This window comes from Curtobacterium sp. VKM Ac-2889, assembly GCF_015350855.1.
Classification (GTDB): domain Bacteria; phylum Actinomycetota; class Actinomycetes; order Actinomycetales; family Microbacteriaceae; genus Curtobacterium; species Curtobacterium poinsettiae.
This window is the reverse complement of the sequence record NZ_JADKSC010000005.1, coordinates 169,503-283,325: the sequence shown is the minus strand read 5'-3', so window position 1 is coordinate 283,325 and position 113,823 is coordinate 169,503. Positions and strand designations below refer to the sequence as shown.

Here is a 113,823-nt window from a genome sequence, read left to right as displayed (position 1 = left end):
CGGACGCCCTGCTCGAGGAGCTCACCGGTTTCCGCATGCACCGCGGTGCGATCGCTGCGATGCAGCGTCCCGAGCTGCCGAGCGTCGCCGACGTGGTGCGGGACGCGAAGGTCGTCGTCGTGCTCGAGGACATCGTCGACCACACGAACGTCGGTGCCGTGTTCCGCAGCGTCGCCGGTCTCGGCGCCGACGCCGTGCTCGTCAGCCCGCGCTGCGCCGACCCGCTGTACCGCCGGAGCGTCCGGGTGAGCATGGGCACCGTCCTGCAGGTGCCGTGGACCCGCATCGGCGACTGGCCCGCGGCGGGTGAGGAACTCCGCGCACAGGGCTTCCACCTGGCCGCGATGGCACTGACGGACGAGTCCGTCGACCTCGACGCCTTCGTGGCGGACCTGCCCGACAGGGTCGCGCTCGTCATGGGCACCGAGGGGCAGGGACTGACGCCGGCCGCGATCGCGTCGGCTGACACGACCGTCCGCATCCCGATGGCACACGGCGTCGACTCGCTCAACGTGGCCGCGGCGAGCGCCGTCGGTCTGTGGGCGGTCACCCACGCCCGGCGGCTCGCCTCCTAGCGCACCACCGAGACGGTCGGGAGGCCCGGGGCGGGCTGGTCCGGCAGCATGCGCCCGGCACGGGTCACGAGGGCACGGTCGGTGTCCGGTCCGCCGACCAGACAGACGCCGACGGGCGCGCCGGCCACGGTCATCGCCGGTGCGCTCACCGCGGGGAGCCCGCCGACGCTCGCGAGCGCGGTCATCGCCGTGGTGGCGGTCCGGGTGCGCTCGAGCGCTCGGGCGTCCGCGCCCAGCAGCGGTGCGGGCCCGGGGACGGTCGGGAACAGCAGGGTCCGACCGGCGAGGGCACCGCGGATCGTCGTGCGCACGGCGTCCAGGGCGGTGACGGCGTCGGCGGTCGCGTCGGGGTCGTTCGCCCCGGCCGCGCGGAACCGGTCGCCGACCACGGCGCTCAGCGCTCCGGGGTGCGCGTCGATCCAGGGGCCGTGTGCTGCCAGGGCCTCGGCGGCCTGGACGAGCCGCAGCTGCTCCTGCAGGGCTCGGGGCTCCGGGATGCCGAGGTCGCGCAGTCGGACGGTGGCGACGGGTTCGTCGAGGGTCTCGACGAAGGCCGTGAAGGCCCGGGCGGTGTCCGGTTCGACGAGCGCGACGAGTTCCTCGGGGACGACGAGCACCGTCGCGTCGACCGCGTCGTCCGGTCCGGGCATCGGCGGGACGGTGGCGTCGAGGGCGGCGAGCAGCACCTCGGGGCTGCGGGTGAGCCACCCGACGGTGTCGAACGACGGCGCCAGGGGGAGCAGCCCGTCGCGGGACACCGTGCCGTGGGTCGTCCGGAGGCCCCAGAGTCCCTGGTACGAGGCGGGGACCCGCACCGAGCCCGCGGTGTCCGTGCCGATCCCGATCTCGACCATCCCGAGGCCGACGGCCGATGCGGATCCGCTGGACGAGCCTCCCGGCAGTCGGGTGGGGGCCGCGCTGTTCGGCGGCGTGCCGTGGTGCGCGTTCCGGCCGGTCAGGTTGTAGGCGAACTCGTCGGTGCGTGCGATCCCGCGGATCGACGCGCCGGCGGCGAGGAGCGCGGCGACCGCGGGGGCGGCCGTCGTCTCGACCGGTGCCTCGTGCAGGTAAGTCGGGTTGCCCGCGCCGACCGGCTGGCCGGGCACGGCGTAGAGGTCCTTGACGGCGATGGTCAGGCCGTCGAGCGGCCCCACGGCGGTGGGTGCGACGAGCGGGTCGCCGACGGCCCGCCAGACGGTGGTGTCGACGGCTTTCGGGCGGCCGGTGACGTGGGCCGCTTCGATGCGCCAGCGGGGTCCGGCGCCGGTGTCGGTGTCGGTGTCGCCTTCGCCGTCGCGGCGCCAGAGCTGGGTCTGGAGGCCCTGCCCACCCGCGGCGAACCGGGACACCGACACGACGAGGGCGCGGTCCTCGGTCAGGGGGCGGACCTCGACGTGCGTCAGCGACCGGGTCGCGACCCCACCCCGTGCCCCGCGGAACGCGCTGATCGCGTCGTGCCCGACGAGCAGGCCGCGGTCGTCGCCGCGCATCGTGCCGGGGGAGTCGACGAAGGCGGCGTCGAGGGCGTCGAGGTCGTTCGCCAGCAGTGCCGTCTCGTAGGCGTCGAGGGCTGCGAGCAGGCCGGCCGGGGCGTCGGGCGCGTCCGGCGTGGCCGGGGTGTGCGGCTTGGTCGACGTTCCGGGCGTGGTCATCGGACGGGCTCCTCGAAGTCGGCCTTGCGGATGCGGGCGTGGACCCCGGTGACCAGGTCCACCACCTGCGAGATGTTGAAGTCGGTCGCGGCGGACAGGTACGCGTACGCCAGGTGGCGTTCCATGCCCCAGCGCGCGCCGAGGATCGCGACGGCGTGCCGGACGCACTGCCGGACGGCCTCGTCGAGGTCGGGGTCCATGCCGGTGGGCACCAGGAACTCCTGCGTCTCGGCGACGGGCCAGACCAGGTCGCCGAAGCGGGCGGCGGCCTCGGCTGCCGGGGTCAGGTCGAAGCGGATGGTGGCGCGGAGCGAGGCCTCCATCGCGGTGAGCGCCACCTCGCCGTCGCCCTGGGCGAAGTGCGGGTCGCCGACGTGGGCCAGCGCACCGGGGACGAGTACCGGCAGGTGCAGCTGCGAACCGACCTGCAGCAGGTTGACGTCGATGTTGCCGCCGTGACGACCGGGCGGGACGGAGTGCAGCCGCTCGCCGGGGGTCGCGACGCCCATGATCCCGAGGAACGGTGCCAGGGGGAAGTGCGCGAAGCGGTCGCCCGCGGCGGTGAGCGGGATGCGGCCCCGTCGACCCTGGGCGGTGTCGACGACGTCGGCGAAGACGCTCACCGTCGTGCCGTCGACCGGGAACTCGCCGTGCAGGGCACCGCGGCCGTGCCGGTTCGAGACCACGCCGTAGTGCACCCGGGGCAGGGTCTCGAGCACCGTCATGGTCAGGACGTCACCGGGGCGGGCGCCGCGCACCGCGATCGGACCGGACACCACGTGGGGGCCGTCCGCCGTGGGGTCGCGGTGTCCGGAGCGGGCGATCGCGACGGCGTCGGTGAGGACGTGCTCCGGGGCGACACCGTGGTCGCCGAACCAGGCGACGGGGTCGCTGCCCTGGTCGGGCAGGATCCCCTCGTGGCTGACGGTGTCGATGGTGACGGACTCCCCGGCACCGATCGTCAGGGCGGGGACGTCACCGTCGCTCGGCAGCCGACCCCACAGGACGGTCTCCGGGTCGACGTGCAGGGAGTGGTCGCCGCGGACGGGCCCGGCGCCGGGCTGCAGGGTCGGGACCGCGGGGGCGGTGTTCTGGTGTGCGGTGGTGCGGTGTGCGGTGGTGCGGTGTGCGCTGGTGTGGTGTGCGGTGGTCATCGGTCCGTCCTCCGTTCGACCAGGTGGGCCACGTCGGCGAGGTGGTCGGCCATCGCCCGGGCCGCGCCGTCGACGTCGTGCTGCCGGATCCGCTCGAGGATCCGCTCGTGCCACTCGAACGACGACCGCCGCCCCTCGCTGGTGCTGTGCGACCGGGCGCGGACGTCCTGCACCCATCCGCTGCTGAGCTCGCACAGGGACACGAGCAGGGGGTTGCCCGAGGTACGGGCGACCTGCACGTGGAAGGCGACGTCCTGCGCGAGCGACTCCTCCGGGCTGAGGCCCGCGTGCGTGGCGGCGAGGATGCGTTCCAGGGTGAGCAGGTCGGCCGCACCCGCCCGCGCCGCCGCGAGTCCCGCGACCTGCGGCTCCACGACCGTCCGGAACTCGGCGACGTGCTCGGCCCGGTGGTCCAGGTCGTCGCGGTGGTGGTCGAGCAGGGCCGACGCCTCCTCCGGCCTCGGCAGCACGACGGTGCCACGACCAGGGGTCCGGGAGACCAGGCGACGGCGCTCCAGCTCCTGCAACGCCTCGCGGATCGTCGTGCGGGACACGGCGAGGTCCTCGGCGAGGGTGCGTTCCGGCGGCAGCTTGTCGCCGGGCTGCAGGTCGTCGAGCACGAGCGTGCCGAGGTGGGCGGCGGTCGCCGCACTCAGGGTCCGTCCACGGTGCATGCCATCGACCGTAGGGCCCGTTGGTCTGCTTGGTTCATTGGTACGACCAACTTTTACACGGCCGTCACATCCGGCGTCGGAACCCGAAACACGGTGGGCGAATGGTGGAGCACACCCCGCCAGCACCGACCGGAAGAGAGGTCCGACGTGGACCTGGTCCTCACCAATGCACGGCTGACCGACGGCCGTTCCGTCGACCTCGTGATCACCGACGGCCTGATCGCCAGCATCTCCGACACGCTCCCTGGTGCCGCCGCTCCCGCTGGTTCCGCCCGGGTGGTCGACTGCGCCGGCCGCGTCGTCATCCCCGGACTCATCGAAGCGCACCTGCACGTCGACAAGGCCCTGCTCGACCGGGAACGCCCGAACCCCGACGGCACACTCGCCGGAGCCATCGCCGTCACGGGCGAGCTCAAGCGCGGCTTCACCCACGCCACCGTCCGCGACCGCGCCCGCACCCTGCTCGACCAGGCCATCACGAACGGCACGACCCTCGTCCGCGCACACCCCGACGTCGACCCGATCGTCGGGCTCACCGGCGTCGAGGTCCTGCTCGACCTGCGCGACGAGTACCGGGACGCCCTCGACCTGCAGATCGTCGCCTTCCCCCAGGAGGGCATCGCGAAGGCACCGGGCACGCTGGCCCTGCTCCGCCGGGCGCTCGCCGCAGGGGCAGACGTCATCGGCGGCTGCACCTACAACGAGCGCACCCTCGCCGCGTGCCACGAGCACGTCGAGACCGTCCTGGACCTCGCCGAGGAGTTCGGCGTGCCGGCGGACCTGCACGCCGACTTCGCCGACGACACCTCCGACCCGCGGTACGCGCTCGCCGGGCACATCGCCGACCGTGTGGCCGCCCGCGGGCTGCAGGGGCGGGTGGCGCTCGGCCACGTGACCTCGGTCGCCAGCCTGCCCCGCGGCGAGCGCCGGGTGCTGTTCGACCGCCTGGCCGCCGCCGGGGTCGCCGTCGTGCCGCTGCCCGCGACCGACCTGCACCTCGGCGGCCGGTCCGACGACCACGACGTCCGCCGCGGGGTCGTGCCGGTCCGTGAGCTCTGGGACGCCGGCGTCACGAGCGCGTACGCGTCGAACAACGTCCGGAACGCCTTCACCCCGTTCGGGAACGCCGACCTGCTCGACGTCGGGCTCCTGCTGGCCCAGACCGGGCACCTGTCCGGACCGGACGACCTGCGACGGGTGCTCGCGATGGCCACCACCGGTGCCGCGCAGGTCGTCGGCGTCGCGGACACCCACGGCATCCGGCCCGGTGCCGCCGCCGACCTCGTCGTGCTCTCCACCACGGACCCGGACGGCGTGCTGCTCGACCGGCCGGACCGCGCCCTCGTCGTCAAGCGCGGCCGGGTCGTCGCCGAGACCACCAGGACCACCCGACTCACCACCAGCCGCACCACGAACCGATCGAAGGAACTCAGCCATGCGTGAACGGATCCCGCACGAGATCGTCGCCTCCGTCCTGGCCGGTGCCACGGCGTTCATCGGGGGCAACGCCCTGCACCTGCCGACCTGGGCGGTCTTCATCAGCTGGGCGGGGATGTTCCTGCTCGGCAGCAAGCCGACGCTGCGGAACGCCACCCGGCTCTGGGCCGCGATGCCGATCGGGTCGGCGTTCGGTCTGGTCATCGTCCTGCTCGACCAGCGGTTCGGCACGCTCTTCGGCGAGCGGCAGGCGGCGCAGAACACCGTGCTGGCGCTGCTCATCCTCGTCGTGAACTGCGCGCTGATGTACACCGGTCGCACGAAGCTGTTCGGGCTCGTCCCCGGGATGTTCCTCGGGTTCGCCTCGTTCTTCGCGACGTGCTTCGGCGGGTTCGGCTTCGACCCGGGGAACGCCTGGGCCGCCTGGGTCTCGGTCGTGCTGATGAACGCGCTCGGCCCGGTGTTCGCGTACCTGTCCCGTCGCCTGACCTTCGCGCGGCCCGAGACGACCGGCGCGGCCGATGTGGCCGACCCGGCCGTGGGTGCGCACCCCGCCAGCCCGGCCGCCCAGGCCCCTGCTCCGGAACGGCAGCCCGACCAGCCGGTCGCAGCCTCGGCCTAGGAGCGGACCGGTACGCTCGGGTCCCGTGTCACGAGTCGTCCGCCGCCCCCGCTCCGCCGTCCGGAGGCCGGTCACGATCTCGGTGGTCGCCGTGCTGCTCCTGGTGGCCGGGTACCTCGTCGCCGCGGCCGTCGTGCCGTTCGGTCCGGCGAGCGCCAGCACCACCACCTACTCGGCACCGAGGACGACTGCCCCGGCACTGAGCTTCCCGGGCTACGGCGCGACCGCGGTCGAAGCGACGGACTTCCCCGAGAGCCTGCGTACCAGCGGCGACACGAAGCCCCGGTCCATCGCGAGCATCACGAAGGTCGTCACGGCGCTCGTGGTGCTCGACGAGAAGCCGATGGCGCCCGGACAGTCGGGCCCGGCCATCCGCTTCACGAAGCAGATGGAGGGCCTGTACGCGAAGTACGCGGCGCAGAACGGCGAGGTCGCCCCGATGCCGGCCGGCCTGAAGCTCACCGAGCACCAGGCGTTCCAGGTGATGCTCATGAAGTCGGCCAACAACTACGCCGGCGCGCTCGCCATCTGGGCCTTCGGATCCCTCGACGCCTACGAGCGAGCGGCCGCGAAGTGGCTCGACGAGCAGGGCCTCGACGACACGACGATCCACGAGCCGACCGGCCTCGACCCGGACAACACCTCGACCGCGACCGACCTGGTCGAGCTCGGGCAGCTGGCGCTCGCGAACCCGGTCGTCAAGGACATCGTCGGCACGCAGGACGTCACGATCCCGACGGTCGGCGCGATCGAGAACTCGAACAAGCTCCTCGGGCTCGACGGCGTCGAGGGGATCAAGACCGGCACGCTCGACGAGGCCGGGGCCTGCCTGCTGTTCGCGGCGACGTACGAGCGTGGCGGCAGGCAGGTCACCGTCGTCGGCGTGATGCTCGGTGGCGTGGACCACGACTCCCTCGACAACGACGTGCAGCGGTTGCTGCGGTCCGTCGCGGACAACTTCCAGGTGGTGACGCTCACCCACCGGGGGCAGACCTTCGGCACCTTCTCGACCCCGTGGCAGGACGAGGCGGACGCGGTCACGACGAAGGCCGCCGAGGTGCTCGTGTGGGGGAAGACCACGGTCACCGCGAAGGCGACGCTCGAGCGGGTGACCTTCGGCACGAAGGGCGAGCGGGTCGGGCGGGTCCGGTTCCGCATCTCCGACCACGACCCGGTCACGGTGCCGCTCGCGCTCGCGCGGACGATCGACGACCCCGGCGTCTGGTGGCGTTGGACGAACCCGTTCCAGGGGGCGTGACGCTCGTCGGTGCCCGACCGTAGAGTCGGTCGGGTGACGACGATGACGACGTTCCCCCGGACCACCCCCTCCGCCCTCGACGTCGACGCCCGCGGAGTCCTCGCGTTCGTCGACGCCCTCGAGTCGACACCCGGCGTCGAGCCGCACAGCTTCATGCTGCTCCGGCACGGCCAGGTCGCTGCCGGGGGGTGGTGGCAGCCGTACTCGGCCGACCGCGTGCACCTGCTCTACTCGCTGAGCAAGAGCTTCACCGCAGCGGCCGTCGGCATCGCCGTGCGGCAGGGATTGGTCGACCTCGACGCGACCGTGCTGTCGTACTTCCCGGAGCTCGACGCCGACGTCACCGATGAGCGCAGCCGCCGGATGCGGGTGCGGCACCTGCTCGCGATGGCGAGCGGGCACCGCGAGGAGACGCTCGAACGGGCGGAGGCCCTCGATCCGACGAACACGGTGCGCGGGTTCCTGCTGCTCCCGCCGGACGAGGAGCCCGGCTCGGTCTTCGCGTACAACCAGCCGTGCACGTACACGCTCGCGAGCATCGTCCGGCGCGTGACCGGCGGGTCGCTCGTGGCCTGGCTCCGCCCGCACCTGCTCGACCCGCTCGGCATCGACGACCTCGCGTGGCGCCGCGACGACACCGGCGCGGAGTTCGGGTTCAGCGGGTGCTACGCCACGACCGACGCGGTCGCGAAGCTCGGCCAGCTGTACCTGCAGGACGGCGTCTGGAACGGCGAGCGGATCCTCGACGCCGACTGGGTCGAACAGGCCACGAGCACGCAGGTCGCCAACCCGGACGAGGCCAACCCGGACTGGTCGAAGGGGTACGGCTTCCAGTTCTGGATGGCCCGCCACGGTTTCCGCGGCGACGGCGCCTACGGTCAGTTCTGCGTCGTCCTGCCGGAGCAGGACGTCGTGCTCGCGATCACCGGTCAGACCGTCGACATGCAGGCGGTCCTCGACGCGGCCTGGCAGCACCTCCTGCCCGCCGTCGACGGCACGACCGACACGGATGCGGACACCGCACTGGAGGCCCGGCTCGCCTCCCTCGGGCTGCCACCGGTGCAGGGTGGTCGCCTTCCGGAGCACCTCGCCGACGTCGAGCTGCGGTCGCGTCCCGGCGGGATCCTCGACGCCGCCACGTTCGCGCGCGGTGCAGACGGGATCCGCCTGACGATCACCGACGACGGCCGGTCGGAGTCCGTGCCGCTCGGCGAAGGACGGTGGGCCGTCGAGGGCGCCCTCGCGGCGAGTGCGGCGACCGAGCCGGAGGGCACCGTGCTCGTCGCGGTCCGCTTCCTGGAGACCCCGCACCTGCTGCACCTGCGCATCGACCTCGACGCGGGCACGGTCGGGGCGAAGTGGAAGACCGAGCCGCTGCACGACGGTCCGATGACGCTCCGTCGCCCCGCTGACTGACCGGTGCCGACCACGGGGTGCGCACGACCCCGTTCGCGGCGCGCACGACGCGGTTCGCGCCCCCGTAGCGTCATCGCGCCCCGGTGAGCCGGGGCGCGATGACCGTGGTGTGTCGCGGCTGCGCAGGCGTGCGGACTCGAAGGGGCGTCGTCGGCTACGGGGTGTCGGAAGGGTGCTCGGTGACGATCTGCAGCTCGGGCCGCTTCGCCGTCACCCCGTCGCCGGACGAGGTGTGCTTGAGGCGGCGGACCACCCACGGCACCAGGTACTCCCTGGCCCACCCGAGGTCCTCGGCGCGGGCCTCGCGCCACGGGCGTGCCTCGAGCGGGTCCGGGTTGAACGGTTCGAGTCCGTGCGGCACACCGAGGGTGTCGAGCACCGCGGCGGCGATCGTGGAGTGGCCCATCGGGGAGTGGTGCAGCCGGTCCGGAGCCCACATCCGCGGGTCCCGGAGCACGCGGAGTGCCCACATGTTGGCCACCAGGGCGCCGTGCTTCAGGGCGATGGCGTGCAGGTTCTCGTTGTAGATCGCCGTCTTGCCGCGGACCATGCCGAGCACCGGGGTCATCCCGACGTCCGGGCCGGTGAACAGCACGACGGTGGCACCGTCGCGCCGCAGGTCCGCGACGAGCCGGTCCACCCGTTCGGCGAGTTCGTCCGGGTCCGAGCCGGGGCGGATGATGTCGTTGCCGCCGGCCGACACCGTGATGAGGTCCGGGTGCAGGGCGACGGCGGCCTCGGCCTGCTCGTCGATGATCTGCTGGAGCAGCCGCCCGCGGATCGCGAGGTTCGCGTACGCGAAGTCGTCCGTCTGGTGTGCCAGCACCTCGGCGACGCGGTCCGCCCAGCCGCGGTTGCCGCCCGGGACGGTCGGGTCGGGGTCCCCGATCCCCTCGGTGAACGAGTCACCGATCGCGACGTACCTGGTCCAAGGATGACGATCTGACACGTCCCGGACCCTAGTCTCGTGGCATGACGAAGGCCAACACGGACGCCGTCGGCTGGTCGGTGCCCGACGAACTGCTCGACCGCATCGCCGGGCGCGCCTCCGGGTACGACGCCGCGAACGCGTTCTGCACCGAGGACCTCGACGAGCTCCGCGCCGCCGGCTACCTGCGGATCGGTGTCCCCGTCGAGCAAGGCGGGGCGGGCCTCGGCCTCCGCGCCACCGCCGACGTGCAGCGCGCCCTCGCCCAGGCCGCGCCGGCGACGGCGCTCGGCCTCGGCATGCACCAGGTGTGGGTGCAGGCGGCGCGCGCCGTCCGTGCGCGAGGTGAGTCGTTCCTCCAGGCCGTCACCGACCACGCGGCGGACGACCAGCTGCTCGCCTTCGGGGTGAGCGAACCCGGCAACGACGCCGTGCTGTTCGACTCGTCGACGACGGCGGAGCCGGACGGCGACGGCGGGTACCGGTTCACCGGCACGAAGGTGTTCACCTCCCTCGCTCCGGCGTGGGACGTCATGAGCGTCTTCGGCAAGGACACCTCGGGGGCGGAACCCCGGCTCGTGCACGGCTTCGTGCTGCGGTCGGACGGCGACGTGGAACACCTGGACGGCTGGGACACGCTCGGGATGCGCGCGACGCAGAGCCGCACCACGAACCTGCACGGCGTGCACGTCCCGGCTGGCCGCATCGTCCGGTCACTGCCGGTCGGGCCGAACCAGGACCCGCTCGTGTTCGGGATCTTCGCCTCGTTCGAGCTCCTCATCGCGTCGGTGTACGTCGGGATCGCCGAGCGGGGGGTCGCGCTCGCGGCGACCGCCGTGGCGCACCGCACCGCGGCCGACGGCACTCTGCGGTCGCAGGACCCCGACGTGCGCCGGGCGATCGCCGACCTGCGCGGCGCGGTCGACGCGATCACGCTGCAGGTCGACTCGTTGGCGCGGTCGGTCGACGAGGTCGACGACCTCGGAGCCCGGTGGTTCCCGCTGCTCGTCGGCACGAAGGCGCGGGCCGTGGACACGGCGCAGCACGTCGTGGACGAGGCCATGCGCGTCGTCGGCGGCTCGGCGTTCCGGGCGTCGAGTGAGCTGGCGCGGCTGGCGCGCGACGTCCGGGCGGGGCAGTACCACCCGTCGTCGCGCGACTCCGCGGCGCGGACGATCGCCGCGTCGGTGCTCGGCCCGCTCGGCTGAGCGCTGCGCTCCGGGGCGCTTCCGGTGCGAGGGCGGCGTAGCGGCGTAGCGGCGCACGGTGCGGGGTCCGTCGGCCGGTGCGAGGTTGGCGTGGCGGCGCTCGGTGCGGGGTCCGTCGGCCGGTGCGAGGTTGGCCGATCGGTGTTGCCTTGCGGCGCCGCACCGTGCGACCAACCCGGCACCGAGTTGCGAAGGGCGCGCGGTGCCGCGGGCGATGGCGTGGCGGCGCTCGGTGCGGGGTCCGTCGGCGGGTGCGGGGTTGGCCGCTCGGTGCTGCCTTGTGGCGTCGCACCGTGCAACCAACCCGGCACCGAGTTGCGAAGGGCGCACGGTGCGACGGCGGGCAAACAACCGCGCACGACGGGACGAACCTCGCACCGTGCGGCCGTCGGCACGCCGGGCACGGCGATGTCGGTGGCGCCTGGCATCATCTCGGTGTGAGCAAGCAGGACGGACGGAACCGCCTCGTCTCCGACGCACCGGTGGACGACGTCTCGGCGACCGTGCTTCACGTCGACATGGACGCCTTCTTCGCCTCCGTCGAACTGCTCGACCGCCCCGACCTGCAGGGCCTGCCGGTCATCGTGGGCCACGACTCCGACCGCTCCGTCGTCACGGCGGCCACCTACGAAGCCCGTCGGTACGGCGTGAACTCCGCCATGCCGATGGCCGTCGCCAAACGCCGCTGCCCGAACGCCGTGATCGTCGAACCGCACTTCGAGAAGTATCGGGCGAAGTCCGCGTCCGTGATGGCGATCTTCGACCGGTTCACCCCGCGGGTCGAGCGGCTCGGCATCGACGAGGCGTTCCTCGACGTCGCCGGCGCGCTCCGGCTCTACGGCACGCCGTGGCAGATCGGCCAGGCGATCCGCCGCACGGTCTTCGCCGAGACCGGGCTGCACTGCTCGGTCGGTGCGGCATCGACCAAGTTCGTGGCGAAGCTCGCCTCCAGCCGGTCGAAGCCGGACGGCCTCCTCGTCGTGCCCGGAGCGGACACCGTGGCGTTCCTGCACCCGCAGCCGGTCTCCGCGCTCTGGGGCGTGGGCGGCAAGACGCAGGAGACGCTCGAACGCCGGGGCATCCGCACCGTCGGCGACCTGGCGAACACCCCGCTCGGCTCGCTCGTCTCGGCACTCGGCCCGGCTGGCGGGCAGCGGCTGCACGACCTGTCCTGGGGTCGCGACCCGCGCGTGGTCGACACCGGCGTCGGCGAGAAGTCGATCGGGCACGAGATCACGTTCGGCCGCGACCTGACCGAGCGCGACGACGTCGCTCGCGAACTCCTCCGCCTGGCCGACAAGGTCGCGGTCCGCCTGCGCCAGGCCGACGTGCAGGCCCGGACGGTGGCGCTCAAGGTCCGCTACACCGACTTCACCACGCTGACCCGGTCGCGCACCCTGGCGGAACCGACCGACGTCGCGAAGCGCCTGCACCGCGAAGCCGTCGAGCTGTACGACGTGCTGCACCGACCCGGCAACCAGATCCGGCTGATCGGCGTGCGCGGCGAGAACCTCGTGCCCACGGCTGCCAGCAACGCCCTGTGGGACGACGACGCGCCGTGGCGTGACACCGAGACCACCGTGGACGCGGTCGCCGCTCGCTTCGGCGCCGGCGTCCTGCGACCGGCATCCCTGGTCCGTCGGACCCCTGACGGGGGCGTCCCGCACGCTCGGCAGGACTGACGGTGGCGGTAGAATCGGGTTCAGTGAGCGCAGCGGAGTACGAAGACCAGCAGCCCGCCACGCTGTGGGCGGAGTCGGGTGACGACCAGTCCGGCGCCGGCGGCACATCGCCGACGCTCGACACGGCGCAGGCCGACGGTGACGCCGCCCGTGACGAAGCCGACGCCGCGGCCCTGGCCGAAGCGGCCGGCAACTCGGCGGTCCAGCACCTGTCGCCGGCGTTCCCGGACCGGGCCGCATGGGGCACGGCATCGAAGCTCCGCGCCTGGCAGATCGAAGCGCTCACGAAGTACTTCGAGAAGGAACCCCGCGACTTCCTGACGGCAGCGACCCCGGGTGCCGGCAAGACCACCTTCGCGCTCCGACTGGCGACCGAGCTCCTGGCCCGCGGCACCGTCGACCGCATCGTCGTCGTCGCACCGACCGAGCACCTGAAGCGCCAGTGGGCCGACTCCGCCGACCGCGTGGGCATCCGGATCGACCCGATGTTCAAGAACGGCGACGGCATGTTCGGCCGGCACTACCAGGGCGTCGCGATCACCTACGCCCAGGTCGGCATGAACCCCGAGGTGCACAAGCGCATCACCGAGGGCGGGCGCACCCTGGTCGTCCTCGACGAGGTCCACCACGGCGGCGACGCCCTGACGTGGGGCGACGGCATCAGGGAAGCGTTCTCCGGTGCCACCCGACGGCTCTCGCTGTCGGGGACCCCGTTCCGTTCCGACACCGCACCGATCCCGTTCGTGCAGTACGCCCCCGACGAGCAGGGCATCCGCACCTCGATCTCCGACTACAACTACGGCTACGGCCGCGCACTCAAGGACGGCGTCGTCCGCCCGGTGCTGTTCATGGCCTACGCCGGCCAGATGCGCTGGAAGACCCGGATGGGCGACGAGATGTCGGCCTCGTTGGGTGAGCAGGTCACGAAGGACATCACGGCCCAGGCCTGGCGCACCGCACTGTCGCCCGAGGGCGAGTGGATGCCGGCCGTGCTCTCCGCCGCCGACAAGCGCCTGACCGAGGTCCGCCGTGGTGTGCCCGACGCCGGCGGTCTGGTCATCGCCACGGACACCACCACGGCCCGCGCCTACGCCCGGATCCTGCAGCAGATCACGGGGGAGCGCCCGACCGTGGTGCTGTCCGACGAAGCCGCGGGGTCGAGCCGCATCAGCGCCTTCGCCGAGGACACCTCGCGCTGGATGGTCGCCGTCCGCATGGTCTCCGAAGGCGTCGACGTCCCACGGCTCTGCGTCGGCGTCTACGCCACGAGCGCGAGCACGCCGCTGTTCTTCGCACAGGTCATCGGCCGCTTCGTCCGTGCCCGTCGTCGTGGTGAGACCGCGAGTGTCTTCCTGCCGAGCGTCCCCGGCCTGATGGCCCTCGCCGCCACCCTCGAGCTCGAGCGCGACCACGCCCTCGACCGCCCGAAGGACGCCGACGACGGGATGTACAACCCCGAAGACGCCATGGTCGCCGAGGCCAACAAGGAAGACCGTGCGTCCGAGAGCCTGCTCGAGGTCCAGCCGTTCGAGGCGCTCGACTCGCAGGCGTCCTTCGACCGCGTCCTCTACGACGGCGGCGAGTTCGGTACCGGCGGCGAGGTCGGTTCCCTCGAGGAGCTCGACTTCATCGGCATCCCGGGGCTCCTCGAACCCGACCAGGTGCGCGACCTCCTGCGCGCCCGGCAGGCGACCCAGGCCAAGCGGTCCAAGGGTCGGACGGCCAAGGACGGCCTGCCCAAGGCGCCCGAGCCGGACCGCCCGATGTACATGACGATCAAGGAACAGCGGACCGAGCTCGCCCGGCTCGTGTCGATCTGGTCCCGTCACTCGAACGAGCCGCACGGATCGATCCACGCCGAACTCCGGCGCATCAGCGGCGGTCCGGCCGTGGCACAGGCGAGCATCGAGCAGATCCAGAAGCGCATCGACATCCTGCGCTCCCGCATCGGCGGACGTCGGTGACGGCCGCGTGATCGAGCCGGTCGACGATCGCACCTGGTACGTCAAACGCGACCCCGAGGCGTCGCCCGAGGCGATCATCGACCGCTTCGGCGGCGGCTACCGGCTGCGCCGCTTCTCGCTCACCGAGTCCCGCCGCACCCCGCACGGAGTGTTCACGGGCCCCGAACTCGCCGAGACCGCGTGGTGGCGGCTCCGCGACAGGCCGCGGAACTCATGACGCGCCAAGCCAAAGTCCGGTAGACCGGAGGAATGGCAGACTCGATCCCTCACGTCCTCGTCCTCGGCGGCGGCTCCGCTGGCTACGCCACGGTCAAGCAGCTCCAGAAGCACGCGGCCACGGTGCCCATGCGGATCACGCTGGTGGACCAGAACACCTACTACACGTACCTGCCGTTCCTGCCCGAGGTCGCCGGTGGCCACATCGCACCGAAGGACGTCACCGTCGAGCTGCGCCGTGCGCTGCGCAAGACCCGCGTGATCCAGGGCAAGGTCACCGCGATCTCCTCGGCCGACAAGACCGTCTCGATCGCGACCGCCGGCGGCGACGACCGCACCCTCGGCTACGACCAGCTCGTCGTCGCCCTCGGCTCCGTCACCCGCACGTTCCCGACCCCCGGACTCGAGGAGTACGGCGTCGGCTTCAAGAGCGTCGAAGAGGCCGCCTACGTGCGCGCCAAGCTCCTCGACAACATCGCGAAGGCTGCTGCCACGCGGGACGAGGACGAGCGCCGTCGTCTGCTGACCAGCGTGTTCGTCGGCGGTGGCTACACCGGCGTCGAGGCGATCGGTGAGCTGTTCGACGTGTCGCAGGCCGCCATCAAGACCTACCCGTCGCTCGCCGGCGAACAGCCCCGCTGGGTGCTCATCGACGCGCTCGACCGCGTCGCGCCCGAGGTCGGCCCGGAGCTGTCCAAGTGGACGCTCGAGTCGCTCCGTGCCCGCGGCATCGACGTCCGCCTGAAGACCACCATGCCGAGCGCCGAGGGTGGTGTCGTCAAGTTCTCCGACGGCGACGAGTTCGCCACCGGACTGCTCGTCTGGACCGCAGGCGTCAAGCCGAACCCGCTCCTCGACGCCTCCGACCTGCCGCGCGGGCCGAAGGGCCACCTCGCCGCCAACGCGAAGCTCCAGGTCGAGGCCGAGGACACCCACCAGGTCGTCGAGGGCGTCTGGGGCCTCGGTGACGTCGCGCAGGTGCCCGACCTGACCGCCGACAAGCAGCCGGCGTTCTACCCGCCGAACGCGCAGAACGCCGTCCGTCAGGCCGTGGTCGCCGCCGACAACATCGTCGCGACCATCACCGGCAAGCCGCTCGAGGAGTACCGCCACCCCTCCATCGGCACCGTCGCGTCGTACGGTGTGGGCAAGGGTGCCGCGAACATCAAGGGCATCAAGATGACCAACCTGTTCGCGTGGCTCGCGCACCGCGCCTACCACGTGTACGCGATGCCGACCCTGAACCGGAAGGCGCGCATCGTCATCGGCTGGATCACCGGCGCGGTGTCCGGTCGCGACGCGACCTCCCTGATCAAGGAGACCGACCCGCGACGCAACTTCGTCGAGGCGTCGAAGAGCTAGACGCACCCACGGACGCACGGGAGGCGCGGTGCCAGCTGGTACCGCGCCTCCCGTCCGTCCGTCACGTGCGTTCGCGCCGTGCTGTGTTCACGATCTGGTGCGGTGTTGCGTGTTCGGTGCGCGCTTGCAGCGCCGCACGGAGCGCGGAACCTCGCACGGGGTGGGGAGGTGTGCGCGGAGGACGCCCCGAGCGCAGCGATGGCGGCACTCGCCGGGAAGACACAACAGAAAATGCCCCCCGACCGAAAGGTCAGGGGGCACGCATTTCCTGTGTCCGAGAGGGGACTTGAACCCCTACGCCCTAATACGGGCACTAGCACCTCAAGCTAGCGCGTCTACCAATTCCGCCACCCGGACAGGGTGTCTGGTGTCTGTTTCCCGGGTTGAACCCGGCGTTCCTGCCGAGAGAAGACACTAGCACGGGTCTGAACGCGCGATGAACACGGGAGCGCATCCCGGGCGAGTCCTCGGTGTGCCGTCCCGGCGTCGGGGTCGGTGTCGACCGATACCGTGGAGCCATGACGAACCCGGAGCCGTCCGAGCACCAGTCCGTGTCCGAGCTCGAGGCGACCGCGGCGATCGCCCGCGACCTCATCCGCATCGACACGACGAACTGGGGCGAGGGGAAGTCGCGCGGCGAGGCCGAGGCGGCCCACTACGTCGAGGACAAGCTCCGAGCGCTGGGTCTCGAGCCGCAGTTGTTCGAGTCGGAGCCGGACCGGGTGAGCGTGGTTGCGCGTGTCCCCGGGCGGAACCGTGACAAACCGGCGCTCGTGGTGCACGGGCACCTCGACGTGGTGCCGGCGGATCCGGCGAACTGGTCGGTCGATCCGTTCGGCGGCGTCGTCAAGGACGGTTCGCTGTGGGGCCGCGGTGCCGTGGACATGAAGAACATGGACGCGATGATGCTGACGTCGCTGGCTGACGTCATCGAGCAGCACGGTGCGCCCGAGCGTGACCTGGTCATCGCGTACTTCGCCGACGAAGAGGCCGGGGGAGTCCTGGGTTCGCACCACGTGGTCGACCAGCATCCGGAGGTCTTCGCGGGAGCGTCGGCGGCGATCAGCGAGGTCGGCGGGTACTCGATCACGCTCGGTGACCGTCGCGCCTACCTGCTGCAGACCGGTGAGAAGGCGCTGATGTGGGTGAAGCTCGTCGCGCGGGGCACTGCGGCGCACGGCTCGCACGTGATCCGCGACAACGCCGTCACGAAGCTCGCGGCGGCGGTCGCGCGGATCGGCAGCGAGGAGTGGCCGGTCCGGCTCTCGGCGACGACGGACGCGATGGTCGCCGAGGTGGCGCGGTTCCTCGGCGTCGACCCGACGGTGACCGGTCCGGACGAGGTCGCGCTGGCCACCGGGTCGGCGTCGCGGTTCATCCACGCCGCGCTGCACACCACGTCGAACCCGACCGTGCTGACCGCGGGCTACAAGCACAACGTCATCCCCGACACCGCCGAGGCGCTGGTCGACATCCGTTGCCTGCCGGGCGATGAGGAGTCCGTGCTGGAACGGGTGCGGGAGCTCGCCGGACCCGAGGTCGAGGTGGTCATGTCGTTCCGCGACATCGGCCTCGAGCAGGACTTCGGCGGCCCCCTGGTCGACGCGGTCCGCGATGTCCTGGGGCGGCACGACCCGGGAGCCCCGGTCCTGCCGTACCTGCTGTCCGGCGGCACCGACAACAAGGCGCTCTCGACGCTCGGCATCGCCGGGTACGGGTTCGTGCCGTTGCAGCTGCCCGCCGGTGTGGACTTCCCGGCGATGTTCCACGGGGTCGACGAGCGGGTGCCGCTCGACTCGCTCGCGTTCGGCCGGCGGGTGCTGGGCGACCTGCTCGCGACGTACTGATATTGTTCGTGGTCGCCGTCGTGGCGGTGCCCTGACCGACCTCCCCCCGAAAGGCCCGTGCGATGCACATCCTCGAGGCGATCTTCCTCGGCTTCGTCCAGGGGCTCACCGAGTTCCTGCCCGTGTCCTCCAGCGCGCACCTGCGCATCGTCGGGCTGTTCCTGCCCGACGCGAAGGACCCGGGTGCGGCCTTCACCGCCGTGACGCAGCTCGGCACCGAGACCGCGGTGCTCATCTACTTCTGGAAGGACATCACCCGGATCATCGGGCGGTGGTTCCGGTCGGTGGTCAAGCGTGACGTGCCGAAGGGCGACCCCGACGTCCGCGTCGGCTGGCTGGTGATCCTCGGAACGATCCCGATCGGGGTCGCCGGGCTCCTGCTCAAGGACTCCATCGAGACGACGTTCCGGTCGCTCTGGATCGTCGCGATCGTCCTCATCGTGTTCGGTGTCGTCCTCGGGGTGCTCGACCGGGTCGGCCGCAAGGAGCGCCGGATCGAGCAGATGACGTTCCGCGGCGGTCTGCTCATCGGCCTGGCGCAGATGCTCGCCCTGGTGCCCGGGGTGTCCCGTTCCGGTGCGACGGTGTCGATGGGCCTCGCCCTCGGCTACACCCGTCCGGCGGCCGCGCGCTTCGCGTTCCTGTTGGCGATCCCGGCGGTGTTCCTGTCCGGGTTCTACGAGGCCGCGACGAGCCTCGGTGACCACGGATCGCCGTTCGGACTCGCCGACACGCTCATCGCCACGGTCGTCGCGTTCGTGGTCGGGTTCGTCGTGATCGCAGCGTTCATGAACTACATCAGCAAGCGCAGCTTCATGCCCTTCGTCGTTTACCGGATCGCACTCGGTATCGTGCTCATCGTGTTGTTGTCGCTCGGAGTGATCCAGCCGTGAGGGCCTGGCAGGCCCCATCCGTCCCCGACGTCCCCGGCGCCGCGCCCAGACCGGTCGTCCACGACACCGCCACGGGCAAGCCGGTGGACCCCGCCCGCGACGAGGACCGTGCCGCGCTGTACGTCTGCGGCATCACACCGTACGACGCCACGCACCTCGGTCACGCGGCGACGTACCTGGCGTTCGACACCCTCGGCCGCGCCTGGCGCGACGCCGGACTCGACGTCGAGTACGCGCAGAACGTCACCGACGTCGACGACCCGCTGCTCGAGCGCGCCGCTCGCGACGGTGTCGACTGGCGCGAGCTCGCTGCGTCCCAGGTCGACCTGTTCCGTCGCGACATGGAGTCGCTGCGGATCCTGCCGCCGGACGACTTCGTGGCCGTGACCGACGAGGTCGAGCGGGTCGCCGAGGCCGTGTCGTTCCTGCAGGAGACCGGCTACGCGTACGAGGTCCCGACCGACGACGCCGAGGGCGACGACCTGTACTTCGACGTCAGCCGGCCCACCGACGCGTGGACCCTCGGCGACGAGAGCGGCCTCGACCGCGAGACCATGCTGACCCTCGCCGCCGAACGCGGCGGTGACCCCGACCGTCCGGGCAAGCGCGACCCGCTCGACCCGCTGCTGTGGCGCGCCGCGCGGGACGGCGAGCCGGCCTGGGACACCGAGATCGGCCCAGGACGCCCCGGCTGGCACATCGAGTGCAGCGTCATCGCCGGCGACCGCCTCGGTCTGCCGATCAGCGTGCAGGGCGGCGGGAGCGACCTCGTGTTCCCGCACCACGAGATGAGTGCCGGGCACGCTGCGGCCCTCGCCCACCAGCCCCTCGCGAACGCGTTCGTGCACACCGGGATGATCGCCTACCAGGGCACGAAGATCTCGAAGTCGCTCGGCAACCTGGTCACCGTGCGTGGCCTGCTCGACGATGGCGCCGACCCCCGGGCGATCCGGCTGGCGCTGCTGTCGCACAAGTACTCCGACGACTGGGAGTGGTTCGCCACCGAGCTGACGAGTGCCGAGACGCGACTCGCGGGCTGGGACGCCTGGGCTTCCGGAGCATTGGCCGGGCACGCCGACGACGCGGCCGACGTCGCCACGCGCATCCGTGCGCGGGTTTCGGACGACCTCGACACGCCGGGTGCGGTCGCAGCGGTGGACACGGCGATCGCGGGCGGCACGGCGTGCACTCCCGAGCTCGTCGACCTGATCGACGCGCTGCTCGGCATCCGCCTGGCCTGAGCTCGGTCGGCTGGCCGGCCGTCGGCCTGCGTCGCGTGGTCGCGACGCGTCGCGTGCGTGCCGCCGAGGGGTCAGGAACCGTCGCCGAGGCGGGCCGCAGCCGACAGTTCGCGACCAGTCGCCGGAGGTGAGTGGTGTGTCGTGACCGTTCGCGGCCGCCGGACGGGAGGCTCGTGGCGAGTCAGCACCGTGCCTCCCGTCAGCGGAGTGGTCGCGACGCGTCGCGTGCGCGCCGCCGAGGGGTCAGGAACCGTCGCCCAGGCGGGCCGCAGCCGACAGTTCGCGACCACCCGGCGGACGCGAGCGGCGTGTCGTGACCGCACACCCCACGACGGACAGGAGGCACGGTGCCAGCCGGCACCGTGCCTCCTGTCCGTCAGTGGGTGACGGCTACTGCTGGGGTCGCCACGGCCCCTCGCCACCGGCGGTGCCGCCGTCCTTGCCGTCCTTGCGCTCCCGGCGACGGAGGTACTGCTCGAACTCCTGCGCGATGGCGTCGCCGGAGGCCTCGGGGGAGTCGACGGTGTCGCGTGCCTGCTCGAGCTGCCCGATGTACGACGCCATGTCCTCGTCGTCGGCGGCGAGGGCGTCGATGCCCTCCTCCCACTCGGTGGCGTCGTCGAGCAACGACCCGCGGGGCACCGTGACGTCCGTGAGCTCCTCGATCTTGTCGAGCAGCGAGAGCGTGGCCTTCGGCGAGGGGGAGTTGTGCACGTAGTGCGGCACGGACGCCCAGAGCGAGAGCGTGGTCAGCCCCGCCTTGTCCATCGCGTCGGCGAGGACACCGAGGATGCCGGTCGGCCCCTCGTACGAGGACTTGTCGACGTCGAAGGCAGCGCGGACGCCGGCGTTCTCACTTGACACGAACACCGAGATCGGCCGGGTGTGCGGGACGTCGGCGAGCATCGCACCGACGAAGACGACGGCGTCGATGGAGTAGACGTCCGCCAGGTCGATGATCTCCGAGCAGAAGCCACGCCAGGTGCGCGAAGGCTCGGGGCCGACCAGCACGAACACGTCGCGGTCGGTGGGGGAGCCGGTGGCGCCGATGACCGGACGCCCCTCGGCTCCGGGGCCGTGCAGCACGATCCGGGGCCACTGCACGCCGCGGTTGCCGTCGTCGTCGGTGCCGACGGTGGGCCGGTTGAACTGGTAGTCGACGTACCGCTCGCCGTCGAGCTCGCGGAGTTCGTCGAGGCCGAGCGACTCGACGATGCGACGCGCCAGACCGCTCGCGGCCTCGCCGGCGTCGTTCCAGCCCTCGAAGGCGACGACGAGCAAGCGGCCGTCGCTGAAGGGGGAGTGCTGTGGCACGGAGCGGACCTCCTGGTGGTGGAGCGGAGCGGGGCGGGAGCGATACCCCCGGCCGGACACGATTCAGGCATCCACTGTAGGCCCAGGGGGTGCCGGCGGACGTGCGCGTCCGCGCCCAGCGGAACGGCCCCGGTAGACTCGTCGCCCGTGACCGCGCATCCTCCTGCCCTCGTCCCGCCCGCAGCCGTGCTGTGGGACATGGACGGCACGATCATCGACACCGAGCCGATCTGGCAGCGGTCCCAGGTGGACCTGACGACCCGGTACGGCGCCGAGTGGACGGAAGCGGACGGCCTGTCCCTGGTGGGCAGCGGCCTCGAGCGCTCCGGCGAGCTCCTGCGGGCCAAGGGCGTCGACATGGAGGTCGAGGAGATCATCCAGTGGATGACCGACTACGTGATGGAGCACCTGCGCGACGGCGAGCTGCCGTGGCGTCCGGGTGCCCGTGAGCTCATCGAGGAGCTGCACGCCCGCGGCATCCCCACCGCCCTGGTGACGATGTCCCGGCGCAAGATGGCGCTCGTCGCCGCCGAGGCCCTGGGCGAGCGCGGCTTCCGCGTCGTCGTGGCCGGAGACGACGTCGACCGCCCGAAGCCGTTCCCCGACGCCTACCTGTCCGCCGCCGCGCAGCTCGGCGTCGAGCCCACCGCGTGCGTCGCGATCGAGGACTCCGCCACCGGCGTCGCGTCGGCCGTCGCCTCCGGCGCCGTCACGGTCGCCGTCGAGCACATCGTCCCGCTCTCCGAGATCGCCGGCGGCGACGTGCACCTGACCACCCTGGCGGGCGTCGACGTCGACCGTCTGGTCGAGTTGACGACGCCAGCACTGGCCGCACGGGCTGGAGGCGCGGTGCCGGACCCGGCGCACGCTGCGGACACCGAAGGGGTCACCCGATGAGCCACACCGACGACGCACGCGACTTAGCGGACGCGAGCAGCGCCTCCAGTCCGACCGCGGACCCGACCGCAGCCCTCCCGCACACCGCGGGCGGCGCACCCCACACGCCGCCGCGCGGCCCGTTCCGGGCCGGCGACCGCGTGCAGCTGACCGGTCCGAAGGGCAAGCTCACGACGCTGTCCCTCGAGACCGCCGGTGAGTACCACACGCACCGCGGGGTGCTCCGGCACGACGACGTCATCGGCCAGCCCGACGGCTCGGTCATCCGGGCGAGCACCGGCGACGAGTACCTCGCGCTCCGTCCGCTGCTCAACGACTACGTGATGTCGATGCCGCGTGGTGCGGCGATCGTCTACCCGAAGGACGCCGCGCAGATCGTGGCCTTCGCGGACGTCTTCCCCGGGGCCCGCGTGGTCGAGGCCGGTGTCGGCTCGGGGGCGCTGTCGCTGTTCCTGCTCCGCGCGATCGGCCCGACCGGGCAGCTGCAGTCGTTCGAGCGCCGCGAGGAGTTCGCCGCGATCGCCAGGGGCAACGTCGGCACCTTCCTGGGTGCTGTCCCGGACAACTGGTCCGTCACCGTCGGTGACCTGGTCGAGTCGCTGCCCGACGCGACCGAGCCGCAGAGCGTCGACCGCGTCGTGCTCGACATGCTCGCGCCGTGGGAGTGCGTGGACGCCGCAGCCGACGCCCTCGTGCCCGGCGGACTCATCGTCTGCTACGTCGCGACCGTCACGCAGCTGTCCCGCACGGCCGAGGCGCTGCGCGACACCGGACGCTTCACCGACCCGATGCCGAGCGAGACCCTGGTGCGCACCTGGCACGTCGAGGGGCTCGCCGTCCGCCCGGACCACCGCATGGTCGGGCACACCGGGTTCCTGATCACGGCACGACGTCTGGCCGACGGCACGGTCCTGCCGAACCTGAAGCGCCGCGCGGGCAAGGCGGAGTTCTCGGACGAGGACATCGAGGCCTGGACTCCCGGTGCCGTGGGCGAACGGGCGACGAGCGACAAGAAGCTCCGCAAGGTGGCCCGGCAGTCGGCGGCGCAGGCGCGCAAGGTCGCGGCGGCCGAGGCATCGTCGGCGGTGGTTCCGTCGGATGCCGCCGTGGCTCCGTCGGGGGCCGACGGGGTTCCGTCGGATGCCGCTGGGGCTCCGTCCGGGGCCGCCGAGGACGAACGGTAGGCTGACGGCGTGCCCGTCCTGCATCGAACGGAAAGAGGGTCCGTGCGCACCATCCCCGCACTCCTGGTCACCATCGGTCTCGCGGTGTCCCTCACCGCCTGCGCCTCGAACGGTGCCGGCACCACGCCCGCGAGCTGTGCCGCTCCCGGTGCCGCTTCCGAAGCGGTGACCGCCACCGGCAAGTTCGGCTCGGAGCCGAAGGTCACCGTGCCGAAGGGCCTCACCACCAAGGGCACCCAGGTGTCCGTGCTGAAGCAGGGCACCGGTCGCACCATCGACGACGGCACCCCCGTCCTGGTCGAGTACACCCTGGTCGACGGTTCCACCGGCCAGGTCGCCCAGACGAGCGGCTACTCGGGCCAGACCGCGCCGATCACCGCGGGCGCGAGCAACTACGGGGCCCTCGGCGACTCGCTGCAGTGCGCCCACGTCGGCGACCGCCTGGCGGTGGCCCTGCCGAAGAGCGCCCTGAGCAGCACCGGCGGCGCCGCTGGTACCGACTCGTCCAAGAAGACCGAGGACGCCGTGATCGCCGTCATCGACGTCAAGCGGGCGTTCGACGCCCGAGCCACCGGCACCCCGCAGCTCGCCGGCGACAAGATGCCCGCCGTCGTGCTCGCACCGTCCGGTGCCCCCGGCATCACGATCCCGTCGTGGAGCGCCCCGAAGTCGAACGAGACGCACCTGCTCCGCAAGGGCGACGGCCGCGAGCTCACCGCGAAGGACACCGCGGTCATCAAGTACACCGCCGTCACCTGGGGTGCCGACCCGTCCGTCGTCGGCTCCAGCTGGACCGACGGTTCCGGCGCGCAGGCGGTCCCGCTCACCAAGGGCCAGGTCGACGAGGGCGTCCGGAACGCGATCGTCGGGCACCGCGTCGGTGACCAGGTCCTGGCGATCGTCAACCAACAGGGGACCGCGAACGCCTACGTGATCGACGTCCTCGGAGCGATCTCGAACTGACCTCCTCCGACCGTCCACGGACCGCGGCGCGGGTGCACTCCGGTGCACCCGCGCTGCCGTAGGATCGGCTCGTGCCAGCGACCCGTGTGCCCCGTGTGCCCGCCGAGGAGCGGCTGTTCAGCCTCGTGCTCGCGCTGCTCTCGACGGAGTCCGGGCTGACCAAGGCCGAGATCCTGGCCAACGTGCAGGGGTACCGGCAGCGGTTCTCGACCGGTGGCGACAACGCCTCGCTCGAGCGTCAGTTCGAACGCGACAAGGACGACGTCCGCGAGCTCGGCATCCCGCTCGAGACCATCGAGACGCCGGGTGCCGCGGGCAACAACCAGACGCTCCGCTACCGGATCCCGAAGGGCGAGTACGACCTGCCCGTCGACGTCCGGTTCACCCCGGACGAATCCGCGCTGCTGTCGTTGGCCGCGATGGCGTGGCGCGAGGGCGCACTGTCCGCCGACTCCCGCCGCGGCCTGCTGAAGGTGCGCTCGGCGGGTGCCGAGGACGACGACGGTGCCCTGCAGCTCGGGGTCGACGCCTACGCCCCGCGGCTCCGCGCCCGGGACGCCTCGTTCGAACCGCTCCGCTCCGCGCTCGACCGCGGCGCAGCCGTCCGCTTCGACTACATCACGCCCGGGCAGCACGACGCCCGCCGGCGTGAGGTCGCCCCGCTCGCCCTCGTGCAGCACGGCGGTCGGTGGATGCTCGCCGCCCACGAGTTCGCGACCGACTCCGACAAGAACTACCTGCTGTCCCGGATCGTCGGACCCGTCACCCAGTACGCGGTCGGACAGCACACCGCGCCCGTCGGCGCGGGGGAGCGCACCCTCGCGGAACTCGAGCGGATCTGGGCCGAGCGCACCGCACGCATCGCCGTGGCACCCGGGTCCGACGCCGAACGCCGACTCACCCGTCGCCGCGACACCGAGACCGACGCCGACGGTGGGCTCGTGCTGCACCACGTCGACCCGCAGATCCTGGCCGAGGAGCTCGCAGCATTCGGTCCAGAGGTCCGGGTGCTCGAGCCGGCCGACCTGCGGGCACGGGTCGAAGAGCGCCTCCGCGCGCTCGTGCGCGACCACACCGACGACGACGGTGCCGCAGCCCCCGGAGAGGACCCCGTTCGTGGCTGACGCCCAACCCCTGCAGGCGCAGGACAAGCTCGCCTTCCTGCTCGCCCTGGTGCCGTACCTCATCGACCGCGAGCGTGTCTCGGTGGCCGAGGCCGCTCGGCACTTCGGGGTGCCAGAAGCCCGCATCCGCCGCGCCGTCGAACTCATCGCGGTGTCGGGGGTCCCGGGCGAGACGATGCAGTACCAGCACGGTGACCTGTTCGACATCGCGTGGGACGACTTCGACCAGAACGACATGATCGTCCTGACCAACCTGGTGGCGATCGACGACTCGCCCCGCCTGTCCGCTCGCGAGGCCTCGGCACTCATCGCCGGCTTGCAGTACCTGTCCGCGCTGCCCGAGGCCGCAGACCGCGACGCCATCCGCGCGCTCATGGCCAAGCTGTCCCGCGGTGCCGGGGGAGCGGCGTCGACCGTCGCCGTCGGGCAGGACCTGCACGACGTCGCCCTCGCCACCATCCGCCGGGCCATGTCGGACGGCCGCGGCCTGGTCTTCGAGTACGCCGGACCGCGCACGCAGGGCAGCACCCGACGGGTCGACCCGCTCCGCGTCGAGTCGATCGACACCGACTGGTACCTGCGCGCGTGGGACCTGGATCGACAGGCGCTCCGGACGTTCCGGCTCGACCGGATGTCCGGGGCCCGGGTCGACGACCGTCCCGCCGAGAAGACGATCGACCAGGTCGTCATCCCGGACACGCTGTTCCAGCAGGCCGCCGACGACGTCATCGTCACCGTGGAACTCGACTCCACGTCGCTGCCGTTGGTCGCCGACTTCCTGGCCGACACCGCCGACGCGCCCGACACCGACGGGCGTGTGCGCATCCGGCTCGCGGCGTCGCACGGGTTCGACGGGGTGGTCCGGCTCGTCGCGGGGTTGCCCGGCCGCGCGGTGGTGCTCGACCCGCCCGCTGCCCGTGACGCCGTGCGCGACTTCGCCGCCGCGGCCCTCGCCGCCGGCTGACGTCCGCCCCGGGGTCTCCGTCGGTCGCTTCTCGCCCGATCTCGCCAGGTGTGCCCGTTCCCGCTCGGTGGGCCGCGGGTGCCTGGTCGTTCCGGGCGTACCTGGTGCGTTGTTCCGACCAGGTGCGCCCGATCTCGCCAGGTACGCCCCGTTGCGCCCGCCCAACCGGCCACCCGCCGAACCCGCTCGGCCCGCCCGCACCCCGCCCACGCCGACCCCCGGCGGACTGTCGGTCCCGACCCCGTAAGATCGACCACATGGCTTCGACGACCGCGCGCGGGCGAGCGAAGCGGCAGGGGCGCCAGAAGACCGACGCCGAAGGCCGCATGTCGCTCGGGCAGCACCTCATCGAGCTGCGCAACCGCCTCTTCCGCGCAGTGGTGGCGATCGTCATCGGCGCGGTCGGTGGATGGTTCCTCACCCCGTGGGTGCTCGACTCGCTGCGGGCACCGGTGACCGAGCTCGCCAAGGTCGGCGGGCACACCGCCGAGCTGAATTTCCCGATGATCACCGGGGCGTTCGACCTCAAGCTGCAGATCGCGATCACCATCGGTGTCGTCATCGCGAGCCCCGTCTGGCTGTACCAGATCTGGGCGTTCATCGTGCCGGCGCTGATCCGGCGTGAGCGCCAGTACGTGTGGGGCTTCCTCGGCACCGCCATCCCGCTGTTCTTCGCCGGGTGCTACTTCGGGTGGTACATCCTGCCGCACGTGGTCGGCATCCTCGGCAGCTTCGTGTCCAGCCAGGACACCTCGATCGTCGACGCCAAGGCGTACTACGACTTCGTCATCAAGCTCATCGTCGCGGTGGGCATCGCCTTCGTCCTGCCGGTGTTCATCGTCCTGCTGAACTTCGTCGGCGTGCTGTCCGCCGCCGCGATCATCAAGAGCTGGCGTGTGGCGATCCTCTGCATCCTGGTGTTCTGCGCGATCGTGACCCCGAGCGCCGACGTCATCTCGATGTTCCTGCTCGCCGTCCCGATGGTGGTGCTCTACATCGCAGCGTGCTTCGTCGCCTGGATCCACGACCGCCGCGTGGCCAAGCGGCAGGCGAAGCTCGACGAGGAGTACGGCCTGTGAGCGGCACGAGCGCAGCTGAGCGCTTCGCCGCGGCCAAGGTGCGCAACCGGTCGCGCAACCTCGAGCTCTTCCGGACGGACCTGCGGTTCGACCTCGACCCGTTCCAGTTCGCGGCCTGTGACGCGCTCGACCAGGGCCGCAGCGTGTTGGTCGCCGCCCCGACCGGTGCGGGCAAGACGATCATCGCCGAGTTCGCCATCTGGCTCGCCATGCGGCAGCCGACGGCGAAGGTGTTCTACACGACCCCGATGAAGGCGCTCAGCAACCAGAAGTACGCCGAGCTCGTCGACGTCTACGGCGAGTCCGAGGTCGGCCTGCTCACCGGCGACACCAACGTCAATCCCCGCGCCCGCGTCGTCGTGATGACGACCGAGGTGCTGCGGAACATGATCTACGCCGATTCGGACCTGCTCGACGACCTCGCCTGGGTGGTCCTCGACGAGGTGCACTACCTGGCCGACCGGTTCCGCGGTGCCGTGTGGGAAGAAGTGATCCTGCACCTGCCGACCGAGGTCCGCCTGGTCTCGCTCAGTGCCACGGTGTCCAACGCCGAGGAGTTCGGCGACTGGCTGCAGACCGTCCGTGGCGACACCGACGTCATCGTCTCCGAAGACCGCCCGGTCCCGCTCGAGCAGCACGTCCTGGTCGGCTCGAAGATGGTCGACCTGTTCGACTCGAGTGGCGCGGCGGCGACGAACCGTGTCAACCCCGAACTGCTCCGCATGGTCGGCGGCGGCGCACGGAGCGAGCGGAACGGCGGCGGACACCGCGGTCGTCGTGGTCGCGGGGGCTACCCCGAGCGCCGTGGGCCGCGCACCGAGAAGGTGCACCGCGAGCAGATCGCGCACATGCTCGACGAGCGGATGCTGCTGCCCGCGATCTTCTTCGTGTTCAGCCGCAACGGCTGCGACCAGGGCGTCCGGAACGTCCTGCGGTCAGGGCTGTCGCTGACGACGGTGCCGGAGCGCAACGAGATCCGCGAGACCGCGGAGTACCACTGCCGCACCCTGCCGGACGAGGACCTCGCAGTGCTCGGCTACTGGGAGTTCTTGGAAGGCCTCGAGCGCGGGGTCGCGGCGCACCACGCCGGCATGCTCCCCGCATTCAAGGAGGTCGTGGAGAACCTCTTCCAGCGCAAGCTGCTGAAGGTCGTCTTCGCCACCGAGACCCTGGCGCTCGGCGTGAACATGCCGGCGCGCACCGTCGTGCTCGAGAAGCTCGAGAAGTTCAACGGCGAAGCGCGTGTGCCGATCACCCCGGGGGAGTACACCCAGCTCACCGGTCGTGCCGGTCGTCGCGGGATCGACGTCGAGGGGCACTCGGTCATCCAGTGGACCGACGGACTCGACCCGCAGGCCGTGGCGTCGCTGGCCAGCCGTCGCACGTACCCGCTCAACTCGTCGTTCAAGCCGACCTACAACATGGCGGTCAACCTGATCGACCAGTTCGGCCGGCAGCGCACGCGCGAGGTCCTCGAGACGTCGTTCGCCCAGTTCCAGGCCGACCGGTCGGTGGTCGACCTCGCCCGCAAGGTCCGCTCGCAGCAGGAGTCGCTCGACGGCTACCAGCAGGCGATGCAGTGCCACCTCGGCGACTTCACCGAGTACTCGGCGCTCCGCCGAGAGCTCTCGGACCTCGAGCGCACGAACGTCCCCGGGGGTCGAGAGGCATCGCACGGCGCCCGCCAGGAACGCCAGGCCGCGATCACCGCGGTCCGCCGTCAGCTGCAGCGCCACCCCTGTCACACCTGCCCGGAACGCGAGGCCCACGCCCGCTGGTCCGAGCGCTGGTGGAAGCTCAAGCGCGCCAACGACAAGCTCGTCCAGCAGATCCGGTCCCGCACGGGCGCCGTCGCGACGACGTTCGACCGGGTCACCGACGTCCTGCTCGAGCTCGGCTACCTGGTGGACGGCGGCAACGGTGAAGCCACCGTGGCAGCCGGCGGCCGTCGTCTGCAGCGGATCTACGGCGACCGCGACCTGCTCGTGGCCGAGTGCCTCGAGGCGGGTGTCTGGAAGGACCTCACCCCGGCGCAGCTCGCCGCCATGGCCGCGACGATCATCTACCAGCCCCGTCGCGAGGACGCGCCCGGCACCGAGCACGCGCTGCCCCGTGGTGCGTTCCGCCCGGCGCTCGACGAGACCCTGACGATCTGGTCACGCCTCGACGACATCGAGCGTGCGGCACGTCTGGCCGGCTCGCAGCCGCCCACCCCGGCGATGGCGGTCGGCATGTTCCGCTGGGCCTCGGGCTCGGCGCTCGACGACGTCCTCCGGACCCTCGACCTGCCCGCCGGCGACTTCGTGCGCTGGTCGAAGCAAGTCATCGACCTGCTCGACCAGATCCGGAACGCCGGCGACGACGACCTGGCCCAGACCGCGAGACGTGCGACGGACGCGGTCCGCCGCGGCATCGTCGCCTACGCAGCGGTCTGACAGGAGGCACGGTGCGGGTTCCGGAGACGACTGTGCGCGGGCTGCCCACGCGCGTCGGCCGCGGGGCGGCCGCGATCGGCCCGTTCGCCGCGTTGCCGCTGGGCACCGCGCTACCACTGGCCGTCATCGGCGGGATCCTGTTCGCCCTCGCGTTCCCGTCGCCCGGGTGGTGGTTCCTGGCCTACCCGGCGCTCGCCTGCATGCTGCTCGCGGTGATGGGGCAGCGTGCACGGCGCGCGGCGTGGATCGGCTACCTCGCCGGTGCGGCGTTCTGGATCCCCGCGATCTCGTGGGCCGGCCGCTACCTGGGCCCGGTCCCGTGGTTCGCGCTGGCGCTGTTGGAGGCCGCGTTCTTCGCCCTCGGCAGCGTGGCCATCGCCCTGGCGTACCGCTGGGTCGCGCGCGTGGTGCCGTCGACCGCCGGACGCGTGTGGGGCCTCCCGGCCGTCGTCGCCGCACTCTGGACCGGACGCGAGTGGTTCTCGGGGAGCTGGCCGTACGGCGGGTTCGCCTGGGGGCGGGTCGGGCTGTCGCAGTCGCAGGGGCCGTTCGCGCACCTGGCCGCGTACGTCGGCGTCCTCGGACTCACCTTCGTCGTCGTGTACTGCGTCGCGGTCGTCGTGTCGCTCGCGCTCGTGGCGCCCCGCGCGCCGGGCGTCACCCTCCGCCTGCCCGTGCGGGTGGCGACGGCGGGCCTGCTCGTCGCGGCGGTCCTGGCGGTGCCGGCGTGGCCGACGGCGACGAGCGGCACCATCCGGGTCGAGTCGGTGCAGGGCAACGGACCGGCTGGCTACTTCGACCGCGCGCAGCCCGGCGACGTCCTGGCGGCGCAGGTCGCGGCGACGGACGTGGACGCGAAGGGTGTGGACCTGGTCGTCTGGCCCGAGGCAGGTGCGGAGTACGACCCGCGCCAGCAGCCCGTCATCGCCTCGGCGCTCGACTCCGTGGTCGACTCGCTCCACGCTCCGATCGTCGCGGGCGCCATCACGCAGACGCCGTCGGGGGTCCTGCACAACACGTCGTTCGTGTGGACCGCGGACGGTTGGCAGTCCTCGTACGACAAGAAGCGCCCGGTGCCGTTCGGTGAGTACGTGCCCGATCGCTGGTTCTTCTCGAAGCTCGCGCCGTCGCTCATCGGTCTGCTGCAGCGCGACTACACGCCGGGGACGAAGCCGAACGTGCTGTCCGTGGCGGGGGTCCGTGCCGGCATCTCGATCTGCTTCGACATCGTCGACGACTCTCTGACCGCCGACATGGTGCGCGGGGGAGCGCAGGTGATCCTCGCGCAGACGAACAACGCCGACTTCTCGGGCACCGACGAGAACCTGCAGCAGCTCGAGATCGCGCGGATGCGGGCCATCGAGACCGGACGCTCGCTCGTGAACATCTCGACCGTCGGAGCGTCGCAGGTCATCGACCCGAGCGGCCGCACGATCGACCGGGTTCCTGAGTACACCGCGACCTCGATGGTGACCGACGTGCCGCTCGGGACGTCCACCACCCCGGCATCGATCCTGTCCGGGTCGATCACACTCCTGCTCGCCCTCGGCGGGCTGCTCGTGCTCCTGGCCTGCGCCCCCTGGGGGCGTCGCGCCCGCTCCTGATCCGACCCGCCGCGCCCAGCCACTGGGAACGGACTGTGAATGCGCCGGTACGGGATTGATGGGGCGTGGGACAGTGTTGTGGAGGGCAGACGAGCGAGAGGAGCACACACATGGCTGATCGGAGTCTCCGCGGCATGCGGCTCGGGAGTCAGAGTCTCCAGAGCGAAGAGGGCGTCGAGCTCTCGGATCGCAAGCGCGCGGTCTACCAGACGGATTCGGGTGAGACGTTCGACATCGTCTTCTCGGCTGATGCGGACGTCCCCCAGACCTGGTCGGAGCCCCGCTCCGGCCGCGAGGGCCGACTGCTCGGCGACGACGGGATCCCCGTCGAGGTCGCCGAAGAGGACGTGAAGGCACCCCGCACCCACTGGGACATGCTGCTCGAGCGCCGCTCGCGCGAGGAACTCGAGGAGCTCCTCGAAGAGCGCCTGCAGGTCCTCCGCGCACGACGCGGCGCCTGACACCCCACGCACGAACGACGACGCCCGCCTCGGTTCCCCGGGGCGGGCGTCGTCGTTCGTGCGTGCCGGCGTGTCAGCGCCGACCGGAGCCGTCGCTCGTCCGGTGACCGGAAGCGTCGTCGCCCGGCGTCGTCGGAGTGTCCTCGACCTGCTCGGCGGTCGCGTCATCGGCGGCCGCGATGTGGGCGTCGACGCTGCGGTTCGACTCTGCCAGACGCGCGTCGAGCTCGGACTCGGGGACGATGTCGGCGGCGGTGGCGTCCGCGCGCGGCATCGTCGTGTCGGCGGATCCACCCGCGGCGGTGTTCGCCAGGCTCTCGTTCGCGAGCTTCGAGATACGGGACAGGAAGTCCGCACCACCGGCAGCACCTGCAGCACCGGCGACCGGTCCGGCGCCGCCACCACCGCGGCTGGCGCTGAAGCCCTTGGCGATGCCGGACAGGGCCTCGGTGAACTCGCTCGGGATCATCCAGAGCTTGTTCGACGTGCCCTCCGCGATCTTCGGCAGGGTCTGCAGGTACTGGTAGGACAGCAGCTTCTCGTCGGGGTCACCGGTGTGGATCGCCTCGAACACGGTCGCGATGGCCTGGGCTTCACCTTCGGCACGGAGGACCTGTGCCTTGGCGTCACCCTCGGCCGCCAGGATCGCGGCCTGCCGCTGGCCCTCGGCCTCGAGGATCTGGGACTGCTTGGTGCCCTCGGCCTGCAGGATCGCGGCACGACGGCTGCGCTCGGCACGGAGCTGCTGTTCCATGGCGTCCTGGATGGACACGGGCGGCTCGATCGCCTTGAGCTCGACTCGGCCGACGCGGATGCCCCACTTGCCGGTCGCTTCGTCGAGGACGACGCGCAGCTGGCCGTTGATGTTGTCGCGGCTGGTCAGGGCCTCTTCGAGGTTCAGGCCACCGACCACGTTGCGGAGCGTCGTGGTGGTGAGCTGCTCGACGGCACCGAGGTAGTTCGCGATCTCGTAGGTCGCCGCACGGGCGTCGGTCACCTGGAAGTAGACGACCGTGTCGATCGAGACCACCAGGTTGTCCTCGGTGATCACGGGCTGCGGCGGGAACGAGACGACCTGCTCGCGCATGTCGAGCAGCGGCCGCAGACGGTCGATGAACGGCACCAGGAGGTTCAACCCCGGGTTGAGGGTCTTGTGGTACTTGCCGAGACGTTCGACGACGCCCGCGGTGGCCTGGGGGACGATGCGGATCGCCTTCGCCAGGACGACGATCACGAAGATGACGACGACGAGGATGAGGACGAGCAGTGCGATCGTCCCCGGGGAGATGCTGGTCACGAGGTGGCCCTTTCTGCGAGGCGCACGACCGCGGTCGACCCCTCGATCGACTCGACGACCACAGGGGTCCCGAGTGGCGGTGTGCGGTCGACGGAGTCCGCGGCGAACCGCGCGCTCCAGGTCTCGCCGTTGGCCAGGCGGACCTGGCCAGGGCTGGAAGCAGTGAAGGCGACCGCGACCGTGCCGGCGAGCCCGATGAGGCCCTCGACGTTGGTGCGATGCGGGTCGGCGCCACGGCCGAGGGCGACGAGCAGTCGCGGTCGGACGAGCGACAGCAGCACCAGGGCGGCCACCGCGGCGACGATGGCGGACAGCCACCACGGTGCGCCCAGGAGCGCGGCGACCAACCCGCCGGCGGCGCCCGCCGCGAGCATGATGAAGATGAAGTCGAGAGTGAAGATCTCGACCACGCCCAGGAGCAACACCAGGCCGATCCAGACGATGCTCTGGATCCAATCGATTCCGTTCACGCGATCTCCCTCCCTCGGTCGCGCGCGGCGGCTCGCTGCGTCGCGACAGCCGGTACAACTCCGTTCAACATATCAAGGACGTCCGACGACCGTGCAGGCGATTGGTAGGCTCGGTGCGCCCGACCGGCCGGAACCAGACCTGGAGAACACGACTGTGAGCAACCCCCTCGCCCCCGGATCCCTCACCGACAAGCGCGCCGTCGTCACCGGTTCGTCCCGTGGCATCGGCGCCGACACCGTCGGGTACCTGGCCGAGGCCGGCGCGAAGGTCGTCGTGAACTACCGCAACAAGGCCAGGCGGGCCGAGCAGATCGCCGAGAAGATCGTCGAGTCCGGTGGCTCCGCCCTGGCCGTCGGCGCCGACCTCACCGAGCACGACTCCGTGCAGGCCCTGGTCGACACGGTCGTGCAGGAGTGGGGCGGCATCGACCTGCTCGTGCTCAACGCTTCGGGCGGCATGGAGTCCGGTGTCGGCGAGGACTACGCGCTCCGCCTGAACCGCGACGCCCAGGTCGACATGCTGCAGACCGCCGTGCCGCACATGCCTGCCGGGTCGCGCGTGGTCTTCGTCACGAGCCACCAGGCGCACTTCGTCGAGACCGCCGAGACGATGGACGAGTACGTCCCGGTCGCCAAGAGCAAGCGTGCCGGGGAACTCGCCCTCCGCGAGCTCATCCCGCAGCTCGAGGCCGCCGGCATCGAGTTCGTCGTCGTCTCCGGCGACATGATCGAGGGCACGATCACGGCGACGCTGCTGAACCGCCTGAACCCCGGCGCGATCGAGGGTCGTCGGCAAGAGGTCGGCAAGCTCTACAGCGTGTCCGAGTTCGCGGCCGAGATCGCCCTCGCCGCCGTCGAGCCGATCCCCGCCGACCACACCAAGCTGGTCGGCGACGTCAGCGGTTTCGTCGGCTAACGTCGGGCGGGTGACCGCCAAGCCCGGCCTGCGCCGCACCTCCCGCATCCTGCTGCTCGACCCCGAGGGCCGCGTGTTCCTGATGGACACGAACTCGCCCTCGTCGGACGACGCCCACCGCTGGATCACGCCGGGTGGTGGGGTCGACCCGGGGGAGTCCCACCGCGACGCCGCGATCCGCGAGCTGCGCGAGGAGACCGGGATCGTCATCGACGAACCCGGTGAACCGGTCTGGTCGTGGGACTTCACGGTCGAGTGGGACCTCGCCGACCACGACCGCGGGCACGCCGAGTTCTACGTCGTCCGCACGCCCGGCTTCGAGCTGTCCGACGCCGAGTGGACCGACGACGAGCGCGTCGACATCCTCGCCTCGCGGTGGTGGACCGCCGACGAGCTCGAGGCGACCGACGAGGAGTTCGAACCCGCCGAGCTGCCGGACCTGGTGCGCCGGCACGGCGCCTGAACACCGCACCACGGCCTGACGGCCGACCCAGGACCGGACGGGAGGCCCGTGGCGGCCCCGCCACGGGCCTCCCGTCGGTACGCTGACCCGCATGCACACCGATCCGGTCGACGACGACCCCACCGGCGCCGACGCGCACCCTGCCGACCGGCACGGCCGGATCCGGGTGCGCGGTGCCCGCGCGAACAACCTGCGCGACGTCGACGTGGACCTGCCGAAGCGCCGGCTCACGGTGTTCACCGGGGTCTCCGGCTCGGGCAAGAGCTCGCTCGTGTTCGGCACCGTCGCCGCCGAGTCGCAGCGGATGATCAATGAGACCTACAGCGCGTTCGTGCAGGGGTTCATGCCCTCGCTCGCGCGTCCAGACGTCGACCTGCTCGACGGTCTGACCACCGCGATCGTCGTCGACCAGGAGCGCATCGGCGCCGACCCGCGCTCCACCGTCGGCACCGCCACGGACGCGAACGCGATGCTGCGCGTGCTGTTCAGCCGACTCGGTCAGCCGCACATCGGGGGGCCGAACGCGTTCTCGTTCAACCTCGCCACCGTGACGGCCGGGGGAGTGATCACGGTGCAGAAGGGTGCGGACGCGAAGGCCCAGAAGGTCTCGTTCACGCGGCTCGGCGGCATGTGCGCCGACTGCGAGGGCCGGGGGCTGGTGAACGACATCGACCTGACGCAGCTGTTCGACGACACGAAGTCGCTCGGGGACGGCGCGCTGACGATCCCCGGGTACGGGACCGACGGGTGGAACGTGCGGCTGTACGCCGAGTCGGGCTACTTCGACCGGGACACCCCGATCCGCGACTTCACCGAGCAGGAGCGGCAGGACTTCCTGTACCGCGAGCCGACGAAGCAGAAGATCGCCGGCATCAACATGACCTACGAGGGGCTCGTGCACCGGGTCCGCCGATCGTTCCTGCAGAAGGACCGCGAGGCGATGCAGCCGCACATCCGGGCCTTCGTCGACCGCGCCGTGACCTTCACGACGTGTCCGGCCTGCGACGGGACCCGGTTGAACGACACCGCCCGCTCGTCGAAGATCGCGGGCCGCAGCATCGCCGACGTCTGCGCGATGCAGATCACCGACGCCGTCGCCTGGCTGCGGGGCCTGGACGACCCGGGGGTCGGGCCGTTGCTCGAGGGACTCCGTGACCTGCTCGAGTCCTTCGTCGAGATCGGACTCGGCTACCTGTCGCTCGACCGCCCGACCGGCACGTTGTCCGGGGGAGAGGGGCAGCGCGTGAAGATGGTGAAGCACCTCGGCTCCTCGCTCAGCGACGTCACGTACGTGTTCGACGAGCCGAGCACGGGGCTGCACCCGCACGACATCGAGCGGATGAACGAGCTGCTCGTCCGGCTGCGCGACAAGGGCAACACCGTCCTGGTCGTCGAGCACAAGCCCGAGGTTATCGCGATCGCCGACCACGTCGTCGACCTCGGGCCCGGTGCCGGTTCCGGCGGTGGGACGCTCTGCTACCAGGGGTCCGTCGACGGGCTGCGTGCCAGCGGGACCGTGACCGGTCAGCACCTGGACGACCGCGTGACCGTGAAGTCCGAGGTCCGTCGTCCGGACGGGGCGATCGCGATCCGCGGCGCGTCGGCCCACAACCTGCACGACGTCGACGTGGACGTCCCCACCGGGGTGCTCACCGTCGTGACGGGGGTCGCCGGCTCGGGCAAGAGCACGCTCATCCACGGGTCGCTGGCCCGGCGCAACGACGTGGTCGCCATCGACCAGAGCGGCATCCGGGGCTCACGGCGGAGCAACCCGGCGACGTACACCGGCCTGCTCGAGCCGATCCGGAAGGCCTTCGCGAAGGCCAACGGCGTCAAGCCCGCACTGTTCAGCGCCAACTCGGAGGGCGCCTGCCCGGCGTGCAACGGTGCCGGTGTCGTGTACACCGACCTCGGTATGATGGCGGGCGTCGCGAGCCCCTGCGTCGAGTGCGACGGCAAGCGGTTCGACCAGTCCGTGCTCGGGTACAACCTGGGCGGGAAGGACATCGGCGAGGTGCTCGGCATGTCCGTCGCCGACGCGTTGGCGTTCTTCGCGGCGGGGGAGTCCGCACTGCCGGCCGCCCACACGATCCTCGCCCGGCTCGCCGACGTGGGGCTCGGCTACCTGACGATCGGCCAGCCGCTCACCACGTTGTCCGGGGGAGAGCGGCAGCGGCTCAAGCTCGCGACGCACCTCGGTGACCGGGGCGGCGTGGTGGTGCTCGACGAGCCGACCGCGGGCCTGCACCTGGCCGACGTCGAGCAGTTGCTCGGCCTGCTCGACCGGCTCGTCGACGCCGGGCGGACGGTCGTCGTGATCGAGCACCACCAGGCCGTGATGGCGCACGCCGACTGGATCATCGACCTCGGGCCGGGCGCCGGGCACGACGGTGGACGGATCGTGTTCGAGGGGACGCCCGCTGAACTCGTGGCGGCGCGGTCGACCCTGACCGGCCAGCACTTGGCTGTGTACGTCGGAGCCTGAGCCGGGGGACAGGCTCGGACGGCGAATCTGGGCGCCAGCCGTGTGTGAGGACTACCGTTCTGACTGACGCTCACGATCGGCTACCCGGCCTGGATCGGCGTCCTGACCAGAAGGAGCTCCACCATGACCAACCCCGGCAACGCACCCGCGACCAACAGCGGCAACGGAATCGCCGTCGGTTCGCTCGTCCTCGGCATCGTCGGCGTCGTCTTCTCGTTCCTCTTCGTGTGGGTCGGACTCATCGCCAGCATCATCGGCCTGGTCCTGGGCTTCGTCGCCCGTCGTCGCAACGCCGGTACCCGAGGCATGGTGCTCGCCGGCATCATCCTGAGTGTCATCGGCCTCGTGCTCTCGATCATCTTCATCATCGTCGCTCTGACGATCGTCGTTCCCGCGATGAACAACTGAGGCTGATCGCCGCATGACAGCGGGCGCGTGGCGGAGTCGCCACGCGCCCGCTGTCGATCTCCGGCGCCGCGTACGTGTCCAGGAACCCGGGCGTACCGTCCGGCGCATGAGCTACAGCCAGCCTGACCCAGCCGAAGAGACCACCCAGAGCGAGTCGCCGGAGCAGCCCGACACCGACCAGGGGAACCTGGAGGAACAGGGCGGCGAGCCGGCGGCGCTCGAGATCGACGCCGACGACGTCCCGACGAAGCCCGCCGACTGACGCCGTCGTCATCCAGTGAGCAGAAGAGGTCGAGTCCGGAGAACGGACCCGACCTTTTCTGCTCACTCAGCGCCGATCGGGTGTCCATGTGCGCGCCGATAATGCATATTATGTCAACTCAGGTGGACCGGACTCCAGAACGCCCCGCCTCCACCGGTCACAGTTCCCGACAGACGGATGCGGCAAGGACCAGCATGTTGACCTTCGCATCCGGGTCGTCACCGGCGTAGCTGACGTACACGTTCGGCGAGGTCCGGCCTCCTGAGAACCGCACCTGGGTCCACGTGCTCCGGCCCCGGTCGTCGCCACGGCGGCTGATGTCGTACCGCGTCCAAACCCGCTCGGCGTTGTCGAGCACTGTCCGTGGCGTCACTGCAGACGTGCTCGACAGGTTCACTTCCCGGCGGATCCCAGCATCACCGGTGGTGAAGCCGAGGACGTCGGTGTTCGAGCAGACGGAGTCGCCGGTCAGTTCCCCGAACGGCGCAGGCCGGGACTCCCCCTCGTCGTAGTAGTCCTTCCACTGCGACAAGCCACCGTTCGCCTCCATGAACGCGTTCACGACAGCGACGGTCCGTTCGTCCTGCTGGGTGGCGACGGCATCGGACGCGATGTACGGCCGGTGGCCTTGGCAGGCGGCAACGATGAGCACGAACACCGTCATGAAGACCGTACCGATCACCAGGTTCTTCACGGTCCGTCGACGACGAGCGGCGCGTCCCTCGAGCGTGTCGTCTTCCATGGCGCCCCTTCCCCCGCGGTTCAGCATGCCAGACAGGACGCGGGGCCGGCGCACCGTCAGAACGTCGCGACGGTCATCCCCGGAGAAGTGGCTGGCCGGTCCATCGCGACGAGCGCCTCGGGCAGGTCGTCGAAGCCGATGGTGCGGCCGATCGTCTCCTCCGGCCGGAGCCGCCCACTGACGACGGCGTCGAGCATCGCGCCGTACTCCCCGACCGCTGCGCCGTGACTGCCGAGCAGTTCGAGCTCGTCGGCGATGACCCGTCCCATCGGGATCGCCGGCGTTGCTTCGTCGTCGAGCAGCAGCCCGACCTGCACGTGTCGGCCGCGCGGACGCAGGGATGCAACCGCCGCGACCGAGGTGGCACGGCTGCCGTAGGCGTCGATCGACAGGTGCGCTCCCCCGGCGGTGCGGGAGCGAACCGTGGTCACCGCACCGGCGTCCATCAGCACCGTGTCGGCACCCAGTGCTGCGGCCCGTTCGAGCGCCGCCGCGGAGACGTCCACGGCGAGCACGTGCGCGCCGGCGGCCACGGCGACCATGATCGCCGACAGCCCGACTCCCCCGCAGCCGTAGACCACGACCCACTCCCCTGCGCTCACCCGCCCGCGGGCGTGCAGGGCGTGGAACGCGGTGCCGAAGCGGCAGCCCAGTGCCGCTGCCACCGTGAACTCCACGGCATCGGGCAGGGCGACGAGGTTCAGATCGGCGTGCGGGACCACCAGTGACTCCGCGTAGGACCCCTGCAGGTCGAAGCCGGGCTGCTGCTGGGCGGTGCACACCTGGGTCGCGCCGTCGAGGCACTCGGCGCAGGTGCCGCAGGCGAACACGAACGGGGCCGTGACCCGGTCGCCGACGGCGAAGCGCTGCACGTCGGTGCCGATCGACGCGACGACGCCGGCGAACTCGTGGCCGGGCACGTGCGGCAGCCGGACCGAGTCGTCGTGGCCCTTCCACGCGTGCCAGTCACTTCGGCAGACACCGGTGGCAGCCACCCGCACGACGACACCGTGGTCCGGGGCGACGGGCTCCGGCAGGTCGACGATCGAGGGGACGGAACCGAACTGGGCGTACTGGACGGCGCGCATGCCGCCATCCTGACAGACGGCGTCGAAGGACGACGGAGCCCCGACCCCGGAGGTCAGGACTCCGCCGCATCGTCGTGCTGCCGGTGACGGATCAGCGCTGTCGCCGCTGGTTCCGGTTCGTTCCGAGCATCGCGGCCCCGAGCGCCAGCAGCAGGAGTGCGACGCCGAGGACGAGCGGCGTCCCCGACGTGCCGGTGAAGGCGAGCCCCTGGACGCCCCCGCGCGCTCCGGGCGACGGCGCCACAGTCGGAACGGCCGTCGATCCGGACCCGCCCCCGGGCCCGGAGCCGGGGCCCGTGCCGGCGCCGGGAACCGTTCCGGGGTCGGGCCCGGGTTCCGGTTCGGGATCCGACGGCGAGTCACCGAGCAGCAGCCCGGCATCGACGGTGCGGTCGCGGGTGATCGATTCCTTCGCGCCTTCGTCGGAGCGTTCCCACGCGATCGAGACCGCGGGCGTCTCGCCGTCCTGGCCGGCGTCCGAGTCGATGGTGCCGTCGGTGCCGACGCGCTCCTTCGTGAACCGACGGCCGTCCGGAGCCGTGAAGGCCACGACGTAGTCCCCCGGGCGGAGTCCGTCGAAGGAGTACTCCCCATCGGGTCCGGACCTGGTCGCGCGTGCGACGTCGGTTCCGCGGTCGTCGACGCCGGACAGTCGGATCGGCACGCCGTCGATGCCCGGTTCGTCGGAACCCTGGAGGCCGTCGTCGTTGCTGTCCGTCCACACCCGGTCCCCGATGCTGCCGGCGACCACCCGCACGGTGGCACGGTTCGACAGCGCGGCGAGTTCGAGGTTCGAGGCGCGGAGCCCGAAGCGGTTCGTGTAGGTGTCGCCGTCCCGCTCCCCGTGGGTCCGCAGCACGACGTGGTGTCGGACCGTCTGTCCCGGCGCGACACCGCCGGTCCGTTCGATCCGCACGGCGGTGACGTCGGCGAGTTCCGCGGATCCGCACGCGGGGTCGCCGAGGTCTGCCGCCGCGCACCAGAGCGTGCTGCCGCCCGGCTGGTTGGACGCTGCCGTGCCGTCGAGCGAGATCGAGGCCGGATCGCTCGTGGTGTAGCGTACGGTCTCACCGGCGCCGGGCGCGACGTCGACGCGGTCGGCCAGCGAGACGGTCCCGTGGAAGGCGGAGCCCTGCGGGTCGCTGCGGTGCGGCAGGACGTCGATGACGTCGAGCCCGCTGATGCTCCGGGCGTCGCGGTTCGTGTAGAGCAGGTCCCACTCGAGCTGGTCCCCCGTCGCGACGACCGGTTCGGTCGCCACCTTCTCCACGCCGACACCGACCGCGGCGACGACCTGCACCGCTCGTTGGGTGTCGCGGCGGAACGCTTCCGAGCGGTCCGTCGGCGAGGCGATGGTCGCGTAGTTCTGCACCGGTCCGGCAGGCGCGAGACTCGACACCTGCAGCTCGTAGGTGATCGGCGGGATCCTCGTGTTCGGCTGCAGGCCGTCGAGCGTCCACGTGAGGCGCTGGCGGAGGTTGCCGGCGTTGTCCGTGATCGTGTCGAGCTCGGCCGGCCTGGACGCACTCTCGGGGATGTAGTCGGTGTGCATCGGCAGCACGTCGCGGACCGTCACGGTGGTCGCTTGCCCACCGGAGTGGCCGTTGGTGAGTGTCGGGTAGAGGGCGTACTCGAGGGTGCTCCCGGACCCGACGAAGCTCGTCTTGTCCGGTGTGTCCTCCGCGGTCGTGCCCGGGTCGACGATCTTCTTCCTGATGCGTGCCAGGTTCTCCGTGATCACGACGCTGTCGGCCATCGCTCCGGCACCGTTCTCCGGCCGGGCCGTGTCGTGGGTCCAGACGTCGGTGTGTTCGCCGAGCAGGGCGTGTCCGAAGTCGTACGCGCGGGTCCCCGAGGGTGCGTCGGCCACTGCGACGTACGTGTGCAGCACCGCTCTCGCCCCACCGTCGACGTCGCCGAGCGCGCGCACGGCGCCGACCGCGGCGCGACCGCCCGGAACCTCGTCCGGGCTGGCGAACCACGGTCCGTCGTCATCGCCGCACGTGTGGCCCTGCCCGGCCGCGGGGTTCGTCATGTCGTAGGCCGCGTACTCGATGCGCGGCCTGCTCAACCCGCTGGTCCACGCCGTCGCGCCCGGGGTGCCCCCGCGGGTGAGGCGCTGGGTCCCGCGATCGAAGGTGTCGCAGAGGATCGTGCCGGTCCAGCGGCTGTACCCGTCGTTGAGGACGGTGACGTCGCTCCGCAGGACCTGCCCCTGCGTCACCCACGGATCGCCCGCGCGGGCGGAACCCTCGACGGTGGTCCCGGCGCTGTCGATCACGCGCCAGAGTCGCTTGCCGGCGGTGCCGGACCCGACACCCACCAGGTTGCGCGACGTGCTGTTGTCGGCGAGGGGCTCCTCGCCGCCGGGGTAGTTCTGTGCGCCACTCGCCGACGTGGTCTGCAGGGCCGAGTACCGGTTGGTCGACAGGACCGAGCCCGGCGGGTAGGGCAGCCAGAGGCTCAGGTAGCCCGAGACGAAGTACGCCCTGGTGCCACCCGTGACCGGGCCGCCGCTGAGCGACTGGGTGGGGATGCGGTCCGGGTCGGTGACGGTGTCCGTGATCGTCACGTCGACGTCCGCGCCGGGCGAGGACTGCGTGCAGACGATGGTCCCCGAGTCGACCACGCTGCGCGGCCCGCCACCCCGTCCGCCCGGCAGGCCGTCGAAGCGCCAGGCGTTCGTTGCGTTCACGCCGCAGGCAGGCGCGGTCCCGTTCCACAGCACGGCGGTCGACGGCAGGTCGCCGAGGATCTCGGACACGTCGTCGGTGAAGGTCATCGGGCCGGCGCTCGCTTCGAACCCGAGCAGGCCCTGTCCGGCGACGACGGGCTCCCAGTTCACCGCGATCGGGTAGACGAGACGCAGGCCTCGCTCGCCGTCGGGACCGACGACGTCAGGGGTGAGCGAGGAACCGACGACGTCCTTGCTCAGGTTGTAGCGCGCGGCTGCCGAGACCGTCACGGTCGGCGCGACTGCCGTCACGACGCCGTTGTCCGCGTTGTCCGCCGTGGCTTCGACCGTGACCTCGATCTCGTCGCCGTGCCGCATGGTGCCGGAGACGTCGAGCACGACGGGGACCTCGACGAGGTTGCCCTCGGTCAGGTCACCGACCGAGCAGGTGAGTCGCTGCCCGTCGATGCGCGACGCGGCCCCGGTGCACGGCTTCGGCAGCCCCGCCCAGGTCGTGCCGGCCGGAGCGGTCACGACGAACCGTTGGTTGACGCTGTCGCCGTCGTTCACGCTCATCTCGACGCTGTACGTGATCGCGTCGAGTGTCCGCACGATGCCGTTCGTTCCGCTCGAGTCGCCCCCGGGCCGGTCGTCCGGGGTGAACGGGCCGTTGCCGTCCTTGGCGACCTTCGCAGCGAGACCGACCGTCCCTGCCGGACGGACGGTCGACGTCGCAGGGTCCGTCGTGGCCGTGCCCACCGCTCCCCCGGCCGGGGTCGCGCCCGCGGGGGCGGCGGCGGTGAGCGGGAGCGTCAGCGACAACGCCGTGGCGACGACAGCTCGGATCGGGATGCGTGTTCGCATGGGACTCCTCGTGCGGGCGGGTGCAGGGTGCACCCACTGCCCAGGAGTGTAGGAATCCATCTGGAATGCTGCAATGAATATTTCGTATTCGCTCTGACGCTTCCGCCTCGGTCGGCATCGAGGCCCGGTCCACCGGATCCCGATCGGACGTCGCCCCCGGCCGCGTCTCCGGTTGACTGGGACGATGACGGATCTGCGCTTCTCCACCGACCCCGCCGACCTCGACGTGGACCGCGTGCACCGCTGGCTCAGCGAGGAGTCGTACTGGGCGCGCGGGCGCGACCGGGCGACCCAGGACGCGATCATCGCCGGTTCCCGGAACTTCGGCGTCTACGACGCGGTGACCGGCGAGCAGCTCGGCTACGCGCGGGTGGTCACCGACGGTGTCACGTTCGGCTGGCTCTCGGACGTCTTCGTCGCCCCAGGGGCCCGGGGTCGGGGTGTCGGGGTCGCCCTGGTGCGCGGGGTGACCGAGGCGGTCGAGGCCCTCGGACTGAAGCGCTTCGCCCTGTTCACCGCGGACGCCCACGGCCTGTACGAGCGGTTCGGGTTCCGGCCGCTGCCCGATCCGGAGGGGTGGATGATGCGGCCCGGCCCGGGCTTCGGCGACGACGTGCACGACTGACGGAGCGCCGCCCTCAGTACTCGATGCGTCCCTCGCGGTTGTGGAACTCCCCCGTCGGCCCCTCGGTGCCGATCGTCGCGAGCGCGACCGTGGCGTCGGTGCCCTCGGTGATCGTCTGGTGCCCGCCGAACCCGTTGAACGCCGTCGCGGTGTAGCCCGGGTCGCTCGCGTTCACCCGGAACCCGGGCAGGTTCTTCGCGTACTGCACGGTCAACGCGATCACGGCTGCCTTCGACGCCGCGTACGGCACGGCCGGCACGCCGTACTCGTCGTGCCCGGGCGTGGTGAGCCAGCGTGGGAAGCCGACCCCCGACGCGACGTTCACGATGACGGGTGCTGCCGAGCGTCGCAGCAGGGGCAGCGCGGCCTGGGTCACCCGGACGATGCCGGTGACATTGGTGTCGAGGACGGTCGCCATCGCGTCCGCGTCGAGGTCGTCGACCCCGAACGAGTCGCCGAGGATCCCGGCGTTGTTCACCAGCACGTCCAAGGACGGGATCGTGGCGATCGCCGCGTCGATGCTGGGCTGGTCGGTCACGTCCAGCTGCACGACGTGGGCGCCGAGCGCCCGGGCGTCGTCGCCGCTGGCCGGGTCGCGCATGCCGGCGTGGACGGTGTGGCCGGCTTCGATCAGTCGGCGTGCGGTCTCGAGTCCGAGGCTGCGGTTGGCCCCGGTGATCAGTGTCGTCGTCATGTGCCCAGCCTGCCCCCGCCGGCCCGGCTCCCCCAGGCACGGTGCGACGGTGGGACCGGCAGTACCAGGACGGACTGGAGGCGCGGGGCGATGATGGTGGACATGAGCGAGTTCGCGAACGTGTTGCGTTCCTGGCGTGACCGGGTGCGTCCCGAGGCGGTCGGCCTGCCGGCCGGCCCCGGCAGACGGACCCCGGGCCTCCGCCGCGAGGAAATCGCCGCCCTGGCGGGCGTGAGCGTGGACTACGTCGTCCGCCTCGAGCAAGGCCGGGCGACGAACCCGTCGCCGCAGCTGCTCGCGTCGCTCGCGACGGCGCTCCGGCTGTCGTCCGAGGAGCGGGACCACCTGTGCCGGGTGGCCGGCGTCGCCCCGCCGTCCCGTCAGGTGGTGCCGCGGCACGTCACGCCCGGCGTGCAGCGTCTGGTGGACCGACTCGGCGACGTGCCGCTCGCGGTGTTCACGGCGACGCACGACATCGTGCTCTGGAACGACCTGTGGGCCGCGGTGAACGGCGATCCGACGCGGCACGTCGGCCTCGACCGCAACCTGGTCTGGCGGCACTTCACCAAGGCGCGCGACGGGGTGGACTGGGACGAGGAGCACCAGGAGGAGTTCTCGAGTGACCTCGCCGCCGATCTGCGGCAGGCGTACGGGCGCTACCCCGGTGACCGTGACCTGGCAGCACTCGTCGACCGGCTGCTGCGGGAGTCGCCGGAGTTCGCCCGCCGGTGGGAGACCGGCCGGATCGCCGAGCACCGTGCGAGCCGCAAGGTCGTGCACACGCCGGTCGGTCCGGTGGAGATCGACTGCGACGTGCTGACCGTGCCGGGTGGCGACCTGCGCATCGTCGTCTACACGGTCGTACCGGGCTCCGAGTCGGCCGCGAAGCTCGACCTGCTCCGGGTCACCGGCCTGCAGGAGCTCACGCCGCAGTGAACACCAGCGACGCGTTCTGACCGCCGAACCCGAACGAGTTGTTCAACGCCGCACCGAGCGGAGCCGTCCGCGCGGTGCCGGAGACGACGTCGAGGTCCACCGCGGGGTCGAGCTGGTCGAGGTTCAGGGTCGGCGGCACGGTCCCGGTCTCGAGTGCCCGCAGGGTCAGGACCGCCTCGACCGCCCCGGCCGCGCCGAACATGTGCCCGATCGCGCTCTTCGGTGCGGTGACCAGCGCTCCGGTGCCCACCGCACGGCTGATCGCGGTCGCCTCGCCGACGTCGCCGACCGGGGTGCCGGTCGCGTGCGCGTTCACGTGGTCGATGTCGCCCCCGGTGAGTCCCGCCATCCGGATCGCGGACCGCATGGCCCGTTCCTGCTCGCTGCCGTCGGTGCGCGGCGCGGTGATGTGGTGCGCGTCCGAGGTGATCCCCCACCCGGCGAGCGTGCCGTGCGACCGCTGCCCGCGTGCGGCGGCGTGGTCGGCACGCTCGAGCACGACGATGCCGGCGCCCTCGCCGAGGACGAAGCCGCGGCGGTCGGCGTCGAACGGCCTGGACAGGGTCGTCGGGTCGTCGCCGTCGGGCTTCGCGAGCGCCTGCGACTGCGCGAACGACGCCATGGTCACCGGGGTCACCGCGGCCTCGGTGCCGCCCGTGATGACGACGTCGGCCTCACCGGTCACGATGAGTCGCGCGGCGGTCGCGATGGCCTCGGCACCGGAGGCGCACGCCGACACCGTCGTGTATGCACCGCCCCGCGCCCCGTACGCGATGCTGATCTGCGCGGCGGCGCCGTTCGCCATGAGCATCGGCACCGTGCGCGGGGAGACCCGTCGGGCACCGGATGCTCCGAGCACGTCGTGCGCGTCGAGGAGCGTCTCCACGCCCCCGATCCCGGTGCCGATCACCACGGCGAGGCGGTCGCCCTCGACCGCGGGGGCACCCGCGTCCGTCCATGCTTCCTCCGCGGCGACGAGCGCGAGCTGCTGACTGCGGTCGAGGCGGTTCGCGCGGACCCGGCCCAGTGCCCCGTCGGCGTCGAGTGCCGCCTCGGCACCGACCCGGATCGGCACCTGTCCCCAGAGCACTCCGTCGCGGTGCAGGGAGCGGACGCCGGAGCGACCGGCCACCAGGGCGTCCCAGAGCGGTGCGACGCCGTGGCCGAAGGGTGAGACCGTGCCGTAGCCGGTGATGACGATGTCCACGGGAACTCCTCTTGTACGTTGAACAAGTTGAGTTGTACCACGTACAATTCGGACATGGCAACCACTGTGGACGGCTCCGGCACGGCACGCGGCGCGGCGACGCGGGCGAGGATCCTCGCGGCGACGGCCGGACTGCTCAGCGCGGGCGCACGCACCGTCACCGTCAGCGAGGTCGCTCGGGCCGCGGGCGTGTACCCGAACCAGATCACGCACCACTACGGCTCGAAGGACCGCCTGGTGCTCGACGCCGCGTTCGCGCTGTTCCTCCGCGACACGACTCGGCTGCAGGTGGCCGGTCGTCGCGCTCGGTCGTCGGAGTCGTTCCGCCAGGTCCTCGCCCGCACCGCCCTCGCGATGCCGTCGACACCCCTCGTGGTCCGCGCGCTGGCGGCTGCGGGTGACGACACCGCCCAGCGGGAGCGCGTCCGACTGCTGCTCGCGGTGCTGTTCCGGCAGTCCGAACGCTACCTGGAGCGCGTCGTCGCCGACCAGGGATGGACGAGCCCCGGCGGCGTCGCCCGTGACGCCCGCACGTTCTGGAGCGCCGTGTTCGGTGCCACCCTGCTCGCCGACGCCGGGGTCACCGGCGGTCCCTCGGACCTCGACCTGGCGGGCACGGTCTCGATCCGGTGACCGGGGCGCGCACCGCCGCCGGGGACTCCCCCGGCGGCGGTGTCACTCGCCGAAGCCGGACCGGACCAGTTCGACCAGGGCGTCGACCGCGGCCTGCGCGTCCTGACCGGTCGCGTCGATCGACACCGTCGCGCCCTTCGGCAGCGCCAGGGCCATGATCGCGAGCAGGCTCTTCGCGTCCACACCGTTGACGTGCACGCTCGCGTCGTACTTCGCCGCCGTCTTGACGAACTCCGCGGCGGGCCGGGCGTGCAGCCCGGTCTCGTTCACCAGCTCGACCGACGCGCTGACGCGGTCTGCGCCGGCTGCGTCGCCGACGGGACCTGCCCCGTCGGCCGGCCCCGTGCCTCCAGGCTGGTCACCGGACGGACGGGAGGCGGTGCTCGCGTCCGCCTCGGAACCCGCGGCTGACGCCGCAGCGGCCAGGACCGCGTCGGCGTCCCCGCCCGTCTGGGCGGCGACCGCCGCGGCGACCGTGCCCTCGACCAGCGGGGCCGGCGACACGTGCACCCGTGCGCGGACGTCGTCGTCGAGGAAGTCGAGCGCGGTGTCGGTCGTCAGGTAGGCGGAGCCGAGGTCGCACAGCACCACGACGCCGTCGGCCCCGGCGAGTTCCTCGATGCCGGCGGTGATCGCCTCGAACGAGGTGCCGATGCCGCCGTCGTCGGTGCCGCCCGCGGCGACGAGTGGCACGTCCGCGGCCATCTGCCGGGCGAGCTCGACGGTGCCCGTCGCGATCGCAGCGCTGTGCGAGACGACGAGGATGCCGACGGTCACGCGGCGTCCACAGCTGCGCGCAGGATGTACGCGGTCGACTGCGCACCGGGGTCTCGGTACCCGATCGCGCGGTCGCCGAGGTAGCTCGCGCGGCCCTTGTGCGCCACGAGCGGCTCGGTGTCGGCGGCCCCCTGCGCTGCGGCGTCGGCTGCGGCGGCGAGCACGGCCTCCGGGTCGGCGCCGGCGCCGGCAGCCGCTGCGGCGGCGTCGACCGCGGGGCTCCACGCGTCGACCATCGTCTTGTCGCCGACGGCGGCCTTGCCGCGGGACACCACACCGTCACGCGCGGCGGTCAGGACCGCGACCAGCGTGTCCGCGTCGAGCTCGGACGCGTCCCCTGCAGCCTGCGCGGCCTTCAGGTAGGCGGTGCCGAACAGCGGACCGGCCGCGCCGCCCACCGTCGAGATGAGCTTCGTCGCGACGGCCTTGAGGACGGCGCCCGGGGTGTCGAAGGAGCCGGCGTCGACGGATTCGAGCACGGCGCGGAAGCCTCGGTCGAGGTTCTCGCCGTGGTCACCGTCCCCGATCTCGCGGTCGAGCGTGACCAGCTCGGCACGGTGTTCGTCGATCGTCGCGGCGGTGCGACGGACCCAGTCGATGGCCCATGCGGTGTCGAGCGCCAATGCGGTTCCCTTCGTGTGTCCGGCCCGGTGGGGTCCGGTGTCGTGGTCCGGTGGTCGAGCGTCCGTTGCGGTTGCGGTTGCGGTTGCGGTTGCGGTCGCAGGCGCGGTCGCTCAGCGTCCCCAGCGCAGGGCCGGGGTCTCCACCGGGGCGTCCCAGAGGGCCGTGAGTTCGTCGTCGAGCACCGTGACGGTGAGCGAGAACCCCTGCATCTCGAGGGACGTGACGTAGTCGCCGACCAAACTACGCGTGACCCGGTAGCCGCGGTCGGAGAGCACCTCGGCGGCGCGTCGGTAGGCGATGTACAGCTCGGAGAGCGGTGTGCCGCCCATGCCGTTGACCAGCAGCAGCAGTGCCGATCCGGCCGGGGCGTCCAGGTCCGTCAGGATCGGTTCGAGCACGCGGTCGACCAGCTGGTCCGCCGGCGCCATCGCGATCCGCTCGCGGCCCGGCTCGCCGTGGATGCCGATGCCGAGCTCGACCTCGTCGTCAGCGAGTACGAAGGACGGCTCCCCCGCGTGCGGGACGGTGCCCGAGGCGAGCGCGAGCCCCATCGAGCGCGTGACGTCGTTGACGTGCCGGGCCACGGCGGCGACCGCGTCCAGATCGTCCCCGCGTTCCGCGGCGGCACCGGCGCACTTCTCCACCACGACGGTCCCGGCGACACCGCGACGACCGGCGGTGAACAGGGAGTCCTGCACGGCGACGTCGTCGTCCACCACAACGGACTCGACCCGGACGTCGTCCATCGCGGCCAGCTCTGCGGCGGTCTCGAAGTTCAGCACGTCGCCGGTGTAGTTCTTCACAATGTGCAGCACGCCGGCACCGCCGTCGACGGCCTTCGTCGCGGCGACGATCGGGTCGGGGGTCGGGCTCGTGAACACCGGACCGGGGACGGCGGCGTCGAGCATGCCGTACCCGACGAAGCCGGCGTGCAGTGGCTCGTGCCCGCTGCCACCACCGCTGACGATGCCGACCTTGCCGGCCACGGGGGCGTCGGCGCGGTGGAGGTGGATCGGGTCCTCGACCAGCACGACGTGTCCGGCGTGTGCCCGGGCGAACCCCCGGACGGTCTCCTCGACCACGGCCTGCGGGTCGTTGATGAGCTTCTTCATGCGGTGCCTCCACGGGTACGGGGTCGAGCCGTGGCGGTCACACCGCGCGTCGTCGACCGGAGTGCGCCCAATCTACATCGGCGGCACGGCCAGCCGTCCGGCGGGGATGCACGTTCGTGCAGCACACCGAGGACGCGTCACCGGCTCCGGATCGTGCTGGGGACACTCGTCCTGCACGTTCGTGCACGATCCCGCTCTCCGCTCACGAATTCACCACCCGGCCGTGAGCGTCGTCACTATGGTTGGCCTCAATCACTCAACGGGGAGTGCGGCGCACCACGGCCGGACCCCCACCTCACGCACTGGAGGTCACCGATGGACGACATCGGCGTCAAGTTCCTGTCCGAGCTCGTCGGTACGGCGATGCTCATCATCCTGGGTGGCGGCGTCGTCGCCGCCGTCTCGCTGGCGAAGTCCAAGGGCTTCGGAGCCGGCTTCCTCATGGTCACGATCGGCTGGGGCTTCGCGGTCTTCGCCGGTGCCACCGTGGCCTACAAGTCCGGTGGCCAGCTCAACCCGGCCGTCAGCCTCGCGCAGGCGATCCTCGGCAAGATCACCGTCGGCGAGATGTTCCTCTTCTGGATCGCCCAGGTGATCGGTGCGGTCATCGGTGCCGTCATCGTCTGGCTCGCGTACAAGCAGCACTTCGACGAGGAGCCCGACGCGGCCGCCAAGCTCGGTGTCTTCTCGACCGGCCCCGCGATCCGCTCGTACGGCTGGAACCTCGTCACCGAGATCATCGGCACCTTCGTCCTGGTCTTCGTCGTCCTCGCCTTCACCAACGGCGGGACCCCCACGGACCTCGGCGCCATCCCCGTCGCCTTCCTCGTGATCGCGATCGGTGTCAGCCTCGGTGGCCCCACCGGCTACGCCATCAACCCGGCCCGTGACCTCGGCCCGCGCATCGCGCACGCCTTCCTGCCCATCAAGGGCAAGGGCTCGAGCGACTGGGCCTACGCCTGGGTGCCGGTCGTCGGACCCCTGATCGGTGGCGCCCTCGCTGCCGGCCTGTCCGTCGCCCTGCTGCCCGTCGTCAGCTGACCCACCCCCACCCCGAAGGCGTGGGCGGCCGTTCCGCACGACCGACCACGCACCCGCACCGAACACACCCGTAAGGAGCACCAATGGCCGACTACATCGTCGCCATCGACCAGGGCACGACCTCGACCCGAGCAATCGTGTTCGACCACTCCGGTTCGATCATCTCGACCGGGCAGAAGGAACACGAGCAGATCTTCCCGCGCGCCGGGTGGGTCGAGCACGACCCCGCCGAGATCTGGGACAACACCCGCGAGGTGATCGGTCAGGCACTGTCGCGTGCCGACATCACGCGCCACGACGTCGCAGCCGTCGGCATCACCAACCAGCGCGAGACCGCCGTCGTCTGGGACAAGACCACCGGCAAGCCGATCTACAACGCGATCGTCTGGCAGGACACCCGCACGCAGGCCCTCGTCGACAAGCTCGCCGACGGCGACACCGACAAGTACAAGGCCATCGTCGGCCTGCCGCTCGCGACCTACTTCGCCGGCACCAAGATCATGTGGATCCTCGAGAACGTCGAGGGTGCGCGTGAGAAGGCCGAAGCGGGCGACCTGCTCTTCGGCACCACCGACACCTGGGTCCTCTGGAACCTGACCGGTGGCGTCGACGGCGGCGTGCACAAGACCGACGTCACGAACGCGTCCCGCACGCTGTTCATGGACCTCGAGACGCTGCAGTGGCGCGACGACATCCTCGCCGACTTCGGTGTGCCGAAGTCGATGCTCCCCGAGATCGTCAGCTCCTCCGAGGTCTACGGCCACGTCGAGTCCTCGAGCCTGCTGCGCGAGGTCCCGATCGCCGGCATCCTCGGCGACCAGCAGGCCGCGACCTTCGGCCAGGCCGCGTTCGACCAGGGCGAGTCGAAGAACACCTACGGCACCGGCAACTTCCTGATCTTCAACACCGGTACCGAGATCGTCCGCTCCGAGAACGGCCTGCTCACCACCGTCGGGTACAAGCTCGGCGACCAGGAGACGCACTACGCCCTCGAGGGTTCGATCGCCGTCACGGGGTCGCTCATCCAGTGGCTCCGCGACAACCTCGGCCTGATCGGCAGCGCCCCGGAGGTCGAGGCGCTGGCCAAGACCGTCGAGGACAACGGCGGCGTGTACTTCGTGCCCGCGTTCTCCGGGCTCTTCGCGCCGTACTGGCGTCCCGATGCGCGCGGCGCGATCGTCGGCCTGACCCGCTTCGTCAACAAGGGCCACATCGCGCGTGCCGCCCTCGAGGCGACGGCGCTGCAGACCCGCGAGGTGCTCGACGCGGTCAACGCCGACTCCGGCGTGGACCTGACCGAGCTCAAGGTCGACGGCGGCATGACCGCGAACAGCGAGCTCATGCAGTTCCAGGCCGACATGCTCAACGTGCCGGTCGTCCGCCCGGTCGTCGCGGAGACGACGGCGCTCGGTGCGGCCTACGCCGCCGGTCTCGCGGTCGGCTTCTGGGCCAACCTCGACGAGCTCCGTGCCAACTGGCAGGAGGACAAGCGCTGGGAGCCGCAGCTCGACGCCGCCGAGCGCGAGCGGACGCTCCGCCTGTGGAAGAAGGCCGTCACGAAGACCTTCGACTGGGTCGACGAGGACGTGCAGTAACACCGCACGCGCACGCTGACCGCGTGCACTGATCGCACCGACGGGAGGCCCGGTGCCGGTTCCAGGAACCGGCACCGGGCCTCCAGTGCGTTGCGTCTCCTGCGGGTCGGTCGCGGTCGGTCTGCCGGCACGTCGGCCCGTCGGCCCGTCGTCGGGTGGTTGCCGGTACGGCACGGTGCGGGTTTGTTCACCGGGTGCAGCGGTGACCGTCAGGTGCGCGCTCGTGGCGCAGCACCGAGCCGTCAGGCTCGCACCGGCTGGCGCACCGCGCACGGTGCGGCTCGCGCGGAAGCGGCACGGGATCGCGGACCGCGCACGGTGCGGACTGGAGGCGCGGGGTTGGCACACCACGGCCCTCCGGTCCGGCGTGGGGTCGCCGGTACGGCACGGTGCGGGTTTGTCCACCGGGTGCAGCGGTGACCGCCGGGTGCGCGCTCGTGGCGCAGCACCGAGCCGCCAGGCTCGCACCGGAGGACGCACCGCGCACGGTGCGCGGGGCGGCGTGGACTACGCGGCGGGAGCTGCGCCGACCCAATCAGCCAGTTTGCGCGCACCGGCGCCGGAGTCGATCGCCTCGGCGGCGACGACGAGCTGCTCGCGGAAGCGCTGCAGGATCGGGCGGTCGGCCTCGTTCGGGTCCTGTGCCAGTCGGAACGAGACGAGCCCGGCCGCGGCGTTCAGCAGGACGATGTCGCGGACGGGTCCGGTCTCCCCCGCCAGCAGTCGGTGGACGACGGCGGCGTTGTGCTCGGGGTCGCCACCGAGCAGGTCCTCCGTCCGGGCGCGGGCGATGCCGAGGTCCCGTGGGTCGAGGTCGTGTTCGGTCACACGGCCGCCGGTGACCTCCCAGATGTGGCTGTGCCCGGTGGTGGTCAGCTCGTCGAGTCCGTCGTCGCCTCGGAACACGAGTGCGGTCGCCCCGCGCGTCTGGAACACGCCCGTGATGATCGGCACGAGTTCGAGCTGGGCGACGCCGACGGCGTTGGCCTCGCACCGTGCGGGGTTGACGAGCGGACCGAGGAAGTTGAACACCGTCGGGACGCCGATCTCCCGCCGGACGGGGCCTGCGTGGGCGAAACCGGGGTGGAACGCGTTGGCGAAGGCGAAGGTCAGCCCGACACGCCGGAACGTGTCCGCGACACGCGCGGCGTCCATCGTGAGATCGAGTCCGAGGGCGGCGAGCACGTCGCTCGACCCGGACTTCGACGAGCTGGCCTTGTTGCCGTGCTTGACGACGGGGACCCCGGCAGCGGCGATCACGATCGCCGCCATCGTCGAGACGTTCACGGTGCCGACCACGTCGCCGCCCGTACCGACGATGTCGAGCGCCATCGGGTCGACGTCGAGCGGAACCGCGGCGTCGAGGATCGCGTCACGGAAACCGACGACCTCGTCGACGGTTTCGCCCTTCGCGCGGAGCGTCACGGCGAAGGCCGCGATCTGGGCCTGGGTGGCACGCCCGTGGACGATCTCCTCCATGGCCCATGTGGATTGCCTGATCGTCAGGTCCTCGCGCGCCATGAGCGCGCTGATCACCGCTGGCCAAGAAAGTGCGTCGGGCATGGATCGATCGTAGTGAATTCGAGAGACCCGCCAGTCTCCTGCGAAAACACTGTCGGGGGTTTCGGCCATAATGGAGGACGTGACTAGCACCTCTCTCTCCAGATCAGCCAGCGGTCCGGCCCTCAACAGGCCGAACGCCGTGGCCGTGGGGACGATCGTGTGGCTGGGCAGCGAGGTCATGTTCTTCGCCGGCCTGTTCGCGATCTACTTCACGCTCCGCAGCACGTCCCCTGAGCTCTGGGCGACCGAGACCACGAAGCTCGAGGTGCCCTTCGCCTCCGTGAACACAATCATCCTGGTGCTGTCCAGCTTCGCCTGCCAGTTCGCAGTGTTCGCCGCGGAGCGCTTCCAGGTGCACCGGACGAGCTGGAACCCGCGCCACTGGGGCATGACGGAGTGGTTCTTCGTCACCTACGCGATGGGTGCGATCTTCGTCTGCGGCCAGATCTTCGAGTACGCCAACCTCTGGCACGAGGGCGTCACGCTCTCCTCCAGCGCGTACGGCTCGGCGTTCTACATGACCACCGGGTTCCACGGCCTCCACGTGACCGGTGGCCTCATCGCCTTCCTGCTGACGCTCGGCCGCGGCTTCGCCGCCAAGAACTTCGGCCACAAGGAAGCGACCACCGCCATCGTGGTGTCGTACTACTGGCACTTCGTCGACGTCGTGTGGATCTTCCTCTTCGCCGTCATCTACCTTCTCAAGTAGGAACTGGACACCCCCCAGCACATGTTCAACAGAACCAAGTCCAAGAAGGGCCGCCGTTCACCGATGGCGACCGTGTCGCTCATCGTCGTTGGTCTCATGACCACCGGTGGCGCGTACGCACTGTTCAGCTCCACGGCGAACGCCGACGACAGCACGAGCACCCTCGCCACCTCGAGCCAGTCGCAGGTGAACGAGGGCGAGAAGCTCTTCGCGTCGAACTGCGCCACCTGCCACGGTCTCTCCGCGCAGGGCACGAGCGAGGGTCCGTCCCTCATCGGTGTCGGCGCCGCGTCGGTCGACTTCCAGGTCGGTACCGGCCGCATGCCGATGGCCGCACAGGGTCCGCAGGCAGAAGAGAAGCCCGCGCAGTTCACGGACGAGCAGGTCGACGCGCTCGCGCAGTACGTCGCTTCCCTCGGCCCCGGCCCGTCGGTCCCGTCCACCGAACTCACCAACGGTGAGGACGGCGACGCCGCCGAAGGTGCCGAGCTGTTCCGTATCAACTGCGCCATGTGCCACAACGTGGCCGGCGCCGGCGGTGCCCTGACCGAGGGCAAGTACGCCCCGAACCTCGAGACGGTCTCCGGCAAGCACATCTACGAGGCCATGCTCACCGGCCCGCAGAACATGCCGGTCTTCAACGACCTGAACCTGACGCCGGAGCAGAAGGCCGACATCATCACGTACCTCAAGTACGTGCAGGACAACAAGTCCCCCGGTGGCTTCGCACTCGGCTCCCTGGGGCCGGTCGCCGAGGGTCTGTTCATCTGGATCTTCGGACTCGGGGCGGTCGTCGCGATGACCGTCTGGCTGACCGCGAAGTCCAACTGATCGTCCGTGTCGAACGACACTGAAGGGAACACCATGGCAGAGCACGACGACGAGACGCTGAACTCGTCCTCGGCTGTCGAGAAGCACGGCACGACCACCTCCCCCGGGATCGCGGTCCTCCCCGTCGACCCGTTCGAGAACCCGGGCGAGCCGCCGCACCGTCCGCGTCGCACCGACGTCGACCCGAAGAAGCAGCGTCTGGCCGAGCGCCAGGTCGCCGCCTACTTCTACCTGTCGATCGTCGGCAGCGTCCTGTCGATCGCCGCGTACATCGCCTTCCCGATCGACCCGAGCGACTTCGGGACGGTCCGCACCGCGAACCTCTTCCTTGGCCTGTCGATCGCCCTCGCGCTCCTCGCCCTCGGTCTCGGTGCCGTCTACTGGTCGAAGTCGCTCGTCGTCGACCGTGAGATCACGGAGCTCCGCCACGGCACCCGCGGCACCGACGAGACCCGCGCCAAGGCGGTCGAGGCGTTCCAGCTCGCCGACAAGGAGTCGGGCTTCAGCCGTCGCAAGCTGATCCGCAACTCGATGATCGGTGCTCTGGTCGCGTTCCCGCTCCCCGGCATCGTCCTGGTCCGTGACCTCGCTCCGGCCGAGGACCCGAACGAGCTGCTCCGTCACACCTTCTGGAAGCAGGGCCTGCGCCTGACGAAGGACCCGACGGGTCTTCCGATCAAGGCCTCCGACGTCACCATCGGTTCGGTGTTCCACGTCATCCCCGAGGGCATGCTCGAGTCCGAGCACATGCTCGAGGAGAAGGCGAAGGCCTCCGTCCTCCTGATGCGTCTCGACCCGAAGGACCTCAACCCGTCCAAGGGCCACGAGAACTGGGGCTACGACGGCATCGTCGCGTACTCCAAGATCTGCACCCACGTTGGGTGCCCTGTCGCGCTCTACGAACAGCAGACGCACCACCTGCTGTGCCCGTGCCACCAGTCCACCTTCGATGTCTCGAACAACTGCGAGGTCATCTTCGGTCCGGCAGCACGCCCCCTCCCCCAACTTCCTATCGCGATCGACGACGACGGCTACCTGGTTGCCCAGAGCGACTTCCACGAGCCGGTCGGACCGTCCTTCTGGGAGCGTGAACGCTGATGACCAGCACCACCACCACCGCACCGAACACGTCGACGAACAAGCCGGCACCGGAGCGCGGATCCCGCATCATCGGCGGGGTCTCGAACTACATCGACGAGCGCACCAGCATCTCGGGCCTCGTCAAGGAAGTCGGCCGGAAGATCTTCCCGGACCACTGGAGCTTCATGCTCGGCGAGGTGGCGCTGTACAGCTTCGTCGTCGTGCTGCTCTCCGGGACCTTCCTGACGTTCTTCTTCCAGGCGTCCATGACCGAGGTCATCTACAACGGCTCGTACGTCCCGCTCAAGGGTGTTGCGATGTCGACGGCGCTGCAGTCCACGCTCGACATCTCGTTCGACATCCGTGGCGGGCTCTTCGTCCGTCAGGTCCACCACTGGGCAGCCCTGCTGTTCGTGGCGTCGATCATGCTGCACATGGCCCGCGTGTTCTTCACCGGTGCCTTCCGCAAGCCGCGTGAGCTCAACTGGGTCTTCGGCTTCCTGCTCTGGGTCCTCGCCATGGCCGAGGGCTTCACCGGATACTCGCTCCCCGACGACCTGCTCTCCGGAAACGGCCTGCGGATCATCGTCGGCATGATCGAGGGTGTCCCGGTCATCGGCGTGTGGATCGCCTACCTGCTCTTCGGTGGCGAGTTCCCGGGTACCGACATCGTCGGCCGCCTGTACACGCTGCACATCCTGCTGCTGCCGGCGATCCTCGTCGCGGTGCTCGGTGTCCACCTCGTGCTCGTCGTGATCAACAAGCACACCCAGTTCGCCGGTCCGGGCAAGACCAACGAGAACGTCGTCGGCGTCCCGATCCTCCCGGCGTTCGCCGCGAAGGCCGGTGGCTTCTTCTTCATCGTCGCGGGCATCCTGGCCCTCATCGCGTCGCTGTTCACGATCAACCCGATCTGGAACTACGGCCCGTACGACCCCTCCCCGGTGTCCGCCGGTACCCAGCCCGACTGGTACATCGGCTTCGCCGACGGCGCGCTGCGTCTGGTGCCGCCGCACTGGGAGGTCGTGTGGTTCGGCTACACGGTGTCGTTCAACATCCTGGCGCCGATCGCGGTCCTGGTGCTGCTCATCCTGGCGATCCTGCTCTACCCCTTCATCGAGGCGTGGGTCACGGGCGACAAGCGTGAGCACCACATCCTCGATCGTCCGCGCAACGCCCCGACGCGCACCGCGTTCGGTGCCGCTGGCATCACGCTCTACGCGAGCCTCTGGGCAGCAGCCTCGTCGGACATCATCGCGACGCACTTCCTGGTGTCGATCGAACACGTGATCCACGTGATCCAGGCGACGACGGTCCTCGGTCCGTTCATCGCCTTCTGGATCACGAAGCGTGTCTGCCTCGCCCTCCAGAAGAAGGACCGCGAGATCGTCCTGCACGGGTACGAGTCGGGCCGCATCGTCCGACTCCCCCACGGTGAGTACATCGAGGTGCACGAGCAGCTCGACGAGTACGAGCGGTGGAAGCTCCTGCAGTTCAACGAGTACAAGCCGCTGATGATCCGCCCGAACGCCAAGGGCAAGATCACGGGTCTGCAGAAGGTCCGCGCCGGCGTCTCCCGCTTCTTCTTCGAGGACCGCATCGAGCCGGTCTCGAAGGCCGAGCTCGAGGCAGCGCACGCCGCGCACCACGGCCCGAACCTCGAGGGTGGCCACCAGGCTCCCCAGGTCGGCCCCGGGGATCACTGATCCGAGGCACACGAAGCAACCCCCGTCACCAAGTGGCGGGGGTTTCTTCGTGCACAGGGCAACACGCCGCCCCCAGTTCACGGCTGGTTCACCGTCACGTGCTGGACTCGTCCAGGACGGTGTGGCAACGTGTTGCACCACGCATCCGCCAACGGAATGAGACCCCGATGGACAGCCGGACGGCCGAACACCCCAGGCCGAACCACTTCCTCCTCCACCTCAGCGACACGCACCTCGTATCCGGGGATCGTGATCTCTACGGCGATGTCGACTCCGCCGCGCGGCTCACGCAGATCGTCGCGGACATCGAAGCCTCGGGCACGCGTCCCGAAGCGATCGTCGTCACCGGCGACGTGGCCGACAAGGGCGAGCCGGGTGCGTACGCCCGCGTCCGCGCGATACTGGAGCCGGCGGCCGAGCGCATCGGTGCGCAGGTGATCTGGGCGATGGGCAACCACGACGAGCGCGGCGCCTTCCGCCAGGAGCTCTTCGGTCTGCAGCCCACCGACCGCCCGGTCGACTTCGTGTACGACGTCAACGGTCTCCGTGTGATCACCCTCGACACGAGTGTGCCCGGTCACCACCACGGCGAGGTCTCCCCCGAGCAGCTCGACTGGCTCGCCGAGGTCCTGTCCGAGGCGGCACCGCACGGCACCATCCTGGCGATGCACCACCCGCCCGTGCCGAGCGTGCAGGACCTCACCGTCCTCGTCGAACTGCGCGACCAGCAGGCCCTGGCCGAGGTCGTCGAGGGCAGTGACGTCCTCGCCATCATCGCCGGGCACCTGCACTACTCGACCAGCGCCGTGTTCGCCGGCATCCCGGTGTCCGTCGCCAGTGCGACCTGCTACACGCAGGACCTCACGGAGTACCAGGGCGGCACCCGCGGCCGGGACGGCGCGCAGTCGTTCAACCTCGTGCACGTGTACGGCCACAACGTCGTCCACTCCGTCGTGCCGATCGGGCACTACGCCACCGTCGGGCAGCCCGTCTCCGCTCTCGAGACCGAGGCGAAGCTCGCGGCACACGGCGTGACGATCCCCGCAGCCGTGGAGCCCGCACCGGTCACCTCGAGCATCCCGGTCTTCACGCTCGACTCGGTGCCCGTCTCCCCCGTTCACCGGTAGCACTCCGCACTTCGCGAGCAGAAGAGGTCGGGTCCGTCACGCGGACCCGACCTCTTCTGCTCACCAAGCGTGGGCGCGCGTGGGCGCGCATGGGCGGTCACGACTCCCCGCGGGTGGTGCGTCCCGTGGTCACGTTCCGTCGTCTGGCGGCCCGGCAAGCGACGGTTCGTGACCGTTGGGCGGGCGGCCGACGGGGTCTCCTGACCGCGCGCGGGCACGCACGTCCGGACGGCACGCCGGACGGACTGGAGGCCCGTGGCGGGCGCGCCACGGGCCTCCAGGCTCGCGGGATGGTCGGGACCCACCGCACGTGGTGCGTCGCGTGGTCACGTTCCGTCGTCTGCCAACGGCGAGGCCGACGGCTTGTGACCAGTCGGCGCGCAGGTCGCGGGGTGTCGTGACCGGTCGGCGTGCGGCTGCGGCCGACACGCGTGGCCGGGTTCCGGCTCCGGGCTCGCAGGCTCGCCCGGAGCGCCCCAGCAGGCCGCTGGCGCGTCGTACGCCCACCGTGGGACCGGGCTCGCAGGCTCGCTCGCAGCGCCCCAGCAGGCCGCTGGCGCGTCCTACGCGCACCGTGGGACCGGGCTCGCAGGCTCGCCCGGAGCGCCCCAGCAGGCCGCTGGCGCGTCCTACGCGCTGGGGCGCTCCCACGGCGCGGGGAACGGGAAGTACCGCTCCAGGAAGTCCGTCACGCGCTGCGTGCGCTCCTCGTCGCTGACCTCCGGGAAGCTGCCGTCGTTGAGGCAGAAGAAGTCCACGTTCCGCTTCTTCAGCAGGTCGTCGAGGGCCTTGAGTCCGGAGACCATGGTCGTGTCGATGTACCCGACGGAGGAGTTCTCCTGGATGATCGCCCGGCCGGTGAGCAGCGAGTAGTAGTGGTAGAGCGAGTTCGTCACCGAGATGTTGTCGGCGGCGCGGAAGCGTGACGCTGCAGTGGCCGCGAACTCGTCGGCGAACTCGTGCTCCATCTCGGTCATGATCGACGCACGCAGGGGCGTCGGCGCGTGCTCGAGGTGGCGGGTCGTCACCGCGCCGAAGCGCTGCTGCAGGAGGCCGCGGTTGACCCGGGCGGAGTTCTCGAAGCCGCTGCGTGCCGGGTTGTTGGAACCGAGGCCGATCCGGGTCGACGCGAGGATGAACTTCGTGACCGACCCCGGGCTGTAGAACACCGAGGGGTCGACCAGCCGGCCGAAGAACATGTCGTCGTTCGAGTAGATGAAGTGCTCGCTGATGCCCGGGATGTGGTGCAGCTGCGACTCGACGGCCTGCGAGTTGTGCGTCGGCAGCACGGACGGGTCGGCGAAGAACTCCTCGCTGCGGACGATCCGGACCTTCGGGTGGTCGGCGAGCCAGTGCGGCGCAGGCGAGTCCGTGGCGATGTAGATCTGGCGGATCCACGGCGCGAAGGTGTGGACCGAGCGCAGCGCGTACTTCAGTTCGTCGATCTGGCGGAAGCGGGCGGGAGCGTCGTCGCCCTCGCCCAGGACGGCGTTCGACTGTGCGGCCTGGCGAGCGCGCTGGTACTCGATGGCGTTGCCGTCGACCCACGAGAAGACGATGTCGATCGGGAACCGGATGTCCGAGACGTGGTCGTCGAACATGTGCTCGACGGTGCGCCAGGTGCGGCCGTAGCGCTCGATGTCGACGAGGACGAACTCGTCGATCGGCAGGCTGCGACGCATCAGGGCGTTCTCGACGGGTGCGAGGACCTCGGTGTCGGTGACGCGCCAGAACTCGAGCTGGACGCTGGTCTCGGCGCCGTAGCGCAGGCGTCCGAGGGGCTCGAGGCGCGGGCGGAACACACGGAGCACGGGTTCCTCGACGGAGCCGAGTCCGTCGTCCTGCACGAGCACTGCCGGCTTGCCCGGGGGCTTCGCGTAGAACGGCTCGTTGACGGCGGCCGACATCACGGCGCTCTCGGCTCGCTGGCGGTCACGCTCGTCCAGCGCGATCACCGGACGCTGGTCGTTCCCGCGGATGAGCAGGTGGTCGACGTCAGCCGCGGTGAGTGCGTCGTCGAGGAACAGCAGGTCCTCGATCATCGACTGCTGCGGCGTGAGGTGTCCGTTGATCAGGGTCAGTCGTCCCTTGCGGACGACGACGTCGGATCGGTCGAGACCGCCGGAGGACGGTCGAGGGTTCAGCAGAGGACTCTCGGTCACCGGCTCGGTCTCGTCGTTCATCCATGCCCTTCGGGTCGTGCGGCCGGGTCCTGTACCCGACCTGCCGATCCTACCGTCCGTCGGTCTCGCGGGGCACCTTGACCACGATGCCCACCACGATGAACAGTGCGGCGGCCACCAGCTGCAGGCCCGCCCACACCTGCCCCGGGATCGGCACCGTGACGAGCGGGTTCCAGCAGACCGCGACCGCGGCCATGAGCAGCGCGGCCCACCAGACCTTCCCCCGCACCGTGAAGACGAGCACGATCAACGCGAGGACGGTGACGCCCCAGCGGGCGAAAACGAACCCCGACGAGTCAACGATGGCGACGCACGCCAGGAGTACGATCGCAGCGATCAACCCGGGCGCCAGCGCCGGCCGGGTGAACGGCGGCGTCTCGCGTGCGCGGGCGGCCGGTGCGGCGGCGGCGGGTCGCGAGGATCCCGCGGGCACGCCGTGTTGCGACGACCCCACCGGGGGCCGCCCCTTGCGTGCGGCCATCAGTCCGAGTCGCCGTCGATGGTGATCGCCTGGATCGACCGCGACATCGGCGGCAGCTCACGGACCCGCTCGAGGGCCGGCACGAGTTCACCGACGAACGCGCGGTAGCCGTCCTCGGTCAGGTGCAGGCCGTCTTCGGTGAATCGGGCGTCCAGGTGGTCGCCGTCGGCCAGGGCGGGCCAGGCGTCGAGGTACTGGGCGTGGCAGGTGGCGACGAACTGGCGCAGGTGCCGGTTCGCCTGCTCGATCTTCGCGGCGTACTCGGACTGCCGCGGCAGGATCGAGACGAGCAGCAGGCGGACACCCGGCAGTTCACGGCGGAGCGTGACGAGCGCGGTCTCGACGTTGCGGACCACGTGCTCGGCGCTGGCGCGGTGGCCGCCGAAGTCGTTCGTGCCGATGAGCAGCACGATCACCTCGGGCTGCTCGGCGACGACGGCGTCGAGGCGCGTCAGCACGCCGTCGGTCGTGTCGCCACCGATGCCCTGGTTCAGCGTGTGCTCGTCGGGGAGCCAGGTGTCCCAGTCGCCCTGTTCGGTGATGCTGTCCCCCAGGAAGAGGACGGGGCTGCGGTCGTCGGTCATGCTGCCTCCTCGTGCGCCGGCTCGGGGGTCCCGGTCTGCTGCGTCCGGTTGCGCTGCGTGGACTCGGTCTGGTCGGACTCCCGCTCGGCGGCGGCGGTGATGCGCTCGACCATACCGGGGAAGATGATGCCGTGGAACGGCAGGATGCCGTACCAGTACAGGCGTCCGGCGAGTCCCTGCGGGAAGTAGATCGCCCGCTGGCGGTAGTCGCTGCCGCCTTCGGGGTTCGGCGTGACGGTCATCTCGAGCCACGCGCGGCCCGGCGACTTGAACTCGGCACGGAGCCGCAGGTACCGGCCGCGCTCGAGCCGTTCGACGCGCCACCAGTCGAGCGCGTCGCCCTGCTCGAGGCGCTGTTGGTCGCGACGGCCACGGTTCAGTCCGACGCCGCCGGCGATCTTGTCCATCCAGCCGCGGGCGACCCAGGCGAGCGGGAACGAGTACCAGCCGTTGTCGCCACCGATCGACTCGACGACACGCCAGACGTCCGCGGCGGAGGCACTCGAGTGCCGCTTCCGGTCGTCGACGTAGACGGTGTGCCCGGCCCAGTCGGGGTCGTTCGGCATCGGGTCGGCGGAGGCGCTGGAGAGCGTCGCGCTCCGCCAGCTGGTCTGCACCTGGCCGGTGCGCATCTTGTTGAGCGCGAGGCGGACGGCCCGACGGTACGAGGTGAGCCCGCCCTCGGGCTTCGGTACGACGTCGTCGATGTCGTGCTCGCGCTGGACGCACTCGAACTGCAGCGACTCGATGATGGGCGTCGCGAGCTTGCGCGGGATCGGGGTGACGACGTTGAACCAGTGCGCGGCGAGCCGCGGGGTGAGCACCGGCAGCACGGTGATCGGGCGCTGCGGCAGCTTCGCCTCGACCGCGTAGCCGTTCAGCATCTGGCCGTACCGCAGGACGTCGGGGCCACCGATGTCGAAGGTGCGGTTGACGTCGGCGGGGACGTCCAGGGCGGCCACCAGGTAGTAGAGGACGTCGCGCACCGCGATCGGCTGGATGCGGTTGCGGACCCAGCGCGGCGCAGGCATCCACGGCAGGACGTCGGTGAGGTGCCGGATCATCTCGAACGAGGTGCTGCCCGAGCCGATCACGACGCCGGCCTGGTACGCCACGGTGGGCACACCGGAGCCGAGGAGGATCTCCCCCACCTCCTTGCGGCTGCGGAGGTGCTTGGACAGCTCGCCGTCGGGGTGCAGCCCGCCCAGGTAGACGAACCGGCTGACCCCCGCCGTCTTCGCCTCGTGCGCCATGGTCTCGGCGGCCTCGTGTTCGGCCGACTCGAAGTCGCCGTCGGCGCCCATCGCGTGGGCCAGGTAGTAGACCGCCTCGACCCCGTCGACGGCGGCGCGGACCGCGTCGGCGTCCTGGAGGTCGCCTTCCGCGACGTCCACGTCGCTGCTCCACGGGACGTCCTGGAGCTTCCGGGGGTTGCGCACGAACACCCGGACGGAGTGGCCGGCTTCGAGGAGACGAGGGACGAGACGACCACCGATGTACCCGGTGGCGCCGGTGACGAGGACCTGCATGCCCTGCACGCTACGCGGCACGCCTGACGGGTAGGCTTGCCGGGTGGACAACGCAGCCTTCCCCGTCACCGCCGATGCCGTCCGCGGCCTCATCGACCACGCGATCCTGAAGCCCGAACTCACCCGCGCGGACGTCGACGCCCAGCTCGACGAAGCCGCCGCCCACCGCGTCTTCAGCGTCTGTGTCCGTCCGAGCGACGTCGCGCACGCCGTCGAGCGCCTGACGGGCACCGGCGTCGGTGTCGGCACCGTGATCGGGTTCCCGCACGGCACCACGTCGACCGCGGCGAAGGTCGCCGAGTCGCTGCAGGCCCTGGCCGACGGCGCCTTCGAGCTGGACATGGTGCAGAACATCGGCGCCGCGAAGTCGGGCGACTGGCAGCGCGTCGAGCAGGACGTCCGCGCGGTCGTCGACGCCGCCGGGGACACCGTCGTCAAGGTGATCCTCGAGACCGCCTTCCTGACCGACGACGAGATCGTCGCTGCCTCGCGTGCGGCGCAGACCGCGGGTGCCGCGTTCGTGAAGACCTCGACCGGGTTCGCCGGCGGCGGCGCGACCGCCGAGCACATCGCCCTGATGCGCCGCACGGTCGGTGCCGACACTGGCGTGAAGGCCTCCGGCGGCGTCCGCGGCCTCGACACCCTGCTCGAGATGGTCGAGGCGGGCGCGAACCGCATCGGCACGAGCGCCTCGGCCCGCATCCTCGACGAGGTCGCGCACCGCGCCGAGACGGGCGCCGCGTCGGCGCTCGGCGACGACACGACGTCCTACTGAGCGGACACGGCTGAGCCCACCCGGCTGAGTCCATCCCACCCAGCCCGACCCACCACGACCAGGCCGGCGCCCACCGGACGCGACGACGCGTCGGTGACGCGCACCGGGCCTCCAGACCGCCGCATCGGAGCGCGCATGTCCAGCACCGCACCCCAGTCCCCCGCCCTCGCCCTGGCCGTCGACCTCGGCGGCACGAAGGTCGAGGCCGCGCTCGTCACCGACCAGGGGGTCGTGCTGCCCGCGACGCGGTTCCGCAGCCCCACGGGGCCGCAGCGCACCTCGGACGAGCTGCAGGCCGCCGTCGACGAGGTCGTCACGGCCGCGCTCGGCGCACTGCCCGCGGACACGACGCTCGTCGGCGTCGGCGTCGGCTCCGCCGGCCCGGTCGACGAGGAACACGGTCTGGTCTCGCCGCTCAACATGCCCGTGTGGCGGGGCCACCCGCTGCGCGACCGGATAGCGGCCCTCGTGCCGGAGAACGTGCCGGTGACGCTCCGCATGGACGGCCTGGCGATCACGCTCGCCGAGCACTGGGTCGGGGCTGCCCAGGGCTCCGACCACGTGATGGGCATGATCGTCTCCACCGGTGTCGGCGGCGGGCTCATCCTGCACGGCCGCACGGTCAGCGGCCCGACGGGGAACGCCGGGCACATCGGCCACGTCGAGTGTGGCGGCTACGACGACCCCTGCGCCTGCGGCGGGACCGGCTGCCTCGAGGCGATCGCCAGCGGCCCCAAGACCGTGGCCTGGGCTCGTCGGCAGGGCTTCGCGGGCACCACCGGCGAAGAGCTCTCGGCCGCGTACGCCGCCGGCGACGACATCGCGGTCGCCGCGGTCAAGCGCAGCGGCCGTGCCCTGGGCCAGGCCATCGCCGCCGCCACCAGCCTGGTCGACCTCGAGGTCGTCGCGATCGGTGGCGGGTTCTCGCACGTCACGCCCGACCTGTTCGAGTACGCCCGGCAGGCCGTGGCGGAGCGTGTCGAGTTCGGCTTCGTCACGAAGGTGCGGATCGTGCCGACGGGACTGTCGCAGGACGGCCCGCTCATCGGCGCCGCGGCGCTCGTCCACCGCGCCGACGTCCTGCGCTGAGCGCGCACGCGCCGCGTCGCGGCCTCCCGGCAGGCTGCCGTCAGGTGGCAGCGTCATCGACGCGCTTCGCGCTCTCGACGTGACCGGTGACCGCCTGGAGGCGCGGTGCGGGCCCGCCACGGGCCTCCCGGCCGGTCCGGGGCTTGTCCACAGGCCTGTCGGTCGCGACCGCAGGTCGGGCAGGATGTGCGGGTGCCCCGCCCGCGACTGCTGACCAGTGACGACTGGCCGGAACCCGAACTGCGGGCGGCGGTCCTGGCCGGCGAACTGGTCGCGGTCGGGCCGTGCTGGGCCTCCCCTGCCGAACCGCAGACGCCGTCGTTGCGTGCCGCCGCGGCTGGCTGGGTGCTGCGCGACGCACGCTTGATCGCCTGCACGCTGACCGCCGCGTGGATCTGGGGTGCGGTGTCCCGTCCGCCGGCGCCGCTCGAGGCGTGCATCCCGCCGCAGGTCCGCGTGCACGTCGGCCCGGAGGTGCGCCTGCGCGAGGTCCGGATCGACGTCGACGACACCGTCGTCCTGGCGCGGCTCCGGGTCGCGCTGCCGGCGCGGACCGCGATCGACCTGCTGCGGATGCCGGGGCCGACTGCGGGTGCGTTCGGCGCCGCTGAAGCGTCGGCCGTCCACGGGTTGCTCGCGATCGGAGCGGTGAGCGCCGCGGAGCTGCGGACGCGCCTGACGGCCCTTGGCACGATCCCCATGGTGCGACAGGCCGAGCGGCGGTTGCGTGCGGTGCAGGACGGTGCCGGGGGTGCTGGGGGTGCTGGGGGTGCGATCCGGTAATGCTTGTGGGTGGGGTCATCGGTGGCGGGTGCAGGTGGTCACAACACCCCGCTCACGTCCGCCGAGTGGTCGCGACCTGTCGGGTGGCGGGGCCGCAGTCGACGGTTCGTGACCGGTCGACGATGCCCGCGCGACGAGTCGTGACCGGCGACGGGCGGAAGGAGCGGGTCGGAGCCGCCGCGCGCCTCCGTTCCGGCGCGTGCGAGCGGTCAGGGCACCCCGCTCACGTCCGCCGAGTGGTCACGATCTGTCGGTTGGCGGGGCCGCAGTCGACGGTTCGTGACCGGTCGACGGTGCCCGCGCGACGAGTCGTGACCGGCGACGGGCGGAAGGAGCGGGGCGGGGCCGCCGCGCGCCTCCGGTCCGGTGCCTGCGGGCGGTCAGGACACCCCGCTCACGTCCGCCGAGTGGTCACGGACTGTCGGGTGGCGGGGCCGCAGTCGACGGTTCGTGACCGGTCGACGGTGCCCGCGCGACGAGTCGTGACCGGTCCGCGGGCGGGAGGCGCGGGGCGGGGCCGCCGCGCGCCTCCGGTCCGGCGCGTGCGGGCGGTCAGGGCACCCCGCTCACGTCCGCCGAGTGGTCACGACCTGTCGGTCGGCGGGGCCGCAATCGACGAGTCGTGACCGTCCGAGAAACGGACCGGGAGGCGCTGGGCCCTGCTCCGGTACTAGCCGGCGCTGACGCGGTAGACGTCGTAGACGGCGTCGATGCGACGCACCGCGTTGAGCACACGGTCGAGGTGGATGGTGTCACCCATCTCGAACACGAACCGGCTGAGCGCCAGGCGGTCGGACGAGGTCGACACCGTCGCGGACAGTATGTTCACGTGGTGATCCGTCAGCACTCGGGTGACGTCGCTGAGCAGGCCAGACCGATCGAGCGCCTCGATCTGGATCTGCACCAGGAACACCGACTTCGACGACGGGGCCCACTCGACCTCGATCATCCGGTCGGGCTCGTTCATGAGCGACTTCACGTTGGTGCACGACGACTGGTGCACGGAGACGCCCTGGCCACGGGTGATGAAGCCCACGATCTGGTCGCCCGGCACCGGGGTGCAGCACTTCGCGAGCTTGACGAGGATGTCGGGCGCCCCGCGGACCAGCACGCCGCTGTCGCTGGTGCGCAGCTGGCGACTGGTGACCTGGCGGGGGAACGCGAGTTCGGGTTCGTCGGCCTCGGTCTCGGTCTGGACGTTCCCGAGGACCTTCTCGATCACCGACTGGGTCGAGACGTGGCCCTCGCCGATGGCGGCGTACAGCGCGGAGACGTCCTCGTAGCGCATCGACGAGGCGACCTCGGCGATGCTGTCCTGGCTCATGATGCGCTGGAGCGGCAGGTTCTGCTTGCGCATCGCACGCGCGATGGCGTCGCGGCCCTGCTCGATCGCCTCTTCGCGGCGCTCCTTGGTGAACCACTGCTTGATCTTGTTGCGCGCGCGGGGGCTGCGGACGAACTGCAGCCAGTCCTGCGAGGGGCCGGAGTCGGGGTTCTTCGACGTGAAGATCTCGACCACGTCACCGCTGGAGAGCTGGCTCTCGAGCGGGACCAGGCGACCGTTGACCTTCGCACCCATCGTGCGGTGGCCGATCTCGGTGTGGACGGCGTAGGCGAAGTCGACCGGGGTGGCGCCGGCGGGCAGACCGATGACCTTGCCCTGCGGCGTGAAGACGTACGTCTCCTTGGCGCCGATCTCGTACCGGAGCGAATCGAGGAACTCGCCCGGGTCGCTGGTCTCGGCCTGCCAGTCGGTGATGTGGGCGAGCCACGCCATGTCCTGGTCGTCGGTCGTGGACGAGGTGCCGGCGTCACGGCCGGCAGCGCGCTGCTTGTACTTCCAGTGGGCGGCGACACCGAACTCGGCACGCTGGTGCATCTCGTGCGTGCGGATCTGGATCTCGACCGCACGGCCCTGTGGTCCGAGCACCGTGGTGTGCAGCGACTGGTACAGGTTGAACTTGGGGGTCGCGATGTAGTCCTTGAAGCGACCGGGCAGCGGGGTCCACCGCGCGTGCACCGAGCCGAGCATGGCGTAGCAGTCGCGGACGGTCGGCACGAGCACGCGGATGCCGACGAGGTCGTAGATCTCGTCGAACTCACGACCCCGCACGATCATCTTCTGGTAGATCGAGTAGTACTGCTTCGGCCGACCCATCACGTCACCGCGGACCTTGGCGGCCTTCAGGTCCTTCTTGAGGGTGCCGATGACGTTCTGGACGAACTGCTCACGCTTCGGTTGGCGTTCCTTGACCAGACTGTCGATCTCGACGTAGAGCTTCGGGTGCAGGACCGCGAACGACAGGTCCTCGAGCTCGAGCTTGATCATCTGGATGCCGAGCCGGTGCGCGAGGGGCGCGTAGATCTCGAGCGTCTCCTTCGCCTTGCGCGTGGCAGACGCGGACTCGACGAAGCCCCAGGTGCGGGCGTTGTGCAGACGGTCGGCGAGCTTGATGACGAGGACGCGGATGTCCTTCGACATCGCGATGACCATCTTGCGGACGGTCTCGGCCTGTGCGCTGTCGCCGTACTTGACCTTGTCGAGCTTGGTGACGCCGTCGACGAGCATCGCGATCTCGTCGCCGAAGTCCACCCGCAGCTGGTCGAGCTGGTAGTCGGTGTCCTCGACGGTGTCGTGGAGGAGCGCGGCCGCGATGGTGATCGTCCCGATGCCGAGGTCGGCCAGGATCTGCGCGACCGCGACGGGGTGCGTGATGTACGGCTCACCGGACTTGCGCTTCTGCCCGTCGTGCGCGCGCTCGGCGACCGAGTAGGCGCGCTCGATGAGGGTCACGTCGGCCTTGGGGTGGTGCGACCGGACCGTGCGGATCAGGGTGTCCACCGCACCGGCCGGCTGCGCGCGCGAGAACAGGCGCGGCAGCAGTGAGCGGAGGGAACCGAGGTTGCCGGTGGTGTTCGGACCGATCGGGCTCGAGGGCTGCGGGGCGGAGCCCGGGCGGCTCGGCGCGGACGGCTCTTCGCGGGTGTCCGTCATGATGCGCCTCCCAGGACTCGGTCCGAGAGCTCGATCCGAGCTCGATCCGACAAGACTACGCGTCCCCGGTCAGCGCCCGTGACGCGGTTCGCCCTGGGCGTCGCGCTCCACCGGTGCCCCCGCCTGCTCCCAGGCGAGCATGCCGCCGGACAGGTTGACGGCCGGGACACCCGACTGCTCGAGCGCCGCGACGATGCGCGAGGACCGGCCGCCGGAGTGGCAGACGATGATGGCCGGCTGGTCGCCGCCGTCGATCTCCTGCCAGCGGTCCACGAACTCGGACATCGGCACGAGCGTGGCCTGCGGAGCGTGGACCTCGTCCCACTCCCCTTGCTCACGCACGTCGTAGAGCCGGGCCCCGGCATCGATGCGGCGCTGGGCCTCGGCGACGTCGATCTGCTGGATCTCGATGGGCATCAGACGCTCGCCTCTGCCGCGTCGACCTCGCGCCGGCGCTTCTCGGCCGCCGCGGTCTTCTTGGCGTCGGACTCCTTGATCTTCGGTTCGTTCTCGCGCAGCTGCGCGTACATCGGCGACGCGATGAAGATCGTCGAGTAGGTGCCGACGATGATGCCGATGAACAGTGCGAGCGAGATGTCACGCAGGGTGCCGGCGCCGAGCACGTACGATCCGATGAAGAGGATCGCCGCCACCGGCAGCAGTGCCACGACCGAGGTGTTGATCGATCGGACGAGCGTCTGGTTGACCGCGAGGTTGACCGACTGCTTGAAGGTGCGGATCGACTCCTGCGCGGTGTTCTCGCGCACCTTGTCGAAGACCACCACGGTGTCGTAGAGCGAGTACCCGAGGATCGTCAGGAAGCCGATCACCGCCGCGGGCGTCACCTCGAGCCCGACGATGCCGTACACGCCCGCCGTGATGAGCAGGTCGTGCAGCAGCGCCGCCATCGCGGAGAGTGACATCTTCCAGGTGCGGAAGTACAGCGTCATGAAGACCGCGGCGAGGGCCAGGAAGATCACCAGACCACGGATGGCCTGCGCGAGGACGTCGGCACCCCACGTCGCGCCGATGAAGGTCGCGGCGACCTGGCGCTCCGGGACGTCGTAGGCCTTGGCCAGGGCGTCCTGCACGTCGGTCGTCTGGGCGTCGGTGAGCTGCCCGGTCTGCACGCGGATGCCGTGCGTGCCGAGCTGCGAGACACGAGGGATGGTGTCGGCGACGACGCTCTCGACCGTGTCGGTCGCGATGCTCTGGTCGAGCGACTTGACGTCGGAGATCGTGAACTCCGAGCCGCCGGTGAACTCGATGCCGAGCTGGTACCCGCCACGCAGCCACGGCGTGACGAGCGAGATCACGATCATCGCCAGGGCGATGAGGTACCAGGTCTTCCGGCGCCCGATGATGTCGTACGACCGCTTCCCCGTGTAGAGGTCGCTGCCGAACTGGCTGAAGCTGGCCATCAGTCGTCCTTCCCGTCCGGCGTCGAGCCGTTGTCGCCGGAGGCCTGCTGGGCCTTCCGCTCCGCGATCGTCTGTCGGCGCTGCGCCTCACCGGCACTGCGCTGGCGCTTGCCGTCCACGACGGGTGCGCGGAACTGCGCACGCCCCCGGTAGACGGCACCGAGTGCTGCCGGGTCGAGCCCGCTGAACCGGTGGCCGTCCCCGAAGAACCGGGTCCGGGCGATGAGCTGCATCATCGGGTGGGTGAAGAGTGCGACTACCACGATGTCGATGAGGGTCGTGAGCAGCAGCGTGAACGCGAAGCCCTTCACGTCGGCGACCGCGAGCACGTACAGGGTGACGGCGGCGAGGAAGTTCACCGCGTCGGACGCCAGGATCGTGCGCAGCGCGCGCTTCCAGCCGGACTCGACCGCGCTCTCGAGGGCACGGCCGTCACGGAGTTCGTCACGGATGCGCTCGAAGTAGACGATGAACGAGTCCGCCGTGATGCCGATCGCGACGATCAGGCCCGCCACACCTGCCAACGACAGACGGTAGTCGACGCGCCACGACATGATCGCGATCACGAGGTACGTGATCACGGCGGCGATCCCGAGCGACAGCACGGTGACGAACGCCAGGGCGCGGTACTGGATCACGGAGTAGATGATCACGAGGATCAGACCGATCAGACCGGCGACGAGGCCACCGATGAGCTGCGCGGTACCGAGTGTCGCCGAGATGTTCTCGTTCGACTGCACCTGGAAGTTGATCGGCAGCGCACCGTACTTGAGCTGGTCGGCGAGGGTCTTGGCAGACTCGGCGGTGAAGTTGCCGCTGATCTGCGCCTTGCCGTTCGTGATCGCGGAGTTCGTCGTCGGTGCGGTGATGACCGAACCGTCGAGCACGATCGCGAACTGGTTCTGCGGCTGCTGGAGCGAGACGAGACGGTTGGTGACCGTGCGGAAGTCCTTCGAGCCCTCGCCGTTGAAGGTCAGGTTGACGGCCCACTGGCCGGTCGACGTGCCCTGCGAGTCGGTGGCGAGCCCCGAGGTGGCGTTGCTGATGTCGGCGCCGGACACCTCGACCGGGCCGAGGATGTACTTGCCGGCGCCGTCCTGGTCGCAGGTGACCAGGGGCTCGTCGTCGGGCGCGGTGGTGACGTCGCCCGGTGCTGCGCAGTTGTAGTTGGTGTACAGGTCCTGCAGCTTCGGCGTGACCCAGTTCAGGTCGCTCGCGTTCGTGGGCTTCGCGCTGGGCGTCGCCGCGAGCGAGGCGGGCGGCGAGTACGGCGTCGGCGATGCGGTGCCCTTGCCGTCGTCACCGACAGCGGAGTTGGTCGCAGCCTCGGTGTACAGGACGGGCCGGAACGTCAGCTTGGCCGCGGCCTCGATGCGGTCGATGGTGGCCTTGTCGGGGCGACCCGGGATCGAGACGACGATGTTGTTCGCGCCCTGCGTGTTGATCTCCGACTCGGAGACACCGGTGGCGTCGATGCGCTGGCGGATGATGTTCACCGCCTGCTGCAGCTGCTGCGAGGTGACGGAGTCGCCCTCGGTGTTCTGCGCCGCGAGGGTCAGCTGCGTGCCGCCCTGCAGGTCCAGAGCCAGCTCGGGTACCCAGCTCGCGCCCTGGTACCACTTGTCGGTGTCGTCCTTCGAAGAGCCGGCGAGGATCGACGCGGCGGTGTTCAGGCCGGCGAGGATCGCCATCAGGATCACCAACCAGGTGAGCGAGCGCAGCGCCTTCTTGACGGGTGTCGATCGTGCCACCGGTCGTCTCGTCTTTCTGTTCAGGACCGTCGGCACACCGTGCGACGGCAAGAGGAAGCCGCCGGATCAGACGACCCGGCGGCCGAGGGCGTCAGTCGTCGGACTTGCGCTTCGTGGCGTCGGTCTCGTCGGCACGCTCGCCGTAGACCGGCTCACCGTTGAGTTCCGCCACGGGCTTCGGCTCGTCCTCGGTGGTCGTGGTGGTCTCGACGTCGGAGGCGTTGTCGTCGACGACGCGCGACAGGGTCTGACGGTGCACGGTGACGATGGTCCCCGGTGCGATCTCGACGTCAGCGGTGACCTTCTCCTCGTTCACGGAGAGGAGCGTGCCGTACAGGCCGAAGGACAGCATGACCTTGGCGCCGGGGACCATCTTGTCCACGAGCTCGGCCTGCTGCTTCTTGCGCTTGCGGCTGTTGTAGAACATGAAGGCTGCGAACGCCACGACGATGACGATGAGGATGACTTCTTGACCCATGATGCGTTGCCTTCTCTGGTTGCTCGGTTTCGGGCCGTAGCAGTCTAGGGCACGCCGGTGTCCGTGGCATGTCACTCGACTGATCGGCGTTCAGTCGTCGGTGTCCGGGTCGTCGAAGAGCCCCGGCTGCCCGCCGTCGGCCTGCCCCGGGGTGAGGCCGAGGTGCCGCCAGGCACGTGGTGTGGCGATGCGCCCACGGGGCGTGCGGGTCACGAGACCGACCCGGACCAGGAACGGTTCGACGACCGACTCGATCGTCTCGGACTCCTCGCCGACGGAGACGGCGAGGGTGTTCAGACCGACCGGTCCGCCGTCGAACCGGGTCAGCATGGTCTCGACCACGGCGCGGTCGAGCCGGTCGAGCCCGAGTTCGTCGACGTCGTACAGGTCGAGGGCGCCCTGGACCGCCGCCATGCCGTCGGTGGTGCGGTGCACGAGCGCGTAGTCGCGCACCCGACGGAGCAGGCGGTTCGCGATGCGCGGGGTGCCGCGGGAACGCCCGGCGATCTCGCGCAGGGCGGTCCGGTCGATGTCGAGCTCGAGCAGGTGCGCCGCGCGGATCAGGACCTGTTCGAGCTCGTCCTTCTCGTAGAACTCCAGGTGGGCGGTGAACCCGAAGCGGTCCCGCAGCGGGTTCGGCAGCAGGCCGGCCCGGGTGGTGGCCCCGACGAGCGTGAAGGGCGCGAGGTCGAGCGGGATGCTCGTGGCACCCGCGCCCTTGCCCACCATCACGTCGATGCGGAAGTCCTCCATCGCCAGGTAGAGCATCTCTTCTGCCGAGCGGGCCATCCGGTGGATCTCGTCGATGAACAGGACCTCGCCGGGGACGAGCGACGAGAGCACGGCCGCCAGGTCACCGGCGTGCTGGATCGCCGGGCCGCTCGACATCCGCAGCGGGCGCCCCGTCTCGTGCGCGACGATCATCGCGAGCGTGGTCTTGCCGAGGCCGGGAGGGCCCGCCATCAGGATGTGGTCGGGCGTGCGCTCCTGCATGCCGGCGGCCTTGAGGAGCAGGTCGAGTTGCCCGCGGACCTTGCGCTGCCCGACGAACTCGTCGAGCGAGCGCGGACGGAGCGCGCCTTCGAACGCGAGTTCCTCCTGCGACTCGGCACCGGCGGACGTGATGCCGCTCATCGGCCGGCTGCCGCGGGTCGCAGGGCGCCGAGTGCGGCGCGGAGCAGCGCCTGGGTGCCCATCGCGGCGGCGCCTGGCTCGTTGGCGACGGCGTCGTCGACGGCGGCCTGTGCAGCGTCTTCGCGCCAGCCGAGGCCGATGAGCGCCGAGACGACGTCGACCGCTGCGGGGTGCACTGCGGTCCCTCGCGCCGCGGCGACGACGGCGGCCTGTTCGAAGGCCACGAGCTTGCCGGAGAGCGCGACGATGATGAGCTTGGCGGTCTTCGGGCCGATGCCGGAGACCTTGCGGAACGCGCCGTCGTCCTCGTTCGCGACGGCGTTCGCGATCTGCGCCGGGTCCATGTGGGCCAGGACGCCCATCGCGGACTTCGGGCCGACGCCGGACACCCCGCGGAGCAGGTCGAACACCTGCAACGCGTCGGTCGACTCGAAGCCGAAGAGCAGGTGCTCGTCTTCGCGCACGATCATCGCGGTCCGAACGAACACCTCGGACCCGTGGCGCATGGTCAGTGCGTGCGCAGGGGTCACGGTGACGGCGTACCCGACTCCCCCGACCTCGACCACCACGGCCGAGCCGGCGATGTCGATGCAGGTGCCCCGGAGACTCGCGATCATGCTCCGAGCCTAGGGCCGCCCACCGACGACGCGGACCTGCCACGCTGCGGGCGGGCCGCGGCTGCGGCCGCGCGGGCGAGCGGCGAGTCGGTGGTGCCGCCCTGGGCGTCCCGCCAGGCACGCTGTGCCGGGGTGAGGTTCGTGGCACGCGAGCCGGCGGCGTCGGGTGATCCGAGCCTCCAGGCATGGCACACGGCCAACGCGAGCGCATCGGCGGCGTCGGCCGGCTTCGGGGCCTCGTCGAGTCCGAGCACGCGCGCGATCATCGTCTGGACCTGCCGCTTGTCGGCGTTGCCGTAGCCGGTGACGGCGGCCTTGACCTCGGACGGGGTGTGCAGCCCGACGGGCAGGCCGCGGGCCGCCGCGGCGTGCAGCGCCAGGCCGGCCGCCTGCGCGGTGCCCATCACCGTGCGGACGTTCGCCTGCGCGAACACCCGCTCGACCGCGACCGCGTCGGGGTGGTGCTCGTCGATCTCGGCGGCGATGCCGTCGGCGATCCGGAGCAGCCGCTGCTCGAGCGGCATGTCCGGCGGGGTGCGCACGACCGTCACGTGGACGAGTCGTGCGCGCCGGTTCGGTGCGACCTCGACGACGCCGACGCCGCACCGGGTGAGCCCGGGGTCCACCCCGAGCACACGGAGCACGGCTACTCGCCCTCGTCCTCGTCGAGCTCGGCCTGGACGTCCGCGGGGATGTCGAAGTTCGAGTAGACGTTCTGCACGTCGTCCGAGTCCTCGAGCGCGTCGATCAGACGGAACACCTTGCGGGCGGTCTCGGCGTCGACCGGGACCTTCAGCCCGGGCACGAACTCGGCGTCGGCGGAGTCGTAGTCGATCCCGGCGTCCTGCAGCGCCGTGCGGGCTGCGACCAGGTCGCTCGCCTCGGTGATGATCTCGAAGCCACCGCCCTGGTCGATGACGTCCTCGACACCGGCGTCCAGCACCGCGGTCATCACGGTGTCCTCGTCCAGGCCGTCGGTCTTCGTGACCGAGATGACGCCCTTGCGCGAGAAGTTGTAGGCGACGCTGCCCGGGTCGGCCATGGTGCCGCCGTTGCGCGACATCGCGGTCCGGACCTCGGCCGCCGCACGGTTCTTGTTGTCCGTGAGGCACTCGATCAGCATCGCGACGCCGTTCGGGCCGTAGCCCTCGTACATGATCGTCGTGTACTCGATGGTCTCGCCCGTGAGACCCGCACCGCGCTTGACGGCGCGGTCGATGTTGTCGTTGGGGACCGAGGTCTTCTTCGCCTTCTGCACGGCGTCGACCAGGGTCGGGTTGCCGGACATGTCGGCACCGCCCATCTTCGCGGCGACCTCGATGTTCTTGATCAGCTTGGCGAATGACTTGGCACGGCGCTGGTCGATGACGGCCTTCTTGTGCTTGGTCGTTGCCCACTTGGAATGCCCGGACACGGTTCTCCTTGCGTATTGCGGAAAGTCCCGCTCAGTTTAGCGGTCCACGGGCCGTCCACCGGCCTGGAGGCGCGGCGCGGCTCCGTCATGCCGGCGCGGATCCGGTGGGCGGTCGCGTCCACCGCCCTACGATGGTCCGGCAGGGAACGAACCACCAGGGGGACGCATGACCGATCCGTTGTCCGCACTCGCCGCAGCCGTCACCGCGCTGCCCGAGGACCGCGCGTTGCGCCTGCGGTACGCCGAACTGCTCGCCGACGCCGGGCGGCACGGCGAGGCGATCGAGCAGGCGGGCACCGTGCTGCAGCAGGCACCGGACGACGAGCAGGCCGCCGGGATCGTGCGGGCGTCCGCCCTCGCCGCCGCGGCCTCACCAGTTGTCGGTCCGGAGAGCCCCGGCGAGGACGGGAGCGGCGAGGACGGCGGGGGCGAGGACGGCAGCGGCGAGCCGACGGCGGCCCCGGCGACGCCGACGCACGGCGACGGGATCGACTGGTCGGCGCTGGAGCGGTCGATCGCAGACCCGACCGAAGCGCCGTTCCTCGAGCGGGCGGTGACCGAGGACGGCGAGACGGTCGCGGCCGTGCCCGAGGACGCCGACCCCGTGGTCGAGGTCCGGCGCGAGACCGTCCGACTCGCCGACGTCGGTGGCCTCGAGGCCGTGAAGCGCCGGATCGACGAGTCCTTCCTGCAGCCGATGGCGCACCCGGAGATCGCGGCCGCGTTCGGCAAGCAGCTCCGCGGGGGCCTGCTCCTGTACGGGCCGCCCGGGTGCGGCAAGACGTTCCTGGCCCGCGCGATCGCCGGCGAGCTCGGTGCGCACTTCCTGTCCGTGACGCTGACGGACGTGCTCGACAAGTTCATCGGCGAGAGCGAGAAGAACGTGCACCGCGTCTTCCGTGAGGCACGGCGGCACGCCCCCGCGGTGCTGTTCTTCGACGAGATGGACGCGATCGGCGGGAAGCGCAGCGGCAACACGTCGTCGTCGTTCCGGAACGTGGTGAACCAGCTCCTCGTCGAGATGGACGGCGTCGACTCGCAGAACGACGGCGTCTACGTGCTCGCCGCGACGAACCACCCGTGGGACGTCGACGCCGCGCTGAAGCGCCCGGGCCGGTTCGACCGGATGGTCCTGGTCCGCCCACCGGACGAGGACGCCCGTGAGGCGATCCTCCGAGGACACCTGCAGAAGCGCCCGATCGAGGGCATCGACCTCCAGGACCTCGTCCGACGGACCCGTGGGTTCTCCGGCGCCGACCTCGAGCACCTCGTCACGACCGCTGCCGAGAAGGCGATGACCGACTCGATCCGGTCCGGTGCCGTGCGACCGGTGCGGATGCCCGACCTGCGCGACGCCCTCAAGGAGGTCAAGCCCTCCATCGGCCCCTGGGTGCAGGCCGCCCGGAACGTGGCCGAGTACTCGAACAGCAGCGGCGAGTACGACGACATGGCCGAGTGGTTGCGCGAGGAGCGCGAGCTCTGATGGTGGACGCCGTCGACGTCGTCGTCGAACGCGCGGACGCCCTGCTCGGGTTCGGGCGTCCCGACGAGGCCAGGACGGTGCTCACGGCGGCGGTCGCCGACGCACCGGACGACGTGCGGCTCTGGGCGAGCCTCGCCCGAGCCGAACGGGCGCGGCACGACCACGCGTCCAGCCGGGTCGCGGCGGAACGCGCGCTGGCGATCGACCCCGAGCACGCCGGCGCGATGTGGACCCGGATCAACGCACTCCTCGAGACCAAGGAGCGGGTCGAGGCCAAGCGCGCCGCCGACCGCCTGCTCGAACGCAGCCCCGACTGGGCGCAGGCGCACCTGCTCTGGGCCTTCGCGTACACCCGGTGGTCCCGGGCCAAGCGCACCATCACCGAGGAGCAGATCTGGCCCCTCGCCGACGTGCCGCGGGCCGCGGCCGCCCTCGACCGGGCACTCGAACTGGCCCCGCACGACGCCGTTCTCCTCGCTGACGCCGCCGGTTGCTACCGCGCCCTGGCCTGGACGGACGAGACCTACCGGGCGCGGGCGACCGCCGCACTGGACCGCGCCCTCGAACTCGACCCGAACGACGAGTGGGTGATGCTCGCGGCGGGATCGGTGCTGTCCGCGCCGGGGCGGGTCGCCAACGCGGCGCAGGTGCTCGCGCAGCACCCGAGGTCGTGGGAGGCCCTCCGCCGCGTGGACCACGGGGTCTGGAACCTCGTGTCCATCCCGGTGGCGGTCGTCACCTGGCTGCTGCTCGCCTCGGTCCTCGGCGCCCACGTCGCGGCGGGCGGCGGCGCGAACGTGGTGACGAAGACGCTCGGCTGGGGCGTGACCGGGGTCGGGGCCCTCTGGGTGCTGGTGGTCGAGGTGGGCTCGTTCGTGGCGTTCCCCCGCGGCCTCCTCCGCCGGACCGTGCGCCGCATCCCGCTCGTCCCGGTCGTCCTCGTGCTGACGGCCGTCACGTGGATCGTCGGCACCGCCGTCGCGGTGGTGCTGCTCGCCGGGATCGTGCCACCGGACGGCGACGCTGCCGCCGGGCTCGTCGCGGTCCTCGCCGTCGCCCTCCTGCTCGAGTCGGCTGCGCGGAGCGCGATCACGATCGCCCTCCGGCGGACGCAGGAGCGATCGGGGCTGTGGGCCGGACCGGTCGCCGAACGGGGACGCCGCAGAGAAGACGACAGCGACCGGACCGGAGCGCTCCTCGGGGGCCTGGCCGCCCTCGCCGCCTGGCTCCACGTCGCACTGTCGGCGCCGTCCGTCGCCACCTGGGCAGCCTGGTCGGTACCGCTCCTGCTCGCCGCGCGGGTGTTCGTGTTCCGGTACTCGGCGGAGCTCCTGCGCGCGGACGACGGACGACGCCGACCGCGGGCCGTGGTGGATGCCGTGCTCGCGGGCGTGTTCGCCACCGGGGCGGTGGGCGCCGTCGGCCTGCAGGTCGCGACGGCACTCGGCGTCCTCTGACCGACGGCCAGGGGTCTTCGCTCGGTGCTCGGTGCTCGGTGCTCGGTGCTCCGTTGTCGGTGCTCGGCGTCGCCGTGCTCCCGCGGTCAGGCGGTGCGGACCAGGTCCAGGAACCGGCGGTGGAAGCGGTCTTCGCCAGCGACCTCGGGGTGGAACGCACTCGCGATGACGTTGCCCTGCTGCACTGCGACGACCTGGCCGTCCGGCAGGGCGCCGAGGACGTGGACGTCGTCACCGCGCTGCTCGACCACCGGGGCGCGGATGAACACCGCGTGCACCGGTGCCTCGCCCAGGTCGGGCATCGGGATGTCGATCTCGAACGAGTCGTTCTGCGCACCGAACGCGTTGCGCCGCACCGTGGTGTCGAGCACGTCGAGGGTCTGCTGCCCGCTGATGCCGTCGGTGATCCGCGACGACAGCATGATCATCCCGGCGCAGGTGCCGTAGGTGGGAAGCCCACCACGGATGGCGTCGGCGAGGGGCTCGGCGACCCCGAAGGCGCGGGACAGCTTGTCCATCACGCTCGACTCGCCCCCGGGGATCACGACACCGTCGAGGGTCCCGATCTCCTCCGGACGACGGAGTGGCACCACGTCGGCGCCGAGCTCGGTCAGCGAGGCGATGTGCTCCCGGAAGTCACCCTGCAGCGCCAGGACCCCGACGCGGGGCCGAGCACCGCTCGTCGGACTACCAGCCACGCTCGGCGAGGCGGTGCGGTGCGGGGACGTCGGCGACGTTGATGCCGACCATCGCCTCGCCCAGACCTCGGGAGACCTCGGCGATGACCTTCGGGTCGTCGTGGAAGGTCGTGGCCTTGACGATCGCAGCGGCACGGGCCGCCGGGTCGCCGGACTTGAAGATGCCGGAACCGACGAACACGCCGTCGGCGCCGAGCTGCATCATCATCGCGGCGTCGGCCGGGGTGGCGACACCACCGGCGGTGAACAGGACGACGGGGAGCTTGCCGGTGCGGGCGACTTCCTGCACGACGTCGATCGGGGCCTGGAGCTCCTTGGCGGCGACGTAGAGCTCGTCGTCGCGCAGGTTGCGGAGCGCCGCGATCTCCTTGGTGATGGTGCGGATGTGCTTGGTGGCCTCGGACACGTCACCCGTGCCGGCCTCGCCCTTGGAGCGGATCATGGCTGCGCCCTCGGTGATGCGGCGGAGCGCTTCGCCCAGGTTGGTGGCACCACAGACGAAGGGGGTGGTGAACTTCCACTTGTCGATGTGGTTGACGTAGTCGGCCGGGGACAGCACCTCGGACTCGTCGATGTAGTCGACGCCGAGCTCCTGCAGCACCTGCGCCTCGACGAAGTGGCCGATGCGGGCCTTCGCCATGACGGGGATCGACACCGCGGCGATGATCTCCTCGATCATCGAGGGGTCGGACATGCGGGCCACGCCGCCCTGCGCACGGATGTCCGCGGGGACGCGCTCGAGGGCCATGACGGCGGTCGCACCGGCTTCTTCCGCGATGCGGGCCTGCTCGGCGTCGACGACGTCCATGATCACGCCGCCCTTGAGCATCTCGGCCAGGCCGCGCTTGACGCGGTCGGAGCCGGTGATCGAGGTGCCAGGGGTGCCGGAGGTGCTGGTGCTGTCGCTCATGATGCCGACCAGTCTAGTGCGCCCCGGGCCACCCGTCGGCGACGAGTCGACGGGTCTCGCCGAGCATCTGCGACATCGACTTCGTCCGGGCGATGATCGGGAAGAAGTTCGCGTCGGACTGCCACCGCGGAACGATGTGCTGGTGCAGGTGTGCGGCCACCCCGGCGCCGGCGACCTCGCCCTGGTTCATGCCGATGTTGAAGCCGTCGCAGTGCGAGACCTCGCGCAGGACCCGCATCGCGGTCTGGGTCAGCTCGCCGATCTCGCGCAGTTCGTCCGGCGTCGCCTCGTCGTAGAGCGGGACGTGCCGATACGGGCAGACCAGCAGGTGCCCGTTGTTGTACGGGAACAGGTTGAGCAGCACGTAGGCGTGCTCACCCCGGGCGACGATCAGGGCGTCCTCGTCGGACTTCCGTGGTGCTTCGCAGAACGGGCAGTCGTCGTCGTGCCCGCGACCCCGGCCCTCGCGGCCGGCGTCGATGTACGCCATCCGGTGCGGGTTCCACAGCCGCTGGAAGGCGTCAGGGACGGCCGCGCCGGTCGCGGCGTCCCGGATGACGAGCGGATCGTCGTCGGACCCGGAACCTGCGGCACCGGAACCCGCGGCACCGGACCCGAGCGGGCCCGAGGAGCCGGCCACGTCGTCGACGTGACCGGTCCCCGCGAGGCGATCCGGGCCTCCCGGCAGATCCGACTGGTCCCGCTGGTCCGTCATCAGACCTGCGAGCGCTCGCGGATCGCGGTGAGGATGCGGTCCACGGCCTCGTCGACGGGCACCGCGTTGTCCTGGCGACCGTCGCGGAAGCGGAAGCTGACGGCGCCGGCGTCGCGGTCGTCGCCACCGGCGATGAGCTGGAACGGCACCTTCGCCTTGGTGTGCGTGCGGATCTTCTTCTGCATGCGGTCGTCCGAGTGGTCGACCTCGGCGCGGACGCCGTGCGTGCGGAGCTTCGCGATGACCTCGTCGAGGTAGTCGCCGTACTCGGCCGCGACCGGGATGCCGACGACCTGGACGGGCGACAACCACGCCGGGAACGCACCCGCGTAGTGCTCGGTGAGGACACCGAAGAAGCGCTCGATCGAACCGAACAGCGCGCGGTGGATCATCACCGGACGCTGGCGCGAGCCGTCGGCGGCGGTGTAGTCGATGCCGAACCGCTCGGGCAGGTTGAAGTCCAGCTGCACGGTCGACATCTGCCAGGTGCGACCGATGGCGTCACGCGCCTGCACGGAGATCTTCGGGCCGTAGAACGCCGCACCCGCCGGGTCCGGCACGAGCTCGAGCCCGGACTCCTCGGCGACCTGGCGCAGGGTCTCCGTCGCGACGTCCCAGACCTCGTCGTCACCGACGTACTTCTCCGGGTCCTTCGTGGAGAGCTCGAGGTAGAAGTCGTCGAGGCCGTAGTCGCGCAGGAGCGAGAGCACGAACGCGAGGGTCGTGGTCAGCTCCTCCTTCATCTTCTCCTGCGTGGTGAAGATGTGCGCGTCGTCCTGGGTCAGGCCGCGCACGCGGGTGAGGCCGTGGATGACGCCGGACTTCTCGTTGCGGTACACCGTGCCGAACTCGAACATCCGGAGCGGCAGGTCGCGGTAGGAGCGGGGCTGCGACCGGTACGCCAGGATGTGCATCGGGCAGTTCATCGGCTTGAGGTAGTAGTCGGCGCCCTGGCGGGTGACGTTGCCGTCCTCGTCGTGTGCCTCGTCCATGTGCATGGCCGGGAACATGCCGTCCTTGTACCAGCCGAGGTGCCCGGAGGTCTCGAACAGGTCGCCCTTGGTGATGTGGGGCGTGTAGACGAACGAGTAGCCGTTCTCCTCGTGCCGACGGCGCGAGTAGTCCTCCATCTCGCGACGGATGATGCCGCCCTTCGGGTGGAAGATCGCCAGGCCGGAACCGATCTCGTCGGGGAACGAGAACAGGTCGAGTTCGGCGCCGAGCTTGCGGTGGTCACGCTTGGCGGCTTCCTCGAGGCGCACCAGGTACGCCTTGAGCTGGTCCTTGTCGGGCCAGGCGGTGCCGTAGATGCGCTGCAGCTGCGGGTTCTTCTCGGAGCCACGCCAGTAGGCAGCGGCGACGCGCATGAGCTTCGCGGCGTTGCCGATCCAACGGGTGTGCGGGACGTGCGGGCCGCGGCAGAGGTCCTGCCACAGCACCTCGCCCGACTTCGGGTCGACGTTCTCGTACACCGTCAGCTCGCCGGCACCGACCTCGACGCTCTCGCCGGAGTCGCCGTCGCTCGCTGCGCCCTTGAGGCCGATGAGCTCCTGCTTGTACGGCTCCCCCGCCATCAGCTCGCGTGCCTGCTCGTCGGTGACGACGACGCGACGGAAGCGCTGGGCCTGCTTGACGATGCGGTCCATGCCCTTCTCGATCGCCTTGAGGTCTTCGGGGGTGAACGGCTCGGCGACGTCGAAGTCGTAGTAGAAGCCGTCGGTGACGGGCGGACCGATGCCGAGCTTCGCGTCCGGGTTGATCTGCTGCACGGCCTGCGCCAGCACGTGGGCGGCCGAGTGGCGGAGGATGTCGAGCCCGTCCTGCTCCTGCAGGGTGACGGGCTCGGCCGTCTCGCCCGCCTGCACGTCCGCCGCGAGGTCCTTCAGGACGCCGTCGACGCGGATGGCGACGATGCCGCGCGCACCGTCGAAGAGCTCGGTGCCGGTCGTGGTCGTCGTCGCGGTCCGGGGCTCGGGTGCCTGGGGAAGCTCGGCGGGCGCGGGTGCGACTGACTCGGTCACGATGATGGGACTCCTCGATCGAAATGGTGCGTCAAGACTAGTGCGAGACGTGCTCGCGTGCGGACGGCCGCGGGCGTTGCTCGGTCGTCGGCGCTCAGGCCGGGACGGCGCCGAGCGTCGCGACGGGCAGCCGCGGCTCGAGGCGCTCGCGTCCGTTCAGGCCGTCGAGCTCGAGCAGCGCTGCGAAGCCGATCGCCTGGTAGCCGGCGCGCTCGAGCAGCGTGATGGTCGCGGCTCCGGTCCCCCCGGTGGCCAGGACGTCGTCGACGACGAGCACCCGCGTGCCTGCGGGCAGCTGACCCGGTCGCAGTTCGAGTTCGGCCTCGCCGTACTCGAGCGCGTACTGCTCGCTCAGGACCTCGCCGGGGAGCTTGCCCGCCTTGCGCACCGTGAGCACACCGACCTGGTGCTGGGCGGCGATGCCCCCGGCCAGTGCGAAGCCACGGGCCTCGATGCCGGCGACGGCGTCGAAGCCGGCCCCGACCGCGAACGGTGCCGCGAGTGCTTCACACACCCGACCGAAGGCGACGGCGTCCGAGAACACCGGCGTCACGTCGCGGAACAGCACCCCCGGCTTCGGGAAGTCCGGCACGAGGGCGGTGAGGCGTTCGACGAGTGCAGCTGCGGTTTCGGTCACCCGCCAACGGTACGGGAGGCCCGGGCTGCGTCCGACACGTCGGCGCACGGTGCGAGGCTGGTCGCCTCGTGCGGGCCCCACCGTTCGCTGCACCGTGCGGGTTCCGTCGGACGGTTCACCGAAGGTGGCTCGGTGCGAGGTTGTTTCCTCGCACCGAGCCGTTCAGGCCGCACGGGCTCCGGAAGGACGCACCGTGCGTGCGTGACGCCGACGACAGTGCTGGCGACAGTGCCGACGACAGTGCTGGCGACAGCGCCTGCGGTCAGCGCCACATCCGCATCGCGGCGCCCTGGGTGATCCAGTCGGTCTCGCGCTGTCGGCGTTCCCGCTCGAGGCGGGCCAGCGTGGCGAGGTCGATCTCGGGCCGCTCCTTGCGGGTGCGTCGGCTCCAGATGATGAGCGACATCCCGACGCGGAGTGCGATGCGGTCGGCGAGTGAGACCCGGCGGCGCACCGCGCGGGTATCGGGTGGACGGGTGGTGGTCTTCGTGGACACGGTGATCCCCTTCAGGGCATGGCAGAGCTGCCCGGGTGCCGGGCATGACGAAACCGCCCGGATCGCGGGCAGCGAGAATTGAATGCGTGAGAATGCACTCCGGGATGGTCCGGAAATGTTCGGACAACGATCGCGGAATGCGCGTCGACACCGAGAGCGTCGCACTGCCCACCGACATTCTTCCGGCGTCGTCCGTACAGATCGGACGGGACGCATCGACGTGCCGTCGAGCCGTTCGGTGGACGAACGAATCGGTGCTGCACGAGCCAGAGCGGCTCAGCGCAGGGTGCCCGGAGGCACAGATGTCAGGAGAGTGGGACGCTCCGGGTCAGCGGACGCGGGACGGGGAACCGACGCGTCCACGGATTCCGCGGAACGGAGTGGTCGTTGCGATCATCATGGTCGGCCCCCTTTCGGTCTCGAGCTGGTGGAGTCGTCCGGGCCGAATGTTCGACCCTTCGCGACGAGTGAACACTATCGGCACCGCAAATCGGAGCGCAACCCCTTTGTCGGAAAACGTCTGGAATTGCATTCCCGAACAGACCGATCACGGTGCGAGGTTCGTGTTCTCGCGCCGACTCGCCAGCTGCGTGCAGAGTTCCCGTCGTGCACCGGAGACGGGCCTGCCGGCTGCACCGTGCGCTGTCTGCGGACCGGTGGCAGCCTGCGTGCTCGGTGCGGGATCGCAGGCCTGCACGGTGCGGGCAACCTCGCACCGTGTGAGGGAGCACGTACGGAGCACGCACGGAGCACGCACGGAGCACGCACGGTGCACGCCGGAGGCCCGGTACCGAATCGGTACCGGGCCTCCGGCGTGCGTGCGAGCGGACTAGACCGCGGCGTGCTCCGCGACGCTCGCCGTCAGGGAGTCGCCCTCGACGTCGATCCGCACGGTGTCGCCCGCGGTGACCCCGCCCTCGACCACCAGGGTCGCGATGCGGTCGTCGACCTCGCGCTGGATGAGCCGACGGAGCGGGCGCGCGCCGTACTCCGGCTCGTACCCGTGCTCGGCCAGCCAGGCGACCGCGGCGTCGGACACCGACAGGACCATGTCCTGTGCGACCAGCCGGAGCGCCGTGTCCTGCAGCAGCAGGGACACGATCGACGCGATCTGGGACCGGTCGAGCTTGCGGAACAGCACGATCTCGTCGATGCGGTTGATGAACTCGGGCCGCATGACCTCGCGCAGCTTGCCCATGACGCGGGCCCGCAGGTCGTCCTCGGTGAAGCCGTCCGTGGCACCGACCGGGGAGAACCCGAGCGCTCCCGAGCGGGAGGCCAGGAACTCCGAGCCGATGTTCGACGTCATGATGACGACGGTGTTCCGGAAGTCGACCGTCCGCCCCTGCCCGTCGGTGAGCCGGCCGTCGTCGAGCACCTGCAGCAGCAGGTTGAAGACGTCCGGGTGGGCCTTCTCGACCTCGTCGAGCAGGATCACCGAGTACGGGTTGCGACGGACACGCTCGGTGAGCTGGCCGGCCTCGTCGTGGCCGACGTACCCGGGAGGGGCACCGACCAGGCGCGACACGGTGTGGCGTTCGCCGAACTCGCTCATGTCGAAGCGGAGCATGGCGGACTCGTCACCGAACAGCGACGACGCCAGGGCCTTCGCGAGTTCGGTCTTGCCGACGCCGGTCGGTCCGAGGAACAGGAAGCTGCCCACCGGACGACGCGGGTCGCCCATGCCGGTCCGGCTGCGCCGAACCGCCTTGGCGATCGCCCGCACGGCGTCGTCCTGGCCGACGACGCGGTCGTGCAGCTCGGACTCGAGCGCGGCGAGCCGCGTCTTGTCGGCCGAGCCGAGTCGGGTCACCGGGATCCCGGTGGCACGGGACACCACGGCGGCGATGTCGGCTTCCGTGATCGACGTGTCCGCGGATTCCGGACGGGAGGTCTGGCTGGCGTCCGCCGACGAGGCGGCGGTGATCCGGGCCTCCAGTCCGACGATCTCGTCACGCAGGTCGGACGCTTCCTCGTAGTGCTCCTCGGCGACCGCGCGGTCCTTGCGGGCGGTCAGGTCGGCGACCTGGGCCCGCAGTGCCTCGACGTCGACGTCGCCCGACAGGGCGAGGCGGCGGCGTGCACCGGCCTGGTCGACGAGGTCGATGGCCTTGTCCGGCAGGTGCCGGTCGGTCACGTAGCGGTGCGAGAGCTCGACCGCGGCGCGGAGTGCCTCGGGCGTGTAGGCCACGCCGTGGTGCTCCTCGTAGCGCGGGGCGAGGCCGGTCAGGATCGCGACGGCGTCCTCGACGTTCGGCTCCCCCACCGTGACGGGTTGGAACCGACGTTCGAGCGCGGCGTCCTTCTCGATCCGGCGGTACTCGTCGAGCGTCGTCGCGCCGACCAGGTGCAGGTCGCCGCGGGCGAGCCGGGGCTTGAGGATGTTGCCGGCGTCCATCGAGCCGCCCTCGCCGCCGCCACCGGCGCCGACGACGGTGTGGAGTTCGTCGACGAAGACGATGAGCTCGTCGGCGTGCGCCGCGATCTCGTCCATCGCCGTGGTGAGGCGCTCCTCGAAGTCGCCGCGGTAGCGGGTGCCGGAGAGCATGCCGGGCAGGTCGAGCGCGACGACCCGCTTGCCCTGCAGCAGGGCGGGGACGTCGCCGTCGACGATGCGCTGGGCGAGGCCCTCGACGATCGCGGTCTTGCCGACGCCGGGCGCACCGATCAGCACCGGGTTGTTCTTGGTGCGGCGGAGCAGGATCTCGACGGTCTGCTCGATCTCGTCGGCGCGGCCGATCACCGGGTCGACGTGCCCGTCACGGGCGCGCTCGGTCAGGTCGGTGCCGAATTGGTCGAGCGTCGGGGTGTCGCTGTCGGAACCGGACTCGGCCGTTCCGGTCGTCGCAGCGGTTCCTGGCATGGGGTGCCCCTCTCGTGCTGCTGCCGCGGCCTGCTGGGCGTAGTCCTGCATGACCTGCGGGGTGATCCCGGCGCTGGCGAGCAGCTGGCCGGTCACGGTCTCCTGGTCCATCACGAGCGCGAAGAAGACGTGCTCGGGGTCGGTGTAGGTGCTGCCGAAGCCCCGCGCGGCCTGCGTCGCCTCGACGAGGATGCGCTGGGCGGTGCCGGTCAGCGCCGGGCGGCCGGGCTGCTCGGCGAGCGGCTCGTGCGCCATCGGCAGGCGCTGCTCGATCTCCTCGGCGAGTCGCTGGGGATCGACCCCGGCGGAACGCACGACGGCGTCGAACGGTTCGGTGCGGACGAGCACGTGCAGGATGTGCTGTGCGTCGATCTCGCGCTGCCCCTGCGCGACCGCGAACTCGGCGGTGTGCTGGAGCAGCTCGTGGGTCCGGCGGCTGAGCAGCCGGGTGATGTCGACCGGTCGACCGAACGCGCGGACGCGCTGCTGGTCACCGGTGCGCTGTGCCGCGAGCAGGCGGGCGAGGAACTCGTCGAACGAGTCATTGCTACCGGTCGGGCCGAACGTCTCTGGCAAAGGGACCTCCTGGGGAACTTGAGTGCCTTCGGCTCAATGCAACGCAGGAGGGCCCGGGTCATTCCCGGGTGCCGAAAAAACTTGCGGCGACTCGACTCAGGTCCGCGCGATGGGTGCGGCGACCGCCTCGGTGATCCGTGCGAGGTCGGTCGGCGCCACCTCGACGTCGAAGCCGCGACGTCCGCCGGACACGAAGATGCTCGCGTACGACAGTGCTGACTCGTCGAGCACGGTGCGGAGCCGGGTCTTCTGGCCGACCGGACTGATGCCGCCGACCACGTAGCCCGTGCGCTTCTCGGCGAGGGCGGGATCGGCCAACGTCGCCTTCTTGCCCCCGACCGCCGCGGCGATGGCCTTGAGGTCGAGCCGGTTCGCTACCGGCACGATCGCCACCGCCAGTGCGCCGTCGACCGAGACGACCAGGGTCTTGAAGACCTGCTCCTCGCGGAGGCCGAGGGCGGCGGCAGCCTCTTCGCCGAAGTTGGTGGCGCTCTCGAGGTGCTCGTACACGTGCGGCGTGTACGGGACCCCGGCCGCCTCGAGCGCGACGGTCGCTGGGGTGCTCGGCGAACCTGCGGTCATGCCGTGATCCTCCCCCGCCGCACCTTCCGGTCCTCGACGGCACGCGGGCGTTACGCTGAACGGACCATGACCGCCGTCCTGCTCGTGCTCCGCGCCACCGCCGCGCTGGTGCTCGGTGACCCCGCCGCGGGGGTCCTGCCCCTGCTGGCGGTGGCGGCGCTCGGACTGACCGCGGTCGCCGTGACCGTGGTGGTCGCGCGCCTGCTCGTCGCGGTGCTGGCGGCCGTCATCGGCGTCGGATCGACGTCGATGTCCGATCCGACCGCCGTGCCCGACCTGGTCACCCGCATCGGGTGGAGCCACCCCGACGCCGACGGACACGTCCGCTCGCGGGCACCGGGGGTCGCGACCCCGGCCTGACCACCGACCGGTGGCCGGGCCGCACGCGCACCCCGCTGACCCACCACCGATCGGAACCGTCATGGACCTGTCCACCCTGCCCCTCGTCGGCCCGCTGCTGCACGGCGGCGCGGACCTCGTCGCCGCGCTCACCGCGGCGCTGTCCCCCGTCGCCGGCTCGTTCGCCGCGGCGATCGCCGTCGTGCTCCTCACCCTCGCCTCCCGCCTGGTGCTCGTGCCGCTGTCCGTGCTGCAGGTGCGGGCCGAACGGGACCGCCGGCGTCTCGCGCCACAGCTCGCGGCGCTCCGGGAGCGGTACGGCCGCGACACCCAGCGCCTGCAGCGGGCGATGCAGCAGCTCTACACCGACGAGAAGGTCTCGCCGCTGGCCGGCTGCCTGCCGGTCCTCGCGCAGGCACCCGTGGTGTCGCTCGTCTACGCCCTGTTCACGCACGCCTCGATCGGCGGCACCGCGAACGCCCTGCTGGACGCCACCTTCGTCGGGGTCCCGCTCGGGCACTCCCTGATCGTCACGCTCACGTCGCCGCTGTGGGTGCACGCCTGGGTGGTGCTGGTGTTGTTGGCGGTGCTCGCGGTCGTCGTCGAACTGAGCCGCCGGTCGAACCTGCACTGGAACCCGGTGGCGGCGCCGGAGCCCGGCACGCCCGGGGCCGCCGCGACGGTCGCCGTCGGCCGGTACGTGCCGTTCGTCACGGTCGTGTTCGCGGCGATCGCACCGCTCGCCGCCGCGCTCTACGTCGTGACGAGTGCGGCCTGGACGTACGGGGAACGCGCCGTACTGCGCCGGGTGGTCCGCTAGCCGCCCTGGCCCTCCTGCTGCGGACCCTGGTCGACCGGGTCGTACTCGGTGCCGCGACCCTGTTCCTCGTCGGCGGTCGGCACGTGGCGTTCCGTGCCGGTCCCGCCGGGGCTGGTCGCCACGTAGTCGGCCTCGCCGGACTGGGTGTCGTGGCTCAGCGGCTCGAGGGTCTCGGCGTCGGCGTCGTGCTGCGGCGTGGGGTCGGTGCTCATGCACCACGCCTACTCCCTCGTTCTGGGTGCGCGCGCACGGCCGGGCGGTGCCACGATGGACCTGTCCACGCGACCGGCAGAGCGGGAGTGCGCATGGCCCACGACGACGTGGCAGCGGAACGGGCACGGCTCGAAGCCGTCGCCTGGGGAGCAGGGTCGAGCCCGGCGGACGCGGCGCGCGCCCGGATCGCGCTGCAGGACCTGGAGCGCGGACAGCGACCGCGCAGGCGCCCGGTCGCGACGGCACGGGATCCACTGCCGGGAGGCCCGGGACCGGCCCGCACGTCGGCCCCGTCCGCAGCGCGGTCGGGTCCAGGGCCCGTGGCCGGGCCAGTGCCGGCTTCTGTACCCGCGCCCGCCGGCGCTGCGGCCGTGCCCGCTGCAGCCGACGCGCCGGAGCCGACCGACGGCGGTGGGGGCGACCACGTCGACGAGGCGCGGGGTGACGGCGGAGGCGAGCCAGGCCTCCAGGCCGTGCCGACCGCTCGCACCCGGTGGCGTCGGTGGCTGTGGACGGAGCGACGACGCGCCTGGATCGCGGGCGGCGCGGCGGCGGCGGTGGGCGTGGCGTTCGCGGCCGGGACGCTCGTCGGGACCTCGCAGCCCGACGTCGCAGCCGCGCCGAGCGTCACGCCGACGCCGGGGACGGTGACGCTCGAGCAGCTGCTCGACGTGCCGCAGACGTACGCCGACCAGCTGCCGGGGCCGGTCGCGGCGCCCGTGAGCCTGCACACGACGCGACTGGTCTTCACGAACCGGGCGCTCGACGGCGGGACCGCCGAGACCCCATGGAACGTCTGGGCCGGCATCGGGACGGACCGGTCGACGATCTGCCTGGTGGCGACGGCGGACCGCATCGAGTCGTCGACGGCGTGCTTCCCGCGGCAGGCGGCGTTGCACGGTTCAGTGTCGATGTCGGCGCAGTCCAGGAGCGGCACGTTGACGATCGAGCTGCGCGGGGGCGGGGTCCAGGGTCGGGTGACGAACGAGTACTGAGCGAGCGGTCGGGAGCTGAGTGTTTCGTTGGAGCGCTCCGACAAATGTGCTGGATGCCCTCGCGAGAGACGTTCCATCGTGCAACACTGGGTGAGCGCACTCGTCGTGGAGTCGTACCCACATCATCCACATCCGCCAGCGAGCGCGCCCCGCAGACCCTCCAGGTCACCGCCGTCAGAACGATCGGCACCGTCGCGCGCTCCACCGTGCCTCGGAGGAGGTCAGCAGCGTGTCCACCAACACCACCACCTCGGCCGTGTCGACCCACACGCGGCCGATCACCGTCACCAGCCAGTCGATCGTCGGCATCGCCGTCCTCGGACTGGCCACGTTCTTCGCCATCACCACCGAGCTCATGCCCGTCGGGCTGCTCGGCACGATGAGCGCCGACCTCGGCGTCAGCGAGGCCACCATGGGCATCGTCATCACCGTGTACGCCGCCGCCGTCGCGATCCTCGCGCTGCCGCTCACCGCGTTCACCGCGAAGCTGCCGCGCAAGACCGTGCTCGTCGCCACGCTCGTCGGCTACACCGTGTCGAACCTGATGGTCGCGCTCGCCCCGTCCTTCGCCGTGGTGTGCGCCGGACGCGTCGTCGGCGGCATCGCGCACGCGCTGTTCTTCTCGGTCGCCTCGGCGTACGCCACCCGGATCGTGCCGCCGCGGCTGGCCGGCCGCGCGATCGCGTTCGTGTACTCCGGCAGCTCGCTCGGGTTCGTGCTCGGCGTGCCCCTCGCGACCTGGGTCGCGCAGCACATCGGCTGGCGCCAGGCCGTGTTCTCCGTCGGGGTCGCCGCAGCGGCACTCGCGATCGTCGCCCTGCTGTTCCTGCCCGCCGTCCGCGGCGCCTCGTCGCCGCACATCGGATCGCCGAAGGCCTGGGCACGCACCGGGCTGCTGTCCGTCGTGATCGCCGACATGCTGCTCTTCGCCGGGCACTACGTCGTCTACACCTACATCGGGCCGTACGCGATCGACGCCGGGCTCGATGCCGGCATGGTGAGCGGGGCGCTGCTCGTGCTCGGTGGCACCGGTGTCGTCGGGCTCTGGCTGGCCGGCATGTTCGTGGACCGTGCGCCCCGGCAGACCCTGATCGCCTCGGTCGCCGTGATGTCCGTGGCCTTCGCGACGATGCCGTTCGTGCACGGCTCCCTGATCGGGACGATGGTCGTCGCGGGCGTCTGGATGGCCGCGAACGGCACCACGGGCACGCTCTTCATGGCCGCGGCGATCCGCGCCGGAGGCGTCTCCCCCGACATCGCCGGCGCACTGGTGAACGGCGCGTCGAACATCGGTATCGCCGGTGGTGCGGCGTTCGGCGGGCAGGCGCTCGGGATCGTCGGGCTGCAGTACCTGCCGTTCGCCGGCGCCGCGGTGCTGGTCGGGGCGCTCGGGGTCGTCGTGCTGGCTCGGCGTGGGTTCCCGGTGCACTCGCACGCGCAGGAGCACCTGTCGACCTCGTCCATCGAGGCCATCACGTCGTCGCTCGCGGTCGTCACCACGTCGGTGCCGGTCGTCGGGCGGGCGATCCAGACGGTGACGGGGTCGATCGGCGTCGTCACCGGGTCGGTGCAGCGGCAGCGGACGCGGACCCGGTAGCGCTGGCGGGTCGTCCGGCCGGTGGGTCGGCGGGGTGGTCGGTGGCCGAGTGGTCACGACATGCCGTTGGTGGGGCGTCGGGGGTGCTTGAACTGTCGTCTGGCGGGTCGGCGGGCGACGGTTTGTGACCCCTCGGCGGACGCCGGCGGCGTGTTGTGCGGCCACCGCCACCGCCACCGCCACTGCGCCCGCCGCGCGGTCAGTCCTGCAAGTGGTCCGTGCGGCGGCGGTTGCGCACCGCGCGGTAGGTCAGCAGGGCCGCCCCGATCAGCACGAGCACCCCGGCGGCGATGAGACCCGGGCCGAGGTCCGCGCCCGTGTACGCCAGCGGTCCACCGTCCCCCGCGTCGCCCTGGCCCGAGACCGGTGCGGAGCCAGAGCCCGAGCCGGCAGCGGGGCCGGTCGGAGCCGCCGAGGGAGAGCCACTCGGCGACGGCGACGGCGACGGAGCGGGAGCCGGCGCCGGACCGGCCGCTGCCCGCACCACGAACGCCAGCGGCGTCGCGGCCCCGGACTCCGGGGTGACGACGGTCGCCGCCTCGGCCCCCTCGACGTCGACCGAGACGACGTACTCGGTCGTGGGCTCCAGGCCGGTCAGGTCGAAAGCACCGTCGTCGTCCGTGACGACCGACACAGGATCGCCGGACTGCGTGTCCGTCGGAGCCGCGACGACCTCGACGTCCGGAACGGGCTCGCCGTTTGTGTCAACGACCGTGCCGGGTTGGTCGGTCGTGACCTCGGCTGCGGTTGCTGCGGAGGCGAACGGCAGGTCGGACGAAGCACGCTCGCCGGCGACGGCCGTCACACCGGTGTTCGAGGTCGCCCCGGTCGCCCCCGGCTCGGGACGTTCGGTCCGGACGGTGTACGTGCCCGCCGCGGTGGCGAAGACGTAGCGACCGTCGGCATCGGTCTCCGTCGATGCGACCACGGCGCCCGTGCCGTCGACGAGCTCGACCACCGCGCCGGCGGGCACGGATGCACCGTCGAGCGAGACCGCACCCGCTACCGTCGCGACGACGGCGGCCGGCACATCGATCTCGTCGGGGACTGCCGGTGCCGCGTCGACGTCGCCGGTCGTGATGGTCACGGGCGGCTCGTCGGCGACGGACACGTCGAGGTCGGTGTCCGCCGGCAGGTCCGAGCCGGTGTAGACGCCGTCGCTGTTCGTCGTGGTGTCGACGAGGACGTCCCCGGAGTCCGGGTCGGTGATGACGACCTCGAGGTTCGAGACCGGTCGGCCGTCCTCGTCGACCACGGTGCCGATGACCGACACGGTGTCCTCCGGCGACGTGAACGCGAAGTCGGCCTGCTGGTCCACGCCGCCCGGCGAGCCTGCCTGGGCGAGGGAGACCCTGGTCGGCTGGTCCGGGCCCTCGGCGCCGTCCGGCGGGGTGATCTCGACGCGGTAGTTCGCGATGACCGGCAGCTGCGGGAACGCGTAGGTGCCGTCGGGGTCGGTGGTCGTCGTGGAGACGGTGCCGCGCGGAGCGGTGACGCGGACGATCGCCCCGGGGATGGGGGCGCCGTCGAGGGTCGCCGTGCCGGTGATCGCGGCGGTGCGGTTGGCGAACCAGGTCTGGTACAAGGGGAACCCGCTGCGCTGCTGGTACGTGATCGTCACGCTGGTGAGTGACACGGTCGGCGTGAACCAGGCCGTGGCACCGGCGGTGTCGACCGCGCCGGTGTTGCCCCTCAGGGTCCGGGTGGCCGGGTCCCAGGTGGGCCGGTCCTGGCCGGTCGTGCCGTCGGGGTCGGCGGTGCACGACGGCCCTCCGGCGACGGCGGCCGAGCACGAGTTGTAGGAGCTCACGTAGCCGAGCTGCTCCGCGGTCGCGGCGCCACCCCCGGAGACGGTGGCCGAGATGGTCGCCCAGTCGGCGTCGACGTCGCCGAGCACGAACGACCAGCTCTGGGCACCCGGCGTCGGCTCGGCGAACGTGTAGGTGGTCGTCGATGCCCCGGTCGTGGGCGAGTCGACGTTCGGCCGCTGGTTCATGTAGGTCGTGCCGCGGCTCGTCCCGTAGACCGCGCCCGACGGGGTCGACGCCGACTGCCAGGTCGATGCCCCGCTGACGACGGTCGACTGCCGGGAGTCCGACGTGAAGGTCGTCTCCGGGAACCCATCGAGCGTCATCGTGCCGGTGTAGGCCCGGCTCGCTCCGCTGAGGGTGAAGGTCCCCCAGTTGCCGACCGGCTCCGCCGACGCACTGGTCGCGCCGCCGATCGCGAGTCCTGCTCCGAGTGCGAGGGCCGTCAGCCCTGCCGTGACCGCGCGCCAGCGCCGCATGTGTGCTCCCCCGCTGTGGCGCCGGAGAACCCGACACCCCCTCAGACTATCCAGCGGGCGCGGCTCGTGTCCGGGGCACGACACAAGCAAGAAGGTCCCGCCGAGTGGTCACGACATGCCGCGCGCCGATCGTCGAGTGGCCGAGAAGTGTCGGCTGGAGGCCCGCCGGACGACGGTTCGTGACCCCTCGACGAACACGAACGGTGCGTCAAGAGCCCAGCGCCACCAGGGCGTCGAGCGCCGGCACCTGCCCGGCCACCACGAGCTCCCGCGCCTGGTCGACACCGACCCACCGCGCGTCGTCCACCTCGGGCACCTCGACGAACCGCCCCGACCCGCGCGGCAGTTCGAGCCGCACGGTGTTGCTCCGCACGGTGTCGACCGAGAACCCCGACGCCGCGGCCGCGAAGACGCGCACGCGCTTGCCGGATGCCTGCCGGAACTCCCCCAGGTCGGTCAGGTCTGCGGCGCCCACCGGTGCGGGCACGCCGATCTCCTCGGCGAACTCTCGCAACGCGGTCACGTCGGGCTGCTCACTGACCTCGACCAGGCCCTTCGGGATCGACCAGGCACGCGGCCGGTTCCGCCAGAACGGCCCACCCATGTGGGCGAGGAAGACCTCGGGCCCGGACGGACCGGTCCGGTGCAGCAACAGTCCGGCGCTCACGACCACGGCCCGAGACTACGCAAGGACCTGCCGGGAGGCCCGGGTCACCGCCGCCGCGCCGCGCACCACCCGGCGTGGCCGGGCCCACCGCCGGTTCCCCGGCCCGCGCCGGGAGTACCGTGTGGCGCACGGAGCGCCGTGTGACGCCCCCGGAGGACCTGCGATGGAGGAGGCCGATCGGGATGGACGAACGATGGACGACGGTGACGCTGGCCGCGGACGCCGCGATGCCGCACGACGAGGCCCTGCGGTGGATCGTGTCGCGTGCGGGCAACGGCATCGAGCGGATCCGGATCATCGGTGCGGACCCGGCGATCGAGGGACCCCGACCGGTCGCCGACCGTCTGGCCGAGGCCGCCCGCGCCGCCCTGCCCGGGGTCACCGTCGAGGTGCACCGGCACGCGGGGCCGTTCGCCACCGCCCTGGTCGAGGAGTCGGACGGGGGCGACCTCCTGGTCATCGGCACGTTCCGGAGCCGGCGGGGTTCGACCGCCGGTGGCGACCCGGCACGCGTGGCGGTCCGGGCCGCCGTGCCGACGGTGATCGTCCCCGAGGGGCCGCACCCGATCGACGGCGACGTGGTGCTGGCCGTCGAGGAACCGAACGACGAACGCGCCGTCTCGATCGCCGTCGGCGAGGCCGTCCGGCTGCACCGCCGACTGACGCTGCTGCGGGCGTGGGAGATGCCCGTGCTGACCAGGACCGGGCTCACCGACTTCGCCGAGGACCCCCTGCGGTGGCGCGCCCGGAACGCCGAACTGCTGCAGCGGGTCACCGAGGACCTGACCGCGCGGTTCCCGGCGGTGCGGATCCGGCCGCTGCTCGTCGAGGGACACCCGGGGCACGCAATCGCATCGCGCACCCGGCGGGCGTCGCTCGTGGTGCTCGGACGGGGGCACGTGCGGGTGCTGTCCGGCGCACTGCTGCACGACGTGGTGCGTGAGACGGCCGCACCGGTCTGCGTCGTCCCGCCGGCCGCGCACCCGGACAGCGCGGTGCCGGAAGGGGTCAGCCGGCGAGTTCCCGGATCGCGTCGGCCATCTGGTCGGTGAGGTAGGCGACACCGCGGCCGTTCGGGTGCAGGGCGCCGGCCTGCAGGTCGATGCGTCGCAGGTCGCTCGAGCCGGTCAGGCTGACGCCCGCGACGTACCGCTCGTCCGCCGGGGCGCAGGCCGAGTGGGCCTCGGTGCGGTCGAGGACGTCGACGAACCGGACTCCGGCGGCGTCCGCGGCGGAAGCGGAAACGGTGTCGAGCTCCTCCTGCACGCCGTGCAGGTACGCGACGTCGTCGTCGGTGAAGGGGAAGGTGTCCGACGGGAAGGACCCGGCGAGGGTGCCGAGGTCGAGCGCCGAGCGGAAGCAGCCCTTCGCCGGGGTGTGCTCGGTGTCCGGGAAGATCGCCGGGTACCCGAGGAACACCACGACGGCGTTCGGTGCGGCCCGTTTCACTGCTGCCAGGGTGTCGGCGATCCCGAGCGCGACCCGGGACTGGATCTTGGCGCTGAGTTGGTCCTCACCGTCCTGCACGAGCGTGCTCTCGCACGACGGCGCGTCACGTCCGGAGAACACCGGGCCGTCGGCCGAGATCGCCAGGCACGACGCGGCGGTGCCGAACAGGTCGGCGTCGTTGCCGCCGATCGTCAGGGTCACGAGCCGGGTGCGCGACGACAGTGACTCGATCTGCGGTGGGACGCCGTTGAACTGGTGCCCGGTCGTGACGTCCTCGCTCGTGGCGCCGGCGCACGTGACGTCGGTCAGGTCGAGGCCGAACCGTGCCGCGAGCCGGTGCGGGTAGTCACGGGCCGACTGCACGCACGCGCTCGTGGGCAGTCGGGTGCGATCGCCGAGCCCGTACCCGGCGGAGTACGAGTCACCGAGCGCGACGTACTCGCTGCCCGGCGGCAGGTCGGCGAGCGATTCGGCGGGGTCGTCCGGCACCGGGTAGGGCTGTGGGACGGGCCACATCGGGGCAGCCGAGGCGGGCTGCACCGAACCCGGAGCCGCGACCCCTGCCACCACCAGCCCGACGGCGGCCACCGCTGCCAGGGCGGCGAGCAGGGTCGTACGGGCGGTGCGGAGCAGTTGCGGCCTCCGGGCGGGTGCGGCGGATCGGTCGGTCGGGTCGGGCGGTGGCGCGGGACGGTGTCAGCGGCGTCCGAGTCGGCGTTCGCCACCGCTGCCGGTGCGGTACTCCAGCCCGTAGTGCTGGAACAGCACCGGCTCGTTGGCGGCGTCGAGTTCCCCGTCGGTCGGGATCGACGGTGCGTCCTTGACGAGCTTCTTCGGGAACGCCACGCGCAGGTGCTTCGGGGCGACGGTCGCGCCGAACAGCGGGACGAAGACGAGCTTGTGGAACCCGACCATGCCGGTGGTCAGGGCACCGAACGCCGGCTCGGACGTGGCGGTGTCGTAGTAGATGCTCTCGAGCGTGCCGACCTTGTCGTCGGCCTCGTCGACGACGGGCAGACCGATCCAGTCACGGATGTTCGCGGCTTCGAACACGAAGGACTCCCTCCGAGCAACCGGCAGGTCCGGGTGGCTCTCGGTCGACGCTACCGCTCGGTCGCCTGAGCGGTCACCTGGAGCCGGTCGACTGCGCCGAGCACGTCGTCCGCGGTGACGGCGAGGATGGCCGGGTCCGGGTCCTCGGCGAAGACGTCGCCGCGGCGCACCGAGGCGTCGGTGAGCACGATGTGCGGGCCGGTCGCGGGCGGACCCCACGCCTCGGGCGGTGCCGGGCCGAACAGCACCACCGAGGGCACCCCGTACGCGGTCGCCAGGTGCGCAGCACCGGTGTCGACCGTGACGACGAGCCGCGCCGCGGCGATCACCGCGGCGAACGCCTGCAGGTCCAGCGTGCCGGCCAGGACCGCCTCCGGCGCCAGGCCGGCCGCGTCGGCGACGGCACGGGCGCGCACGACGTCGTCCGAGCCTCCTGTCAGGACCACGTCGGCACCGCGCGCCCGGAGCCCGCGCACCACGTCGGCGAAGCGGTCGGTCGGCCAGTGCCGCGCACCGTGGAAGGCCCCCACGTGCACGACGGCCGCGCCGGCGACCACCGGGGGCGCGGCGGGGCGGTCGATGTGCACCTCGGTCGCGTCCGCGGGGATGCCGTGCCACGTGAGCAGGTCCGCCCAGCGGTCGCGCTCGTGCACGCCGTCGGGCCACTCCGGGCCCTCGTAGTCGTGGGTGGGGTCGGCGTGTCCGATCACCCGGCGCGGGCCGAGCGCGGCGACGAGGTCCGAGGACTCCGGGCCGGCGCCGTGCAGGTTGACGGCGACGTCGACGGCTCCGTGTGGCACCCCGATCGGGTGGTCGAGACCGTGCTGGGCCAGGTGCACGTCCACCGCCAGGACGAGTTCGACGACCGGCGCCAGCCACGCCGTGGTGGCCAGGGTGATGCGGTGGTCGGGGAAGGCACGGCGGAGCGCGTGCAGTGCGGGGACGGCGACGAGCAGGTCGCCGAGCTTGATGGCACGGAGGACGAGCAGTTCCGGGCGTCCGTCGGAGTCGGGCAGGCGTTCGAGGGCGGTCACCGCCGTGACGGTAGACCCGCCACGCTGACGGGGCTGCCGGGACCGCGCTCCGTGGCGCTTCCTGGGGCGGTGCCCGGCCGTCGACCGGTAGTCACGGAGCATGCCCCTCGCACCGGACCGCGTCATCCGCGGCCTGCTCCTCGACCGCGACGACACCCTCGTGGTGGACGTCCCGTACAACGCCGACCCGCACCTGGTCGTCCCCGTCCCCGGAGCCCGCCGCGCCGTCGAACGGGCACGCGCCGCCGGGATGCTGCTCGGGGTCGTCACGAACCAGTCGGTGATCGCCAAGGGCATGGCCACCCGCGAGCAGGTCGACGCCACCAACGCCCGGGTCGACGAGCTCGTCGGCCCGTTCGACGTCTGGTGCGTCTGCCCGCACGACGCCGGCGACGACTGCGCCTGCCGGAAGCCCCGGCCCGGGATGGTCCTCGACGCCGCCGACCGGCTCGGCATCCCGCCGGAGTCGATCGTCGTCGTCGGCGACATCGGTGCCGACGTGCAGGCCGCCCGGAACGCCGGTGCGCAGGGCATCCTCGTGCCCACCCCGCGCACCCGCCGCCAGGAAGTGGACGCCGCCGAGACCGTCGCCGCCGACCTGGACGAGGCCGTCACCCTGGTGCTCGAACACGTCGGCAGCGTGGCGGACCGGGCGTGAGCGCCGCTCGACGCGTCCTCGTCGCCCGGCTCGACTCGTTCGGCGACGTCCTGGTCGCCGGGCCCGCGGTCCGCGCGGTCGCCGCCGGGGCCGCGCACGTGACGATGCTGTGCGGACCGCAGGGTGCCCCGGCCGCCGACCTGCTGCCCGGCATCGACCGGGTGCGGGTGTGGGCGGCGCCGTGGGTGACCGAGACCGCACGCCCGATCGACGACACCCTGCTCGCCGGGTTCCGCGCGTTGATCGCCGAGGAACAGCCCGACGAGGCCGTCGTCCTGACGTCCTTCCACCAGTCGCCGCTGCCCCTCGCGCTGCTCCTGCGCCTGGCCGGGGTCCCCCGGGTGTCCGGGGCATCGGTCGACCACCCCGGCTCCCTGCTCGACGTGCGGCTGCGCCCCGGCGAGGACCTGCCCGAGGACCTCCCCGAACCCGAGCGCGCGCTGCGGATCGCCCAGGCGGCCGGGTTCCGGCTGCCGCCGGACGACGACGGGAGGCTCGCGGTGCGGCACGACGCCGTCCTGCCCCCGTCCGTGGCCGGCCTCGACCGCTACGTGGTCGTCCACCCCGGAGCCAGCGTCCCGGCACGGTCGTGGCCGGAGTCGCACCACCGTGCGCTCGTCGCCGCCTACGCCGAGCGCGGCGTCCCCGTCCTCGTCACCGGCTCCCCCGGCGAACGCACGCTCACCGCAGCCGTGGCGGGCGACACCGGCATCGACCTCGGCGGACGCACCACGCCGGCCGAACTCGCCGCCGTGCTGGCCGGAGCCGAGGTCGTCGTGGTCGGGAACACCGGCCCGGCACACCTCGCCGCCGCCGTCGGAGCGCCCATCGTCAGCCTGTTCTCGCCCGTCGTCCCCGCCGTCAAGTGGGCGCCGTACGCACCGCTCGTCGAACTGCTCGGCGACCAGGCCGCACCGTGCCGTCTGAGCCGTGCCCGGGAGTGCCCCGTCCCCGGCCACCCCTGCCTGTCCGGAGTGCGCATCGAGGACGTCCTGGCGGCCCACGAACGGCTGCTCGACCGCGTTTCGCGGACTGATCGGAGAAGTCTGCGGTGCGGCCCAGAAGGCGCTGCGTAGCGTGCGCCACTGCTTCTCCTGCTCCTTCTGCTGCTGCTCCGGCAGCGGCCAGGAGTGACCTGTTCGACCCGACCGGAAGGCCCCGCATGCGGATCCTCGTGTGGCACGTGCACGGCGGCTGGATGGACGCCTTCGTCCGCGGCCAGCACGAGTACCTCATCCCGACCACCCCGGCGCGCGACGCCTGGGGACTCGGCCGCGGCGGGCGCGCCTGGCCGGACTCCGCGATCGAGATCGACCCGGCCGAGGTCGCCGAGGCAGAGGTCGACGTGGTCGTCCTGCAGCGCACCGAGGAGCTCGAGGAAGCCCGCCGCCTGCTCGGTGGCCGCGACGTCCCGATCGTCTTCGTCGAGCACAACGCACCCCGGGTCGACGTGCCGGACAGCCTGCACCCGATGCGCGACCGCGACGACCTGACGATCGCCCACGTGACGCACTGGAACGCCCTGATGTGGGACTGCGGCACCACCCGGACCACCGTCGTCGAGCACGGCGTCGTCGACCCCGGCCCGCTGTACACCGGATCGCTCGAACGGCTCGGCGTCGTCATCAACGAACCCGTCCGGCGCAACCGTGTCGTCGGCACCGACCTGCTCCCCCGCTTCGCCGAGGTCGCCCCGGTCGACGTCTGGGGCATCGGCACCGAACGGCTGCCGGAGCTCGGCTTCGGTGACCGTGTGGTCGCGCGGGGCGACGTCCAGGCCGACCCCATGCACGCGGCCCTGGCCGAACGGCGGGCCTACGTGCACCCGAACCGCTGGACCTCGCTCGGCCTGTCGCTCATCGAGTCGATGCACATGGCCATGCCGGTCCTGGTGCTGGCGACGACGGACGCAGCCCGCACGGTCCCTGGTGAGGCCGGGGCGATCGCGACCGACGTCGAGGAGCTGGTGCGGGCCTCCAGGCTCCTGCTGGAGGACCCGGACGAAGCGCGTCGACGGGGACTCGTGGCGCGGGAGGCCGTGCTCGCACGGCACGCGCTCGGTCGGTTCCTGGCCGACTGGGACGACCTGCTCGACGACGCCGTCGCGCGCGGTGCGCGACGGGACCGTGCGGCGGCAGCCGCGCTCGAAGGGAGCCTCGGATGAAGATCGCCATGGTGTCCGAGCACGCGAGTCCACTCGCCGTGCTCGGCGGTGTCGACGCCGGTGGACAGAACGTCCACGTCGCCGAACTGTCCGCTGCGTTGGCCGACCGCGGCCACCACGTGACCGTCTACACGCGGCGCGACGACGCGTCGCAGCCGGTCCGCGAGCCCCTGCGTCCCGGTGTGGACGTCGTGCACGTCGACGCCGGGCCCGCCCGAGCCGTCCCGAAGGACGAGCTGTTCCCGTTCATGGGGACGTTCGCGTCGGTGCTCGCCGCCGAGTGGTTCCTCGACCGTCCCGACGTGGTGCACGCGCACTTCTGGATGTCGGGCCACGCCGCGCTCGACGCGGTGACCCAGGTGCAGGCGCGGACCGGCGGCGTGCGGATCCCGGTGGTGCAGACCTTCCACGCCCTGGGCGTCGTGAAGCGTCGGCACCAGGGCGCCGCGGACACCAGCCCGACCGAGCGCGAGTGGGTCGAACCCGCCGTCGGGCGCAGCGTCGACCAGGTCGTCGCCACCTGCTCGGACGAGGCGTTCGAACTCAAGACCCTCGGCGTCCCGCTGCACCGCATCTCCGTCGTGCCGTGCGGGGTCGACGTGTCGCTCTTCCGTCCGGACGGCCCCGTCGAGGAGCGCGACCGTCCGCTCCGGGTGCTCACCGCGTCACGACTCGTGCAGCGGAAGGGCGTCGGGACGACGATCGCCGCACTCGCAGCGCTGGTCGAACAGGGCCGTGACGTCGAACTGGTCGTCGTCGGCGGGGCCGGTGTCGCCGGTGCCGACCTGGTGGACGACCCCGAGTACCAGCGCCTCGACGCGCTCGCCCGGTCACTCGGCGTGCGCGACCACGTCACGTTCCGCGGGCAGCTCGGGCAGCAGGACATGCCGCCCGTCTACCGGAGCGCCGACGTCGTCGTCTGCGCCCCCTGGTACGAGCCGTTCGGCATCGTGCCGCTCGAGGCGATGGCCTGCGGCCGCCCCGTGGTCGCGTCGAGCGTCGGTGGGCTCATCGACACCGTCGTCGAGGACGCCACCGGTCTGCACGTGCCGCCGCGCGACGAGCGCGCGGTCGCCGAGGCCGTCGGTGCCCTGCTCGACGACCCCGAGCGCCGTGAGGCGTACGGCCGCGCCGGACGGCAGCGGGCCGAGTCCCGCTACACGTGGCAGAAGGTCGCGGCCGACAGCGAGCGCGTCTACGAGCGGCTGCTCGCCGGCGCGACGTCGTCCGCCAGCACCGCCGTGCCCACCGCCGCCCGCTCGCGTACCACCCACGCCGGCCGGGTCACCCGTGCCGCGCAGCCGACGGAGAGGACCGCACGATGACCATCGACCAGCAGACCGGGGTCGAGGACCGCGCGGTCACCGACAGCGCACGCGTCGTCGTCGACCACGTCGCGGCGTCGGTCCCCGTGATCGCCTCCCTCGTCGACCACAAGGACCACATCGCCGCCTGGGCGGATGACATCGCCGGGCGGCTCGTTGCCGGTCGACGGTTGCTCGCCGCGGGCAACGGCGGCTCGGCTGCCGAGGCCCAGCACCTGACGTCCGAGCTCACCGGCCGGTTCGAGGGCGACCGGCCCGCGTACTCGGCCATCTCGCTGCACGCCGAGACCTCAGCCGTGACGGCGATCGGGAACGACTACGGCTACGACCAGGTCTTCGCACGCCAGGTGTCAGCGCACGCCCGGGCCGGTGACGTCCTCGTCCTGCTGTCGACGAGCGGCAAGAGCCCGAACCTGCTCCGCGCCGCCGAGGCCGCACGGGCCGTCGGCGCGCGGTCACTCGCACTGACCGGATCCGGGCCGAACCCGCTCGCCGACCTGGTCGACGACGCGATCTGCATCGAGGGGCCGTCCGCCAACGTGCAGGAGGCGCAGCTCGTCCTGGTGCACGCGCTGTGCAAGGCGATGGAGCCGGCGCTGCGTCGCGGGGGTCGGCGATGAGCGGGGCCGCTCCAGCCGTCGGCGGTCGGGGTGCCGGCGGTGCCGCTGGCCGTGCCGCCGCCCCGCGGTTCCGCATCGCCGTCGTCGGGGACACCCTGCTCGACGTCGACGTGTCCGGCACGAGCGAGCGGCTGAGCCCGGACGCGCCCGTGCCCGTCGTGGACGTCGCCACCGACGACCGCCGCGCCGGTGGCGCAGGACTCGTCGCGACGATGCTCGCCCGCGACGGCCACGACGTCACCCTGGTCACCGTCCTGAGCGACGACGGTCGTGCCCAGGAGATCCGCGACCTGCTGCCCGACGTCACGATCGTCGCCGGGCCGTCGGGTGTCCCCACCCCCGTGAAGACCCGCGTACGCGTCGTCGACCATGCCCTCGTGCGCATCGACGAGGGCTGCGCGACCCCGCCCGTCCCCGGGGCCACCGAGACGATGACCGCCGCGCTCGACGGTGTCGACGCGATCGTCGTCGCCGACTACGGCCGCGGGGTCGCCGCCGCGCCGGCCCTCCGCGATGCGCTCACCCGTGCGGCCGAGCACCTGCCGGTGGTCTGGGACCCGCACCCCAAGGGCGCAGCCCCCGTCCCCGGCACCACCGTCGCCACCCCCAACGCGGCCGAGGCGCGACGCTTCACCGACGTCGAGGGACACGGTGTGCCCTTCGCGACCGTCGCCGCCGCCCGGCTCGTCGAACAGTGGCAGGCCGGTGCCGTCGCCGTGACGATGGGCGACCGCGGTGCGCTCCTCGCCGACGCCCAGGGCGACAGCCGCTTCCTGCCCGCGCCGTCCGTCAGCGCCGGGGACCCCTGCGGAGCCGGCGACCGGCTCGCCGCGGGCGTCGCCGTCGCACTGGCCTCGGGGGCGGACGTCCCCGACGCGGTCTCCGCCGGTGTGGTCGCCGCGTCCGAGTACCTGGCAGCCGGTGGCGTCACCGCGCTCTTCGCCGATGACGGCCCCGCGCCGCTCGCCGTGCCCGGGGCCGACCGGGACGCGATGCGCCTGGTGCACGACGTCCGGAGTGCCGGTGGCACCGTCGTCGCGACCGGAGGCTGCTTCGACCTGCTGCACGCCGGGCACGCCCGCACCCTGTCGGCCGCCCGTGCACTCGGCGACTGCCTGGTCGTGTGTCTCAACTCGGACTCGTCGGTCCGCGGTCTGAAGGGCCCCGACCGGCCGATCATGAGCCAGGACGACCGGGTCGAGCTGCTCCTGGCGCTCGACTGCGTCGACGCCGTCGTCGTGTTCGACGAGTCGACCCCCGACGAGGCACTGCGCCGCTTCCGCCCGGACGTCTGGGCGAAGGGCGGCGACTACACCGCGAGCGAACTGCCCGAGACGGCGACCCTCGCCGAGTGGGGTGGCCGCGTCGTCACCGTGCCGTTCCACCCGGGCCGGTCGACCACCCGACTCGCCGCCGCGATCGAACGCGTCGGCTGAGCGTCCGCTCGCCGTCCCGCACCTGCTCGACCACTTCCCGCTCCACTACGCAAAGGACATCCATGCCCGTCCCCACCACCCCCATCGGCCGCGTCCTCGTCACCGGCGGCGCCTCCGGACTCGGCGCCGCCGTCGTGGCCGCCGTCACCGAGGCCGGCGGCACCCCGATCGTCCTCGACCTGCGGATCGACGCGGTGCCCGAGGGCGTCGACGCCGTCGCCGTGGACGTCTCGGACACCGAGGCCGTCGAGCAGGCGGTCCGTGACGCCGCCGAGCGCCACGGTGGCCTCGACGCCGTCGTCACCGCCGCGGGCATCGACACCCCCGCCCCGATCGACGCGATCTCCTCCGGCAAGTGGGAGCAGATCGTCGGCGTCAACCTGATCGGCACCGCCTCGACCGTGCGCGCCGCCCTGCCCGCGCTCGAGGTTACGCACGGCCGCGTGGTCACCATCTCGTCGTCGCTCGCCCTGCGCGGCGTCGGCGACGGCACCGCGTACTCGGCGTCGAAGTTCGGCGTCCGCGGGTTCTCGCAGGCGCTGGCCGCCGAGACCGCCGGTCGCATCGGCGTCACCAACATCATCCCCGCCGGGATGCGCACGAACTTCTTCGCCGACCGCACCGAGCAGTACAAGCCCGGTCCGGACGCGCAGCTCATCGAGCCGGAGTACGTCGCGAACTCGATCGTCTTCGCGCTGTCGCAGCCGGCCGGCTGCGAGATCCGCGAGCTGTCGATCATGCCGGCGACGGAGCCGAGCTGGCCGTAGCCGCTCGCCGCTGACGGGCGGGAGGCGCGGTGCCGGCGGTCGCGTGTCCCGAGCACGGTGCACGGTGCGTCACCTGGTGCAGCGTTGACGGCTGGGTGCGCGCTTGCAGCGCCGCACGCAGCGGTGAACCGCGCACGGGGCGACGGCGTGCGCACGGTGCGGCCGGGAGGCGCGTTGCGGGCTGGCAGCGGGCCTCCCGTCCGGCGTCCGGTCGCGTTCCGTGCACGGTGCACGGTGCACGGTGCACGGTGCACGGTGCACGGTGCACGGTGCACGGTGCGCGGTGCGTCGCCTGGTGCAGCGTTGACGGCTGGGTGCGCGCTTGCAGCGCCGCACGCAGCGGGCAACCGCGCACGGGGTGACGGCGCGCGCACGGTGCGGCCGGTGCGGCCGGGAGGCGCGTTGCGGGCTGGCAGCCGGCCTCCCGCCCGGCGTCCGGTCGCGTTCCGTGCACGGTGCGCGGTGCGTCGCCTGGTGCAGCGTTGACGGCTGGGTGCGCGCTTGCAGCGCGGCACGCAGCGGGCAACCGCGCACGGGGCGACGGCGTGCGCACGGGACCGAAGCTCGCACGGTGCGAGGCTCATCAGGTCGTGCGGAGCAGGTCCTCGACGTCGGCGAGGACGGCCTCCGGCTCGACCTGGTCGACGTAGGACGGGTCGTGCTCGCACCGCTCGGCGGTCCAGCCGACCTGCGTGACGTCGATGCCGCACACCGGGCACCGCGTCACGAAGGACAGGTGCACCCGGTGCCGACCGCGGTCGAAGGGTCCGGCGTTGATGACGTTGCCGAACCAGAACACCCCGACGGTCGGCGTGCCGACGGCCACGGCGAGGTGGCGCGGACCGGAGTCGTCGCCGACCATGACGTCGGCGGCGGCCAGGACGTCGGGGAGTTCCCGCAGCGGCAGTGACCCGGTGCGGTCGTGGACGCGCTCCCGAAGCTCCAGCGGCAGCGACGCGACGATGGCGGACGACGCCGGCACGTCCGAGTCGTCACCCATGAGCACCACGTCGTCCCCGGCGGCGAGCCGGGCACGGGCGACCTCGGCGAAGCGCGAGGGGCTCCAGCGGCGACGTGGGTCGGTGGCGCCGGGGTGGATCGCGACGAGTCGTGCCCCGCTCCCGACGCCGAGGCGCTGCCGAACGTCGGCCCGTGCGGCTCCGGAAACGTGCAGTCGCGGGTCGAGGGTGACCGGCTCGGCGCCCGCGAGCGAGGCCACCTCGAGCGCCCGGACGACCTCGTGCTGGTAGTACACGTAGCGGACCCAGCGCTCCAGCACCCGTGCGTCCTCGGTGGCGGTGCCCACGGTGTGACGCGCACCGAGCCGGAGCAGGAACGGGTTCGAGTTCCGACCGCCGCCGTGCAGCTGCACCGCGAGGTCGAAGCGCCCGCGCAGCCGGTCGAAGAAGTCCTGCTCGGTCGGCGCTCCGCGGCCCGAGTCCCGGACACCGGGCACGACGGGGAGCTCCTCGAAGGCGTGGACCGCGTCGGTGCGTCCCTCGAGCACCGGGCGCGCCGACGGTGCCCCGAGCAGCGTGATCCGGGCCCCGGGGTAGGCGGCGGCGAGGGCCTCGACCGCCGGCAGGGCGAACATCAGGTCGCCCAGTCCCCCGCCGCGGAGCACCGCGATCTCGCCGACACCGTCGAACCGTTCTCCGCCCACACCGATCTGTTGCACGGCTCCACGTCTACCGGTCGGACCCGGTCGGACGTCCAGCAGCGACCCCGGATGGACGAGAAGCGCGATGCCGTGACCGCACACAGCGGAGCCCGAGCACCGTGTGAGGCCCCGCCCGCTCCGGAAGGACCCCATGACGATCGCACCCCCCGCCGCCGACGACCTCGTGGTGACCGACCCCGTCAACGGGTCGATCGCGTCCACCGTGCGCCGCTCGACCGAGGACGACGTCCGCAACGCCGTCGCTCGCGCCCGAGCCGCTGCCGGCGCGTGGGCCCGGACGGCACCGGCCGAGCGTGGCGCCCTGCTGCACGCTGCGGCCGAGCACCTCCGTGCCCACGCGCAGGAGCTGGCGGACCTGAACACCCGCGAGACCGGCAAGGTGCCCGGCGACGCGATCGGCGGGGTCGAGGCCGGCATCGGGACGCTCGTGCAGTACGCCGAGCTCGGGCCGGTGCACCGCGGCGAAGCGCTGCGCGGGCAGTTCGGTGCTGCCGACTGGTCGGTGCCGCACCCGCGCGGCGTGGTGCTCGCGCTGACGCCGTGGAACGACCCGGTCGCCGTGGCGTGCGGGATGCTCGGTGCGGCGATCGTGACCGGCAACACCGTCGTGCACAAGGGCAGCGAGCGGTGCCCGGCGACCTTCGCCCGCCTGAACACCCTGTTCGCCGAGGTCCTGCCGGACGGCGTGCTCATCGGTGTCGACGGCGACGCGACCACCGGCGAGCTGCTCCTGGCGCAGGAGGGCATCGACGTCTACGCGCACGTCGGCTCGACCGCGACCGGTGACCGCCTCAGCGAGGTGGCCGCGACCACCCGCGCCCACGTCATCCGTGAGAACGGCGGCAACGACCCGGTGATCGTCGACGCCGACGTCGACCCGGAGTGGGCCGCCGCACAGGTCGCCCTCGGCGCCTTCGCGAACACCGGCCAGATCTGCACCAGCGTCGAGCGGGTGTACGTGCACCAGGACGTCGCCGAGCCCTTCGTCGCAGCGCTCGTCGCCGAGGCGGAGCGCCGCACCGCAGCACCCGCCGCCGAGTTCGGGCCGCTCGTGGACGACCGGCTGCGCGAGCTCGTCCAGACCCACGTGGACGACGCGATCGCCCGCGGTGCCTCCGCACGAACGGGCGGTGTCACGCCCGGCGGGCTCGGCTCGTTCTACCCGGCGACCGTCCTGACCGGCTGCACGGACGACATGCTCGTGCTGACCGAGGAGACCTTCGGCCCGATCGCCCCGGTGCGCATCGTGTCGGACTTCGCGGAGGGGCTCCGGCTCGCCGCGACCGACCGCTACGGGCTCGCCGCCACCGTCCTGACGAACGACATCGCGCACGCGCTCCGTGCCGCGGCCGAGCTGCCCGTCGGCACCGTCAAGGTGAACGCGGTGTTCGGTGGTGCTCCGGGCGGCAGCGCCCAGCCGCGCGGTGCCTCGGGTGCCGGGTTCGGCTACGGCCCGCACCTGCTCGACGAGATGACGACCACGACGGTCGTGCACCTGGAGGCAGCCCCGCCGCGGCGCACCGTCGAGCCGTCGACCGCAGCAGCCGGCGGCACCGCAGCAGCCGGCAGCACCGCAGCAGCCGGCAACACCGCAGCCACCAGCAGCACCACCGCCGACACCGGCGCTGCCGCAGGTGCCACCGGCCCCGCAGCCGCTGCCGGCGCCACCGCCGGCAGCGCCGACACCGTGGGAGGCACCCGATGACCGCCGACGTCCGCCTGGTGCGCGACCTCGTCGCCACCGTCGACGACCGCGAACCCCTGGTCGTCGTCATCGGCGACTGCATCCTGGACCGCTGGACCGTCGGTGAGGCCGAGCGGGTCTCGCGCGAGGCCCCGGCCCCCGTCGTCCGCGTGACCGAGACCATCGCGGTGCCCGGTGGTGCTGCGAACACCGCCGTGAACGCCCGCGCCCTCGGCGCCCGGGTCCGCATGGTCGGGCTCATCGGCGACGACGAGGCCGGCGACGTCCTGCGCCAGCGGCTCGAGGCAGCAGGCGTCGACACGTCGTTCCTGGTCGAGATCCCCGGCGCCCGCACCACGACGAAGTCGCGCGTCGTCGGCGGTGACCGCGTCGTGGTCCGGGTCGACGAACTGGCTGCGACCCCGACCGCCGAACACGGCGAACGCCTCGCCCGCTCGGTCGCCCGAGCCGTCCGGTGCGCCGACGCCGCCGTGGTCTGCGACTACGGTCTGGGCGTCCGCGCCGAGGACGTCGTGCCGATGCTCGACCGCGACCGCCCCGGTGCCGTCGTGGTGGACGCGCACGACCTGACACGGTGGGCCGCACTGCACCCGGATCTCGTCACACCGAACGCCGGCGAGACGGCCGCGCTGCTCGGCACGGACCTCGGCACCGGTGCCGACCGGGTCGGCACCGTCGTCGCCGCGCGCGCCGACGTGCTCGCCCGCAGCGGTGCGCGCGCCGCCGTGGTGACGCTCGACCGTGACGGTACCGTGCTGCTCGAGCCCGGCTCCGACCAGGGCTTCCGCACGCGTGCGACGCCCGCCTCGGAGCAGCAGGCCTCCGGCGCCGGAGACACCTTCTGCGCCGCCGCGACGGTCGCCCTCGCCGTGCAGGCGCCCCTGCGCGACGCCGTGGCGGTCGCGCAGGCCGCCGCCGACGTCGTCGTCCGCGAGGCCGGCACATCGGTCTGCACCGCCGCCGCCCTGCTGGACTCGGTGACCGCACCGGCGGCGACCGTGGTGGACCACGACGAACTCGCCACCGCGGTCGAGGCTGCACGGCAGGCCGGGCGTCGGGTGGTCTTCACGAACGGTTGCTTCGACGTCGTGCACCGCGGCCACACCACCTACCTGCGGCAGGCCCGGGATCTGGGCGACCTGCTCGTCGTCGCGCTGAACGACGACGACTCGGTGCGCCGCTTGAAGGGCCCGGAGCGGCCGATCAACCCGGCCGAGGACCGCGCCGGCGTGCTCGCCGCACTCGCCTGCGTCGACCTGGTCACGGTGTTCGCGACGGACACCCCGATCCCGCTCATCGAACGGCTGCGCCCCGAGGTCTACGTCAAGGGTGGCGACTACTCCCCCGAGATGCTGTCCGAGACCGAGGTCGTCCGCGGCTACGGCGGCGAGGTCGTCATGGTCGACTACGTTCCCGAGCACTCCACCAGCGCCGTGGTGCGCCGGATCCGCGAAGCCGCCGCGCGGCCCGAACCGGACCCCGCACCGTGACCGCCCGCTGGTCCGGGTCCTGGGCGAAGGCCCCCGATCCAGCGGACACGAGCACGGTCGACGTCGACGTGCTCATCCCGACCGTCGGCCGGCCGGCCGAGCTCGCCACGACGCTCGCCGGCCTCGCCGCCCAGACCGACGTGGACATGCGCGTCGTGCTGAGCGACCAGTCCGCGGACGGGGACGCCGCCAGCGCGCCGGCGGTCGCCGCGGTGCTCCGCGTCCTGGAGGCCCAGGGCCGGCCCGTCACGCTCCTCACCCACCCGGAACGGCGTGGCCTGGCCGAGCACCGGCAGTTCCTGCTCGACCACGCCGAGGCAGCCGCGGTGCTGTTCCTCGACGACGACGTCTGGCTCGAACCGGGCTCGGTCGCGCGGATGCTCGACGCGCTGCGGACCCTGGGTTGCGGGTTCGTCGGCAGCGCCGTGCAGGGGCTGTCGTACCTGCAGGACCGTCGCCCGCACGAGACCGCCGTGTTCGAGCGGTGGGACGGCCCCGTGGTGCCCGAGGTGGTGCGCCGAGGGACCCCGGGGTTCGACCGGTGGTCGCTCCACAACGCCGCGAACCCGACGCACGTCGCCGCGGAGCTCGACCTGCACCCCGGCGAGTGGGTGCCCTACCGGGTCGCCTGGGTCGGCGCGTGCGCCCTGTACGACCGCCGTGCACTCGAGGAGGTCGGCGGTTTCCGGTTCTGGGACGCCCTGCCGCCCGAGCACGCCGGCGAGGACGTCGTCGCCCAGTGGCGGGTGATGGAGCGGTTCGGCGGCGCCGGCATCCTGCCCTCCGGCGCGGTGCACCTGGAGGCACCGACCACCGTCGTCGACCGTCGGGTGGACGCGCCCGACGTGCTCTTCGACCACGGTGGAGTCATACCGCGGTAGGGGGTGGTCGAGACCGCAGCGGGATGGCAGCGGCGCCGCGGCTCCGTAGCGTCGTCCTCGTCGACGAACGCCGTCGGCGGGAGGGAACACCCCGTGTTCGACCAGATCACCCCGCTCGTCGTCGAGTTGGCCGCGAGTCCGCTCGTCTACGTCATCCTGTTCGCCCTGTGCCTGCTCGACGGCTTCTTCCCGCCGGTGCCGAGCGAGTCCGCCCTGGTCGCGGTCGCCGCGATCGCCGCGACGTCGGGGCAGCCCGTGCTCGCGGTGGTGCTCGTCGCCGCCGCCCTCGGTGCGATCGCGGGGGACTCGATCGCGTACTGGATCGGCCGCCGGATCGGGTTCGCCCGGTTGGCCCGGTCGAAGCGACCACGGATCGCGGCGGCGTTCGCCTTCGCGGAACGGCAGATGCAGCGCCGGTCCGCCAGCCTCATCCTGACCGGTCGTTTCATCCCCGTCGGCCGGGTCGCGGTCAACATGACGGCCGGTGCCACCGGACTGCCCTACCGCCGGTTCCTCGCGATCAGCGCGATCGCGGGGCTCGCGTGGTCGGCGGTGTCGATCGGGATCGCGCTGGCCGCATCGAGCGTGCTGCACGAACCCATCGTCGCGGCCCTGGTGTCGATGGTGGTCGCCGCCGGGCTCGGGGTCGTCGTCGACCGGTTGCTCGGGAGCATCAGCCGCAGGCGCGACGCACGTGCCGAAGCCCGAGCAGCAGCCCCGAGCACCCCGAGCACCCCGACGGCGACGAAGCCTGCCACGATGGCTTCGACGAAGGCCGTCACGAAGGCCGTGCAGTCGTCGTCCCCCTCCCCCGCACCTCGCCTCGCCCGAACCGGAGAGATCGCCCGCCCGTGACCATCGTCCCCGATCCACCCCGGCCCGACCGA

General features: G+C 71.7%; 103 protein-coding genes and 1 tRNA gene (2 of these 104 running past the window's edge). 59 read left to right on the top strand and 45 right to left on the bottom strand.

From position 1 onward, the window contains the following. A protein-coding gene (locus tag ITJ50_RS16455; RefSeq protein WP_027465662.1) for a TrmH family RNA methyltransferase crosses the window boundary here: on the top strand, positions 1-575 show its 3' portion. Its footprint begins 244 nt before the window's first position; only the last 575 of its 819 coding nucleotides appear in the window; its start codon lies off the left edge, out of view; the stop codon is at positions 573-575. On the opposite strand, the gene ITJ50_RS16450 is transcribed toward ITJ50_RS16455, so the two are convergent. From ITJ50_RS16450 to ITJ50_RS16440, 3 genes are read right to left on the bottom strand one after another with little or no spacing between them, the layout of a single operon-like run. Further along, a complete protein-coding gene (locus tag ITJ50_RS16450) occupies positions 572-2,227 on the bottom strand; it encodes an AtzH-like domain-containing protein (protein WP_194590948.1) in 1,656 nt (551 codons plus the stop codon). The two genes, ITJ50_RS16455 and ITJ50_RS16450, sit on opposite strands and share 4 nt — an antisense overlap. Then, on the bottom strand, positions 2,224-3,381 hold the full coding sequence (locus ITJ50_RS16445) for an acetamidase/formamidase family protein (RefSeq protein ID WP_194590947.1): 1,158 nt from the start codon (positions 3,379-3,381) through the stop codon (positions 2,224-2,226). Before ITJ50_RS16445 ends, ITJ50_RS16450 begins: the two co-directional genes overlap by 4 nt. After that, the gene (locus tag ITJ50_RS16440; RefSeq protein WP_042540895.1) at positions 3,378-4,055 is read right to left on the bottom strand and encodes a FadR/GntR family transcriptional regulator; all 678 of its coding nucleotides are present in this window, start codon (positions 4,053-4,055) and stop codon (positions 3,378-3,380) included. Before ITJ50_RS16440 ends, ITJ50_RS16445 begins: the two co-directional genes overlap by 4 nt. A gap of 147 nt (positions 4,056-4,202) precedes the next feature. On the opposite strand from ITJ50_RS16440, the gene ITJ50_RS16435 reads away from it, so the two are divergent. From ITJ50_RS16435 to ITJ50_RS16420, 4 genes are read left to right on the top strand one after another with little or no spacing between them, the layout of a single operon-like run. Further along, positions 4,203-5,498, top strand: coding sequence for an amidohydrolase family protein (locus tag ITJ50_RS16435; protein ID WP_017887292.1), 1,296 nt, complete (start codon positions 4,203-4,205; stop codon positions 5,496-5,498). Continuing rightward, positions 5,491-6,114, top strand: a complete 624-nt coding sequence (locus ITJ50_RS16430; RefSeq protein ID WP_194590946.1) for a DUF1097 domain-containing protein — start codon at positions 5,491-5,493, stop codon at positions 6,112-6,114. The genes ITJ50_RS16435 and ITJ50_RS16430 overlap by 8 nt, the downstream gene beginning before the upstream one ends. 25 nt (positions 6,115-6,139) lie before the next feature. Continuing rightward, a complete protein-coding gene (locus ITJ50_RS16425) occupies positions 6,140-7,372 on the top strand; it encodes a D-alanyl-D-alanine carboxypeptidase family protein (RefSeq protein ID WP_194590945.1) in 1,233 nt (410 codons plus the stop codon). 42 nt (positions 7,373-7,414) lie between these two features. Then, positions 7,415-8,788: a serine hydrolase domain-containing protein gene (locus ITJ50_RS16420; RefSeq protein ID WP_194590963.1), complete on the top strand. Its 1,374-nt coding sequence runs from the start codon at positions 7,415-7,417 to the stop codon at positions 8,786-8,788. 154 nt (positions 8,789-8,942) lie between these two features. On the opposite strand, the gene ITJ50_RS16415 is transcribed toward ITJ50_RS16420, so the two are convergent. After that, positions 8,943-9,737 (bottom strand): SGNH/GDSL hydrolase family protein, encoded by a 795-nt coding sequence (locus tag ITJ50_RS16415; protein WP_194590944.1) that lies wholly within the window; start codon positions 9,735-9,737, stop codon positions 8,943-8,945. 23 nt (positions 9,738-9,760) lie between these two features. On the opposite strand from ITJ50_RS16415, the gene ITJ50_RS16410 reads away from it, so the two are divergent. The 5 genes from ITJ50_RS16410 (at position 9,761) to ITJ50_RS16390 (ending at position 16,148) form a co-directional block, all read left to right on the top strand. Further along, a complete protein-coding gene (locus ITJ50_RS16410; protein WP_194590943.1) occupies positions 9,761-10,924 on the top strand; it encodes an acyl-CoA dehydrogenase family protein in 1,164 nt (387 codons plus the stop codon). Positions 10,925-11,361: 437 nt separating this feature from the next. After that, entirely contained in the window at positions 11,362-12,606 is a 1,245-nt protein-coding gene (gene dinB, locus ITJ50_RS16405) for a DNA polymerase IV (RefSeq protein ID WP_194590942.1), read from the top strand. Between the two features lie 173 nt (positions 12,607-12,779). Further along, positions 12,780-14,570: a DEAD/DEAH box helicase gene (locus ITJ50_RS16400; protein ID WP_042540322.1), complete on the top strand. Its 1,791-nt coding sequence runs from the start codon at positions 12,780-12,782 to the stop codon at positions 14,568-14,570. Positions 14,571-14,577: 7 nt separating this feature from the next. Continuing rightward, complete coding sequence (locus ITJ50_RS16395) at positions 14,578-14,787, top strand: hypothetical protein (protein WP_017887301.1); 210 nt, start codon at positions 14,578-14,580, stop codon at positions 14,785-14,787. A gap of 32 nt (positions 14,788-14,819) precedes the next feature. Continuing rightward, positions 14,820-16,148 (top strand): NAD(P)/FAD-dependent oxidoreductase, encoded by a 1,329-nt coding sequence (locus tag ITJ50_RS16390; RefSeq protein ID WP_017887302.1) that lies wholly within the window; start codon positions 14,820-14,822, stop codon positions 16,146-16,148. A gap of 271 nt (positions 16,149-16,419) precedes the next feature. Here ITJ50_RS16390 and ITJ50_RS16385 read toward each other — a convergent pair. After that, positions 16,420-16,505, bottom strand: a tRNA-Leu gene (locus ITJ50_RS16385). Between the two features lie 161 nt (positions 16,506-16,666). Here ITJ50_RS16385 and ITJ50_RS16380 point away from each other — a divergent pair. From ITJ50_RS16380 to mshC, 3 genes are all read left to right on the top strand, one after another. Further along, positions 16,667-17,995, top strand: a complete 1,329-nt coding sequence (locus ITJ50_RS16380) for a M20/M25/M40 family metallo-hydrolase (protein WP_056068690.1) — start codon at positions 16,667-16,669, stop codon at positions 17,993-17,995. A gap of 62 nt (positions 17,996-18,057) precedes the next feature. Then, positions 18,058-18,888, top strand: coding sequence for an undecaprenyl-diphosphate phosphatase (locus ITJ50_RS16375; RefSeq protein ID WP_017887304.1), 831 nt, complete (start codon positions 18,058-18,060; stop codon positions 18,886-18,888). After that, positions 18,885-20,129, top strand: coding sequence for a cysteine--1-D-myo-inosityl 2-amino-2-deoxy-alpha-D-glucopyranoside ligase (gene mshC, locus ITJ50_RS16370; protein ID WP_194590941.1), 1,245 nt, complete (start codon positions 18,885-18,887; stop codon positions 20,127-20,129). Before ITJ50_RS16375 ends, mshC begins: the two co-directional genes overlap by 4 nt. 390 nt (positions 20,130-20,519) lie before the next feature. On the opposite strand, the gene ITJ50_RS16365 is transcribed toward mshC, so the two are convergent. Next, a complete protein-coding gene (locus tag ITJ50_RS16365) occupies positions 20,520-21,443 on the bottom strand; it encodes a proteasome assembly chaperone family protein (RefSeq protein ID WP_017887306.1) in 924 nt (307 codons plus the stop codon). 147 nt (positions 21,444-21,590) lie between these two features. On the opposite strand from ITJ50_RS16365, the gene ITJ50_RS16360 reads away from it, so the two are divergent. The 9 genes from ITJ50_RS16360 to ITJ50_RS16320 all read left to right on the top strand — a co-directional run bounded on the left by ITJ50_RS16360 (position 21,591) and on the right by ITJ50_RS16320 (position 32,154). Beyond that, positions 21,591-22,340, top strand: a complete 750-nt coding sequence (locus ITJ50_RS16360) for an HAD family hydrolase (RefSeq protein ID WP_159556241.1) — start codon at positions 21,591-21,593, stop codon at positions 22,338-22,340. Next, positions 22,337-23,524 (top strand): tRNA (adenine-N1)-methyltransferase, encoded by a 1,188-nt coding sequence (locus ITJ50_RS16355; RefSeq protein WP_194590940.1) that lies wholly within the window; start codon positions 22,337-22,339, stop codon positions 23,522-23,524. The genes ITJ50_RS16360 and ITJ50_RS16355 overlap by 4 nt, the downstream gene beginning before the upstream one ends. Before the next feature lie 42 nt (positions 23,525-23,566). Then, positions 23,567-24,487, top strand: coding sequence for an FKBP-type peptidyl-prolyl cis-trans isomerase (locus ITJ50_RS16350; RefSeq protein WP_052481627.1), 921 nt, complete (start codon positions 23,567-23,569; stop codon positions 24,485-24,487). Between the two features lie 71 nt (positions 24,488-24,558). Beyond that, positions 24,559-25,611, top strand: a complete 1,053-nt coding sequence (locus tag ITJ50_RS16345) for a helix-turn-helix transcriptional regulator (RefSeq protein WP_056068682.1) — start codon at positions 24,559-24,561, stop codon at positions 25,609-25,611. After that, positions 25,604-26,575 (top strand): helix-turn-helix transcriptional regulator, encoded by a 972-nt coding sequence (locus tag ITJ50_RS16340; protein ID WP_017887311.1) that lies wholly within the window; start codon positions 25,604-25,606, stop codon positions 26,573-26,575. The genes ITJ50_RS16345 and ITJ50_RS16340 overlap by 8 nt, the downstream gene beginning before the upstream one ends. A 326-nt stretch (positions 26,576-26,901) precedes the next feature. Beyond that, positions 26,902-27,654 carry a twin-arginine translocase subunit TatC gene (gene tatC, locus ITJ50_RS16335; RefSeq protein ID WP_031259811.1) on the top strand — a complete coding sequence of 251 codons (753 nt, stop codon included), beginning with the start codon at positions 26,902-26,904 and terminating at the stop codon, positions 27,652-27,654. Then, on the top strand, positions 27,651-30,089 hold the full coding sequence (locus ITJ50_RS16330; RefSeq protein WP_194590939.1) for a DEAD/DEAH box helicase: 2,439 nt from the start codon (positions 27,651-27,653) through the stop codon (positions 30,087-30,089). Before tatC ends, ITJ50_RS16330 begins: the two co-directional genes overlap by 4 nt. A gap of 11 nt (positions 30,090-30,100) precedes the next feature. Continuing rightward, positions 30,101-31,693 (top strand): apolipoprotein N-acyltransferase, encoded by a 1,593-nt coding sequence (lnt, locus tag ITJ50_RS16325; protein WP_236559498.1) that lies wholly within the window; start codon positions 30,101-30,103, stop codon positions 31,691-31,693. A 110-nt stretch (positions 31,694-31,803) separates the two neighbouring features. Further along, positions 31,804-32,154: an RNA polymerase-binding protein RbpA gene (locus ITJ50_RS16320; RefSeq protein ID WP_027465636.1), complete on the top strand. Its 351-nt coding sequence runs from the start codon at positions 31,804-31,806 to the stop codon at positions 32,152-32,154. Positions 32,155-32,227: 73 nt separating this feature from the next. Here ITJ50_RS16320 and ITJ50_RS16315 read toward each other — a convergent pair whose 3' ends face one another. Together ITJ50_RS16315 and ITJ50_RS16310 are read right to left on the bottom strand one after the other, a co-directional pair. Then, positions 32,228-33,451, bottom strand: coding sequence for an SPFH domain-containing protein (locus ITJ50_RS16315; RefSeq protein ID WP_017887316.1), 1,224 nt, complete (start codon positions 33,449-33,451; stop codon positions 32,228-32,230). Continuing rightward, positions 33,448-33,921, bottom strand: coding sequence for an NfeD family protein (locus ITJ50_RS16310; RefSeq protein ID WP_017887317.1), 474 nt, complete (start codon positions 33,919-33,921; stop codon positions 33,448-33,450). The genes ITJ50_RS16315 and ITJ50_RS16310 overlap by 4 nt, the downstream gene beginning before the upstream one ends. Before the next feature lie 154 nt (positions 33,922-34,075). On the opposite strand from ITJ50_RS16310, the gene ITJ50_RS16305 reads away from it, so the two are divergent. The 5 genes from ITJ50_RS16305 to ITJ50_RS16285 all read left to right on the top strand — a co-directional run bounded on the left by ITJ50_RS16305 (position 34,076) and on the right by ITJ50_RS16285 (position 38,455). Continuing rightward, complete coding sequence (locus ITJ50_RS16305; protein WP_194590938.1) at positions 34,076-34,837, top strand: SDR family oxidoreductase; 762 nt, start codon at positions 34,076-34,078, stop codon at positions 34,835-34,837. Between the two features lie 10 nt (positions 34,838-34,847). Continuing rightward, on the top strand, positions 34,848-35,300 hold the full coding sequence (locus ITJ50_RS16300) for an NUDIX hydrolase (RefSeq protein WP_194590937.1): 453 nt from the start codon (positions 34,848-34,850) through the stop codon (positions 35,298-35,300). A gap of 91 nt (positions 35,301-35,391) precedes the next feature. Then, positions 35,392-37,785 (top strand): ATP-binding cassette domain-containing protein, encoded by a 2,394-nt coding sequence (locus ITJ50_RS16295; RefSeq protein WP_194590936.1) that lies wholly within the window; start codon positions 35,392-35,394, stop codon positions 37,783-37,785. 123 nt (positions 37,786-37,908) lie between these two features. Further along, the gene (locus tag ITJ50_RS16290; protein ID WP_194590935.1) at positions 37,909-38,193 is read left to right on the top strand and encodes a DUF4190 domain-containing protein; all 285 of its coding nucleotides are present in this window, start codon (positions 37,909-37,911) and stop codon (positions 38,191-38,193) included. 106 nt (positions 38,194-38,299) lie between these two features. Next, the gene (locus tag ITJ50_RS16285) at positions 38,300-38,455 is read left to right on the top strand and encodes a hypothetical protein (RefSeq protein WP_017887322.1); all 156 of its coding nucleotides are present in this window, start codon (positions 38,300-38,302) and stop codon (positions 38,453-38,455) included. A 157-nt stretch (positions 38,456-38,612) separates the two neighbouring features. Here ITJ50_RS16285 and ITJ50_RS16280 read toward each other — a convergent pair whose 3' ends face one another. The 3 genes from ITJ50_RS16280 to ITJ50_RS16270 all read right to left on the bottom strand — a co-directional run bounded on the left by ITJ50_RS16280 (position 38,613) and on the right by ITJ50_RS16270 (position 43,823). Further along, the gene (locus ITJ50_RS16280; protein WP_194590934.1) at positions 38,613-39,197 is read right to left on the bottom strand and encodes a hypothetical protein; all 585 of its coding nucleotides are present in this window, start codon (positions 39,195-39,197) and stop codon (positions 38,613-38,615) included. Positions 39,198-39,253: 56 nt separating this feature from the next. After that, positions 39,254-40,285 (bottom strand): alcohol dehydrogenase catalytic domain-containing protein, encoded by a 1,032-nt coding sequence (locus ITJ50_RS16275; protein ID WP_140448058.1) that lies wholly within the window; start codon positions 40,283-40,285, stop codon positions 39,254-39,256. A gap of 91 nt (positions 40,286-40,376) precedes the next feature. Next, on the bottom strand, positions 40,377-43,823 hold the full coding sequence (locus ITJ50_RS16270; protein WP_194590933.1) for an SdrD B-like domain-containing protein: 3,447 nt from the start codon (positions 43,821-43,823) through the stop codon (positions 40,377-40,379). Positions 43,824-44,007: 184 nt separating this feature from the next. Here ITJ50_RS16270 and ITJ50_RS16265 point away from each other — a divergent pair, with 184 nt between their 5' ends. Further along, positions 44,008-44,448 (top strand): GNAT family N-acetyltransferase, encoded by a 441-nt coding sequence (locus ITJ50_RS16265; RefSeq protein ID WP_017887325.1) that lies wholly within the window; start codon positions 44,008-44,010, stop codon positions 44,446-44,448. 13 nt (positions 44,449-44,461) lie between these two features. Here the strand turns inward: ITJ50_RS16265 and ITJ50_RS16260 are convergent, their stop codons facing one another. Continuing rightward, the gene (locus ITJ50_RS16260) at positions 44,462-45,142 is read right to left on the bottom strand and encodes an SDR family NAD(P)-dependent oxidoreductase (protein ID WP_056068666.1); all 681 of its coding nucleotides are present in this window, start codon (positions 45,140-45,142) and stop codon (positions 44,462-44,464) included. A 102-nt stretch (positions 45,143-45,244) separates the two neighbouring features. Between ITJ50_RS16260 and ITJ50_RS16255 the strand changes: the two genes are divergently transcribed. After that, complete coding sequence (locus ITJ50_RS16255) at positions 45,245-46,078, top strand: helix-turn-helix transcriptional regulator (protein WP_194590932.1); 834 nt, start codon at positions 45,245-45,247, stop codon at positions 46,076-46,078. Here the strand turns inward: ITJ50_RS16255 and ITJ50_RS16250 are convergent. Further along, the gene (locus tag ITJ50_RS16250) at positions 46,065-47,285 is read right to left on the bottom strand and encodes a beta-ketoacyl-[acyl-carrier-protein] synthase family protein (RefSeq protein WP_194590931.1); all 1,221 of its coding nucleotides are present in this window, start codon (positions 47,283-47,285) and stop codon (positions 46,065-46,067) included. The genes ITJ50_RS16255 and ITJ50_RS16250 overlap by 14 nt on opposite strands. Positions 47,286-47,339: 54 nt before the next feature. On the opposite strand from ITJ50_RS16250, the gene ITJ50_RS16245 reads away from it, so the two are divergent. Then, positions 47,340-47,918 carry a TetR/AcrR family transcriptional regulator C-terminal domain-containing protein gene (locus ITJ50_RS16245; protein ID WP_042537217.1) on the top strand — a complete coding sequence of 193 codons (579 nt, stop codon included), beginning with the start codon at positions 47,340-47,342 and terminating at the stop codon, positions 47,916-47,918. Between the two features lie 42 nt (positions 47,919-47,960). On the opposite strand, the gene dhaM is transcribed toward ITJ50_RS16245, so the two are convergent. The 3 genes from dhaM to dhaK form a co-directional block, all read right to left on the bottom strand. Beyond that, entirely contained in the window at positions 47,961-48,695 is a 735-nt protein-coding gene (gene dhaM / locus ITJ50_RS16240; protein ID WP_017887330.1) for a dihydroxyacetone kinase phosphoryl donor subunit DhaM, read from the bottom strand. Then, the gene (gene dhaL / locus ITJ50_RS16235; protein ID WP_017887331.1) at positions 48,692-49,318 is read right to left on the bottom strand and encodes a dihydroxyacetone kinase subunit DhaL; all 627 of its coding nucleotides are present in this window, start codon (positions 49,316-49,318) and stop codon (positions 48,692-48,694) included. The genes dhaM and dhaL overlap by 4 nt, the downstream gene beginning before the upstream one ends. 111 nt (positions 49,319-49,429) lie before the next feature. Beyond that, a complete protein-coding gene (dhaK, locus tag ITJ50_RS16230) occupies positions 49,430-50,431 on the bottom strand; it encodes a dihydroxyacetone kinase subunit DhaK (protein ID WP_071251603.1) in 1,002 nt (333 codons plus the stop codon). A gap of 315 nt (positions 50,432-50,746) precedes the next feature. On the opposite strand from dhaK, the gene ITJ50_RS16225 reads away from it, so the two are divergent. Beyond that, on the top strand, positions 50,747-51,472 hold the full coding sequence (locus tag ITJ50_RS16225) for an MIP/aquaporin family protein (protein WP_017887333.1): 726 nt from the start codon (positions 50,747-50,749) through the stop codon (positions 51,470-51,472). Between the two features lie 83 nt (positions 51,473-51,555). Further along, a complete protein-coding gene (glpK, locus tag ITJ50_RS16220; protein WP_017887334.1) occupies positions 51,556-53,067 on the top strand; it encodes a glycerol kinase GlpK in 1,512 nt (503 codons plus the stop codon). Positions 53,068-53,574: 507 nt separating this feature from the next. Here glpK and trpD read toward each other — a convergent pair. After that, entirely contained in the window at positions 53,575-54,630 is a 1,056-nt protein-coding gene (gene trpD, locus ITJ50_RS16215; RefSeq protein ID WP_031259819.1) for an anthranilate phosphoribosyltransferase, read from the bottom strand. Positions 54,631-54,700: 70 nt separating this feature from the next. Here trpD and ITJ50_RS16210 point away from each other — a divergent pair, with 70 nt between their 5' ends. The 5 genes from ITJ50_RS16210 to ITJ50_RS16190 all read left to right on the top strand — a co-directional run bounded on the left by ITJ50_RS16210 (position 54,701) and on the right by ITJ50_RS16190 (position 60,083). Then, positions 54,701-55,339: a cytochrome c oxidase subunit 3 gene (locus ITJ50_RS16210; RefSeq protein ID WP_031259820.1), complete on the top strand. Its 639-nt coding sequence runs from the start codon at positions 54,701-54,703 to the stop codon at positions 55,337-55,339. A gap of 21 nt (positions 55,340-55,360) precedes the next feature. Further along, a complete protein-coding gene (locus ITJ50_RS16205) occupies positions 55,361-56,170 on the top strand; it encodes a cytochrome c (protein ID WP_042537210.1) in 810 nt (269 codons plus the stop codon). Between the two features lie 33 nt (positions 56,171-56,203). Beyond that, positions 56,204-57,268, top strand: coding sequence for a ubiquinol-cytochrome c reductase iron-sulfur subunit (locus ITJ50_RS16200; protein ID WP_194590930.1), 1,065 nt, complete (start codon positions 56,204-56,206; stop codon positions 57,266-57,268). Continuing rightward, positions 57,268-58,956 carry a cytochrome b gene (locus ITJ50_RS16195; protein ID WP_042537208.1) on the top strand — a complete coding sequence of 563 codons (1,689 nt, stop codon included), beginning with the start codon at positions 57,268-57,270 and terminating at the stop codon, positions 58,954-58,956. The genes ITJ50_RS16200 and ITJ50_RS16195 overlap by 1 nt, the downstream gene beginning before the upstream one ends. A gap of 167 nt (positions 58,957-59,123) precedes the next feature. Next, the gene (locus ITJ50_RS16190) at positions 59,124-60,083 is read left to right on the top strand and encodes a phosphodiesterase (protein ID WP_017887340.1); all 960 of its coding nucleotides are present in this window, start codon (positions 59,124-59,126) and stop codon (positions 60,081-60,083) included. 629 nt (positions 60,084-60,712) lie between these two features. Here ITJ50_RS16190 and ITJ50_RS16185 read toward each other — a convergent pair. From ITJ50_RS16185 to ITJ50_RS16170, 4 genes are read right to left on the bottom strand one after another with little or no spacing between them, the layout of a single operon-like run. Beyond that, entirely contained in the window at positions 60,713-62,266 is a 1,554-nt protein-coding gene (locus ITJ50_RS16185; protein ID WP_017887341.1) for a stealth conserved region 3 domain-containing protein, read from the bottom strand. A gap of 49 nt (positions 62,267-62,315) precedes the next feature. Then, entirely contained in the window at positions 62,316-62,699 is a 384-nt protein-coding gene (locus ITJ50_RS16180; protein WP_071251795.1) for a DUF6804 family protein, read from the bottom strand. A gap of 47 nt (positions 62,700-62,746) precedes the next feature. Further along, a complete protein-coding gene (locus tag ITJ50_RS16175; RefSeq protein WP_017887343.1) occupies positions 62,747-63,331 on the bottom strand; it encodes a GDSL-type esterase/lipase family protein in 585 nt (194 codons plus the stop codon). Beyond that, positions 63,328-64,860 carry an SDR family oxidoreductase gene (locus ITJ50_RS16170; protein ID WP_031259825.1) on the bottom strand — a complete coding sequence of 511 codons (1,533 nt, stop codon included), beginning with the start codon at positions 64,858-64,860 and terminating at the stop codon, positions 63,328-63,330. Before ITJ50_RS16170 ends, ITJ50_RS16175 begins: the two co-directional genes overlap by 4 nt. Positions 64,861-64,903: 43 nt before the next feature. Between ITJ50_RS16170 and deoC the strand changes: the two genes are divergently transcribed. From deoC to ITJ50_RS16155, 3 genes are all read left to right on the top strand, one after another. Then, entirely contained in the window at positions 64,904-65,635 is a 732-nt protein-coding gene (gene deoC / locus ITJ50_RS16165) for a deoxyribose-phosphate aldolase (protein ID WP_082046801.1), read from the top strand. 135 nt (positions 65,636-65,770) lie between these two features. Beyond that, complete coding sequence (locus ITJ50_RS16160) at positions 65,771-66,724, top strand: ROK family protein (RefSeq protein WP_017887346.1); 954 nt, start codon at positions 65,771-65,773, stop codon at positions 66,722-66,724. A 192-nt stretch (positions 66,725-66,916) separates the two neighbouring features. Further along, on the top strand, positions 66,917-67,507 hold the full coding sequence (locus tag ITJ50_RS16155; protein ID WP_194590929.1) for a hypothetical protein: 591 nt from the start codon (positions 66,917-66,919) through the stop codon (positions 67,505-67,507). Between the two features lie 670 nt (positions 67,508-68,177). Here ITJ50_RS16155 and ITJ50_RS16150 read toward each other — a convergent pair. The 9 genes from ITJ50_RS16150 to ITJ50_RS16110 all read right to left on the bottom strand — a co-directional run bounded on the left by ITJ50_RS16150 (position 68,178) and on the right by ITJ50_RS16110 (position 77,317). Further along, entirely contained in the window at positions 68,178-70,502 is a 2,325-nt protein-coding gene (locus ITJ50_RS16150; protein WP_228500332.1) for a RelA/SpoT family protein, read from the bottom strand. 69 nt (positions 70,503-70,571) lie between these two features. Next, the gene (locus ITJ50_RS16145; protein ID WP_194590928.1) at positions 70,572-70,919 is read right to left on the bottom strand and encodes a rhodanese-like domain-containing protein; all 348 of its coding nucleotides are present in this window, start codon (positions 70,917-70,919) and stop codon (positions 70,572-70,574) included. Further along, entirely contained in the window at positions 70,919-71,923 is a 1,005-nt protein-coding gene (secF, locus tag ITJ50_RS16140; RefSeq protein WP_056068655.1) for a protein translocase subunit SecF, read from the bottom strand. Before secF ends, ITJ50_RS16145 begins: the two co-directional genes overlap by 1 nt. After that, positions 71,923-73,674, bottom strand: coding sequence for a protein translocase subunit SecD (gene secD / locus ITJ50_RS16135; protein ID WP_017887352.1), 1,752 nt, complete (start codon positions 73,672-73,674; stop codon positions 71,923-71,925). The genes secF and secD overlap by 1 nt, the downstream gene beginning before the upstream one ends. A gap of 91 nt (positions 73,675-73,765) precedes the next feature. Further along, a complete protein-coding gene (locus tag ITJ50_RS16130) occupies positions 73,766-74,152 on the bottom strand; it encodes a preprotein translocase subunit YajC (RefSeq protein WP_017887353.1) in 387 nt (128 codons plus the stop codon). A gap of 90 nt (positions 74,153-74,242) precedes the next feature. After that, positions 74,243-75,286: a Holliday junction branch migration DNA helicase RuvB gene (gene ruvB / locus ITJ50_RS16125; RefSeq protein ID WP_017887354.1), complete on the bottom strand. Its 1,044-nt coding sequence runs from the start codon at positions 75,284-75,286 to the stop codon at positions 74,243-74,245. After that, positions 75,283-75,903 (bottom strand): Holliday junction branch migration protein RuvA, encoded by a 621-nt coding sequence (gene ruvA, locus ITJ50_RS16120; protein WP_017887355.1) that lies wholly within the window; start codon positions 75,901-75,903, stop codon positions 75,283-75,285. Before ruvA ends, ruvB begins: the two co-directional genes overlap by 4 nt. Continuing rightward, a complete protein-coding gene (gene ruvC, locus ITJ50_RS16115; protein ID WP_017887356.1) occupies positions 75,900-76,547 on the bottom strand; it encodes a crossover junction endodeoxyribonuclease RuvC in 648 nt (215 codons plus the stop codon). Before ruvC ends, ruvA begins: the two co-directional genes overlap by 4 nt. Before the next feature lie 2 nt (positions 76,548-76,549). After that, positions 76,550-77,317: a YebC/PmpR family DNA-binding transcriptional regulator gene (locus tag ITJ50_RS16110; RefSeq protein ID WP_017887357.1), complete on the bottom strand. Its 768-nt coding sequence runs from the start codon at positions 77,315-77,317 to the stop codon at positions 76,550-76,552. A 166-nt stretch (positions 77,318-77,483) separates the two neighbouring features. Between ITJ50_RS16110 and ITJ50_RS16105 the strand changes: the two genes are divergently transcribed. Both ITJ50_RS16105 and ITJ50_RS16100 read left to right on the top strand, forming a co-directional pair. After that, positions 77,484-78,800 carry an AAA family ATPase gene (locus ITJ50_RS16105; RefSeq protein ID WP_194590927.1) on the top strand — a complete coding sequence of 439 codons (1,317 nt, stop codon included), beginning with the start codon at positions 77,484-77,486 and terminating at the stop codon, positions 78,798-78,800. Next, positions 78,800-80,257: a tetratricopeptide repeat protein gene (locus tag ITJ50_RS16100; protein WP_194590926.1), complete on the top strand. Its 1,458-nt coding sequence runs from the start codon at positions 78,800-78,802 to the stop codon at positions 80,255-80,257. The genes ITJ50_RS16105 and ITJ50_RS16100 overlap by 1 nt, the downstream gene beginning before the upstream one ends. Before the next feature lie 86 nt (positions 80,258-80,343). On the opposite strand, the gene pdxT is transcribed toward ITJ50_RS16100, so the two are convergent. The 8 genes from pdxT to ybaK form a co-directional block, all read right to left on the bottom strand. Next, positions 80,344-80,955, bottom strand: coding sequence for a pyridoxal 5'-phosphate synthase glutaminase subunit PdxT (pdxT, locus tag ITJ50_RS16095; protein WP_042537197.1), 612 nt, complete (start codon positions 80,953-80,955; stop codon positions 80,344-80,346). Then, positions 80,945-81,865: a pyridoxal 5'-phosphate synthase lyase subunit PdxS gene (gene pdxS, locus ITJ50_RS16090; RefSeq protein WP_017887361.1), complete on the bottom strand. Its 921-nt coding sequence runs from the start codon at positions 81,863-81,865 to the stop codon at positions 80,945-80,947. Before pdxS ends, pdxT begins: the two co-directional genes overlap by 11 nt. Before the next feature lie 13 nt (positions 81,866-81,878). After that, a complete protein-coding gene (locus ITJ50_RS16085; protein ID WP_228500334.1) occupies positions 81,879-82,580 on the bottom strand; it encodes an HIT family protein in 702 nt (233 codons plus the stop codon). After that, positions 82,580-84,601: a threonine--tRNA ligase gene (gene thrS, locus ITJ50_RS16080; RefSeq protein ID WP_194590925.1), complete on the bottom strand. Its 2,022-nt coding sequence runs from the start codon at positions 84,599-84,601 to the stop codon at positions 82,580-82,582. Before thrS ends, ITJ50_RS16085 begins: the two co-directional genes overlap by 1 nt. A gap of 94 nt (positions 84,602-84,695) precedes the next feature. Beyond that, positions 84,696-85,238, bottom strand: a complete 543-nt coding sequence (locus ITJ50_RS16075; protein WP_017887364.1) for an adenine phosphoribosyltransferase — start codon at positions 85,236-85,238, stop codon at positions 84,696-84,698. A gap of 262 nt (positions 85,239-85,500) precedes the next feature. Further along, on the bottom strand, positions 85,501-85,734 hold the full coding sequence (locus tag ITJ50_RS16070) for a hypothetical protein (RefSeq protein ID WP_140448051.1): 234 nt from the start codon (positions 85,732-85,734) through the stop codon (positions 85,501-85,503). Between the two features lie 829 nt (positions 85,735-86,563). Then, on the bottom strand, positions 86,564-89,173 hold the full coding sequence (locus ITJ50_RS16065; RefSeq protein WP_194590924.1) for an ATP-dependent Clp protease ATP-binding subunit: 2,610 nt from the start codon (positions 89,171-89,173) through the stop codon (positions 86,564-86,566). Positions 89,174-89,269: 96 nt separating this feature from the next. Further along, positions 89,270-89,755, bottom strand: coding sequence for a Cys-tRNA(Pro) deacylase (gene ybaK / locus ITJ50_RS16060; protein ID WP_194590923.1), 486 nt, complete (start codon positions 89,753-89,755; stop codon positions 89,270-89,272). 66 nt (positions 89,756-89,821) lie between these two features. Between ybaK and ITJ50_RS16055 the strand changes: the two genes are divergently transcribed. Continuing rightward, positions 89,822-90,115, top strand: coding sequence for a DUF6412 domain-containing protein (locus ITJ50_RS16055; RefSeq protein WP_194590922.1), 294 nt, complete (start codon positions 89,822-89,824; stop codon positions 90,113-90,115). Positions 90,116-90,176: 61 nt separating this feature from the next. Continuing rightward, a complete protein-coding gene (locus ITJ50_RS16050; RefSeq protein ID WP_194590921.1) occupies positions 90,177-90,914 on the top strand; it encodes a YidC/Oxa1 family membrane protein insertase in 738 nt (245 codons plus the stop codon). Here the strand turns inward: ITJ50_RS16050 and ITJ50_RS16045 are convergent. Next, positions 90,911-91,126: a hypothetical protein gene (locus tag ITJ50_RS16045; protein ID WP_017887371.1), complete on the bottom strand. Its 216-nt coding sequence runs from the start codon at positions 91,124-91,126 to the stop codon at positions 90,911-90,913. The two genes, ITJ50_RS16050 and ITJ50_RS16045, sit on opposite strands and share 4 nt — an antisense overlap. Positions 91,127-91,498: 372 nt before the next feature. On the opposite strand from ITJ50_RS16045, the gene ITJ50_RS16040 reads away from it, so the two are divergent. Continuing rightward, positions 91,499-92,122 carry a hypothetical protein gene (locus ITJ50_RS16040; RefSeq protein ID WP_194590920.1) on the top strand — a complete coding sequence of 208 codons (624 nt, stop codon included), beginning with the start codon at positions 91,499-91,501 and terminating at the stop codon, positions 92,120-92,122. Between the two features lie 229 nt (positions 92,123-92,351). Continuing rightward, positions 92,352-93,719: an MFS transporter gene (locus ITJ50_RS16035; protein ID WP_194590919.1), complete on the top strand. Its 1,368-nt coding sequence runs from the start codon at positions 92,352-92,354 to the stop codon at positions 93,717-93,719. Between the two features lie 199 nt (positions 93,720-93,918). Here ITJ50_RS16035 and ITJ50_RS16030 read toward each other — a convergent pair whose 3' ends face one another. After that, positions 93,919-96,006, bottom strand: a complete 2,088-nt coding sequence (locus tag ITJ50_RS16030; RefSeq protein ID WP_194590918.1) for an MSCRAMM family protein — start codon at positions 96,004-96,006, stop codon at positions 93,919-93,921. 208 nt (positions 96,007-96,214) lie between these two features. Beyond that, positions 96,215-96,679: an NUDIX domain-containing protein gene (locus tag ITJ50_RS16025; protein WP_194590917.1), complete on the bottom strand. Its 465-nt coding sequence runs from the start codon at positions 96,677-96,679 to the stop codon at positions 96,215-96,217. 176 nt (positions 96,680-96,855) lie between these two features. Here ITJ50_RS16025 and ITJ50_RS16020 point away from each other — a divergent pair, with 176 nt between their 5' ends. Next, positions 96,856-97,725 (top strand): universal stress protein, encoded by an 870-nt coding sequence (locus ITJ50_RS16020; RefSeq protein WP_017887375.1) that lies wholly within the window; start codon positions 96,856-96,858, stop codon positions 97,723-97,725. Here ITJ50_RS16020 and ITJ50_RS16015 read toward each other — a convergent pair. From ITJ50_RS16015 to ITJ50_RS16005, 3 genes are all read right to left on the bottom strand, one after another. Continuing rightward, positions 97,682-98,638 carry an SGNH/GDSL hydrolase family protein gene (locus ITJ50_RS16015; protein WP_194590916.1) on the bottom strand — a complete coding sequence of 319 codons (957 nt, stop codon included), beginning with the start codon at positions 98,636-98,638 and terminating at the stop codon, positions 97,682-97,684. The two genes, ITJ50_RS16020 and ITJ50_RS16015, sit on opposite strands and share 44 nt — an antisense overlap. A 180-nt stretch (positions 98,639-98,818) precedes the next feature. After that, a complete protein-coding gene (locus tag ITJ50_RS16010) occupies positions 98,819-99,175 on the bottom strand; it encodes a PRC-barrel domain-containing protein (RefSeq protein ID WP_017887377.1) in 357 nt (118 codons plus the stop codon). A gap of 50 nt (positions 99,176-99,225) precedes the next feature. Then, positions 99,226-100,209 (bottom strand): glycosyltransferase family 9 protein, encoded by a 984-nt coding sequence (locus ITJ50_RS16005; RefSeq protein ID WP_194590915.1) that lies wholly within the window; start codon positions 100,207-100,209, stop codon positions 99,226-99,228. Between the two features lie 100 nt (positions 100,210-100,309). On the opposite strand from ITJ50_RS16005, the gene ITJ50_RS16000 reads away from it, so the two are divergent. The 7 genes from ITJ50_RS16000 (at position 100,310) to ITJ50_RS15970 (ending at position 107,179) form a co-directional block, all read left to right on the top strand. Beyond that, positions 100,310-100,867, top strand: coding sequence for a D-glycero-alpha-D-manno-heptose-1,7-bisphosphate 7-phosphatase (locus tag ITJ50_RS16000; protein ID WP_017887379.1), 558 nt, complete (start codon positions 100,310-100,312; stop codon positions 100,865-100,867). Then, positions 100,864-101,943, top strand: a complete 1,080-nt coding sequence (locus ITJ50_RS15995; protein ID WP_194590914.1) for a glycosyltransferase family 9 protein — start codon at positions 100,864-100,866, stop codon at positions 101,941-101,943. The genes ITJ50_RS16000 and ITJ50_RS15995 overlap by 4 nt, the downstream gene beginning before the upstream one ends. Before the next feature lie 86 nt (positions 101,944-102,029). Further along, complete coding sequence (locus ITJ50_RS15990; protein WP_071250741.1) at positions 102,030-103,031, top strand: glycosyltransferase; 1,002 nt, start codon at positions 102,030-102,032, stop codon at positions 103,029-103,031. After that, the gene (locus ITJ50_RS15985) at positions 103,028-104,356 is read left to right on the top strand and encodes a glycosyltransferase (RefSeq protein ID WP_194590913.1); all 1,329 of its coding nucleotides are present in this window, start codon (positions 103,028-103,030) and stop codon (positions 104,354-104,356) included. The genes ITJ50_RS15990 and ITJ50_RS15985 overlap by 4 nt, the downstream gene beginning before the upstream one ends. After that, entirely contained in the window at positions 104,353-104,976 is a 624-nt protein-coding gene (locus ITJ50_RS15980) for a D-sedoheptulose-7-phosphate isomerase (RefSeq protein WP_017887382.1), read from the top strand. Before ITJ50_RS15985 ends, ITJ50_RS15980 begins: the two co-directional genes overlap by 4 nt. Continuing rightward, positions 104,973-106,412, top strand: a complete 1,440-nt coding sequence (locus ITJ50_RS15975) for a PfkB family carbohydrate kinase (protein WP_228500336.1) — start codon at positions 104,973-104,975, stop codon at positions 106,410-106,412. Before ITJ50_RS15980 ends, ITJ50_RS15975 begins: the two co-directional genes overlap by 4 nt. 62 nt (positions 106,413-106,474) lie before the next feature. Further along, positions 106,475-107,179: an SDR family oxidoreductase gene (locus ITJ50_RS15970; RefSeq protein ID WP_159556278.1), complete on the top strand. Its 705-nt coding sequence runs from the start codon at positions 106,475-106,477 to the stop codon at positions 107,177-107,179. 583 nt (positions 107,180-107,762) lie between these two features. Here the strand turns inward: ITJ50_RS15970 and ITJ50_RS15965 are convergent. Further along, positions 107,763-108,857 carry a glycosyltransferase family 9 protein gene (locus ITJ50_RS15965; protein WP_194590912.1) on the bottom strand — a complete coding sequence of 365 codons (1,095 nt, stop codon included), beginning with the start codon at positions 108,855-108,857 and terminating at the stop codon, positions 107,763-107,765. A gap of 133 nt (positions 108,858-108,990) precedes the next feature. On the opposite strand from ITJ50_RS15965, the gene ITJ50_RS15960 reads away from it, so the two are divergent. From ITJ50_RS15960 to ITJ50_RS15940, 5 genes are all read left to right on the top strand, one after another. Then, positions 108,991-110,565, top strand: a complete 1,575-nt coding sequence (locus tag ITJ50_RS15960; RefSeq protein ID WP_194590911.1) for an aldehyde dehydrogenase family protein — start codon at positions 108,991-108,993, stop codon at positions 110,563-110,565. Then, on the top strand, positions 110,562-112,055 hold the full coding sequence (gene rfaE2 / locus ITJ50_RS15955) for a D-glycero-beta-D-manno-heptose 1-phosphate adenylyltransferase (protein ID WP_017887387.1): 1,494 nt from the start codon (positions 110,562-110,564) through the stop codon (positions 112,053-112,055). Before ITJ50_RS15960 ends, rfaE2 begins: the two co-directional genes overlap by 4 nt. Beyond that, positions 112,052-112,936 carry a glycosyltransferase family 2 protein gene (locus tag ITJ50_RS15950; protein ID WP_194590910.1) on the top strand — a complete coding sequence of 295 codons (885 nt, stop codon included), beginning with the start codon at positions 112,052-112,054 and terminating at the stop codon, positions 112,934-112,936. The genes rfaE2 and ITJ50_RS15950 overlap by 4 nt, the downstream gene beginning before the upstream one ends. A gap of 93 nt (positions 112,937-113,029) precedes the next feature. After that, positions 113,030-113,791: a DedA family protein gene (locus tag ITJ50_RS15945; protein WP_194590909.1), complete on the top strand. Its 762-nt coding sequence runs from the start codon at positions 113,030-113,032 to the stop codon at positions 113,789-113,791. Continuing rightward, positions 113,788-113,823, top strand: partial view of a sensor histidine kinase gene (locus tag ITJ50_RS15940; protein WP_194590908.1) — the 5' end (the start) only. Its footprint extends 1,236 nt past the window's final position; only the first 36 of its 1,272 coding nucleotides appear in the window; it begins with the start codon at positions 113,788-113,790; its stop codon lies off the right edge, out of view. Before ITJ50_RS15945 ends, ITJ50_RS15940 begins: the two co-directional genes overlap by 4 nt.

Excerpts from the sequence above, each read along its gene's own strand:
- ITJ50_RS16450 (WP_194590948.1), bottom strand. The coding sequence starts at position 2,227 with ATGACCACGCCCGGAACGTCGACCAAGCCGCACACCCCGGCCACGCCG.
- ITJ50_RS16445 (WP_194590947.1), bottom strand. The coding sequence starts at position 3,381 with ATGACCACCGCACACCACACCAGCGCACACCGCACCACCGCACACCGC.
- ITJ50_RS16440 (WP_042540895.1), bottom strand. The coding sequence starts at position 4,055 with ATGCACCGTGGACGGACCCTGAGTGCGGCGACCGCCGCCCACCTCGGC.
- ITJ50_RS16430 (WP_194590946.1), top strand. The coding sequence starts at position 5,491 with ATGCGTGAACGGATCCCGCACGAGATCGTCGCCTCCGTCCTGGCCGGT.
- ITJ50_RS16420 (WP_194590963.1), top strand. The coding sequence starts at position 7,415 with ATGACGACGTTCCCCCGGACCACCCCCTCCGCCCTCGACGTCGACGCC.
- ITJ50_RS16410 (WP_194590943.1), top strand. The coding sequence starts at position 9,761 with ATGACGAAGGCCAACACGGACGCCGTCGGCTGGTCGGTGCCCGACGAA.
- ITJ50_RS16390 (WP_017887302.1), top strand. The coding sequence starts at position 14,820 with ATGGCAGACTCGATCCCTCACGTCCTCGTCCTCGGCGGCGGCTCCGCT.
- ITJ50_RS16380 (WP_056068690.1), top strand. The coding sequence starts at position 16,667 with ATGACGAACCCGGAGCCGTCCGAGCACCAGTCCGTGTCCGAGCTCGAG.
- ITJ50_RS16375 (WP_017887304.1), top strand. The coding sequence starts at position 18,058 with ATGCACATCCTCGAGGCGATCTTCCTCGGCTTCGTCCAGGGGCTCACC.
- ITJ50_RS16355 (WP_194590940.1), top strand. The coding sequence starts at position 22,337 with ATGAGCCACACCGACGACGCACGCGACTTAGCGGACGCGAGCAGCGCC.
- tatC (WP_031259811.1), top strand. The coding sequence starts at position 26,902 with ATGTCGCTCGGGCAGCACCTCATCGAGCTGCGCAACCGCCTCTTCCGC.
- ITJ50_RS16320 (WP_027465636.1), top strand. The coding sequence starts at position 31,804 with ATGGCTGATCGGAGTCTCCGCGGCATGCGGCTCGGGAGTCAGAGTCTC.
- ITJ50_RS16295 (WP_194590936.1), top strand. The coding sequence starts at position 35,392 with ATGCACACCGATCCGGTCGACGACGACCCCACCGGCGCCGACGCGCAC.
- ITJ50_RS16290 (WP_194590935.1), top strand. The coding sequence starts at position 37,909 with ATGACCAACCCCGGCAACGCACCCGCGACCAACAGCGGCAACGGAATC.
- ITJ50_RS16285 (WP_017887322.1), top strand. The coding sequence starts at position 38,300 with ATGAGCTACAGCCAGCCTGACCCAGCCGAAGAGACCACCCAGAGCGAG.
- ITJ50_RS16280 (WP_194590934.1), bottom strand. The coding sequence starts at position 39,197 with ATGGAAGACGACACGCTCGAGGGACGCGCCGCTCGTCGTCGACGGACC.
- ITJ50_RS16275 (WP_140448058.1), bottom strand. The coding sequence starts at position 40,285 with ATGCGCGCCGTCCAGTACGCCCAGTTCGGTTCCGTCCCCTCGATCGTC.
- ITJ50_RS16270 (WP_194590933.1), bottom strand. The coding sequence starts at position 43,823 with ATGCGAACACGCATCCCGATCCGAGCTGTCGTCGCCACGGCGTTGTCG.
- ITJ50_RS16265 (WP_017887325.1), top strand. The coding sequence starts at position 44,008 with ATGACGGATCTGCGCTTCTCCACCGACCCCGCCGACCTCGACGTGGAC.
- ITJ50_RS16260 (WP_056068666.1), bottom strand. The coding sequence starts at position 45,142 with ATGACGACGACACTGATCACCGGGGCCAACCGCAGCCTCGGACTCGAG.
- ITJ50_RS16255 (WP_194590932.1), top strand. The coding sequence starts at position 45,245 with ATGAGCGAGTTCGCGAACGTGTTGCGTTCCTGGCGTGACCGGGTGCGT.
- ITJ50_RS16245 (WP_042537217.1), top strand. The coding sequence starts at position 47,340 with ATGGCAACCACTGTGGACGGCTCCGGCACGGCACGCGGCGCGGCGACG.
- dhaK (WP_071251603.1), bottom strand. The coding sequence starts at position 50,431 with ATGAAGAAGCTCATCAACGACCCGCAGGCCGTGGTCGAGGAGACCGTC.
- ITJ50_RS16225 (WP_017887333.1), top strand. The coding sequence starts at position 50,747 with ATGGACGACATCGGCGTCAAGTTCCTGTCCGAGCTCGTCGGTACGGCG.
- glpK (WP_017887334.1), top strand. The coding sequence starts at position 51,556 with ATGGCCGACTACATCGTCGCCATCGACCAGGGCACGACCTCGACCCGA.
- trpD (WP_031259819.1), bottom strand. The coding sequence starts at position 54,630 with ATGCCCGACGCACTTTCTTGGCCAGCGGTGATCAGCGCGCTCATGGCG.
- ITJ50_RS16210 (WP_031259820.1), top strand. The coding sequence starts at position 54,701 with ATGGAGGACGTGACTAGCACCTCTCTCTCCAGATCAGCCAGCGGTCCG.
- ITJ50_RS16205 (WP_042537210.1), top strand. The coding sequence starts at position 55,361 with ATGTTCAACAGAACCAAGTCCAAGAAGGGCCGCCGTTCACCGATGGCG.
- ITJ50_RS16200 (WP_194590930.1), top strand. The coding sequence starts at position 56,204 with ATGGCAGAGCACGACGACGAGACGCTGAACTCGTCCTCGGCTGTCGAG.
- ITJ50_RS16195 (WP_042537208.1), top strand. The coding sequence starts at position 57,268 with ATGACCAGCACCACCACCACCGCACCGAACACGTCGACGAACAAGCCG.
- ITJ50_RS16190 (WP_017887340.1), top strand. The coding sequence starts at position 59,124 with ATGGACAGCCGGACGGCCGAACACCCCAGGCCGAACCACTTCCTCCTC.
- ITJ50_RS16185 (WP_017887341.1), bottom strand. The coding sequence starts at position 62,266 with ATGAACGACGAGACCGAGCCGGTGACCGAGAGTCCTCTGCTGAACCCT.
- ITJ50_RS16175 (WP_017887343.1), bottom strand. The coding sequence starts at position 63,331 with ATGACCGACGACCGCAGCCCCGTCCTCTTCCTGGGGGACAGCATCACC.
- ITJ50_RS16170 (WP_031259825.1), bottom strand. The coding sequence starts at position 64,860 with ATGCAGGTCCTCGTCACCGGCGCCACCGGGTACATCGGTGGTCGTCTC.
- ITJ50_RS16160 (WP_017887346.1), top strand. The coding sequence starts at position 65,771 with ATGTCCAGCACCGCACCCCAGTCCCCCGCCCTCGCCCTGGCCGTCGAC.
- ITJ50_RS16150 (WP_228500332.1), bottom strand. The coding sequence starts at position 70,502 with ATGACGGACACCCGCGAAGAGCCGTCCGCGCCGAGCCGCCCGGGCTCC.
- ITJ50_RS16145 (WP_194590928.1), bottom strand. The coding sequence starts at position 70,919 with ATGCCCATCGAGATCCAGCAGATCGACGTCGCCGAGGCCCAGCGCCGC.
- secF (WP_056068655.1), bottom strand. The coding sequence starts at position 71,923 with ATGGCCAGCTTCAGCCAGTTCGGCAGCGACCTCTACACGGGGAAGCGG.
- ITJ50_RS16130 (WP_017887353.1), bottom strand. The coding sequence starts at position 74,152 with ATGGGTCAAGAAGTCATCCTCATCGTCATCGTCGTGGCGTTCGCAGCC.
- ruvB (WP_017887354.1), bottom strand. The coding sequence starts at position 75,286 with ATGAGCGGCATCACGTCCGCCGGTGCCGAGTCGCAGGAGGAACTCGCG.
- ruvA (WP_017887355.1), bottom strand. The coding sequence starts at position 75,903 with ATGATCGCGAGTCTCCGGGGCACCTGCATCGACATCGCCGGCTCGGCC.
- ITJ50_RS16105 (WP_194590927.1), top strand. The coding sequence starts at position 77,484 with ATGACCGATCCGTTGTCCGCACTCGCCGCAGCCGTCACCGCGCTGCCC.
- ITJ50_RS16100 (WP_194590926.1), top strand. The coding sequence starts at position 78,800 with ATGGTGGACGCCGTCGACGTCGTCGTCGAACGCGCGGACGCCCTGCTC.
- pdxS (WP_017887361.1), bottom strand. The coding sequence starts at position 81,865 with ATGAGCGACAGCACCAGCACCTCCGGCACCCCTGGCACCTCGATCACC.
- ITJ50_RS16085 (WP_228500334.1), bottom strand. The coding sequence starts at position 82,580 with ATGACGGACCAGCGGGACCAGTCGGATCTGCCGGGAGGCCCGGATCGC.
- ybaK (WP_194590923.1), bottom strand. The coding sequence starts at position 89,755 with ATGACCGCAGGTTCGCCGAGCACCCCAGCGACCGTCGCGCTCGAGGCG.
- ITJ50_RS16055 (WP_194590922.1), top strand. The coding sequence starts at position 89,822 with ATGACCGCCGTCCTGCTCGTGCTCCGCGCCACCGCCGCGCTGGTGCTC.
- ITJ50_RS16050 (WP_194590921.1), top strand. The coding sequence starts at position 90,177 with ATGGACCTGTCCACCCTGCCCCTCGTCGGCCCGCTGCTGCACGGCGGC.
- ITJ50_RS16045 (WP_017887371.1), bottom strand. The coding sequence starts at position 91,126 with ATGAGCACCGACCCCACGCCGCAGCACGACGCCGACGCCGAGACCCTC.
- ITJ50_RS16030 (WP_194590918.1), bottom strand. The coding sequence starts at position 96,006 with ATGCGGCGCTGGCGCGCGGTCACGGCAGGGCTGACGGCCCTCGCACTC.
- ITJ50_RS16020 (WP_017887375.1), top strand. The coding sequence starts at position 96,856 with ATGGACGAACGATGGACGACGGTGACGCTGGCCGCGGACGCCGCGATG.
- ITJ50_RS16015 (WP_194590916.1), bottom strand. The coding sequence starts at position 98,638 with ATGTGGCCCGTCCCACAGCCCTACCCGGTGCCGGACGACCCCGCCGAA.
- ITJ50_RS16000 (WP_017887379.1), top strand. The coding sequence starts at position 100,310 with ATGCCCCTCGCACCGGACCGCGTCATCCGCGGCCTGCTCCTCGACCGC.
- ITJ50_RS15990 (WP_071250741.1), top strand. The coding sequence starts at position 102,030 with ATGCGGATCCTCGTGTGGCACGTGCACGGCGGCTGGATGGACGCCTTC.
- ITJ50_RS15985 (WP_194590913.1), top strand. The coding sequence starts at position 103,028 with ATGAAGATCGCCATGGTGTCCGAGCACGCGAGTCCACTCGCCGTGCTC.
- ITJ50_RS15980 (WP_017887382.1), top strand. The coding sequence starts at position 104,353 with ATGACCATCGACCAGCAGACCGGGGTCGAGGACCGCGCGGTCACCGAC.
- ITJ50_RS15975 (WP_228500336.1), top strand. The coding sequence starts at position 104,973 with ATGAGCGGGGCCGCTCCAGCCGTCGGCGGTCGGGGTGCCGGCGGTGCC.
- ITJ50_RS15970 (WP_159556278.1), top strand. The coding sequence starts at position 106,475 with ATGCCCGTCCCCACCACCCCCATCGGCCGCGTCCTCGTCACCGGCGGC.
- ITJ50_RS15960 (WP_194590911.1), top strand. The coding sequence starts at position 108,991 with ATGACGATCGCACCCCCCGCCGCCGACGACCTCGTGGTGACCGACCCC.
- rfaE2 (WP_017887387.1), top strand. The coding sequence starts at position 110,562 with ATGACCGCCGACGTCCGCCTGGTGCGCGACCTCGTCGCCACCGTCGAC.